Source organism: Paenibacillus nuruki (assembly GCF_963311185.1).
Lineage (GTDB): Bacteria > Bacillota > Bacilli > Paenibacillales > Paenibacillaceae > Saccharibacillus > Saccharibacillus nuruki.
This window is the reverse complement of the sequence record NZ_OY725677.1, coordinates 387,501-502,843: the sequence shown is the minus strand read 5'-3', so window position 1 is coordinate 502,843 and position 115,343 is coordinate 387,501. Positions and strand designations below refer to the sequence as shown.

The 115,343-nt window shown below is 38.1% G+C and carries 76 protein-coding genes, 10 tRNA genes, 2 rRNA genes and 1 riboswitch (2 of these 89 cut by a window edge); of the genes, 12 read left to right on the top strand and 76 right to left on the bottom strand.

What is annotated here, in order from left to right:
* Positions 1 to 1,029: the 3' portion of an aminomethyl-transferring glycine dehydrogenase subunit GcvPB gene (gcvPB, locus tag RCP16_RS02350; RefSeq protein WP_308641564.1), read on the top strand. 480 nt of this gene lie to the left of the window's left edge; only the last 1,029 of its 1,509 coding nucleotides appear in the window; its start codon lies beyond the left edge, outside the window; its stop codon occupies positions 1,027 to 1,029.
* 160 nt (positions 1,030 to 1,189) lie between these two features.
* On the opposite strand, the gene RCP16_RS02345 is transcribed toward gcvPB, so the two are convergent.
* From RCP16_RS02345 to RCP16_RS02310, 8 genes are all read right to left on the bottom strand, one after another.
* Complete coding sequence (locus RCP16_RS02345; protein ID WP_308641563.1) at positions 1,190 to 2,827, bottom strand: methyl-accepting chemotaxis protein; 1,638 nt, start codon at positions 2,825 to 2,827, stop codon at positions 1,190 to 1,192.
* Between the two features lie 226 nt (positions 2,828 to 3,053).
* Positions 3,054 to 4,766: a phosphoenolpyruvate--protein phosphotransferase gene (gene ptsP, locus RCP16_RS02340; protein WP_308641562.1), complete on the bottom strand. Its 1,713-nt coding sequence runs from the start codon at positions 4,764 to 4,766 to the stop codon at positions 3,054 to 3,056.
* Positions 4,759 to 5,034: an HPr family phosphocarrier protein gene (locus tag RCP16_RS02335; RefSeq protein ID WP_069329214.1), complete on the bottom strand. Its 276-nt coding sequence runs from the start codon at positions 5,032 to 5,034 to the stop codon at positions 4,759 to 4,761. Before RCP16_RS02335 ends, ptsP begins: the two co-directional genes overlap by 8 nt.
* Positions 5,035 to 5,432: 398 nt before the next feature.
* Positions 5,433 to 7,490, bottom strand: a complete 2,058-nt coding sequence (gene ptsG, locus RCP16_RS02330) for a glucose-specific PTS transporter subunit IIBC (protein ID WP_069329213.1) — start codon at positions 7,488 to 7,490, stop codon at positions 5,433 to 5,435.
* Positions 7,491 to 7,794: 304 nt separating this feature from the next.
* Complete coding sequence (gene glcT, locus RCP16_RS02325) at positions 7,795 to 8,661, bottom strand: glucose PTS transporter transcription antiterminator GlcT (RefSeq protein ID WP_069329276.1); 867 nt, start codon at positions 8,659 to 8,661, stop codon at positions 7,795 to 7,797.
* Between the two features lie 190 nt (positions 8,662 to 8,851).
* Entirely contained in the window at positions 8,852 to 10,489 is a 1,638-nt protein-coding gene (floT, locus tag RCP16_RS02320) for a flotillin lipid rafts scaffold protein FloT (RefSeq protein ID WP_308641561.1), read from the bottom strand.
* Between the two features lie 74 nt (positions 10,490 to 10,563).
* A complete protein-coding gene (locus RCP16_RS02315) occupies positions 10,564 to 11,085 on the bottom strand; it encodes an NfeD family membrane protein (RefSeq protein WP_308641560.1) in 522 nt (173 codons plus the stop codon).
* A 210-nt stretch (positions 11,086 to 11,295) separates the two neighbouring features.
* Positions 11,296 to 12,459, bottom strand: a complete 1,164-nt coding sequence (locus tag RCP16_RS02310) for an iron-containing alcohol dehydrogenase (protein WP_069329210.1) — start codon at positions 12,457 to 12,459, stop codon at positions 11,296 to 11,298.
* A gap of 348 nt (positions 12,460 to 12,807) precedes the next feature.
* Here RCP16_RS02310 and RCP16_RS02305 point away from each other — a divergent pair, with 348 nt between their 5' ends.
* Positions 12,808 to 13,845: an alpha/beta fold hydrolase gene (locus RCP16_RS02305; protein ID WP_371748162.1), complete on the top strand. Its 1,038-nt coding sequence runs from the start codon at positions 12,808 to 12,810 to the stop codon at positions 13,843 to 13,845.
* A gap of 99 nt (positions 13,846 to 13,944) precedes the next feature.
* Here the strand turns inward: RCP16_RS02305 and RCP16_RS02300 are convergent, their stop codons facing one another.
* The 10 genes from RCP16_RS02300 to galE form a co-directional block, all read right to left on the bottom strand.
* The gene (locus RCP16_RS02300) at positions 13,945 to 23,154 is read right to left on the bottom strand and encodes a non-ribosomal peptide synthetase (protein ID WP_308641559.1); all 9,210 of its coding nucleotides are present in this window, start codon (positions 23,152 to 23,154) and stop codon (positions 13,945 to 13,947) included.
* A complete protein-coding gene (locus tag RCP16_RS02295) occupies positions 23,148 to 37,673 on the bottom strand; it encodes a non-ribosomal peptide synthetase (RefSeq protein WP_308641558.1) in 14,526 nt (4,841 codons plus the stop codon). The genes RCP16_RS02300 and RCP16_RS02295 overlap by 7 nt, the downstream gene beginning before the upstream one ends.
* A 43-nt stretch (positions 37,674 to 37,716) precedes the next feature.
* Positions 37,717 to 38,133 carry a 3-hydroxyacyl-ACP dehydratase FabZ family protein gene (locus RCP16_RS02290; RefSeq protein ID WP_308641557.1) on the bottom strand — a complete coding sequence of 139 codons (417 nt, stop codon included), beginning with the start codon at positions 38,131 to 38,133 and terminating at the stop codon, positions 37,717 to 37,719.
* 4 nt (positions 38,134 to 38,137) lie between these two features.
* Positions 38,138 to 39,379, bottom strand: coding sequence for a beta-ketoacyl-ACP synthase II (gene fabF, locus RCP16_RS02285; protein WP_308641556.1), 1,242 nt, complete (start codon positions 39,377 to 39,379; stop codon positions 38,138 to 38,140).
* A gap of 19 nt (positions 39,380 to 39,398) precedes the next feature.
* The gene (locus RCP16_RS02280; RefSeq protein ID WP_308641555.1) at positions 39,399 to 42,347 is read right to left on the bottom strand and encodes an aldehyde dehydrogenase family protein; all 2,949 of its coding nucleotides are present in this window, start codon (positions 42,345 to 42,347) and stop codon (positions 39,399 to 39,401) included.
* 48 nt (positions 42,348 to 42,395) lie between these two features.
* Positions 42,396 to 43,856, bottom strand: coding sequence for a class I adenylate-forming enzyme family protein (locus tag RCP16_RS02275; RefSeq protein WP_308641554.1), 1,461 nt, complete (start codon positions 43,854 to 43,856; stop codon positions 42,396 to 42,398).
* Positions 43,857 to 43,866: 10 nt separating this feature from the next.
* Positions 43,867 to 44,640 carry an enoyl-ACP reductase FabI gene (fabI, locus tag RCP16_RS02270; protein WP_308641553.1) on the bottom strand — a complete coding sequence of 258 codons (774 nt, stop codon included), beginning with the start codon at positions 44,638 to 44,640 and terminating at the stop codon, positions 43,867 to 43,869.
* Positions 44,641 to 44,857: 217 nt separating this feature from the next.
* The gene (locus RCP16_RS02265) at positions 44,858 to 45,391 is read right to left on the bottom strand and encodes a hypothetical protein (protein WP_308641552.1); all 534 of its coding nucleotides are present in this window, start codon (positions 45,389 to 45,391) and stop codon (positions 44,858 to 44,860) included.
* Positions 45,392 to 45,631: 240 nt separating this feature from the next.
* Positions 45,632 to 47,239, bottom strand: coding sequence for a UDP-glucose--hexose-1-phosphate uridylyltransferase (locus tag RCP16_RS02260; RefSeq protein ID WP_308641551.1), 1,608 nt, complete (start codon positions 47,237 to 47,239; stop codon positions 45,632 to 45,634).
* Positions 47,232 to 48,224 carry a UDP-glucose 4-epimerase GalE gene (galE, locus tag RCP16_RS02255; RefSeq protein WP_273594576.1) on the bottom strand — a complete coding sequence of 331 codons (993 nt, stop codon included), beginning with the start codon at positions 48,222 to 48,224 and terminating at the stop codon, positions 47,232 to 47,234. Before galE ends, RCP16_RS02260 begins: the two co-directional genes overlap by 8 nt.
* Before the next feature lie 385 nt (positions 48,225 to 48,609).
* Between galE and RCP16_RS02250 the strand changes: the two genes are divergently transcribed.
* From RCP16_RS02250 to RCP16_RS02240, 3 genes are all read left to right on the top strand, one after another.
* Entirely contained in the window at positions 48,610 to 49,476 is an 867-nt protein-coding gene (locus RCP16_RS02250) for an AraC family transcriptional regulator (protein WP_308641550.1), read from the top strand.
* A gap of 50 nt (positions 49,477 to 49,526) precedes the next feature.
* The gene (locus tag RCP16_RS02245) at positions 49,527 to 50,000 is read left to right on the top strand and encodes a MarR family transcriptional regulator (protein ID WP_308641549.1); all 474 of its coding nucleotides are present in this window, start codon (positions 49,527 to 49,529) and stop codon (positions 49,998 to 50,000) included.
* A gap of 161 nt (positions 50,001 to 50,161) precedes the next feature.
* On the top strand, positions 50,162 to 51,415 hold the full coding sequence (locus RCP16_RS02240; protein WP_308641548.1) for an MFS transporter: 1,254 nt from the start codon (positions 50,162 to 50,164) through the stop codon (positions 51,413 to 51,415).
* A 65-nt stretch (positions 51,416 to 51,480) separates the two neighbouring features.
* Here RCP16_RS02240 and mgrA read toward each other — a convergent pair whose 3' ends face one another.
* The 6 genes from mgrA to RCP16_RS02210 all read right to left on the bottom strand — a co-directional run bounded on the left by mgrA (position 51,481) and on the right by RCP16_RS02210 (position 56,961).
* Complete coding sequence (gene mgrA, locus RCP16_RS02235) at positions 51,481 to 52,485, bottom strand: L-glyceraldehyde 3-phosphate reductase (RefSeq protein WP_273594580.1); 1,005 nt, start codon at positions 52,483 to 52,485, stop codon at positions 51,481 to 51,483.
* 105 nt (positions 52,486 to 52,590) lie between these two features.
* A complete protein-coding gene (locus RCP16_RS02230) occupies positions 52,591 to 53,325 on the bottom strand; it encodes an NAD-dependent protein deacylase (RefSeq protein ID WP_308641547.1) in 735 nt (244 codons plus the stop codon).
* A 60-nt stretch (positions 53,326 to 53,385) separates the two neighbouring features.
* Positions 53,386 to 54,156 (bottom strand): HAD family hydrolase, encoded by a 771-nt coding sequence (locus tag RCP16_RS02225; RefSeq protein WP_308641546.1) that lies wholly within the window; start codon positions 54,154 to 54,156, stop codon positions 53,386 to 53,388.
* A 79-nt stretch (positions 54,157 to 54,235) separates the two neighbouring features.
* Positions 54,236 to 55,057, bottom strand: coding sequence for an alpha/beta fold hydrolase (locus RCP16_RS02220; RefSeq protein ID WP_308641545.1), 822 nt, complete (start codon positions 55,055 to 55,057; stop codon positions 54,236 to 54,238).
* Between the two features lie 248 nt (positions 55,058 to 55,305).
* On the bottom strand, positions 55,306 to 55,971 hold the full coding sequence (locus RCP16_RS02215; protein WP_308641544.1) for a bifunctional 2-keto-4-hydroxyglutarate aldolase/2-keto-3-deoxy-6-phosphogluconate aldolase: 666 nt from the start codon (positions 55,969 to 55,971) through the stop codon (positions 55,306 to 55,308).
* Between the two features lie 27 nt (positions 55,972 to 55,998).
* Positions 55,999 to 56,961, bottom strand: coding sequence for a sugar kinase (locus tag RCP16_RS02210; protein WP_308641543.1), 963 nt, complete (start codon positions 56,959 to 56,961; stop codon positions 55,999 to 56,001).
* Between the two features lie 273 nt (positions 56,962 to 57,234).
* On the opposite strand from RCP16_RS02210, the gene RCP16_RS02205 reads away from it, so the two are divergent.
* The 4 genes from RCP16_RS02205 (at position 57,235) to RCP16_RS02190 (ending at position 61,983) form a co-directional block, all read left to right on the top strand.
* Positions 57,235 to 58,305, top strand: coding sequence for an acyltransferase family protein (locus RCP16_RS02205; protein WP_308641542.1), 1,071 nt, complete (start codon positions 57,235 to 57,237; stop codon positions 58,303 to 58,305).
* Between the two features lie 195 nt (positions 58,306 to 58,500).
* A complete protein-coding gene (locus RCP16_RS02200; RefSeq protein WP_137223524.1) occupies positions 58,501 to 58,752 on the top strand; it encodes a KGG domain-containing protein in 252 nt (83 codons plus the stop codon).
* Between the two features lie 288 nt (positions 58,753 to 59,040).
* A complete protein-coding gene (gene ilvD, locus RCP16_RS02195; RefSeq protein ID WP_204824905.1) occupies positions 59,041 to 60,711 on the top strand; it encodes a dihydroxy-acid dehydratase in 1,671 nt (556 codons plus the stop codon).
* Positions 60,712 to 60,858: 147 nt separating this feature from the next.
* Positions 60,859 to 61,983 carry an AI-2E family transporter gene (locus RCP16_RS02190; RefSeq protein ID WP_308641541.1) on the top strand — a complete coding sequence of 375 codons (1,125 nt, stop codon included), beginning with the start codon at positions 60,859 to 60,861 and terminating at the stop codon, positions 61,981 to 61,983.
* An 84-nt stretch (positions 61,984 to 62,067) separates the two neighbouring features.
* Here RCP16_RS02190 and RCP16_RS02185 read toward each other — a convergent pair whose 3' ends face one another.
* The 13 genes from RCP16_RS02185 to cymR all read right to left on the bottom strand — a co-directional run bounded on the left by RCP16_RS02185 (position 62,068) and on the right by cymR (position 75,605).
* Entirely contained in the window at positions 62,068 to 64,590 is a 2,523-nt protein-coding gene (locus RCP16_RS02185) for a methyl-accepting chemotaxis protein (protein ID WP_308641540.1), read from the bottom strand.
* A gap of 252 nt (positions 64,591 to 64,842) precedes the next feature.
* Positions 64,843 to 66,213 carry a peptidase U32 family protein gene (locus RCP16_RS02180; RefSeq protein ID WP_308641539.1) on the bottom strand — a complete coding sequence of 457 codons (1,371 nt, stop codon included), beginning with the start codon at positions 66,211 to 66,213 and terminating at the stop codon, positions 64,843 to 64,845.
* 40 nt (positions 66,214 to 66,253) lie between these two features.
* On the bottom strand, positions 66,254 to 67,186 hold the full coding sequence (locus RCP16_RS02175; protein ID WP_308641538.1) for a peptidase U32 family protein: 933 nt from the start codon (positions 67,184 to 67,186) through the stop codon (positions 66,254 to 66,256).
* 24 nt (positions 67,187 to 67,210) lie between these two features.
* Positions 67,211 to 68,260 carry an endolytic transglycosylase MltG gene (mltG, locus tag RCP16_RS02170; RefSeq protein WP_241669359.1) on the bottom strand — a complete coding sequence of 350 codons (1,050 nt, stop codon included), beginning with the start codon at positions 68,258 to 68,260 and terminating at the stop codon, positions 67,211 to 67,213.
* 91 nt (positions 68,261 to 68,351) lie between these two features.
* Positions 68,352 to 68,660 (bottom strand): DUF1292 domain-containing protein, encoded by a 309-nt coding sequence (locus tag RCP16_RS02165; RefSeq protein WP_069329191.1) that lies wholly within the window; start codon positions 68,658 to 68,660, stop codon positions 68,352 to 68,354.
* A 4-nt stretch (positions 68,661 to 68,664) separates the two neighbouring features.
* Positions 68,665 to 68,961, bottom strand: coding sequence for a DUF1292 domain-containing protein (locus RCP16_RS02160; protein ID WP_069329190.1), 297 nt, complete (start codon positions 68,959 to 68,961; stop codon positions 68,665 to 68,667).
* Between the two features lie 11 nt (positions 68,962 to 68,972).
* On the bottom strand, positions 68,973 to 69,389 hold the full coding sequence (gene ruvX / locus RCP16_RS02155) for a Holliday junction resolvase RuvX (RefSeq protein ID WP_069329189.1): 417 nt from the start codon (positions 69,387 to 69,389) through the stop codon (positions 68,973 to 68,975).
* Positions 69,390 to 69,407: 18 nt separating this feature from the next.
* Positions 69,408 to 69,668, bottom strand: a complete 261-nt coding sequence (locus RCP16_RS02150; protein ID WP_069329188.1) for an IreB family regulatory phosphoprotein — start codon at positions 69,666 to 69,668, stop codon at positions 69,408 to 69,410.
* 221 nt (positions 69,669 to 69,889) lie between these two features.
* Positions 69,890 to 72,517: an alanine--tRNA ligase gene (alaS, locus tag RCP16_RS02145; protein WP_273594590.1), complete on the bottom strand. Its 2,628-nt coding sequence runs from the start codon at positions 72,515 to 72,517 to the stop codon at positions 69,890 to 69,892.
* A gap of 553 nt (positions 72,518 to 73,070) precedes the next feature.
* Complete coding sequence (locus RCP16_RS02140) at positions 73,071 to 73,265, bottom strand: YrzR-like zinc ribbon domain (RefSeq protein WP_069329186.1); 195 nt, start codon at positions 73,263 to 73,265, stop codon at positions 73,071 to 73,073.
* Between the two features lie 28 nt (positions 73,266 to 73,293).
* A complete protein-coding gene (locus RCP16_RS02135) occupies positions 73,294 to 73,800 on the bottom strand; it encodes a PRC-barrel domain-containing protein (protein ID WP_137223292.1) in 507 nt (168 codons plus the stop codon).
* Positions 73,801 to 73,919: 119 nt separating this feature from the next.
* Positions 73,920 to 75,071, bottom strand: a complete 1,152-nt coding sequence (locus tag RCP16_RS02130; protein WP_308641537.1) for a cysteine desulfurase family protein — start codon at positions 75,069 to 75,071, stop codon at positions 73,920 to 73,922.
* 114 nt (positions 75,072 to 75,185) lie between these two features.
* Complete coding sequence (cymR, locus tag RCP16_RS02125; protein WP_069329183.1) at positions 75,186 to 75,605, bottom strand: cysteine metabolism transcriptional regulator CymR; 420 nt, start codon at positions 75,603 to 75,605, stop codon at positions 75,186 to 75,188.
* 332 nt (positions 75,606 to 75,937) lie between these two features.
* Between cymR and mnmA the strand changes: the two genes are divergently transcribed.
* The gene (gene mnmA / locus RCP16_RS02120) at positions 75,938 to 77,062 is read left to right on the top strand and encodes a tRNA 2-thiouridine(34) synthase MnmA (protein ID WP_308641536.1); all 1,125 of its coding nucleotides are present in this window, start codon (positions 75,938 to 75,940) and stop codon (positions 77,060 to 77,062) included.
* Between the two features lie 100 nt (positions 77,063 to 77,162).
* Here mnmA and crcB (RCP16_RS02115) read toward each other — a convergent pair whose 3' ends face one another.
* The 3 genes from crcB (RCP16_RS02115) to RCP16_RS02105 all read right to left on the bottom strand — a co-directional run bounded on the left by crcB (RCP16_RS02115) (position 77,163) and on the right by RCP16_RS02105 (position 79,406).
* Positions 77,163 to 77,528 (bottom strand): fluoride efflux transporter CrcB, encoded by a 366-nt coding sequence (gene crcB / locus RCP16_RS02115; RefSeq protein WP_069329181.1) that lies wholly within the window; start codon positions 77,526 to 77,528, stop codon positions 77,163 to 77,165.
* Entirely contained in the window at positions 77,518 to 77,910 is a 393-nt protein-coding gene (gene crcB / locus RCP16_RS02110; RefSeq protein ID WP_308641535.1) for a fluoride efflux transporter CrcB, read from the bottom strand. Before crcB (RCP16_RS02110) ends, crcB (RCP16_RS02115) begins: the two co-directional genes overlap by 11 nt.
* Before the next feature lie 68 nt (positions 77,911 to 77,978).
* Positions 77,979 to 78,041: riboswitch (Fluoride riboswitch) on the bottom strand.
* 45 nt (positions 78,042 to 78,086) lie between these two features.
* Positions 78,087 to 79,406 (bottom strand): replication-associated recombination protein A, encoded by a 1,320-nt coding sequence (locus tag RCP16_RS02105; RefSeq protein ID WP_308641534.1) that lies wholly within the window; start codon positions 79,404 to 79,406, stop codon positions 78,087 to 78,089.
* A 153-nt stretch (positions 79,407 to 79,559) separates the two neighbouring features.
* On the opposite strand from RCP16_RS02105, the gene RCP16_RS02100 reads away from it, so the two are divergent.
* A complete protein-coding gene (locus RCP16_RS02100; RefSeq protein WP_308641533.1) occupies positions 79,560 to 79,853 on the top strand; it encodes a cupin domain-containing protein in 294 nt (97 codons plus the stop codon).
* 159 nt (positions 79,854 to 80,012) lie between these two features.
* On the opposite strand, the gene RCP16_RS02095 is transcribed toward RCP16_RS02100, so the two are convergent.
* The 8 genes from RCP16_RS02095 to RCP16_RS02060 all read right to left on the bottom strand — a co-directional run bounded on the left by RCP16_RS02095 (position 80,013) and on the right by RCP16_RS02060 (position 91,536).
* On the bottom strand, positions 80,013 to 82,145 hold the full coding sequence (locus tag RCP16_RS02095; protein ID WP_308641532.1) for a HelD family protein: 2,133 nt from the start codon (positions 82,143 to 82,145) through the stop codon (positions 80,013 to 80,015).
* A gap of 578 nt (positions 82,146 to 82,723) precedes the next feature.
* Positions 82,724 to 83,479 carry a tRNA threonylcarbamoyladenosine dehydratase gene (locus RCP16_RS02090; RefSeq protein WP_069329176.1) on the bottom strand — a complete coding sequence of 252 codons (756 nt, stop codon included), beginning with the start codon at positions 83,477 to 83,479 and terminating at the stop codon, positions 82,724 to 82,726.
* A 154-nt stretch (positions 83,480 to 83,633) separates the two neighbouring features.
* Complete coding sequence (gene aspS, locus RCP16_RS02085) at positions 83,634 to 85,424, bottom strand: aspartate--tRNA ligase (protein ID WP_273594594.1); 1,791 nt, start codon at positions 85,422 to 85,424, stop codon at positions 83,634 to 83,636.
* A 66-nt stretch (positions 85,425 to 85,490) separates the two neighbouring features.
* Positions 85,491 to 86,735 carry a histidine--tRNA ligase gene (hisS, locus tag RCP16_RS02080; protein ID WP_069329174.1) on the bottom strand — a complete coding sequence of 415 codons (1,245 nt, stop codon included), beginning with the start codon at positions 86,733 to 86,735 and terminating at the stop codon, positions 85,491 to 85,493.
* An 843-nt stretch (positions 86,736 to 87,578) separates the two neighbouring features.
* Positions 87,579 to 88,025 carry a hypothetical protein gene (locus RCP16_RS02075; RefSeq protein WP_137223278.1) on the bottom strand — a complete coding sequence of 149 codons (447 nt, stop codon included), beginning with the start codon at positions 88,023 to 88,025 and terminating at the stop codon, positions 87,579 to 87,581.
* 84 nt (positions 88,026 to 88,109) lie between these two features.
* Positions 88,110 to 88,616: a type 1 glutamine amidotransferase domain-containing protein gene (locus RCP16_RS02070; protein WP_069329172.1), complete on the bottom strand. Its 507-nt coding sequence runs from the start codon at positions 88,614 to 88,616 to the stop codon at positions 88,110 to 88,112.
* A 198-nt stretch (positions 88,617 to 88,814) separates the two neighbouring features.
* A complete protein-coding gene (gene dtd, locus RCP16_RS02065) occupies positions 88,815 to 89,267 on the bottom strand; it encodes a D-aminoacyl-tRNA deacylase (protein ID WP_308641531.1) in 453 nt (150 codons plus the stop codon).
* A 94-nt stretch (positions 89,268 to 89,361) separates the two neighbouring features.
* Positions 89,362 to 91,536: a RelA/SpoT family protein gene (locus RCP16_RS02060; protein ID WP_069329170.1), complete on the bottom strand. Its 2,175-nt coding sequence runs from the start codon at positions 91,534 to 91,536 to the stop codon at positions 89,362 to 89,364.
* Positions 91,537 to 91,911: 375 nt separating this feature from the next.
* On the opposite strand from RCP16_RS02060, the gene uraA reads away from it, so the two are divergent.
* Positions 91,912 to 93,231 (top strand): uracil permease, encoded by a 1,320-nt coding sequence (gene uraA / locus RCP16_RS02055; RefSeq protein WP_308641530.1) that lies wholly within the window; start codon positions 91,912 to 91,914, stop codon positions 93,229 to 93,231.
* 275 nt (positions 93,232 to 93,506) lie between these two features.
* On the opposite strand, the gene RCP16_RS02050 is transcribed toward uraA, so the two are convergent.
* From RCP16_RS02050 to RCP16_RS01915, 28 genes are all read right to left on the bottom strand, one after another.
* A complete protein-coding gene (locus tag RCP16_RS02050; protein ID WP_069329168.1) occupies positions 93,507 to 94,700 on the bottom strand; it encodes a cation:proton antiporter in 1,194 nt (397 codons plus the stop codon).
* A gap of 1 nt (position 94,701) precedes the next feature.
* On the bottom strand, positions 94,702 to 95,199 hold the full coding sequence (locus tag RCP16_RS02045; RefSeq protein ID WP_069329167.1) for a cation:proton antiporter regulatory subunit: 498 nt from the start codon (positions 95,197 to 95,199) through the stop codon (positions 94,702 to 94,704).
* Between the two features lie 245 nt (positions 95,200 to 95,444).
* On the bottom strand, positions 95,445 to 95,963 hold the full coding sequence (locus RCP16_RS02040) for an adenine phosphoribosyltransferase (protein ID WP_069329166.1): 519 nt from the start codon (positions 95,961 to 95,963) through the stop codon (positions 95,445 to 95,447).
* Between the two features lie 48 nt (positions 95,964 to 96,011).
* Complete coding sequence (gene recJ, locus RCP16_RS02035; protein ID WP_308641529.1) at positions 96,012 to 98,417, bottom strand: single-stranded-DNA-specific exonuclease RecJ; 2,406 nt, start codon at positions 98,415 to 98,417, stop codon at positions 96,012 to 96,014.
* An 11-nt stretch (positions 98,418 to 98,428) separates the two neighbouring features.
* The gene (locus RCP16_RS02030; RefSeq protein ID WP_308641528.1) at positions 98,429 to 99,412 is read right to left on the bottom strand and encodes a cation diffusion facilitator family transporter; all 984 of its coding nucleotides are present in this window, start codon (positions 99,410 to 99,412) and stop codon (positions 98,429 to 98,431) included.
* Between the two features lie 73 nt (positions 99,413 to 99,485).
* On the bottom strand, positions 99,486 to 100,394 hold the full coding sequence (secF, locus tag RCP16_RS02025) for a protein translocase subunit SecF (RefSeq protein ID WP_069329163.1): 909 nt from the start codon (positions 100,392 to 100,394) through the stop codon (positions 99,486 to 99,488).
* Entirely contained in the window at positions 100,384 to 101,856 is a 1,473-nt protein-coding gene (secD, locus tag RCP16_RS02020) for a protein translocase subunit SecD (protein ID WP_308641527.1), read from the bottom strand. Before secD ends, secF begins: the two co-directional genes overlap by 11 nt.
* 152 nt (positions 101,857 to 102,008) lie before the next feature.
* The gene (locus tag RCP16_RS02015) at positions 102,009 to 102,293 is read right to left on the bottom strand and encodes a post-transcriptional regulator (RefSeq protein ID WP_069329161.1); all 285 of its coding nucleotides are present in this window, start codon (positions 102,291 to 102,293) and stop codon (positions 102,009 to 102,011) included.
* Between the two features lie 103 nt (positions 102,294 to 102,396).
* On the bottom strand, positions 102,397 to 103,719 hold the full coding sequence (locus RCP16_RS02010) for an ArsB/NhaD family transporter (RefSeq protein ID WP_308641526.1): 1,323 nt from the start codon (positions 103,717 to 103,719) through the stop codon (positions 102,397 to 102,399).
* Between the two features lie 129 nt (positions 103,720 to 103,848).
* Positions 103,849 to 104,163 carry a preprotein translocase subunit YajC gene (gene yajC, locus RCP16_RS02005; protein ID WP_069329159.1) on the bottom strand — a complete coding sequence of 105 codons (315 nt, stop codon included), beginning with the start codon at positions 104,161 to 104,163 and terminating at the stop codon, positions 103,849 to 103,851.
* An 86-nt stretch (positions 104,164 to 104,249) separates the two neighbouring features.
* The gene (gene tgt / locus RCP16_RS02000) at positions 104,250 to 105,389 is read right to left on the bottom strand and encodes a tRNA guanosine(34) transglycosylase Tgt (protein WP_069329158.1); all 1,140 of its coding nucleotides are present in this window, start codon (positions 105,387 to 105,389) and stop codon (positions 104,250 to 104,252) included.
* Positions 105,390 to 105,542: 153 nt separating this feature from the next.
* Positions 105,543 to 106,571, bottom strand: coding sequence for a tRNA preQ1(34) S-adenosylmethionine ribosyltransferase-isomerase QueA (queA, locus tag RCP16_RS01995; RefSeq protein ID WP_069329157.1), 1,029 nt, complete (start codon positions 106,569 to 106,571; stop codon positions 105,543 to 105,545).
* 8 nt (positions 106,572 to 106,579) lie between these two features.
* A complete protein-coding gene (locus RCP16_RS01990) occupies positions 106,580 to 108,625 on the bottom strand; it encodes a SpoIID/LytB domain-containing protein (RefSeq protein ID WP_308641525.1) in 2,046 nt (681 codons plus the stop codon).
* A 528-nt stretch (positions 108,626 to 109,153) separates the two neighbouring features.
* Positions 109,154 to 110,173 carry a Holliday junction branch migration DNA helicase RuvB gene (ruvB, locus tag RCP16_RS01985; RefSeq protein WP_069329815.1) on the bottom strand — a complete coding sequence of 340 codons (1,020 nt, stop codon included), beginning with the start codon at positions 110,171 to 110,173 and terminating at the stop codon, positions 109,154 to 109,156.
* A gap of 345 nt (positions 110,174 to 110,518) precedes the next feature.
* Entirely contained in the window at positions 110,519 to 111,133 is a 615-nt protein-coding gene (gene ruvA, locus RCP16_RS01980; RefSeq protein WP_069329816.1) for a Holliday junction branch migration protein RuvA, read from the bottom strand.
* Positions 111,130 to 111,633 (bottom strand): crossover junction endodeoxyribonuclease RuvC, encoded by a 504-nt coding sequence (gene ruvC, locus RCP16_RS01975; protein WP_069329817.1) that lies wholly within the window; start codon positions 111,631 to 111,633, stop codon positions 111,130 to 111,132. The genes ruvA and ruvC overlap by 4 nt, the downstream gene beginning before the upstream one ends.
* 636 nt (positions 111,634 to 112,269) lie before the next feature.
* Positions 112,270 to 112,343: transfer RNA gene (locus tag RCP16_RS01970), tRNA-Pro, on the bottom strand.
* Between the two features lie 10 nt (positions 112,344 to 112,353).
* Positions 112,354 to 112,433, bottom strand: a tRNA-Leu gene (locus RCP16_RS01965).
* A gap of 15 nt (positions 112,434 to 112,448) precedes the next feature.
* Positions 112,449 to 112,525, bottom strand: a tRNA-Arg gene (locus tag RCP16_RS01960).
* 20 nt (positions 112,526 to 112,545) lie between these two features.
* Positions 112,546 to 112,620 (bottom strand) — tRNA-Gly (locus RCP16_RS01955).
* Positions 112,621 to 112,674: 54 nt separating this feature from the next.
* Positions 112,675 to 112,750, bottom strand: a tRNA-Asp gene (locus tag RCP16_RS01950).
* A gap of 7 nt (positions 112,751 to 112,757) precedes the next feature.
* Positions 112,758 to 112,831 (bottom strand) — tRNA-Met (locus RCP16_RS01945).
* Positions 112,832 to 112,857: 26 nt separating this feature from the next.
* Positions 112,858 to 112,933 (bottom strand) — tRNA-Val (locus tag RCP16_RS01940).
* 12 nt (positions 112,934 to 112,945) lie between these two features.
* Positions 112,946 to 113,017, bottom strand: a tRNA-Glu gene (locus tag RCP16_RS01935).
* A gap of 92 nt (positions 113,018 to 113,109) precedes the next feature.
* Positions 113,110 to 113,201, bottom strand: a tRNA-Ser gene (locus RCP16_RS01930).
* Positions 113,202 to 113,204: 3 nt separating this feature from the next.
* Positions 113,205 to 113,280: transfer RNA gene (locus RCP16_RS01925), tRNA-Asn, on the bottom strand.
* A gap of 53 nt (positions 113,281 to 113,333) precedes the next feature.
* Positions 113,334 to 113,450 (bottom strand): 5S ribosomal RNA (gene rrf, locus RCP16_RS01920).
* A gap of 63 nt (positions 113,451 to 113,513) precedes the next feature.
* Positions 113,514 to 115,343: ribosomal RNA gene (locus RCP16_RS01915) — 23S ribosomal RNA — on the bottom strand (it continues 1,093 nt past the right edge of the window).

Below are 115,343 nucleotides of genomic sequence, written 5' to 3'. Positions count from 1 at the left end.
TGGACAGGTCTAATGATGATTCGTGCGTATCATGAAAAACGTGGCGAATACCGTACCAAAGTTATCGTACCCGATTCTTCTCACGGTACGAATCCTGCAAGTGCGACAGTGGCTGGTTTCCAAACGATCACGATTCCTTCAACTCCAGAAGGTCTAGTCGATCTAGATGCCCTTCGTGCGGCAGTTGGATCAGATACGGCTGCTCTGATGTTAACGAACCCGAATACACTGGGTCTTTTTGAAAAGCAAATCAGTGAAGTGGCTCAGATCGTTCATGAAGCTGGTGGATTGTTGTACTATGATGGTGCTAACTCCAATGCGATTATGGGGATTACACGTCCGGGTGATATGGGCTTTGATGTGGTTCATTTGAACTTACACAAAACAATGAGTACACCGCATGGTGGTGGCGGCCCGGGTGCAGGTCCTGTCGGCGTGAAAAGCAGATTGCTTCCTTTCTTACCTGAACCGGTTGTTGAAAAATTAGAAGACGGTACCTTTACTTTACGTAGTGGTTCTCCTGACTCGATCGGTCGTGTCAAAGCATACTATGGTAACTTTGGTATTCTTGTACGTGCGTATACGTATATTCGTAGTTATGGACCTGAAGGTCTGCGCCGAGTGTCTGAATGTGCCGTTCTGAATGCGAACTATATGATGCACCGTCTTAAAGATCATTATGAAATGCCATATACAAGCGTATGTAAGCATGAATTCGTGATGTCCGGTAAAGGGCTCAAGCAGTATGGTATTCGTACACTGGATGTTGCTAAGCGGTTACTGGATTTCGGGTACCATCCGCCTACAGTTTACTTCCCGCTAAATGTAGAAGAATGTATTATGATCGAACCTACAGAAACAGAAAGCAAAGAAACACTGGATGCTTTTATTGATACCATGATTCAGATCGCTGGTGAAGCGAAAGACAATCCAGAATTGCTACTAAATGCTCCTTATGGTACAGCAGTAAGACGCTTGGACGAAACAACAGCTGCTCGTAAGCCAGTATTAAACTGTGCTTGTAATTAAATAGCAACATACCAATCATCCCACCGACTTTTCTATTCTGATCAAGTCGATGGGATGATTTTTTTATAAGATGAATAATCATTGATATACTCATTTTTCTAACTTAATTATCCATATAAGTCTCTATCCATCTACTATTTTGAGTCCATTAACTAATTATTTATACTTTAAAGCGATCAACCATAATGTTTAACTCTTTAATATTTTCAGTTAGTAATCCTATATTGTCTGTTACTTGTTGTGACATTTTGATTTGATTTTCTACACTGGCAAGTACTTCCTGTGAGCCAGCAGCTGTTTCTTCTGTGGTCGTTGAAGCAGATTGAATAAAGTCGATAATATGTTCTTTGCTAATATTCAATTGGGTCGTCATATCCTTCATGCTTACAATAAGACTGTTCATTTCTTGAATGGATTGACCAATTTCTATAAAAGCACCGCTTGTATTATCAACACTTTGCGATTGATCATTTAAAGCAATCTGCGAAGCATTCATCACTTCTTTGGTCAGCGTAGTAGAAGAAATAATACGATTCAAAATATCTTGTATTTGAGTAGTTGCTTCTTTAGACTGATCTGACAATTTGCCAACTTCAGAAGCTACTACAGCAAATCCTTTACCATGTTCTCCTGCGCGAGCAGCCTCTATAGAAGCATTAAGTGCTAATAATCCTGTCTGTTTAGAAATCTCTTGAATAAGAACAGACATGTTAACAATACCATTCACTTCTGTAATCAAATGATTTAAATTGACAGAGACTTGATCAGACAAGCTTGCAAATGATTGCATATGATTTTGCAAATAAATAACTGCTTGTTCACCAGATTGTTGACGTTGACCAATCAATGTACTTAGTTTTTCCAGATGCTGTGCATGTTGATCTGTATTCTCAATTACAGTAGCTATCTTACGAATAGAAATAGTTCCCTGTTCGATTTCATCGTACTGACTTGCTGTAGCTTTGGTAATCGATTGTATAGCATAATCAATTTCTTTAGAAACTGTCATATTATGAATAGACGTATCATACACATTTTTGGTATGGACAGAAGTTGCTGTTGCTGTCTGTTGAACTTGCGCTATAATAGATTGTATTTTTTCGATAAATTGGTTAAATGAATTCGCTACTCGTCCAATCTCATCTTCACTTTTAACGACTAAACGTTGAGTAAGATCGCCCTGTCCTTCGCTAATAGTAGACATCATTTTTTCTAATGTACGTAATGTCTCAAATTGTCGATATACAATCCAGTAAATACATACTAAAAGCAATACCATACTTATAGTTACTACAACAAGTGTAACGTTACGGATGGTATGCAATACATTTTCGGAAGTAATTAAAACTAGAATTTGCCCATTAGATAATGTAGTTGCCAAAAGATTGGCGGCTTCGCTCTTATAGGTTGTATCTTGGAGTACCCATTCTTTACTATCTTGATTTGCTTTTACAAATGTTTGCAATGTTGTTGTGCTCATATAATCATTATCAGTCGTATATACAGGTGATGTGTCTTTATTTAAAATTGCTGAAAACAGAAGTTCATTGCCTAATTGTTGATGAAGTTCTTTTAGATACGCTTCTATTCCCGAATTAGGATTGTTACTTGCTAATTCTGCTCCAATTCGGATAATCTTTGCCATAGCAATACCTTGGGCATCTGTTTCATCGTGAACTTGTAGAAAAATATAATAGACCATAGAACAAATAATAGTACCTACAACTAACATGATAGGTAAAATAATTTTAAATTGAACAGAGAGCGTTTTAAATTTCTTTTTCCGGTTCATTGTCATTTTCTTTTTCCCCTATCGTAATCAGTTATAAATATAGATATAACAGTTACTTCGGAAGTTAGAGGAAATCCAATTAACTTTTTTTACTTTATTTATAAGTATTCTACAATATTAGAAATAATAACAACAAAAAAAGCTGATTTCTCTGTACAGAGAAATCAGCTAAAAGTAAATGTTGGGAAAACTTATTAACGCTCATCATACCAAGCGTGTAACGGAAGAAAAATTAAGCGTGGATTGCTTGTACCAGTTCAACCACTTGCTCAGCTGTTTGCATATCCAAAGCTTTAGCAGCTAATTCTTGCATGTCTGCTTTAGACAATTTAGCTAGTTGGCTACGTGCTGGAAGAATAGAGCTTGCACTCATGCTGAACTCATCCAGACCTAGACCGAGTAGCAATGGAATTGCTGTAGCATCGCCAGCCATCTCACCACACATGCCTGTCCATTTACCTTCTTTATGAGCTGCATCGATAACCATTTTAACCAAACGCAAGATAGATGGGTTGTATGGTTGATACAGGTAAGATACCCGTTCATTCATACGATCCGCTGCCATTGTGTATTGGATCAAATCGTTAGTACCGATACTGAAGAAGTCCACTTCTTTAGCAAATTGGTCAGCCAGTACTGCTGTAGAAGGAATTTCCACCATGATGCCAAGTTGAATGTTTTCAGAAACAGCAACACCTTCAGCAACCAGTTTTTCTTTTTCCTCTACTAATACTGCTTTTGCTTCGCGGAATTCCATCAATGTAGCGATCATTGGGAACATAATACGTAGGTCACCATATACACTTGCTCTAAGCAATGCACGTAGTTGTGTACGGAAAATGTCTTGACGATCTAGACAAAGACGAATGGCACGGAATCCAAGGAATGGATTCATTTCTTTTGGAAGAACAAGATAAGGTAGTTCTTTGTCGCCACCAATATCTAATGTACGAACAACAACTGGTTTACCTGCCATTTTTTCCAAAACCGTTTTGTACGCGTTAAATTGCACATCTTCAGAAGGCAATTCATCGCGACCCATGTATAAGAATTCTGTACGGTATAGACCTACGCCTTCGCCGCCATTATCCAATACACCAGCCACATCGTTTGGCGTACCGATATTAGCAGCCAATTCAACATGTACTCCGTCTTTAGATACCGTTACTTCATCACGCAATTTGCGCCATTCAGTAACTTGAGCTTCATAAGCTGCGCCTTTAGCACGGTACTCAGCAAGAGTTGCTTCATCAGGGTTAACAATAACATTACCTTCAAGACCATCAACGATAACGATATCCCCATTTTGAATAACTTCCATGACTTCTTTTGTACCGACTACTGCTGGAATTTCCAACGAGCGAGCCATAATTGCGGAGTGAGAAGTACGTCCGCCAATATTTGTAGTGAAGCCTTTAACAAAATTACGATCCAATTGAGCGGTATCTGAAGGCGTCAAATCTTCTGCAATAATAACGACTTCTTCACGGATCTCAGCTGGACTTTGGAAGTTAACACCCATCAAGTGATTCAAGACACGCTTGCTAACATCTCTCATATCAGCAGCACGTTCTTGAAGATAAGTGCTCTTCATATTTTCAAACATGGTTACAAATTGAGCTGCAACTTCATTCAATGCAAACTCAGCATTCACCATTTCTGTAGCGATTTTATCTTTTACAGGGCTAATCAATTCAGGATCATTTAGAATCAACAAATGTGATTCGAAAATCTCTGCTTTTTTAGCGCCCATTTCTTGTAACGTACGTTCTTTGATCGCCTCGAGTTCAGTTTTGGAAATTTCCAAAGCTGCATCAAGTTTAGCCAATTCCGCATCTGTATCACTAATCGAGCGTTTGGTAATCTCGTATTCAGGATGTTCTAGACGGAATGCTTTGGCAATGGCGATGCCCGAAGACGCCGCGATTCCCAAAATATTAGCCATTGATTTCGCCTAGCCCTTCGTTCACCATAACGTCAGTCAAAGCTTTCAATGCTGCATCTTCTTCTGCACCTTGTGTAGAAAGAACGATAACGTCACCTTGCTCAAGACCTAGAGACAATACTCCAAGGATTGATTTCAAAGTTACTTTTTTACCTTTAGCTTCTGCAAAAGATTCTGTAGAAGCAAATTTGTTAGCAGCTGTTACCAATGCTGTTGCTGGGCGTGCGTGGATACCATCTTCGTCAACGATTTTGAATGTTTTTTCCATTATAAAATTCACTCGCTTTCTCATCATAATAGGATAGTAAAGATAAATCATAACTAACTAATAACTAGATCATCCCTTATATTGTACAGCATTATAAGGCGTGATGCACGTTTCAAAACAATTATTTTCGACTTTTTTCAGCAATCGCTAACATTATTCAGCAATATCCTGCAAATTCATGATGTTTTTAGAAAAAATAAAGTATTTTCTAAGTATTGCTTACAATGCAGCTTAATAACAAAACTATAAGCAATTTGTAAATTCAATGCGATAAGGACAGATCATGACTGTAACAACGATCCATTATTGACTCCTTATCGCACTGTTTATTTACAAGTACGTATAGTCTGTTATTTTATATTTTTTGAGATTCATTGCAAAAGTCGAAATGAACGCTATTACTTGATGGTAACGATATTGCCTTCTCCTGTTTTTACATTACCTGTTTTGTGCAATGTTACGGTAGCACCTTCTGGTAAGTTGGAGAAAATGATCGGAGTAATGATCGATGGTGCATTTGCTTTTACATACTCCAGATCCACTTCAAGGATCGGTTGTCCAGCCATAACATCATCGCCTTCTGCAACCAATACAGTAAAGCCTTGACCTTTCAATTTAACCGTATTTACGCCTACATGCACAAGAATTTCTTTACCGGCTTCAGACATAATACCGATCGCATGTTTACTAGGGAATACGTTAAATACTTTACCATTCACAGGTGAACAAATCGTTCCGTTGGTTGGTAATACTGCGAATCCATCACCTGTCATTTTTTGTGAAAATACAGGATCTGGTACTTCACTAATATTCATCAACTCACCATCAGCAGGAGCAACGATTACTTCTTCTGCCAAAATGTTCACTTGATTCTCTGCTGTTCCTTCTGCTGGAACCGAATCTACAGTGACTGGTGTAGGTCTTGGTGTACGCCCTGCAATAATATCTTGCATTTGCGATTTGATCGTATCGGAACGTGTTCCGAAAATCGCTTGGACATTATTACCCACTTCTAGGACACCGGAAGCGCCTAAAGATTTCAAACGATCTTTATTTACGTTTTTAGGTTCTTTAACTTGAATACGTAGACGAGTAATACAAGCATCTAGACTTGAAATATTCTCTTGTCCACCAAATGCTTCAAGAATGTTATGTGGCAATTCATCTTTGCTATTACCACCACTGCTTACTGCACTATCATCACCTGCTGGCGTATCTTCACGACCTGGTGTTTTCAAGTTAAATTTGCGAATCGCAAAACGGAATCCGAAGTAGTAAATGACTGCTAAGACTAGACCGACGATGATAACATCCCACCATGCAGTACGGTTAGGAATAACGCCGAACAATACAAAGTCAATCAGACCACCTGAGAAAGTCATACCAATTTTAACGCCTAGAATTTGCATAGTCATGAAAGAAAGACCAGCGAAGATTGCATGAATACCGAACAATACTGGTGCTACGAACAAGAATGAGAACTCAAGCGGTTCAGTAATACCTGTTAAGAAAGAAGTCAATGCGGCAGAACCCATGATACCTGCAACATATTTTTTATGTTGTGGTTTGGATTCATGGTAGATCGCAAGTGCAGCAGCTGGAAGACCGAACATCATGAACGGGAATTTACCAGTCATAAATGTACCTGCTGTAAATGGAACACCATCACGAAGTTGCGCCATAAAGATTTTTTGGTCACCACGTACATATTGTCCTGCTTTGTTTACATATTCACCGAATTCATACCAGAATGGTGAGTAGAAGATATGATGTAGACCGAAAGGAATCAATGAACGTTCAATTACACCGAAAATAAATGCTGTTAATGTAGGGTTAGATTCAACCATACTGTGAGAAACCGTGTTTAAGAATGTTTGAATTGGAGGCCAGATCAGAACCATCACTAGACCCAAAAGCAAAGAAGTAATAGCTGTCATAATCGGTACAAAACGTTTACCTGCAAAGAAACCAAGATAAGAAGGTAATTCAATACGGAAGAAACGTTTATACATCGATGCGGCTAGAATACCGACAATAATACCGCCGAATACGCCTGTTTGTAATGTAGGAATACCAAGTACAGAAGCTACTGAATAGTCGCCTTTACCAACCATATCAGATGTAACACCCATAACTGTACCCATCGTTACGTTCATGATTAGATAACCGATAATGGCTGCGAGCCCGGCTACCCCTTCTCCTCCAGCAAGACCGACGGCTACCCCGACGGCAAAGAGCAAGGATAAGTTATCAAAAACAATTTGTCCGGAGTTCATCATTACAGTCGCTGTAATTTGAACCCAGTGTGCATTTAATGCAGGAATATACTGCAAAAAGTCAGGGTTAACGAGCATGTTACCAAAACCAAGCAATAAACCTGCTGCTGGCAAGATTGCCACTGGAAGCATCAATGCTCTACCTACTTTTTGCAAAACGCCAAACAGACGTCTAAACAATACCGCCACTTCCCCTCGAATAGTATAAATAATATATTGTTGCTTCAACAAATTAAGGCGGAAAGCCACAAAAAAAGGCACGAGTGAACAACGTATCTGATAGGATAAGGATCTCGGTACATAAGGATAGACTACCCCTGTGTGCTTACAGCCTTACATCAAATACTTTGTTAACTCATGCCTGATCGAATCAGTAACACGTTAAAAAATCCGCTATTCATTTGTTGATTACGTTCTGAATTATAGCACCCACTTTTTAAATCTGCAAGCCTTTTCAATAAAAAAGATTTAATCGATTTTGAATCTATTGTTGCGTACTTTCTTCTTCCTCTTCACGCTTCTCGACAAACCGTTGTAAATGCATGGTTAGGTAGCTCACTTCGGCTTTGTAGACGGGTCGGCGTAATCGTTTCTCCATCATTTTTGTTAACTTCCAGGATAACGAATACACTTCAGGATATTCCATTTTGAGCATTTCTTCTAACCGATGAGTAGCGGCTACTTTTTCACCTCTACGTATACGTTCAATCGCAAATCGCAAATGAGTGAGCAAACGAGAATAATCTAAAGTATCACCAGTAATTGATATTTTGAGGCTATCTTCGATAACTTTGACCATATCGGCAATTAGACGAGAATCCGCCTTGATCGCTGTAATATGTTGATCGGTCAATGCACTATATATATGGAGTGCGACAAAACCAATCTCATCTTCTTCCAAAGCTACACCTAGCTTGTCATGAATGATTTCTAATGCATGAGCAGCTAATTTATATTCTAATGGATACATTTCTCGTGTCTCATACAAAAAAGGATTCTGAATCGTCATCCCTTGCTCGGCACGCTTAATCGCAAATGCAATATGATCGGTTAAGGCAATATGAATATGTTCATTCAGTGGAGTCTTACTTTCCGAATTAATATAATAAATGATTTCGTTAATGACTTCGATAATCCGCTCGTCAATCTGAACAGCGAGCTGCTTATATTGTTCCTGTTCTTGCTGATTGGTTAAAATAAACATCTTCTCGACAACATCTAAAGGAATCACGTCACGCGCTTTACGATTAAAGCCGATTCCCTTGCCAATCACCACAACTTCTTCATACTGAGGATGATCAGCGATAATAACGTTATTATTCAGCACTTTAGCCACAAGTAGGCTGCTCACATTTGCACCCCTTTTACGATCACCTTCATCCCGTAAAGTTACCAAAAATTCACCTTCTAGTCAATACAATTGAACTGCTAGCTAACTAGATAAAGAAGACGACAAATCCTTATTGAGCAAGGACTTGTCGTCTTGATGTCATTGTAAACAGATTTGCTTTATAGCATGATTGTTACATATAAATTTTCCATTATCGTTCTTGTTCGCTGGAAATTCCTATTCCTGTAGATGTTGTTGTATGATCTTGATCATTTGCATCTTGAGTTGGAAGAGATAATACCGATTCAGAAGAGTCTGCTGTCTGTGAATATTTATTTGCAGCTATATCAGATCTAGTGTCAGAAATGCTATTACCAACTTGCTGTGATCTGCCACCTGCAAACCCTTTGATTAATTCTTCAATGTCTAGTCCCGAGACACTTTTCAGCATTTCTGGAGCCGTAGCCATCAGTTCAGTTACATAGTTACTCACTCGTGTTGCTCCGCCACCTTCGCCTTTACCTGTGTCTACGACGGTCAATTTATCAATCGCACTTATTGGTTCTGCAATTTTACCAGCCAATTCAGGTAGCATTTTAGCAACTAGATCAAGAATTGCGGCTTGTCCATAATTTTGGAATGCTTCTGCTAATTTCTGCTTCGCTTCGGCTTCAGCAAGACCGCGTAAACGAATCACTTCAGCTTCCGCTGTACCTTTAGCACGTTCAGCATCGGCTTCCGCTTGTCCGGCTAGACGCTGTTGCTCCGCAGATGCTTTGGCTTCGGTCTCGATTGAATATTGATGCGCCTCGGCTTGACGCATTTTACGAGCTTTTTCAGCTTCGGCTGCTTGTTCTACAGAGAAACGATCGGCTTCGGCTTTCTTTTTCACTTCTGCATCATAGTATTTCTCACGTACTGTAATTTCTCGTTCTTGTAAATCAATCTCACGTTCTTTACGAACAAGTTCAATCTTCATCTGTTCTTCCATCATAATCTGCTTGGCTTTGGCTTCTTGAATATGATACGCCTGATCGGCTTCTGCTCTTGCTGTATCTTGATCTTTTTTAAACGAAGCTACTTTTAATTCTTTTTCTTTGGAAGCTTCAGCGATATTGGTATCGCGAAGTAATTCTGCTTTTTGTCCGGCTTCTTCTGCCAGTGCTTTCTGCACCCGAGAATCTCTAACCGCTTCAGCTTCAGCAATTTCTGCATCTCTTTTGACAGCAGCGATTCGAGGTTTACCCAGTGATTCAAGGTATCCATGCTTATCGCGTATATCTTTGATTGTAAAAGAAACAATTTGTAGACCCATCTTTTTCAGATCACGAGCAGCTACACTTTGTACTTCTTGCGCAAATCGGTCGCGATTACGATAGACTTCTTCTACAGTCATCGAACCCATAATCGAACGTAGATGACCTTCTAACACTTCTTGAGCTTCTGCTTGTAATGCTTGAATAGGCTTGCCCATAAATTGTTCAGCCGCTGTCGCTACATCTTCAACCGAACTACCAATTTTAATAATAGCTACACCATCTGCAAGTACCGGTACGCCTTGCTCTGTATACACTTCGGGCGTTGTTACATCCAGTTTGTGCGATAATAACGACAGAAATTCTGATTTCTGAAAAATAGGTAAAATAAATGCGCCGCCACCACGTACAATCTTAATCTTGCGCCCTGCTCCATCATCTGAAATATTACGACTGCCCAGAAAAGAACCTGTGACAACCATTGCTTCGTCTGTACTCACTGTTTTGTACCTTGCCCAGAATGTGATTCCGAGTACGATCAAGACTACAATCACAATCGCAGGTACAATAATCATCTCATTCAAAAATGCCATACGTCTCGCCCCTTTTGGTCTGATTTAGGCTACCTTTTCAAAAAGCTGTTATACTGCTTCTGTTCTAACGCCAATCATATGGAATCTTCTAATAAAGACACACCTAATGTTCCTTCTTGTTCTTCTACGATCACTACCCGCATACCGGCGGCGAGTGCACAACGATCAAAACTGTATGCAATATGTAACGTGTTGCCACCTGTAAGCTTAATCATCACTTCACCGTATCCTACTTGTGGAACAGGTATTGTGACTTCTCCAATACGACCAATCATTTCTTGAATCGAGTAACTGGTCGAAACCTCACTATTTTCCATCGGTTTGACATATACAAAAAATACAAGCATTCCTCCGACAACAGCAATCAATAATGCAAGCAGTACAACAGCTACAGGAGCGAACGAACTGTAACGCACTAACATGATCCCTGCTCCACCGAACAATGTAACGGTTGCTGCCAAAATAACAGGCTTAAACAGATCAAACCCTGGAAAGTCTATCCCACCTAGTGCATCACCAAGCAAGTCACCAAATAACAGACTGAACAATGCATAAAGTGCACCAGTGATTAAGCAAATCCAAAATAGCGTTTCCATTTCTATTCGCTCCTTTCTTCTATTTAGCGAAAAAAAGCGATATTCTGCTTTAATCCACCATTTTTTGGCGTTATACCTATATTTACGTATTGATGGTAAGTAAAGTTTCAATTTTTTAAGATATAGTCAAAAAAAGCTGCCTATTCCTTATCATTACTGACAGGAATAAGCAGCTTATATATTTATTGATTGTATTCAAAAATAGAGAAATTATAGAGACATGCTGTAAATTTTACGCACATCTTCTGCTTCTAATTTGTTAAAGTTACCGAATGCGCCGAATTTCATCGCTTTGTCTACCATAACATCGATTTGACTATCGTCAATTTCGTAGTCTGCTAGGCGGCTAGGTGCATCAATTGAAGTCCAGAAGTCACGTAATGCTTGAATACCTTCATTAGCCACTTCTTCATCGCTCTTACCTGTTGGATCTACATTGAATACATTAACGGCTAATTTAGCAAAACGAGCAGGATTCACATGTAAATTATGTTGCATCCAGTTCGGGAACAAGATCGCAAGTCCACCACCGTGAGGAATATCGTATACAGCAGATACCGCATGCTCAATATTATGAGTTGCCCAGTCTCCGTTGTAACCCATATTAACAACACCGTTTAATGCCATTGTACCTGCATACATCACTGTTGAACGTAATTCAAAGTTTTGCAAATCATTGATTAATTTAGGTCCTGCATCAATAACACCACGTAGAATAGATTCACAGAATCCGTCTTGAATATCTGTATTTTCCTCAGCATGGAAATAATGTTCCAATACGTGAGACATCATATCTACAACACCATATACCGTTTGATCTTTAGGCAATGAATAGGTGTTTTCAGGATCAAGAATAGAGAATGCAGGGAATGAATATGCACTACCCCAACCTAATTTTTCTTGTGTTTCGGTATTAGTGATCACAGAACCACTGTTCATTTCTGAACCTGTTGCTGCCATAGTTAATACTGTACCTAATGGCAATGCATCTGTAGGAGCTGCTTTGCGTTGTGCAAAGTCCCACATGTCGCCATCATATTTTGCACCAACAGCAATCGCTTTGGCGCAGTCAAGTACACTACCGCCACCAACTGCAAGAATCAAGTCGATGTTATTCGTTTTACATAAATCTACACCTTTGTGTACAGTAGACAAACGCGGATTCGGTTCTACACCAGCAAGTTCTGTAACGTTAGCTCCTGCTTCATTCAAATAACCGATCACTTTGTCGTATAGACCTGCACGTTTGATACTACCTCCACCATAGACAAGCAATACATTTTTACCGTAGTTACCTACTTCTCTTTTCAACTTTTCAAGTTGACCTTTACCGAAAATAAGACGGGTTGGATTATAAAATTCAAATGATTTCATTGGAAAATTCCTCCTTGGAATAAAACGATAGATAATGTAATTTAAATGCTTGTCTAAAATTACATTTTTATAACCGTAAGTAAGTTACTGTTACTTAATACTTTACTATTATATACTTTATATTGCAAAAAATAAAATTGAGCAAATTAATATTTGATAAAACATTCTATACTATTTATATTTACCCTTTGAGAGAGATAATAGAATCATAACTTAATTTAATTTTAAAAATAGATAAATACATAATACAAAATTTGATTTTGTTCTTTCAAATTGATTATAATATATTTAATTCGTTTATAAAATTACATAAAAACCAAAAAATGTATTAATAGGGGCGATCATAACTTGAATACATCTCCAAATAAAAAATCAAAATTTTGGCGTAAACAGAAATGGATAAAAATTATTATCATTTTTATCATATTCTTATTACTTCTAGTTATTTCAGGATTTGTATTTGAGTGGATAGCTTCTAAGAACTCTTCTTCTAAGTATCCTCCTCCTGGAAAAATGGTTGATATTGGAGGATATCGCCTCCATATCCATAAGCAAGGTACAGGTTCTCCTATTATATTGTTAGAATCAGGTAGCGGAGAAAGTAGCTTATCTTGGAGAAATATTCCTACCACTTTATCTAAATCAGCTACTGTTGTTTCATATGATCGTGCAGGATATGCCTGGAGCGACGAAAGCCCATTACCAAGAACAGGCGACAACATAGTTAAAGAACTGCATACAGCTCTAGATCAAGCTAATATCAAAGGTCCTTATATTTTAGTAGGTCATTCTTTAGGTGGGATGTATTCACGCTTATTTGCTCAAAAATATCAGAATGAAGTTGCAGGTATCGTACTGATTGATGCTCGTCCAGAAAATGATGCTAATCGAACAGAACCCATCTATCAGAAAGAAAAGCCCAAAAGTAATCCTTCTCCACTTTTTTCTATTCTTTTAAAAGAGTCAGGTGCTTTTCGTTTATTCCCAAATTTTTTACTTACCGGACGAGTTGAAAAAGAAGACCGCAAAGATTTTGTTCATATTGTAGCCTCTTCTAAATATTTTCGTGCAGTCGCGGAAGAGGGAGATCTTGCCACATCTACTGAAAACGAAATACGTAATCAAAAACTTGGAGATATTCCTGTGCGAGTTATTGCGCGAGGACAGGAACAAGACTTAACAAAATTTGGCATCAGCCAACAAGCAAACGACCTCATAGAACAAAGTTGGCAGCTAGGACAACGTGAGATGCTAAACATTTCTATAAATAGTCAATTTATTATTGCCAAACAAAGTGAACATATGATTATTCATACTGAACCCGACTTAGTTGTTAAAGTGATTGAAGAGCTTATTAAAAATATCAAACTAACTCAAAATAAATGAGTTATATAAATAAATTTTCAATCTTTTTACGTTAAAAAAGAACCCTACTCAATTAAAAGTAGGGTTCTTTTTTTCTTACTCATTTTGTCTAGCTTTTAATTACAATAAAATTGGATTAATAGAGGATGATCTAATTTCTTCAAGAATTTTTTTTAACACTTTACTATTTTCTTGAACGTATCCCGATTCTAACAATACATCGTGCGTGCCTATAACAGAATATTCACAATATTCACCTGTTGTCGACTCTTGCCATAGTAAATGATTGGACTGTTTTACATCTACTAAATCTACTTCAGCAATTAAAGCATGAATATTAGATTGGATCTGAGGCTTGTTAATTAATTGGTTACGATAACTAGAATAAGCAATCATTTTATTTCTAACTTGCTGTCGATCAGAAGGTTCTGCCAAAAATGCTTGATATTGATCACCAAGACCATCTAGGACATTATCGACAATCGTTTCTACTTGTTGTAATTCCATTTCATCAATTTTTGTTTTACGCATAGCATCGATCATAATAACATCTCTTACCAAATGACCGCGTTTTTCCATAGCTTTAGCCACTTCAAAAGCTAAATTTCCTCCTAAAGAATATCCCAAGAAAATGTATGGGCCTTGTTCTTGAATATTGAGAATCATGTCAACATAATGATTTAACATAACATCCTGATCTTTATATTGATCGCCGATAAACTCCAGCCCAATAACTTCACAATCTTTCTCAAGTAATTTGGCCATTTCATAGTATCCGAGAGAGTATCCAACACGAGGTGGGAAACTAAATACTTTCATCTGACTCTCACTATGAAAACGAATAATTTCTACTTCTTTTATTAATTGTTTATTTCTTCCTTGAATATTAATAATTTGATCAGCCATGGTTTCTAAACTGGAATAGCTGAATACTAATGGAAGAGACAATTGTACATCCATTCTTGATTCGATTTTCTGAATCAAGTTAAGAACTTTTAAAGAATGACCTCCTAGATCGAAAAAGTCATCTGTAGCTCCAATAGATTGTAAACCTAGTACTTCTCCCCATATCAAAGCAAGATCGATTTCTAGCCTTGTTCGAGGTGCAATATACTCTTTGGTATTCTGAACCCATTGTTCTGGAGCTGGAAGCGCTTTGCGATCTAATTTGCCATTAGGAGTATGAGGCATTTCAGTTAATTGTATAAAAGCACTTGGAACCATATAACTCGGTAATCTCATACTTAATGCTTCACGCAATATACTAGTTTTTAATGACTCTTGAGCAACAAAATAAGCGCATAATTGATAACTTCCATGAATATCTTCAATAGCTGATACAACCACTTCTTGAATAGATGGAATTTTAGAAATTTGAGATTCTACTTCTCCTAATTCAATACGATGACCACGAATCTTCACTTGATGATCAATTCTTCCTAAATACTCTATATTGCCATCAGCTGACCAACGTGCCAAATCTCCTGTACGATAAATACGATTACCTGGTTGATAAGGATGAGAAACAAAAACTTCAGACGTTATATCTTCACGGTTAAAGTAACCTCTTGCTAAGCCTTCACCAGAAATATATAACTCTCCAGGTACTCCAATCGGAACAAGTAACTGTGAGGCATTTAATATAAAAATTTGTACATTGTTATAAGGCTTACCTATAGGAACCTGCTTCATCTCCGCATCATTGGCATGAGTGGTATACCTTGTAGCATATACAGTAGCCTCTGTTGGCCCATAAATATTTTCCAGTACAGCATGAGGCGAGACTTTGTAATATTCTTCTACTAGTTTAGAAGGTAGCGTTTCCCCACAAGCAAATAGATATTTCAATGTTTTAAACCCTTGTGATTCTTTTTCTATTAAATATTGTACTAAAATGTTTAACATCGAAGGAACTAAGTTAAGATGAGTAACTTGGTTTTGATCCACGACTTCTAAAAGACGTTTTGGATCTTTTTCAGCATCTGGTGGCAAAATAATAAGTGTACCTTGTCCAAAGAACCAACAAAATAATTCCGGTACAGAAAAATCAAACGTAATAGTTGTTTTGAGCAAGAATTTATCACCCAAACTCATTGGATAATTAGCTTCTAATTGATTCAATGTGTGTACTGCTGAGCGATGCTCAATCATAACACCTTTCGGTTTCCCTGTTGAACCTGATGTGTAGATGATATAAGCTAGATGTTTTGGTGTAACCATAGTTTCTAGAGATGAATCATCTAGATGATAAGATAGAGCCTCCTCTAATCGAACACATTGAATAGTATCAAAAGAGAATTTATTTTCCAAAACACGATGAGTTAGTATCAACTTTATTCCTGAATCTTCTATCATATATTGAATGCGTTCTTCAGGAAATAAAGGATCAATAGGTACATATGCACCCCCTGCTTTAAGAATAGCCAAAATACCGATTACCATTTCTAATGAACGTTCTACCATAATACCAATTGGTTGATCAGGAATAACTCCTAAATTACGTAGCGTACGTGCTAAGCGATTCGCTTTACGATCAAGCTCTTGATAGGTCATGGTTTGATCTTCAAAAACCAAAGCAATCTGATGCGGTAACAACGACGCTTTTTCTTCAAATACACTATGCAACAATGTGGTATGCGGATAAGGTTCTATCGTATTATTCCATTGATCTAGAATTAATGATTTTTCATGTTTCGTAATCATTTCTACCTGTTCTATAGGCATTGTAGGGTCTTCAGTAACTTGCTGTAAAATTTCTATTAAGTGCTCTTGAATACGTGTAACTGTCTCTGTTGTATACCTGTTTACATTATAACGATACAACATTTTTAAGTTTTGACCAGGCATGATGATTAAATTGAAATCATAATTGGTCTGCTCAAACATTTGAACATCTGTAATTGTAAAACGATCTTTTTTTCCTACCTCACGTTCATTTAAATGATCCTCTACAGGATAGTTTTCAAACACCATAATATGAGAAATCAAATCTTGTTTTTGTTCACTTTGTGCTTGAATCTCATATAAAGGATAAAAATCGTGAGTATGACTATCCAAGTGCATTTGTTGTTGTCGCTTGATAATCTCTGTAAATGTATCTTTTGGTTGTGTGTGTATTCTTGTTGGTACAGTGTTAATAAATAGCCCTACCATATTTTCGATACCTTCAATTTGAGAAGGTCGACCGGATACTACACTTCCAAAAATCACATCCTGATTATTATTGTACCGTTGAAGAACAAGACCCCATGCAGATTGCATAACTGTATTCAAAGTTACTCTGTTATGCTTCGCTATACGCTCTAATTTCTGTGTGAGCGTTTTGCCTAATGCAAATTCGAGCTTTTCAGATACATATTGTTCTGTGCGATTTTGTGCTTGGGTCTCTGGTAAAATTGTTTGTTGGTTATATCCTTCTAAATATTTATTCCAATATAAAGAAGACGATTGCGTATCTTGTTGTTCTAACCATTGGATGTATCGACTATAAGGCACTGCTTCTGGAAGTTCAGGTATAGTCTCTTCATCCAAACTAGCATACGTTTCAAACACTTCTTGAATGACTAGAGGCATACACCAACCATCCATAATAATATGATGAAAGCTCCACAACAACATGTAATTTTGCTGACTACTACGTATCACTTTCATACGTAGTAATGGATCTTCTCCAAGATTAAACCCTCTCACCTTGTCTTCCAGTAAGATTCTTGCCATTCTATCTTCTACATCTTGTTGGCTGTAATGGCTCAAATCTTCATATTCAAACTCATGAGGTCTTTGTTTGAATACCACCTGGATAGGTAACTCTTCCTTAAAATTGTAAAAGTTAGTGCGAAGTACAGCATGACGTTCTATGAGTAGCCTAAAACTATTTTCAAATTGCTGTACATTAAATTGCCCTTTAATTTCAAAACGAGCTTGCTCAAAATAAGCACCCGAATTCTTTTCTAGCAAATGATGAAACAGCATTCCTTGTTGCATTGGAGTTAATTTATAAATGTTTTCGATTGCTCCAATATGATGTGTTGTATTCTCCACTTCTTCAATCATATCTACAGTTGCTTCTTGAAGTAATACATCATGCGGTGTTAATTCCGTATGCTCTTTTATTACGCAATGAGTAATCACAACGCTAAGGCAATGTTGTAATATGGAAGCAAACTTCTGTATAGTTTGTGCATCAAATTGTGATTGATTATAATTGACTGTTAACTTTAACTGATTCTTTTCTATTAGCCCATTAATGTTTAATGTTTGATTTTGTATCATATTTTCGCTAACGTCAGAGCCTGTTGAATATGGAGAGAATTGTAGAATGCTCTCTGATTCATTCTGATCGAACTGTCCCAAATAATTGAATATAATCTCTGGTTCAGATTTTTGCAGATTATGATTTAATGATGTACTTAAATATTTGAGAACACCATATCCGGCCCCTTTATTAGGAATACGACGCAATTCTTCTTTTACTTTTTTAATCAGTGTACCTAGTTCTATGCCTTCTTCGATTTGCAACAATACTGGGTATTGACTTGTAAACCAACCAACAGTACGACTGATATCCAAATCATCAGATAAATTTTCTCGACCATGACCTTCAAGTGTTATACCAATATTTTTGATTCCTGCCCATTCATAAACAGCCATGCCAAGTGCAGTTAAAAGTAGATCGTTCGCTTCTGTGGTATATGCTCGATAAGCTTTCTTCATAAAGAGATGCGTTTCTTCTTGACTACATTCAATCATAATAGAAGAGTTATTTTTTATTAGTAATTGAGTAGGATCAGCCTGATGATCTTTAGGAATAACATCATAGCTCACTTCTCTACTATTCCAATATAGTAGTTCTTCTTTTGCTTGAGGCATATTTGCATACATAGCTATACTCTTAGACCATGTTTGATAAGAAGTGGTCTTATTTAAAAAGTTAACGTCTTCTCCCTGTAATGCTTGATGATAACCTTTTTCTAAATCTTCTAAAATAATTCTCCAAGATACTCCGTCAACTGCTAAATGATGAATCACAATAAGCAAATGATCTCCTTCTAGGCAGCGAAACAGTGCTAGTTGAACTAATGGCCCTTGATCCAATGAAATACTTTGTTGAATTTTTTGAGCTTCTATTGTAATTTTATTTTCTATATTTTTTTGATTCTCCCATTCAAATACAGTCAAACGATAAAGTTCACCTTCATCTATACTACGATTCCATGCCTCATATCCATATTCATTTAATCTTAATACCATTCTCAAAGCATCATGATGTTGTACAATATGAGTCCATACTTTTTGTAGAGCAGGTAGATTAAATCCATCTATATGATGCAATAAAACCGATTGATTAAAATGATGTATATCTGTAGACTGTTTTTCCAAAAACCATTGCTGTGCAGGAGTTGGGAGAATACTACCTACAACTTCTGATTGATCTGCTATAACACTTACGACTTGAATATGAGAATTTAACTCTTCAATCGTTGGATATGCGAATAAGTCTTTAATTTCTAATCGATAATCCGACTGAAATAGCCTAGAAGCAACTTGGATAGCTTTGATTGAATCTCCACCAAGCTCAAAGAAATTGTCATATATTCCAACGACTGATACGCCTAGAACTTTTTGCCAAATAGAAACAAGTAAGGTCTCAATTTCTGTACGTGGCGCAATATATACATTATCTGCCAATGTGTCTACATTAGGAGCCGGAAGCGATTTACGATCTAGTTTGCCATTTGGAGTCAGCGGCATAGAATCCAATTGAATCAAATAAGAAGGAACCATATAACTAGGAAGTTCTTTATTCAATTGATTTCTTAATTCATTATTTGAATGCACAATATCGGATACAAAGTAAGCACATAATGATGTTTGATCATTTGAATCTTTCCATGCTACTGCAACCGCTTCTATAATCGAATCTATACCTAGCATTCTACCTTCGACTTCGCCAAGTTCAATACGATATCCACGTATTTTAACTTGATGATCTAATCTACCTAGATATTCGATTTGACCATTACTAAATCTACGAGCAAGATCGCCTGTACGATACATCCGTCTATTAGGCACAAATGGATCTTTTACAAATTTCTCAGCAGTTAAATCAGGTTGATTCAAATATCCACGAGCTACTCCATCTCCAGCAATATACATTTCACCAGGTACGCCTACGGTTACTAGACGTTGTTGATCATCTAAAATATAAATTTGAGCATTAGCTGCTGGAATTCCGATCGGTACTGATTCAAGTTTATCTTGCTGCATATCGTAACGATGAATCATACAGCCTACAACAGTTTCAGTAGGACCATATTCATTATAGATATCAACAGTATCATCAAATAACACAGTAATATTTTTTGCTAAATGAGTGGTTAAATTTTCTCCACCGACAATAAATTTTTTAACTCTAACCTTTTCTGGTAGTACCATTTCTGAAATTAATTTTAGATGAGTTGGTGTTAATTTCAGAATATCTACATTGTTTTCAGTAATAATATGCTGAATCATTTCTGCTTTATTAATAGCATCGTAAATGTAGATTGTGCCCCCACTAATTAAAGGTGTAAATATTGATGTTACAGTTAGATCAAACGAAATAGAAGAATATAAAGGGAAACTCATTTCTTCCCCTTCTGTGTATACATCTTTTGCCCAACAGATGTAATTAACAAGACCTTGATGTGTAATCATTGTCCCTTTTGGATTACCTGTTGTCCCAGAAGTATATATTAGATACACTAAATCAGTTTCTATAAAAAATTCATTCAGATTATGAGTAGGTTGATGACTGTAATCTAATATATCCATCTCTAATTTGAATCCTTTATTCATTTCTATCAGTTCAGATAGATGACTTTGTGTGAGTAATATTTCGGCTCCTGAATCTTGCAAAATATACTCTATTCGCTCTTGTGGATATTCTGGATCAATAGGTACGTATACTCCACCTGCTTTGATGACTCCCAAAATACCTATCAATAAGTCAAAGGAGCGATTCATCATCAAACCAACAGTTTGTTCTTTTTGAAGTCCAGATGCAATAAGTAGAGCTGCCAATTGATTAGATTTTTCATTTAGCTGTTGATAGGTGATCTGTTGATCTTCATATACAGCTACAATTTGGTCTGGTGTACGTTGAACTTGTTCTTCAAATAACTTTTGGATAGGCTGGTTAGGATAGATCATTTGCTGACCTGACCAATGCTTTATTAATTGTTGATGCTCAGCTGGAGTGACCAAATGTAATTGCTTAACAGCAATAGTAGGCTCAATCGTAATTTGCTGCAACATGTGTAAAATATGATTTCCGATACGGGCAATACTTTCGGATTCATAGATTACTGTGTTATAACGCATACAAATTCGGATATCATCGCCCGGAATTACAATCAGATTAAAATCATAATTGGTTTGCTCAAACATAGTAAAGTTTGTCACTTTAAGACTTGTTGAATCTTCATTTCCTTGTTGTTCTACTTGCTGATCTAAAGGATAATTTTCAAAAATCATAATGTGAGAAATCAGATCCTGTTTCTGATCAGTATTTGATTGAATTTCATATAAAGGATACGTGTCATAGATATTACTTGCTAAAGATGTACGCTGTACACGTTGCAATAACTCTGTAAAAATTTCTCCTTCAAAAGATTTTATTCTGATTGGAATAGTATTAATGAATAAACCGACCATGTTCTCAATATCCTGAATATCAGAAGGTCTACCTGACACTACACCACCGAAAACAACATCTTTGCTATTATTATATTGTTGCAACATTATTCCCCATACTGTTTGCAAGAGCGTATTAACTGTAACCTGATATTTTTTAGCAATTTCATCTAATTTTTGTGTTAAATCTTTACCTAAATGAATCGCTTGCTCATTTAATATATATTTTTGAACAGTACTATTTATTTTGCCTTTGACTTCTGGAAGGTCAGTATGTCCCTCATATCCTTCCAAATATTGATTCCAATAGGACGATCCTGCTTCTTCACTGCGGTCTTCTAACCATTCTATATATCGTTTATATAGAGGAGCAGCGGGTAAAGTAATTTCTTTGTTTTCACATAATGCTTCGTACTGTTCAAATATTTCTTGAGTAATGATCGGTATACACCAACCATCTATAATAATATGGTGGAAACTCCATAACACTTGATAAGTATTATGAGTATGCAGAATCATCACTCTCATTAATGCATCTTGATTCAGTACAAATCCTTTATCCATGTCTTCAACTTCATAACGTCTAATAAGAACATCTTGTTCTTCTTTTGAATACTGGCGTAAGTCAACATACTCGACTGGGATTTGCTTATTTTTAAATACAACTTGAACTGGTATATCAGATACATTACTAAAAAAATTAGTACGTAATACAGAATGTCTATTCGCCAATAATTGGAAACTTTGAGTAAAAGCTTCAATATCTAATACTCCAGATAACTCAAACTTCGCTTGTTCAAAATACGTTACACTGTCAGCTTCAAGCAGACTATGGAATAACATACCTTTTTGCATAGATGTTAACGAATAAACATCTTCTATTTCTCCCAAAGCAGAATTTGACGTTATTAAGTCTTCTAATTGTTGGATTGTGATACCTTTTACCATAATATCACTAGGAGTTAATTCATAATGATCTTGAATAACACAATGTCTGATCACTTCACTCAAATTGGCTTTGAAAATATCAGCTAATTGTTCAATAGTTTTCTCCTCATATTGATTACCACTATAAGTAATAGATAATGATAGCTCTCCTTCGATGACCATCCCATTTATATCAAGAGTGTAGTTTAAAGGAGTCTGATTACTCATTGCTTCACCAACATCATAATGAGAAAACTGTAAATCATTATTTTGTACATCTTGATCAAATTGTCCTAGATAATTAAATGATATCTCTGGTTCATTATTTAAATCCTGATGTCCTTCAAGTGTCATATATTTGAGTAATCCATAACCGATTCCTTTGTTAGGAACAGTTCTTAATGTTTCTTTAGTTTGTTTGATTCTTGTCTTCACATTCAAATCTGAATCTAATTGTAATAAGACTGGATATTGAGTAGTGAACCATCCAACGGTACGAGTAATATCATAATCAGGTATAACAGTTTCTCGACCATGTCCTTCAAGATTTACCAGTATTTTCGATACACCTGACCATTTTTCTATAGCCATACCAAGGGCTGTTAAAAGCAAATCATTTGTTTCTGTATAGTAAGCACGATTGGCTTGCTTTAATAATAATGCTGTTTCTTCTACTGACCATACGATTTTAACTTGTTTGCTATCTTGAATAGTTCCACGTTCTAGCAAATGATCTTTACGTAGAGGATCGATATTTTCAGTTTCAAGCTGTACCCAGTAATTTTTTCATTTGCTAATTCATACGTTTTTGCGTATTCCATTAATTTTTTTGACCATTGCAAATAAGAGTCTGTTTTTTGCGGTAGTATAATTGAATTACCACTGGCAGCTTGCTCATATGCGCTTGCAATATCTTCGAACAAAATGCGCCATGAGATTCCATCTACAACCAGATGATGAATCACAATCAGTAAATGATCCCCTTGAGTAGTCTGAAATAATACAGATTTGAATAAAGGACCTTGTGTTAAATTTAAGCTCTGTTGCACTTCGGTCGCCTTATGATTTATATAGTTACTGATATCTTCAGATTGCATGGTATGAAGATTAATACTCTCAAGACGATATAGTTCCCCTTCATCTATAGAACGATTCCATGCTATATGCTCTGCTTCTGTATGTTTAAAAACAGTACGTAAAGCATCATGATGAATAACCAATTGATTGAAAGTATCTTGTAGTGCTTTTTCACTAAACCCTTCTTCACGATATAACATAACTGCATGATTATAATGATGAGTATCCAGAAGTTGTTTTTCAAAAAACCATTGTTGGATAGGTAGTAATTCTACTTTACCTTCAACTTCGCTTTGATCGATCTGACGTGCAGCTATTTTCAGATGAGGACTTAACTCGGCTATCGTCGGTAACTTGAATAAGTCTTTAATATCTAACTGATAGCCAGCTTGAAATAATCTAGAAGAAATTTGAATTGCTTTAATTGAATCTCCACCTAATTCGAAAAAGTGATCTTCAATCCCAATTTTTTCTGCGCCTAGTACACTTTGCCATACATTAATCAATGTTTCCTCTACTTCATTTCGTGGCGAAGCATATTCATTTTGTTTACCTAGACCTGCTTCAGGTTTAGGTAGAGATTTTCGATCTAACTTACCATTAGCTGTCAAAGGCATATTATTCAATTGTACAAAGTAGGATGGAATCATATAATTGGGAAGCTCTTTGGCTAATGATTTTCTAAGCTCTTGAATGGTTAAATGATCATCTGCTGTAAAATATGCCACCAGTGCTTTAGACTGATTATTTTCTTCATAGGCAATAACAGTAGCTTCACGAATAGAATCGATTTCAAGCAATTTTGTTTCTATTTCGCCAAGTTCAATACGGTAACCACGTATCTTAACTTGATGATCAATTCTACCTAGATATTCAATAGTTCCATCAGGTAACCAACGTGCAAGATCTCCTGAACGATACATACGCGAACCTGTTTCAAATACATGGTCAATAAACTTCGCTTGCGTCATTTTTGGACGATTTAGATAACCACGAGCCAGTCCTTCACCTGCGATATACAATTCTCCTGCTATACCAAACGGCTGAAGACGTTGCTGATTATCTAAAATATAAGCACTCAAAGTAGGAATAGTAGTACCAATATTACTTCTTCCTATTTCAATATCTTTTTCAGTAATTTCTTTATACGTGACGTGAACAGTAGTTTCTGTAATCCCATACATATTGATCAGTTGTGTAGCTGGATATTTTATTTTCCATTCTTTCAACAATGAAGGATTTAATGCTTCTCCACCAAAAATAATCATACGTAAATGCAGTGAAGAATCGATATCAAGTATTTCTTCTTGTATCAACTGATAAAAATAAGTTGGTGTCTGATTTAAGATGGTCACCTGTTGTGTTTTAAGCAATTGAAGGAAATCATTTGGACTCTTAGCTGTAAGCGCCGATACAATAACTAACTTCCCTCCATACAATAATGCTCCATACATTTCCCAGACTGAAAAGTCAAAACAGCAAGAATGAAATAATGACCATGTATCTTCATTTCCAAAATCAAATAAATTATGATCATTAAACAATAATCTGACTACATTTTTATGTTCAATTAACGTTCCTTTTGGTTTACCGGTGGTACCTGAAGTATAAATAACATAAGCAAGATGATTAGGCTGGATCTGACAATCCAAATTGCTATAATCTTCATTATAAGATTCTAACTGATCCCACTCAATCATATTTCCTTCAAAAAATGTTACTTGTTTACGATGATGATGATGAAGCAATAATACCTGCGTGTTTGAATCTTCTAACATAAAACGAATTCGTTCTTCTGGATAATCAATGTCTATCGGAACATAAGCTCCCCCTGCTTTTAGGGTTGCGATGATGCTAACAATCATATCGACAGAGCGATCAGCAATGATACCTACGAAACAATCTGCGCCTACACCTTGTTGACGCAAAGTTCTAGCTAGTCCATTAGCACGTTCATTGAGTTGTTGATAGGTGAGTTGCTTATATTCATCAACCACAGCAATCGCTTCTGGATAAAGTGCTGCTTGTTGTTCAAATAGTTGGTGAATCGTTGTGTTAGGATAATGAGCTTTTATCCCTACAGATTTTGTTAATACATCTGTTCTTTCTTGTGCTGTCATCATATTAATATCTAACAAACGTAATTTACGATTTGTAGTTACGTTACGCATAATTTCAATAAGATGATCAATCATACGTTGGATAGTTTCTTTCTTGTAGATGGATGTAGAATAATCCATAGTTAATTCAATAGCTTGTTCTTGCTCACTAGCAGTTAAAGTCAAATCAAATTTAGCCACTGAATGGGAGCTATCATACGTCGTGAAATTTAATCCTTCTATCTCTTGTGTATTTTCTTCAACATTTTGCAAAACAAACATTGTATCAAATAACGGATGTCTACTTGTATCTCGCTGAAGATCCAATTGACGTACCAAATCTTCAAATGGATAGTCCTGATTTTCATAAGCATTTAGAGCAGTCTCTTTTATTTCTAAAAGGTACTCTTCAAATGTTTTCTCATCAGCAGGATAAGTGCGTAATGGTAAAGTTCCTACAAACATACCGATCATATGTTGAAGACTAGCATGAGATCGACCTGCAATAGGTGAACCAACTATAATATCTTCCTGACCTGTATATTTATGCAACAGTGTCTTATAGGTTGCAAGTAATACCATAAATAATGTTGTCTGAGTCTGTTCTGCTAATTGTCGTAACGAGTAGCTCAAAGAATCATCCAATTTAAATTGAATCTTATTTCCTTCATACTCACGAATTGCTGGACGCACTTTATCTGTTGCTAAGTCTAATATAGGTACATGTCCATTAAATCGCTCTAACCAATATGCTTCTTGCTTGTGTAAAGATACACTTTCAAGTTGATTTTGTTGCCAAACAGCGTAATCTGTATATTGAATCGGTAATGGAGATAGTTCTATGCCCTGATACAATTCTATAATTTCTTTTATCAGAATATTCATTGAAATAGCATCAGAGATAATATGATGCATATCAAACATCAATATATGTGATTCTGGCTGTAATTGGATTAAGCTTACCCGCAACAATGGAGCTTCTTCTAGCACAAATGGACGTATAAAATTATGAATAGTTGCATCTAATTGTTCTTCATTTACAGATACATGCTCTAAAGAAAATCGTAGATTTTTCATTATTTTTTGTACAGGTTCTCCATTTACTGTTACGAAGCAAGTTCGTAGTGAGTCATGACGTTCAATCAATTTTATAAATGCCTGTTCCAATTGATCAGAATTTAACTTCCCTTCAATTTTTAAAATACCAGGCATATTATAACTAATCTCTCCACCTTCCATTTGATTTAAAATAAACAAACGTTTTTGAGCAGATGAGATTGGATAATATTCCTGATTACCTGCTAATGGAATATCCTCAAAATGATAAGTTGTTTGATTTTGAATCATCATTTCAATATCTTGAATAGTCGGCGTTTGAAAAAATACTTTTAAACTAATATCATAATTCATTTCTTTACGAATTTTGGATATCATCAAAGCTGCTTTTAACGAATGCCCGCCTAAATCAAAGAAATTATCGTCAATTCCAATATTATGAACACTAAGTACCTTTTCCCAAATACTAATTAATTGTTGTTGTATTTGATTAGTCGGTTTAGAAAAATGATTTGCAGAAATGTGTACGATTTCCGGCAAATGCTGACGAGAAATTTTTCCGTTAGGTGTAATCGGCATTTTTTCAAGTTGCATCATTCGTGAAGGAATCATATAACTTGGTAATATATTTGATAGATCTGATTGTATTTGCTTGATATCCATTAATTGATCTGCTACAAAATAAGCACATAATTCTTGTTGGTTATCTTTGCCATTCAAAGCAATAACTATAGTTTCTTGTAAGTGATCTAATTGCAATAATTGAGTTTCTACTTCTGCAGGCTCAATACGGTAACCTCGGATTTTAACTTGATGATCAATTCTTCCAAGATATTCAATCGTTCCATCTTCTAACCAACGTACTTGATCACCTGTTCGATACATTTTTTGACCATTTTGATTTAAATGTGGAACAAATTTTTCATTTGTCATATCCTGTTTACCATAATATCCTCTTGCTAAACCAATTCCTCCAATATATAACTCTCCTGAAACTCCAACAGGTTGTAATCGTAGCTGTTCATCTAAAATATAGATTTGATGATTTGCTATTGGTGTACCTATAGATACAACACTTATGTCTTCTGTTTCATCAACAGACCATATTGTAGTACATACCGAATCTTCTGTAGGCCCATATGCATTATAATAACGTACATGTTGCTTCCATTTATTGATTAATTCAATAGAAGCTGCTGAACCAGCTGTTAACAAACAACGTAATGTGGGAAACCGTTCTGGATCCAAATAAATAGCATATGTGGGTGGCAATGTTGCTATCGTAATTTCATATTTATTCATAAACTGTTCAAATAACATATAATCCATAATAACCGATGTTGAAGGAATATATAGGGAAGCACCTGAACTTAGAGCCATTATAATTTCTGATACGGAAGCATCAAAAGATGAGCTTGCAAATTGAATAATCCGATCATTAGAAGTAACTTCAAAATATGCTTGATAATAATTAGCTAGATTCCATGCCCCACGATGTTCTATCATTACACCTTTGGGTTGTCCAGTTGTACCGGAAGTATAAATCATATAAGCCAAATCGTTTTCAGTAATTTCAATATTTAAATTTAAGCATTCCTTATTTTGAAACATGATATTACTCAAATCAATGACCGTATGATCTTGTGTATAATATTCTTTTAAATGGGTTTGAGTTATGATAGCTGTTGCTTGAGAATCTTCTAGCATATATCGAATACGTTCAGCTGGATAAGAAGGGTCTACAGGAATATACACACATCCTGCTTTCATGATTCCATACATTCCCACTATCATATCGATAGAACGTTCAGCTAACAAAACTACATTTTCTCCAGATTTTATTCCTTCTTCCAGTAACGTTTGAGCAAGTTTATTCGCTTTTGAATTTAATTGATGGTACGTAAGCGACTTTCCTTCTTGTACTACTGCCATCTGATTAGGAATTTGCAAAACTTGTTGTTCTAACATTTTATGAATAGTTTCATATTTAGTGTGATTAGTAATATTAGACTGACCTGCATCTATTAGTTGTTTTTGTTCGATTGCAGTTATTAATTCAAGATTATTAATAGGAATATTAGCATTCACAATGACTTGCTCTAATAAATGAACAATATGACCTTGGATTCTTTGAATATCTGAATCCTTATAGACCTGATCATTATACTGAATAATAAATTTCAATTGTTTACCTGGTAATACAAGCAAATTAAAATCATAATTAGATTGCTCTAATAATTCTACATCATGAATTTTAAATTGTTTATTTTTCTCACTTAATTGCTCTATTTCTTTTTCAATAGGATAATTCTCAAATACTAAAATGTGCGAAATTAAATCTTGTTTTTGAGTAGTTTGTGCTTGAATTTCAAATAAAGGATAGGTACTGTATGGCTGTGCAGAAAGATATTGATCTTGTTGCATCTTCATTAAAGTAGAGAATGAAATATTAGTATCATTATTTACACGAACAGGAATAGTATTAATAAATAATCCTATCATCTTTTCAATACCAGATATTTCAGCTGGACGTCCTGAGACGACTGTTCCATATACTACATCATGACTATTATTATAGCGCTGAAGTACAATTCCCCAGATCGATTGAATAAGAATATTCATGGTTACTTTAGCTTCACGAGCAACATTCTCTAATTTAAGAGTAAATTCTTCACTTAGAACATATTCAAATTTTTGAGCATTATATTCTTGTCGCTGATTAGTTATAGAACATTGTGGTAACAAAGTTTGTTCATTGTAGTCGGATAAATAATTAGTCCAATATGAAGCTGCTTCTTCTTTATCCTGTTTCTCGATCCATTCGATATATTGACTATAAGCAGGAGTATTCGTCGGATTGAATTCTTTACCTTCTACTAGAGCAAAATAATTTTCAAATACTTCTCTGGTTATTAATGGAATACACCAGCCATCCATAATAATGTGATGAAAACTCCATAGAATACGAAATGTTTGATCTTTTGTACGTATAATAGACATTCGTAATAAGAGATCTTTTTCAAAATCGAATCCGCGTCGTTTGTCTGAAGTTGCAACGGTTTCTAAATATAAATTACATTGTAAATTATCCATACCTCTTATATCTTCATAATTAATTTCAACTTGACGTTTTTCAAAAACAACCTGCAAAGGTTCAATACCTATATCATTATAAAAATGTGTTCTCAAAATATCATGACGTGCTACTAATTTGTTCAAACTCTGACCAAATAGTTCAGCATTAAAATCTCCCTCAAAATCAAAAGCTGCCTGCTCAAAATAAGCACCTTCATTACCATCAAGCAAGTAATGAAATAACATACCTTTTTGCATAGGTGTTAAGGTATATACATTTTGAATAATACCTAAATGACATGTACGTTGAGATAATTCTTTTAAATCTTGAGTGCTAATTCCTTTCACCTGAACATCACTTGGAGTCAACTGAGTATAGCGTTGTTCTAAACAATGTTTTAATATGGCTCTTAGACTGTCTTGTAAGATATGAACCAATTGATTAATCGTCTCAGAACGATATTGATTTGCATTATAGGTAATCGTTAATGATAATGAATTATCTATAATCATTCCATTAATATCTAATACATAATCTACAGGTGAAGTTGGATCTTGGGTATTTCCCATAGAATAATTAGATAATTGCCATTCATTACTTTCTAAATCTTGATCAAATTGACCCAAATAATTAAAAGAAATCTCTGGTTGAATTTGAAGGAATGAATGAATCTTATTATTTTGATATCTTAATAATCCATACCCAATCCCCTTGGCAGGAATCTCACGCAAATTTTCTTTTACCTTTTGAATTAAAGTACTCGTATCCATCTCTTTTGCATACTCTAAAATCACAGGGAATTGGCTAGTAAACCAACCTACTGTTCGTGTAATATCTATATCTTCAATAATAGATTCGCGTCCATGCCCTTCTAAGTTAATAGCTATTTTAGCTAATCCTGACCACTGATTAAGTGCAATACTTAAAGCAGATAACAGCAAATCATTAGGTTCTGTCTTATATGCACGATGTGCTTCTGTGATAAATTGAGTTGTTTCTTGTACTGTCAAATTTGCTATAACTGATCTACTGTCCTGTAATAGTACCTCTTCTGTATGCATATCTTTAGGCAATGGTTCAAACGATATATTTTGCCACTGACTCCAATACTGCTGATGGACATTCATATGACCTGATTGTGCATATTTTGATAAAGAAGCTGTCCACTTTTGAAACGAATCTGTTTTGAATGGAAGAACAATTGCTTCTCCATTAGAAAATTGACCATACAACTTTCTCATATCTTCAAGTAAGATACGCCATGAAATCCCATCTATCACAAGATGATGAATAACCATTAATAAATGATCTCCATCTATACATTGAAAAAGTCCTAATTTAACTAGTGGTCCTTGATCTAAATCAATACTGCTCTGAATACGGTCTGCCCAGGATCTAATATCTGCACCAGGATCTGCTTGATTATGCAAATCTATTCTCTGCAAATCATAGTATTTACCTTCATTTATATCACGATTATAAGCAGTATAATGTTCACCCTCATGATGAAATACAAGACGCAACGCATCATGATGTTCTACAAGCGTAGTCATCACTTGATGTAATATTTTCTCATCAAACTTTTCTTTTTTATATAATATTACAGACTGATTAAAATGATGCACAGTTTTTTCAGAACGGTTTAAAAACCAGGTTTGAATTGGATTTAATAATACTTCCCCTTGAACAGGTTCTTGATCAGCTTGAGATATAATCACCTGCAATAATGATGCTAACTGAGCTATGTTAGAAGATTTGAAAAGCTCCTTCATTTCTAAACGGTATCCCACTTGCAAAAGACGCGAAGATACCTGAATAGCTTTAATTGAATCTCCACCTAATTCAAAAAAATTGTCATGAATACTGATAGCATTTATGCCTAATACTTCTTTCCATATATTCACGAGTATTTTCTCTTCTTCTGTTTTTGGATCTACGTGCGTCTGGCCGGTTTGAGATTCATTATGTGGAACAGGTAATAATCTTCGATTCACTTTCCCATTTTCTGTCAAAGGAATCTGTTCTAATTTGACAAAATAAGATGGAATCATATAGCTTGGAACACTTTGAACCATAGCTATACGTATTTCTGACGACGAAATAATATCATTCGATACGTAATAAGCGCACAGTTGTTTTTCACCATACTCATTTTTGTGAACAATAACTGTAGCTGATTGAATGGTGTCCATCTGAAGTAATTTTGCTTCTACTTCTGAGAGTTCAATACGATATCCGCGAATTTTAACCTGTTCATCAATACGTCCTTTATATTCTAATGTACCATCTGATTTCCACCGAGCTAAATCACCTGTACGATAGAATGTTTGATCTTTATACATAAAATCAGAAACGAACTTTTCTTTAGTCATCTCGGGTAAATTCAAATATCCACGTGCAATTCCGTCTCCACCGACAATCAATTCTCCCCAAGCTCCTACAGGTTGCAGAGAAATACCTTGATCTACAACATAAGCAGTAGAATTAGATATCGGTTGACCAATAGGAATGTTACTCTCTACCGTTTCAGTAATGCGGTAAATAGTCGAAAAAGTAGTATTCTCTGTTGGACCATAGCCATTAAGAATCACTAGTTGCGGATTTTTATTTAATACAGCATTGATATGAGATGCAGATAACACATCTCCGCCTATGAGAAGCGTTTGAATACCATTAAAGAGATACTCATCTTCTTGAGACAATTGATTAAATAATGGAGACGTTAGCCACATGGTATTGATTTGATAAGAATCGATCGCTTTTTTAAGTTTTTCGGCTATTAACAGATCATGGTGACCTATAAAGTATAATTGTCCACCATTTAGTAAACTTCCCCAAACTTCAAATGTTGATGCGTCAAATGCTACTGCACCCGTTTGTAAAATTTTAGTGTTTTCATCTAATTGGATATAATTTGTATTTTTCACCAATCTGATTACACTTCGGTGTTCAATCATTACTCCTTTAGGATTTCCAGTTGTACCTGAAGTGTACATAATATAAGCGAGATCACGAGCACTAATATTATTTTCTGAAATATAAATTGTTGATGCATAAGATTCTGGTTTTGTAAGATCAATTACTGGAATTCCATACTGATCATAAACAGATGATGCATCATTGAATAATAATAATAGAGCTTGAGTGTCATGTAGCATGTAATTTACACGTTCAAAAGGATAGTCTGGATCAATAGGAACATACACAGCACCTATACGAAGTGTTGCAAGCATAGCAATCACCATTTCAATACTTCGATGACTGATCATTGCAATAGCTTGCTGCGGTTTTATACCTGAATTAAACAATGTTTGTGCTAATCTACCAGACTTTTCATCTAGTTCTTTGTACGTTAATGTTTTCTCCTCGTATACTAAAGCTGTTTGGTTCGGATTACGATTAACTTGTTCTTTAAATAAATCATAGATATTGTGTGTATGAGGATAAGAAATAGCTGTTGCATTAAAGCTTTCAATAATCTGTTTTTTCTCAATAGGTGTAATGACTTCAATTTTGTTTAGTTTAATATGTTGATCATTAGATATAATTTGCAAAAGATGCTTCAAATGAGTTGCAAACCGTTCAATACTTTCTGGATGATATAATGCTGTAGCATATTCAAAACTAAAAATAAGTTGATTTTCTTGTTCAACTACATGCAAAGACAAATCAAATTTAGCTATATTAGGTGTATAAGGATATAATTCTAATTGTAAATCACTCATTTGATCATCAGTTTGTTCTGTATTTTGTAATACAAAAAGTGTATCAAAAATAGGATTTCGACTCGGATCACGATCCAACTGTAATTTATCTACAAGTATTTCTAAAGGATAATACTGATGTTCAAAAGATTGCAATACTGTTTCCTTAACCTCATATAAATAATCATTAAAAGTCTTTTCTCCAGTAGGATAAGTGCGTAATGCTAATGTGTTAACAAACATGCCAATTACATTATCTAATTCAGTATGTGCTCTTCCAGCAACTGGAGAACCAATAATAATGTCTTCTTGTGCTGTATATTTATACAAAAAAGTTGAATAAGCTGCTAACAATACCATATAAAGGGTCGTTTCTGTTTGATTAGCTAGCTTGTTCAAAGCAACTGTATCTTCTTCATCTACTATAAAAGACAATGTATTTCCTTCAAAACTACGTACAGAAGGCCTTGGATAATCAAGTGGTATATCTAAAACTGGAAGATCATTTTCAAATATGTTGAGCCAGTACTTCTCTGAATCTACTAAACTGTTTTGTTCTATTTGCTGACGCTGCCAAACAGCATAGTCTTTATATTGGATACTAGAAACATTGATTTGCTCATCTTGATATAGACGAGTTAATTCTTTCGTCAATAAAGTAACTGATATACCATCAGAAATAATATGATGCATATCAATTAAAAATAAACATTTATTTTCTTTTTGTGAAGTTAAACCTACTCTTATAAGCGGTGCTTGATGTAAATCAAATGGACGAACAAATGAAGAAATAACATTATCTATAGTTTGATTCTTCATATCCAATTGTTCAATGTCAAAAACAACTTCTGAATGAATATGTTGAACCGGCTCTCCATCTATAAGAGAGAAACTTGTTCGCAATGATTCATGATTATTTATTAATTGATTAAATGCTGATAATAAACGTTCTCGATCAAGTTTACCTTCTACTGTGAATACACCTGTCATATTATAACTAAGTTCTCCACCTTCTAGTTGATTCAATACATATAATCTCTTTTGAGCAGAAGATACTGGATAATATTCATTTTGAGTTGCTTTAGGAATAGAGATATATACAGTCGAACTTCTTTCTGTGAGTAGAATAGCCATTTTTTCTATTGTAGGCGCTTGAAAAATATCTCTTAATGAAATTTCAACGTTCAATTCTTGATGAATTTTGGAAGATACTTGTGTAGCACGCAAAGAATGTCCGCCAATTTCAAAAAAATTATCCAACACACTTATATTTTGACTTCCTAAAACATTCTTCCAGATTTCTACCAGTTGTGTTTCTTGTATTGTTCTTGGTGCAATATATTCTTGATCAGATTGTTCTCGTATAACAGGCTCCGGTAAGGCATTACGATCTAATTTACCATTTGAAGTTAATGGCATATGATCTAAATGTACAAAATAAGACGGAATCATATAAGCTGGCATCACTTGATTTAACATTTTTCTCAAAATGCTAGGCTCTAAGTAAGTTGAAGTTACATAATAAGCACATAGTAGATATTGTTGTTGATCATCAAGACGAGCAATTACAATCGTTTCTTGTACCTCATCTATTTTTAATATCTGAGACTCTATTTCTCCTAATTCGATTCGATAGCCACGAATTTTAACTTGATGATCTATGCGTCCCAAATATTCAATATTACCATCGGGTAACCAACGTGCCAAATCACCTGTACGATAAACACGCTCATCAGAATTAGAACGCAAAGGATGAGAAATAAAACGTTCTGAAGTGACCTCGGGCAGATTTAAATATCCTCTTGCGAGACCTTCTCCTGAAATATAAAGTTCTCCTGGAACTCCAATAGGTTGTAAACGATATTGTTCATCTAATATATATGCATTTAGTGTAGGAATAGTTATTCCAATATTACTTTTACCTGATAAAATTTCTGGTTCATTAATTTCTTTATAAGTAACATGAACAGTTGTTTCAGTAATTCCATACATATTGATTAATTTAATATAGGGATATTTTTCACGCCATTTTTGTAGTAACGATGGATTTAGTGCTTCCCCACCAAAAATAATGTTACGCAAGTGAAGGTCATTTGTTTGATGTTTTAATTCGTTTTGCAAAAGTTGATAAAAATACGAAGGGGTCTGATTAAGAATTGTTACTTTATTTATTTTCAAAAGATCCAAAAAGATTTCCGGATTTTTAGCTATATTTGAAGGTACAATAATTAATTTACCTCCGTGTAAAATTGCTCCATACATTTCCCATACTGAAAAATCAAAACAGTATGAATGAAATAATGTCCATACATCTTTGTTGCTAAAATCAAATAAATTACGATCATTAAAAAATAAGCGAACCACATTTTTATGTTCAATCAGAGTTCCTTTAGGTTGACCCGTTGTACCTGAAGTGTAGATAACATAAGCTAAATGATTCGGACCTGATATAGATATCAAATTAGAATCATCGCCATCTTCAAGCACTGCGTGATCTATGTAAATATAATTTCCATTAAATAATGTGTTATTTTGCAAATGAGATTGAGTCAACAAAACAGATATAGAGGAATCATTAATAATATATTGAATACGTTCTTTAGGATATTCAGGATCAATAGGTACGTAAGCACCACCAGCTTTTAAAATAGCTAATATACCTACAATCATTTCCAGTGAACGTTCAACCATAATTCCAACTAATGTATCTGCTTGTATACCCTGATCACGTAATTGTCGTGCAAGGCGATTTGACTGTTGATTCAGCTCACGGTATGTAAGTGATTTATTGCCCATTTGCACAGCAATATGATCCGGATTACGCGTAGATTGTTTTTCAAATAAATGATGAATTGTTTCCTGTTTGGGATAGTTGGTACTCATATCCTCAGAAAAGCTTAAAATTGTAGCTTTTTCAGTATCATTTAATAATGAAATATCTGTAATTAAACCTTGAGGATTGGAAATGCTTTGCTTGGTGATCATCAATAATTGATCTATCATACGAGCTATTTCTTTTTGATCAAATAATTCAGTACGATAATCAACATGCAAAACAAGTTCACTATCGTCTACAATTTCTGCAATATGAAGAACAAAATCATTAATCTCATCTCCACAGAAATCATAGTCTGTACTAATACGTACACCTTCAACATCTACCCAACTTACAGGACGATACTCCATAGAAATATTAAAAAGTCGTTGTAAATCTTTTGCATGGTGCTTCTCTCTTAAATCTTGAATTAATTGATTATACGGATACTTTTGATGACGTAGAATGGACATTTGATCTCTTGTTACATTTTTCAAAAATTGTAGAATATCCATATGTTGATTAATATCCATTCGGGCTGCAATAGTACTCACAAACATACCTACTGTTTGTTTTTCTTTTTTGCTACCACGATTTGCCAAAGAAGTTCCAATCGTAACATCTGATTGATTCGTCGTTTTATGGATATAAATATACATCATTCCCATAAAAAATTGAAAAATAGAAATTCGTTGTTCTTGGCAGAATTGAGTGATTTGCTGATATAGCATACTTGGCACTTTAAAATGCTCACGTACTGCAGAAGTACTCACAGATAAAGGGTTGTATGACTTCCCACCTATTTGTTCAGGAAGGTCTGCAAATTTATCTAACCAATATGTTTGATCCTTAATATACTTTTCAGAATCTTCATAGTTTTTTTCTATCGTAATATAATCAATATAAGAACAATTTTCTCCTAACTCCGGATTATTTCCATTCATCATTTCGATATAATATTCAGTCAACTGATTGCCGAATATCACCATAGAAATACCATCTGCAATAATGTGATGTAATTTGGTATTTAACCAATATTCTTCTTCATTAATTTTAATAAATAAGAATTGAAATAGTTCTGAATCTAATAAAGGCAATGGTTTATTTTTTTGACTTTCTAACCAATTTTCTGCCTCTATAACACTTGAAAAGTCAGCAAAATCGAAGTAATCGAATTGCTTTTCTGTATAACTCACGACATATTGCTGAGGAATTCCATTGTTGGAAGTAATACGTATACGAAGAGCATCATACTGCTCAATAATCATATTAACAGCTTTCATAAAAACAGTTATATTTAATTTACCTTTCATTTTAACTGTGCCTGAAAGTTGAGATACAGATGTGTTAGGATATAATAATTCGCTATACCATATACGTTGCTGTGCATTTGTTAATGGATATAATTGTATATTACTCATTCTGTTCACCCCTGAATTATAATCGAGTCTATGATGGAAGAGACTATGACATTTTTTGATCCAATGAAACAATCTCCTCAGCTTCTACTATTAAACGTTCTCCCACATGTGCTGTACCTTTTCCAACTACATAACCACGCCGGCGTTTTACAACCTCATAATAAAGATCAAGTTTTTCACCGACTTTAACCTGACTAAAAACATTAATTCCTTTCAAACTGGTTAAAAATGAGATACCTGTTACATCCATAGTTGCAAAAGCTCCAATCTGAGCTAACGATTCTACAATAAGGGTAGAGGGCATATATAGATTGGACTCATTAATAAACCAGTCATTTTCATCAATTATTTTATATCCTTTAGCCCAATGTCCATCCTCATACCCCACTACACTGTCCACAAACAAAAAAGGGTAACGATGTGGAAGAACATCTGGAATATGAATATGTTCTCCGTTCATAACGTTATTCTCCTTTCCATTTACGAACTGCGATACATACGTTATGTCCACCAAATCCGAAAGAATTGCTTATTGCTGCCTGAACTTCTTTTTCCTGATATACATGAGGAACAAAATTCAATTCCGGATCTTCAGGTTGATCACAATTCAAAGTAGGCGGAATCTTACTATGTAATAGAGTCTGTACTGTAGCAATTAATTCTACAGCACCGGCTCCCCCCATTAGATGTCCTGTCATCGATTTAATAGAAGAAATAGATAATTTGAGTGCGTGATCTCCAAAAATTTTACGAATCGCATTGATCTCCATCTGGTCATTAAAAGGAGTACTTGTTCCATGGGCATTAATATAATCTACTTCTTCAATAAGAACGTTTCCATCTTCTAGTGCCAATCGAATAGCCTCAGCAGGACCTGAACCTGAAGGATCAGGTGCTGTAATATGATAAGCATCTGTTGTGCAACCATAGCCCACAACTTCTGCGAGAATATTCGCTCCTCGATGTAATGCATGTTCTAATTCTTCTAATATCACAACGCCTGCACCCCCACCAATAACAAACCCATCACGACCTGTATCAAATGGGCGACTTGCTTTTTGTGGTTCATTATTTCTTCTAGATAGTGCATGAATATTAGCAAAAGAAGCCAAATCTAAACGACTAAAGTTAGCTTCAGCACCACCAGCTACAACGACATCAGCTGTTCCATATTGAATGGTTCGTAGCGCTTCCCCAATTGCAGTACTACCTGTAGCACAAGCAGTAACTACAGCGAAAGAAGGACCTTTTGCTCCTAAGGCGATAGATATTTCTCCAGCAGCCGAATTGATCATCATTGCAGATACAAAATGAGGAGAAACGCGTTTAGGCCCAATCTCATTTAGTTTTTTGTAATTTTCTTCTACAATATCTAAGCCCCCTGCTCCAGATCCCACTATAACTCCAACTCTTGGTGCATTGTGTTCATTAATAACAAGTTGAGATTGTTCTATAGCTTGATGTGCAGCTGCAAGAGCAAACTGAGTAAATTGAGCGACTTTATTTGCTTCTTTTTTAGTCATATATTGAAGGGGATCAAAGTCTTTAACAGTAGCTCCAATCTTAGTTGGAATATCTTCCACGTCAAAAGTAGTTATATCTTCAATGCCACTTTTTCCTTTTATTAAAGAATCCCAAAAATCCTTAACATTTAGTCCTACTGGAGTTATCACTCCTTGACCTGTTACAACTACTCTTTTTCTCAATCTATACACATCCTTCGTCCTATGATTTACTGTTAGCGAATTGTTCTATTACAGGAAAGTCTCCATAAATATGACTAATTTTCTCATGAATATCTTTTAAATTAGTATGCACATTAATAATCACTAATTTATGTTCCTGATATTTTTTCCAAGCAAGTTGTAAAATTTCTTTAGCGTCATTTTTATTATGGATATCTAAATTTTCAACAAAATCATTTTGAATTGAAGTTATATTTTTGTTAGCCGATTTTGAAATAAATGAGAATGAATTCTTCACTTCTGATGACTGATAGTTCAACTGATTTTGTAACCAACCGTATCCTCCATTATTAAGTACAATATAGATAACAGGTATCTGATATTCGATAGCTGTTATCAAATCTGAACAAAACAAATTAAATGCCCCGTCTCCTATTAAAGCAACTACTGGATTTTCTGTTGCAATACTAACTCCTAAAGCCGCCGCTGCACCAAACCCAAGACTGGTTTGATCACTAGGGACGACGGAATGTGCATCTTTTCCAAAACAAAAATATGGATAAAAGTACGACCACATGTCTTGAAGACCATTTTCTTGAACCATCGTTATATTTGAAGGAAATTCTTCTTGAATAATAGATAACAATTCAGAAACATGAATATCAGGCACGGTTTGTAGCTTTTCCATATATTCGATTCGATGTGCAAAAGCCTTTTGTTTGCAATTATTTATCTCTGCTAACCAATTTACAGGATTGACCTCAGTGCTAGAGATTAACCATGATGATAAAGTAGAATATCCATCACCCATTATTTTCAAGCCTGAGTATTCTAAATTAAAATCATCTAGTTCAATATTAACTTGAATCAATGGTGTATTTTGTAAGAGTACATTCCATTCAAAAGTAGCTGTTTCTTCTAAACGACTTCCTAAAGAAATGATTAAATCTGCATTTTCCCATAATGTTCGGATATGAGGATCTGTATATAAGCCAGCCACTCCACAAAATGATGGATGATTTTCGTCCACTGTTCCACGTCCTGAAGCAGTTACAAATATAGCAGCTTCATGATTTATTGCGAACTGTTCAACGATATCCGAAGATTGACCTTGCATGCCACCGCCAACCAATAGAATGGTTTTGTGAGAGTGTTGAAGTAAGTCAAGCCCTGCTTGTAATTGTCTAGGCGAAGGAACAATAGACAAAAATTCCAATGCATGAAATGGATACTCTATTGTCAAAGATTGTTCTATTAAATGTTCAGGTAACTCAATATAAACAGGTCCTGATGCACCGTTTTTGGCCAAAAAAGTAGCCTTCTCTAATGCCCATACCAAACGATCTAGATGTTCCACCCGATAAGACCATTTCACAAGTGGTTTAACTAAAGATAATTGATCTGTTTCTTGAAATGATTTGGTTCCTAATTTGTCTCCACCTGTTCCTAGTGCTATTAATAATAGTGGAACTCCCAAATGGCATGCTTCCAATAATCCAGTTATCGTATTAGTAAGTGCTGGGCCTTTTCCTACAATACATACCGCTAATTGATGATTAGTTAGAGCATAACCAGATGCCATAAATAAAGCATTACGTTGATCTTTGCACATAATGAATTTAATTTCCGATTCTGGTAGTGATTTAAGAATACTGAGATCATCACTAGGTAGACCAAACAAATGTTGTGTTCCGATAGACTGCAAATATTTGATCACGACATCCCAAGGACGTAATTCTTCTATCATGTTAACGCCTTCTTTTTCTACTAAATACTCTGCCACAATCTCTGAAATTAACACTGGTTTAGATATTAATTTCATATTGTAATAAATGTAATTGGACATGGTTCCATACCCACCAAAAGCTTTATTACCTTGATCTACATCTTCTAACGTTTCATTAATGGTAAGTGTATGTTTTTTCCGTAAAAAAGGAGCTAGATGTTCTGATCCGTATAAGCTACATCCCATCGCACGTTCACTAAAATAACTTGAAGAAATTCGTTGAGTTAATTGTTCTTCGACTTTATAACTTACCACATTGAATACAGGAGAAAAATATTCAATAAATTCTAAATTTTGATCGATTTCACTGTATAAAATAGTAGGTTCCATTTTCTTAGTCCGAAAATCGATACCACCACCATAAATAATAAATTGATCATTAGTATTGAAATATTCAGATATGGAATAAAGTATATCTTTGTAGAAGATCGGAGAGTAGTTCGCATTAGGGTCTGTCTTCTCACCAAACATTAATCCGTCCAATCTTTCAATCAATGAGCTTTTAAAATAATCTGCTATACTCTCATGAATTAAAATAATATCTGGACCTAAACAATCTTGACCTGAGTTGAAAAGTCTCATTCGAATAACATCATCAACTGCTAATTCTATATTTGCATCAGGACCAATAATAAACGGATTAATCCCTTGCCCAAAGAAAATATATAATTGATTTTTTTGAATTTGTTTTTTTATTTGTTCTGCATTTGAGTAACTACCTGTGAATATAACAATATCAGCAGGTTGAACAAAATCGCTCATGAATACTTTTTGACTTACTTTTTGCTGGAAAATAGGAAGTTGATGAATGGGTTGAAGTTTTTCATGAAGTCTATTTACATATTCTATAACGTGGGAGGATGGACGAAAATGAATAGTCTTGACATATAACGAGGGTACAAGAAGATATAGTGCATATGAATATAAAATAACATTTGAAGGCATAAATACAGCCATTGACTCTTGAATATTTGGTTGATGAGTTTCTATTTCTTTTAAAGCACCTTGTAAAGTAAGAATTGTTGAATCAATTTCTGCATTTGCGGCTCGATATGATGAAATGCAAGAAAGAATATCTAAAACTTCTTGTCGTGATTCAATAAGATAATTTGTACATTTTACAATTGCCTCTTGCCTTTCTAATAGCGATATTGAATTAGTTAGTTCTCTACTTACGTTCATTTGAATTCTTCCCTTCTTCATTTAAGTAAATTAATGGATAAATATTAGAATAATATACTTATGGGGAAATCAATTTTTACGTAATTCAATTTTTTCCTGAGCTAATTTCTCTAGATGTAAGCGATCAACTTTTCCATTTCGATTAAGAGGAAACGTTTTAAGAGCAAAAAGTCGATCAGGGTACATGTATGTAGGCAGTACCGTGTTCATCTCTTTACGCAATGAATGTAATATCTCAGAATATTCACTTTCAATAAATATAATAATTAAATTCCCTTTAGAGATATCATCTAAAGTTACAACACAACAACGATATCCAAAAGCACTAATTCGATCTTCAATATATACAGCAGATATCATATAACCCATTCGATTAATTGTTTTTCCAATCCGACCAATTACATAAAGATTATTTTGATTGAAATATCCTAAATCGCCTGTTTGAAACCAATCTTTTTCTATCACAGACTCTGTTAACTCAGGACGATTCAAATAACCCTCCATGCGACCTATACTTTTTATCCATACTTCTCCAGTAATTCCTTGATCTACTTCATTTTTATTTTGATCTAAAATTTTTAGCATTACACCTGGCAAAGGCTTACCACAACCTTTAGGATTATCTAATGTTCCTAGAGTTACATTCCCTAATTCAGATAGTCCATAACCATTCAACAAAGGCTGTCCAAAAATAGAATTAAATTTTTGATCTAGATCACTTGTCAAAGGTGATCCTCCTACACACCACATTCTTATCTTTGCATTTTTAATCAGTTCGAGTTGTCTGGGTTTGCGCTCAAGCAAACGCAACAATGTGTAATAAGCAGAAGGATTAGCATCTACTATTGTTGCTTGATCTTTAGAAATTTGAGTAATGATACTCCAAAGATTTTTGGGGTTACAGATAATAAAAGAACAAGATACAAACCACCAAGAGAAAATAAGAGAAAGTCCATAAAAATGAGAGAATGGAACAATTGGTAACATACAATCAGATGATACATACTTCATCATTTGTATAGTATCTACAATATTTTCTATAAATGTAGATCCTGATTTTACAATTCCTTTTGGTTTACCAGTAGTTCCAGAAGAATACAAAATAAGTGCATCTTTTCTCTCACACCATTTTGAAAAATCAATTTTACAAATTGGTGATTCGATAGCCATTTTAAAATATAGTTTATATTCTTCTAATAATGCAGGAATAAGAATAGCGTTTACATTTTTTAATTCCGGGCAAATATCTGTTAGGATAACGTTTGCTTCTGTTTCAGTATAGATTTCCATAATTTCATCAGGCAATGTTTGCGAATCAATCACTATTATAGAAACAGCCATTTGACATAAAGAAAATAAAGATACAATAAACCAATAGGAATTATCTGATTTTAAAACAACATGATCTTGTGACGAAATTCCTTTCATATGAAATAATTCACAAAAAATATGAACATCTTTTTCAAATTGGTTTTTAGTTATTATTCCTTCTGTTGAAATAATTCGGCTATCTATCTGTGTGAGTAGCAATGCTTCCCCCCTACATTCCTGTAATGTGATAACCTGCATCTACATGAATTGTTTCACCCGTGATTCCTCTAGATAATTGAGATAATAAAAACATAGCCGTATCTCCAACTTCAGATGTATCTACTGTTTTGTGTAATGGTGTAATTTCTTCGATTTTTTTGAGCATTCCATTAAAATCTTTAATTCCGTATGCAGCAAGTGTACGTATTGGACCCGCAGATATGGCATTAACTCGAATTCCGTAAGATCCTAAATCATTAGCTAAATATCTTACACATGCTTCTAAAGAAGCTTTAGCTATACCCATTACATTATAATTAGTTATAGCTCGTTCAGCACCAATATATGTCATCGTTACTATACTTCCGCCTTCAGTCATTAAAGGATATATTCTTTGAGAAACCGCTGCTAAAGAATAAGCACTGATCTCATGAGCAAGAGTAAATCCATTTCTTGAAGTTTCCACAAATAATCCATCTAAATCCTCTGGTTTTGCATATGCTATGCTATGTACATAACCGTGTATAATGCCAACATGTTCTTTTAAAAATGAAGCAAGCATATCAATTTCTTCATCGATTTGAACATTACACGGGCAAATCAGTGAGTTAGGAATAGTATTAACAAGCTTTTGAACTCGTTCTAATACTCTTTCATTCTCATATGTAAAAATAAGTCTTGCACCTTGGGCAGCTAAAGATTGAGCGATTCCCCAAGCAATACTACGATTATTTGCGACTCCCATAATAAGAATATTTTTTTCATGTAACAACATACTGCTCATTGGATTCTCCTTCCATAATTTGAAATAAAAAATAAAAAATCACTTTATATGTCTTTATACTTTTAAACCATAATATAAAATGCATGAATTATGCAACCTAATTAATACATATTTTTGTAAATTTTAATAAATTATATAAAAAAATACATATATATTAAAAGAAACATAGAAGGGTTTTTACTCCCCTTCTATGTTAGAAATGATTCAAAAATCAAGATTATTTTATAACTTTTTCTTTTCTAGGAAAAAATGTATAACTGAAAGAGACAATAAAATCAATAAGTAATACCATTGTCCATGTTGTCATAATTCCAGTCAGTGGAAGCGAACGTTGAGAATCATTAATATACCAAATCATTCCTAACAACAACGCATTCCCAATTGCCCAACCCAAAAGATGCAATAACCAACCTATACGTTCTGATTTAGCATGTTGTGATCCATATTTCTTTTCAGGCTTCTTCCCTTTTCCAAACCAATAAGCAAATTTAGTATCTGCCCATTTAATTAGACGATGACCAAAAGCAACAGTAATACCTATATAACAAGCAGCAAGTCCCGTAGCTATTGTAACTTCTGATCCATTTTTCAAACTTAAGTAAACAGCTCCTAATAACAATAAGTCAATAACGGGAGTAAATAACAAAAAAATTGCTCCAAGCTTTTTCATTTTAAATAAATACCTTGTAATTAATCCAAGTACTACGAATACCCAAAATAAAACTTCAGCAGTAATAATAAACCAATACATAATAAGTTATTCCTTTCATCTTGATAGAATAGAATCACATTATTAGTTATATTTAAAAAAACCTCCTTAAACCTATTTTGCTTATTTTTCCACATTCAAACCTTATGTATACACAAGTTGATTTTCTGACGACCATATTATACCAAAAAATATTTTTTAATCCAATTATGTATATTTAGTTATAAAGTAAAAGACATAAAAAACTTCCTTTAAAAAGGAAGTTTTTTATGTCTTTTTTATTTAACTTTTCAGATGATAATTCATTCGTGTAACAAAGCGGCGGAATGCTTTACGACCTTGATCATTGCGTTTATATACGCCTGCATGTTCAAGAATTTCAGCAAATTTGGTACCGACTTCATTTTGAATCGTTAACGTGGCTTGATCATGATCTAGATCATTACCGTACGCTTCAACCAGATGCTCAATCCAAAGCAAGTGAATCGCTAATGGATGATTCGGTTGTTGTCTAATCATATCCAGCAAAGCGATATCTCCTGTTAGAATCGAAGCAATCTGATCCAATTCTTCTTTAAGACGACCTGGTAAAATAGCTAATCCCATGACTTCAATCAATCCGATATTTTCACGCTTCAAATGGTGCATCTCCGGATGAGGATGGAAAATCCCGTCTGGATACTGTTCATTCGTACGATTGTTACGCAATACAAGATCGATTTCATATTGACCATCACGACGACGAACAATCGGTGTCACTGTATTGTGACGAACCGATTCTCCATTTTGAATCGTTGACGCTAAAATATCAACTTCGGCATCACTATAGGATTTCCATGCTTCATAGATATCGTTCGCGGAGTTCAATAATAAAGATGAATTATTCGCACGCAAACGCACGACAGACATCGGCCAATTTACCAATTCTAATGTAATATCATCATGAACATTATGACCATATACTTCTTCCACAGTAGCTCGTTCAATCGGGAACGTATGTCGTCCACCCTGGAAATGATCGTGTGTCAAAATTGAACCGCCTACGATAGGCAAATCTGCATTCGATCCCAAGAAATAATGCGGGAATTCATCGACAAAATCAAGCAAACGACGGAATGTATCTTTTGTTAATTTCATCGGTACATGATCATGATGGAATACGATACAGTGCTCATTGTAATACACATAAGGTGAATACTGGAACAACCACGATTCTCCGTTCAGTTGAAGTGGAATAACACGTAGATTTTGGCGGGCTGGATGATTAATACGTCCTGCATAACCTACATTTTCACGACACAACTGACATTTAGGATACGATGGTGGTGGCATTAATTTAGCCAGAGCAATTTCAGCTGACGACTTCTCAGGTTTGGACAGATTAATCGTTATTTCCATTTCTCCGTATGCACTTGGTTGCTTCCAGTATACATTTTTGGAGACACGATCCATCCGAATATAATTGGAATTGATCGATAACTGATAAAATTCACTTGTTGCAGATTCAATACCTTCCCGATCTAACGTATCAAAGAAATCTCCAGTGACTTCTGATGGACGTGCCATCAATAATCCCATAATCTCTGCATCCATTAAATCCCGGTACGTATCTGTATTTTCAACCAATAATCCGATGCTATGTGCATAATCAATTAATGTATCCAACATCACTTGCGGTTCAGCCGCTGCTTGTCCCTGAGCGACCATATGAATTGCCGGCACATCTGGATTATAAGGTTCATCGAAATGGAATTGTTTTAACAATAGATTTCGTCCGTAATCGATATCGGCTCCTTTAATTAATCCTTTATCAAAAGCGAACTTAATCAGTTCATCGATTGCAAGTAATGCGCTATTTTGTTCAGCTGTACGTTCTACTGGATTACTCATGATTACCATATCCTTGTGGATGAGATTCGTGCCATTGCCATGCACCACTAATAATATCTTCTAATTGATTGTAAGAAGGCTTCCATCCAAGTACAGAGCGTGCTTTATCCGAAGAAGCCACCAAGACTGCTGGATCACCACTACGACGTGCTTCAAATTTGACCGGAATATCGCGTCCTGTGACTTTGACTGCGGTCTCAATCACTTGTTTTACAGAGAATCCTTGACCGTTACCTAGATTGAATACATTACTTGCACCTTCATTGTTCAGATACTCTACAGATTTGATATGCGCATCTGCTAGATCGCTGACATGAATATAATCACGTACACATGTACCATCTTCTGTCGGATAATCTTCACCAAAGACCGAGATAAATTCACGTTGACCTAATGCTGTCTGTAATACCAACGGGATCAAATGTGATTCTGGACGGTGATCTTCTCCAATTTTGCCACTTGTATGTGCACCTGCTGCATTAAAGTAACGTAGAGCTACATAACGAATACCATGTACTTTATCGAACCAGTTCATCATGCGTTCCATCATTAACTTGGTCTCTCCATATACGTTAGCAGGTTCTGTACGATCACTTTCTTCAATCGGTACTTTTTCCGGTTCACCATAAGTTGCTGCTGTTGAAGAAAATACGATTTTTTTCACGCCTGCTTGTTGCATCGCATCCAGTAGACACATTGCACCATAGACATTGTTATCATAATATTTGAAAGGATTCTGCATACTTTCACCAACCAGTGAACTTGCTGCGAAATGGATTACTGCTGTAATATCATTTTCAGCAAAAATGCGAGTTAACAATTCTTTATCTCGTAGATCACCTTCATAGAATTTGCCACCTAGAAGTGCTTCTTGATGACCTGTTAATAAGTTATCAATCACCACTACTTCTTCTCCACGTTCTAATAAATCAGCTACTGTATGTGATCCGATATAACCTGCTCCACCTGTGACTAATATTGCCATTTTATTCGCCTCCTAATAGTAGTATATATGATGTTATCTAGTGTAACTCTCTTTTGTGAAGAGTATATAAACAGAACATGTGCCAAATCAATCCATGTCTAAAAAGTCGCTACTTCAACATAAAACCATAATCTTAAGCAGTATCGATGTGACCTGATGTTAAACATTGTTAGTTATTTATATACTAGATCAGTACTATTTATATGCTAGTATATGTGAAAATACATATGATATTTGCCTTTATTTACTATCATATTTAGATATGATGTAATGTTTGGCTTGAACTAAGTATACTATATGAATATCATAAGATGTAATGAATAGATGTGTGATCTATATGGACAAATGTGACTTCGGCAATAAACTTCACCTTAAGGAGTGCATAGTGATGACAAATGCCAAAACGTATCAAGTTTCACCTAATCCTATTTTTCATGACCAAGGAGCTTTGTATGTATTGTTTGCTGGTGAAAGTCAGACATCACCTGATCACCGTATTGGTCCCAAAATATATGATTATTATCTGCTCCATTATATTGAAAGCGGATATGGTCAATTTATCACCGAGGAGCGAGCCTACCGTTTATCTCAAGGGGATTTATTTCTGATTCATCCTGGGCAATTGGTCAGCTATATTTCCGATCAACAGCAACCCTGGCATTATCGCTGGATTGCTTTTGCTGGACAGGAAGCAGCGACAATGATTGAAAAGGTTGGTTTTACACTTCATTCTCCTATTGCTCGGACAGGTGAGCAAGAACGTATCGGTACGTATTTAGAACAATTACTTGTGTCATTTGCCAGTCAAAAAGAAAGTTCTGATCTAGCTGCACTCGGGTATCTGCATCTGATTCTATCGGAGATCAGTGACTTAATGATACAACAATCTGTATTGCCTGGAACTCAATCAATGACCCGCCGTATCGTTAAACAAATGATTCATTACATGTCCAGTCAGTATGCGCATCCTGTATCGATCGAAGATATGTGTAACAGTCTCGGGTATAATCGAGCATATATGTCTCGCATTTTCAAAAAAGAAACAGGTATGACACCCATCACGTATCTGCTCAAATTACGTATAGATAAAGCACGTCAATTGTTGCGAGAGCGTCCCGAGTTGTCTACCCAGCAGATTGCAGCTTCTGTTGGCTTAACTGATGCTCTTTATTTTTCTAAACAGTTCAAACGGTTTTATCAAGTATCGCCTACCGGATATCGTGCTTCTGTTCATCAATACAAACATCACTAATATTGAAATGTAGTCTGGATCACTATCATAATCGGAGGAGGAACTGAAAGATGAATAAAAAAGAACAGGTACTTACCCATTTCCGAGATTTATTTAGTAAACTAGTCTGGTTGAATAAGCTCAAAATGGAAAGTAGCCTTACTGATTATAAACCTTCTGAAGTACACTGTATCGAATATATTGGGCACCATACCGATGCAAATGTAACCAAGATGTCAGAATCACTGTATATGACCAGAGGTGCGATAAGCAAAATCACTAAAAAACTGATCGACAAACAACTGATCGAAAGCTATCAGAAACCTGATAATAAAAAAGAAATTTATTTCAGACTTACAGAACAAGGAATCCAAATCCAACATATGCATGAGCAATTGCACCAAGAATTTGAAGAACGAGATCAAGTTGTATTTGAACAAGTAACTGATGAACAATTTGAAAATATGCTTCGTTTTATAGAAAAATACAGTAATCATTTGGATGATGAAATTAAAAAGTTAGATCATGATCCAAAGTCTGAATAAACCGATCGATGATCAAACAATAAGATAGAGCTCAGACAACTACTCTTGATCATAAGTGAGTTGTCTTTTTTGTATTTTTATTTTTGTTGACAAGGAAACAAAATGATAATATGATAAATTTGTTTCCTAGGAATCAATATGAAAATAAGGAGAGATGACTTTTGTCTACATCAACACCCCATGATTCACAACATCCCGAACCACAGGTAAATAAACACGCTTTACGCTTTGGATTAATCTCTGTCTTTCTTTGCGGCATTGGGTTCAGTATTATAGCGCCTGTTGTTCCTTTTTTAGTTCAGCCTTATGTTCATTCTTCAGCAGATCAAGCGATTATGGTTACGCTATTAATGTCTGTATATGCTCTTTGTGTATTTCTAGCCGCCCCTGTACTTGGAGCATTAAGTGATAAATATGGTCGTCGTCCTATACTATTATTATGTCTATTCGGTTCAGCTGTCGGGTATTTGATTTTCGGCATTGGAGGAGCATTATGGGTATTGTTCGTTGGGCGTATCATTGAAGGGATAACAGGTGGAAATATCAGTACGATCTTTGCTTACTTTGCAGATATTATTCCCCCTCAACAACGCACCAAATATTTTGGCTGGTTAGGCGCTATTGTAGGTGTAGCTACAGTAATTGGTCCCACATTAGGCGGAATACTTGCCAAATTTGATTACACATTTCCTTTATATTTTGGAGCTGTTATCACATTATTGAATATGTTGTATGGATACTTTTTTATGCCAGAAAGTCTTGCAGCGCAACATAGACAATCACAGATGACCTTTCAAAAGTTAAATCCTTTTGCTCAACTGGCTAGTCTCTTGTCTACGAAATACTTGAGTCGATTATTAATAGCTGCTTTTTTACTCTGGATTCCGAATGGATCTTTACAAGCCATTTTTTCTCAATTGACGATAGATACATTTCAGTGGAAACCGGTATTAATTGGGCTAATGTTTTCGATTCTGGGTGTTCAAGATATTATTGCTCAGGGTCTAATCATGCCTCAACTTCTGAAAAAATACAGTGATCAACAAATCGCTACACTGGGAATGATGGCTGAAATTATCGGTTATGGACTTATTGCTGTGTCGATTGGATTCACTTATTATCCTCTTTTTATCGCAGGAATGTTTGTATTTGGTTGTGGTGATTCGCTCTTCGGACCTGCATTTAACGGTATGCTTTCCAAATCTGTAGATGCAAGCGAACAAGGCAGAGTTCAAGGAGGAAGCCAATCAATCCAAGCTTTGGCTAGAATGATCGGGCCACTTATTGGAGGGCAAATTTATATTTTACTCGGTCATACAGCTCCTGCTTGGATGGGAATGATACTGATTGTATTGGCTATCTTTGTTTTGCACAGAGGGGTTAAGAATATACAGCAAAAAGGCTTTAGAACGTAACCACGCTCTAAAACCTTTTGACTTAAAAATGAAGAATACTGATTGTATTCTGCTATTATTACAGCTTACTTAGATTCGTCTGTTTGCAAAATCGACTCGATACGATCCAATTCAGCTTGCGTAAAATCAAGATTGTTCAGCGCAGCTACATTCTCTTCAATCTGAGAAACACGACTAGCACCGATAAGCGCAGACGTTAATTTACCACCACGTAATACCCATGCTAATGCTAATTGAGCTAGACTTTGTCCGCGCTCTGAAGCGACTTCATTCAGAGCTTGTACTTTACGAATACTTTCCGGTGTAATCGAATCTTCACTTAAAAAGACAGAAGAACCAGCTGCACGTGAATCTTCTGGTACACCGTTCAAATATTTGCTAGTCAGTAGTCCTTGTGCAAGTGGACAGAACGCAATACTACCTGTTCCTGTTTCTTCAAGCACATCTTGCAATCCATCTTCAATCCAGCGATTGACCATAGAATAATTAGGCTGGTGAATCGTAAGTGGTGTGCCCAATTGTTTCAAAATGGATGCCGCTTCCCGTGTCTGTTCTGCGGAATAACTAGATATTCCTGCATATAAAGCTTTACCTGAACGTACAGCATAATCTAATGCCATCATCGTTTCTTCAAGCGGAGTCTCCGGATCAAAGCGGTGAGAGTAGAAAATATCAACATAATCGACATTCATCCGTTTCAGACTCTGATCAAGACTGGATAACAAGTTTTTGCGAGAACCCCATTCGCCATAAGGACCTGGCCACATATAATAACCTGCTTTGGTCGAGATAATCATCTCATCCCGATAAGCAGCAAGATCTTGCTTCAACACTTGTCCGAATGTTTCTTCTGCTGAGCCTGCGGGTGGGCCATAATTGTTAGCCAAGTCAAAATGCGTAATACCTATATCAAAAGAACGTGTGATCATCTCACGACTGTTCTCATACACATTAATTCCACCAAAATTATGCCATAATCCTAGTGAAATCGCTGGCAGTTTCAAACCTGAACGACCACTACGATTATACTTCATCTCTTCATAACGCTTTTCTGAAGCTACATAGACCACAATAACCCCTACCCTTCTTCAAGCAAAAATAGATATATTCACATCTTCCAAATCATAGCGTAAGCGTTACCATTATGCAAATAAATTCATTTCGCTAAACTTATATTAGAGGCGCTGTTGTACTTTCTCCATCACACTGCCCATTGGATCAGTAATCAATAAATCAGCATGACGATCATGACCTGTCGGTGAAGCATTGAGCAGTACCGTATGTTGACCACGGAAATAAGAAACCAATCCCGCTGCTGGATAGACTGTAAGTGATGTACCTCCAATTAATAATAGGTCTGCTTGTGATAATACTTCTACCGTTTGCTCAAGTACATCTTGATCTAAGGATTCTCCATACAATACTACATCCGGTCGAATGACACCTTGATCAATCGGACAACGCGGGACTCCTGATTGAGCCAGTACATCGTCTAATGTATAAGAATGTCTACATGTCGTACAGTAATTCCGATGAATCGAACCATGCAATTCTAACACTTTCTGATTACCTGCCATCTGATGCAGACCATCTATATTTTGCGTAATGATAGACAATAATTTACCTTGCTTTTCCAAAAGGGCTAATACATTGTGCACTGGATTAGGCTTAGCTTGTGGATGGATCAACTTACTGCGATAAAATTCAAAAAACAATTCCGTTTCTTTTTCAAAAAAAGAACGACTTAACATTTCTTCAGGCGAATATCCTCTTTTACCATTTTCACTATACAATCCTTGTGCCGAGCGAAAATCAGGAATACCACTTTCGGTTGATGTGCCTGCTCCACCGAAAAACACAATACGTTGCGATTGTTGTAACCATGTAGTTAACTGTTCGATTTTATCCATAATGATGCTCCTCTCTATTGAGTCTTTATCTATAAAGTAAAAGCGCAAGTTTACAATCTATCATTTGATGATACGAAGCTGATCGTAATGAGTAATCACTAGATCTGCATCTGGTAATTCGATCTTTGCAGATGTTACAGAAGAACTGATACCGATACAACAGGCGACATTGGCATGTTTGCCCATTTGCATATCTGCATTGCTGTCTCCGATTAACACACTATGAGCAGGCGATATGCCTAGTTGTTCACAGGCTAAGTACACTAGGTCCGGTGCTGGCTTACTCTGCTGTACTTGATCACTACCGATCACATAATCAAAGTAAGAATCCAATTCACTCCAACGTAGATGCTTTACCGCTTCAGATGTCCAATCGGCTGTTACGACTGCCAGTGGAAGCTGTGCAGATACACATTGTTCTAGAAATGGAAGCAGTCCGGGCAATGGTTGCACCGGACGTTCCTTTTCGATAGATTGCATAGCAAGCTCACTGAACTGACGAATACGAGCAATAGCTTGATCCCACGGTGTTCCCGCAGCATACAATTGCCATGCCAGTATCGCTGTCGATTCTTCTACAGAAGCCATTGCCAATGGACCTAGACGATCGTAATCATTTAATAGACCTTGAGCATCGTAACGAGTTCCAAATACATGTTCACGATCTCCGGTAAAGGTATGACCACTTGATTGCAAATACTGTTCGATCTGTTGAAGCATATGCTCCCCCCATGATCCCCATAACTGCATAAAATCAAACAATGTCCCATCTTTATCAAATAAAACAGCATCACAGCGTATTTGCTGTGTACCTATTTGTAAAAGCACCATTGACATGTACTCCTTTAGTGACCGTGATCTAACCTATATTTATAATGTATACATACGATATGCGTAGCTAGCAAATCATTTATTTTTTAGTAGAAGCCTTTGTAGCCGGAATTTCTTTCATCCATCCTAGAATCGTATTCACCGTCTGTTTACGTTGTTCATCGGCGTCGATTTGAGCAGGAAGATCATTCTTTTGTTCACCATAGCTACCAAATTGACCATGATTACCGCCTTCGATACTATAATAAACCGTTTGTTTTGGTAAAAAAGCTCGTGCTGCTTCATACGTATCTTTTTTGAGCAAACCATCATTAGAAGCGGTGATCGATAATACAGGAATATCGGTTTGTTGCAGACTTCCTTTTTGCTCTGGATAAGAAGCTAAGAAGAAGACACCTGCAATATGATCTAAATGACTAGCTGCATAACGAGCAGCAAAGACTCCACCTAATGAATGACCTCCAATAACAAATTTCTCATCTGGATGACGATCAATCACTGCTTGCGCTGCATCCGTTTTGAAAAATGCAAAATTGAACGGTAATTTCATAATATATACGGTGTGTCCATTTTTCGCTAGATCATGAGCAAGTAAGCTATATGCTTCTGGCTTTACCCGTGCCCCCGGATAAAAAATAACGCTATTTCCTTTAGGTTTGGCATTGCTAAAAGCAATCCAATCTTCTGTGTCTTGAACGGATATCTTATCTGTTCCTGAGACCAGAGCTTGTTGAGCCTGACTGCTAGGTGTATAAGGTGTAAATACATACCATGCTGCTGCACCTGCCGCAATCACAAGTACAATCAGAATCACGAGTAATACTTGACCGATCGTCCCTGCACGACTTCTCTTCCGTGTACGACCATAACTTGCAAATTGATTACGATTCTTTCTAAACATAAATCTATGAGTCTCCTTCCACCTGCATCCTAGCACTGTATAAGTATAAAGCAACAGCCCGTTTCCTTCGCAGGACAACAGGCTGCTTCTTATGTGATTATATCATTTTTTGGAGCACAGTATAAACACTGGCTTTTCTACATATACTTAGAATAAGGATTCATTGTTACTTTTTGATTTAGACTTATTTATTTTTAAAGTACTTTTATTTTATGCACACGTCTGCATTTTTCGTGAAGACTAAAGCCTTATTGCTGCTTAGCCTGATAGAAAGCTTCCATGTATTGTTCTGCTTTTTGGCGTACCAGACCATAATCCCCTGTTTTGAGTGCTTCTGTCGTGAGATCCGAACCGATCCCTACTGCTACTGCTCCAGCTTTGATCCATTCTCCTAGATTATCCAAAGATACACCGCCTGTAGGCATAATATTCGCTTGAGGCATAGGTCCTTTTAATGTTTTGATAATGGAAGGATCGTATAGATTCCCAGGGAATAATTTAACGATATCAACACCTAGCTCAAGTGCATGTTGTATGCCTTCTAGTGTCGTTACGCCGGGCAATACAGGTACACGATACAAGTTGCATATTTTAACCGTTTCTGGATTCAAAGAAGGCCCGACTACAAATTCTGCTCCAGCCATTATTGCAGCGCGTGCTGTTTGTGGTTCCAATACAGTTCCTGCTCCAATAATCGCAAAGTTATCAGCTGCATCTGCTTTCCAGCTATACATACGGCTTAATTTCTCAATCGCTTTGAGAGCGCCAGGAACAGTCATAGTGATCTCGATAACTTTGATCCCACCTGCAATCGCTTGTTCTGCCAGCGTAAAGACTTGATCTGCCGAGTCTCCGCGTAGCACAGCAACTACACCGTTATCTAATATTTTTTGTAATAATTGTAATTTTTTCATCGTTAAGTGCTCCTTTAGTAGGTTAGTTTAGCGTTCGATATGAACTTTATTATTTAACTTCGCTTCCACTTGCTCATGCGTCGGTAATGCTTCCCAATCGCCTACAGCCTGTATGACCATAGAACCGTTGAGGTTTCCCAGACGTACAGCTTCAGTCACTTCATAGCCCCGTAACAATCCAACGATAAAACCAGCACAGAAGCCATCTCCTGCTCCTACAGTATCGAGTACACGTTCTGCTTTGAAATAAGGCACTTCTAACTTCTGGTCTTGATTCAGCACATAGGTCAGATTAGGACCACCTTTGACAATACAGACAGCAGATAGTTGATTGAGACGATCAAAAATCTGTGTTTCATCTTCTGTTTCATATAACAAGCTTAGTTCGTCCAAGCCCGGTAAAAAGTAATCACATTGTTCGGCAAGCCGTAGTAATACTGGGCGAGCTTGTTCGATACTCCATAATTTCAGACGTAAATTAGGATCAAAACAGACTTTAACGCCTGCATTTCTAGCGATCTCGATTGCTTTTTGTACGGTCGCCAGTCCAGATTCACTGATCGCTGCTGTAATACCTGTAACATGCAATATTTTAGCGTGACTGATATACGTAGCATCCAGATCTTCTGGCATCATTCGACTAGCTGCTGAATGTTTGCGGTAATAATGTACCGAAGCATGACCGGATACATTTTCTCGTAACATCAGTCCCGTCTGTTCTCCTTCTGCTAATATTGAGCGAGATACATCTACACCTTCACCACGAATCGCTTTCTGGATCATGCGCCCTAAAGGATCAGCCCCAAGACGACCAAACCAACCTACCGAATGCCCTAAGCGAGCAATTCCTATCGCTAGATTACTTTCAGCACCGCCAAATGACTTATTAAGATGGGCAGCATACTCCAGACCACGTGAATCATCCGCAGTCATCAATCCCATAGACTCCCCAAAAGTGACCACTTCAGGGTAAGTGTGTTGATTGTTCATTGTTCAGCCTCCTGAGTCGCATACAAAATCATGCTTAATATGTAGCTGGTCATATTTACCATTGTCGCAACCGCTTTCTTTGTTGTCAATGACATAGCTTCATCATATATACACAATTTTAACGATAGATACCGTTTTCAATTGTGAATTAAATCACAATATTAAAAAGTTTTTTGTTTTACTTTTAAAGTAACCTTTATATCACGCTTAAAATAATACATTTCAGAGGGATAGGACGAAGCATTTCATCATCACTAACAGGAGGAACAACGTATGAATATTCCACTTAAAATTAATAAATATTCATTGAATACGATCGGAGAAACCTACTTTTTAAATATACGCTTTTTGCTCATAGTCTGTGTGGTAGCAGGTAACTTACTAGAACCGCTGATCCAACAATCAATAGCAGCGCATCATTTATTTGTATGGATTTTTTCATTCCATATGCCTCTATTTGTGTTGGTGACTGGTTATTTTGCTCGCTTTAATCTACATGGACCCGCAGGTAGCCAAATGTTACGTCATATTGCTCTACAATATATATTATTTCAAAGTATCTATTCTGTGCTTGATTATACGATTTTCCGTGTTCCTCATATTACGCATTCATTTTTTGCTCCTTATTTGTTACTCTGGTTTTTAGCTGGGCATATCGTCTGGCGTTTGTTATTGATTTCATTACGTATGTTTACATTCAAGCAACAATTGATTGTATCTGTAGCACTTGGATTAGGTGTAGGGTTACTTCCTGTAGATGGAGTATGGCTTGCTTTGTCCCGAACATTGATTTATTTCCCTTTCTTTATTGTTGGATACCATCTACATGTGGATAAAATAATATCGTTTTTTCAACATTATCGGCGCTCAATTGCTATAGGCTCTATCGCATTTATGATTTTATTTTTTGATTTGAACCTACCGCTCGTTATAGGATGGTTTTATGGTAATCAGACATTTGTGCAATTGGGCGTAAATTCATGGACAGGTATGTTGTATCGATTGTGTATGTATATGTTGCAATGTGTCGCTTCTATAGGTTTTCTTGCTCTGGTTCCTATCGGTGCTCACTATATAACTGAACTTGGTAGACGTACATTATATGTCTTTTTATTGCATGGACTTTTGGTGAGAGCGATAGAAACGACGGGCATTTTACATCAGTTCAATACACCTTTGGAAATAGTGATCCTATTGGTCTTCGCCATTCTTATAGCGGTATTACTTGCTCAACCGCAGGTTAAACATTGGACTTCACGATTAGTCGAGCCTTCTATCCCTCAACCGCTTTACTCCATGATCCATTATGTTCAAAGACATACTTTATTTCAAAAGCAATCCTAATGACCAATTATAAGGAATATATACACATAACAACGAAAATATAGATCGATTCGTGCTCTTTTTCTGCTATTATCGTATAATTTTTTCCAACTCATTCCTAATTATTCGTTTCACTCTAAACAAGACGGGTAAGTAAGGTTTAAGTATACATGGCATTCCATGCTTACACTTATATAAATAAGGAGTGATTTGGTGATGGCACAGAATAATAACAACAACGGCAAAATGAGTCGTGAAGAAGCAGGTCGTATGGGTGGCCAGGCAACCTCCAAAAAACATAATAAACAATTCTACCAACAGATCGGCAAAAAAGGTGGAGAAGCCACTTCTGAGTCTCATGATAAAGAATTTTATCAAGAAATCGGTAAAAAAGGCGGAGAAGCCACTTCCGAATCTCACGACAAAGATTTTTATAGAGAAATTGGCAAAAAGGGCGGCAGCCGTTAATACCATAAAAAGCAGACATTTCCATTAACGGTGGAATGTCTGCTTTTTTTGTGCCATCTTTTTTATTTCGTTTTGTTTTGCTACGGATTTAATATATATTCGCTAGAAAAAAGCTAACATATATGATAGACTCTATAGAAAACTTCCGCGTAATTTGTATATTTATACTACGTTATGCAAGACTTTTTTAGCTTTTACCTTTGGCGTTACAACGCGCTAAAGCTTCAAAGCTTACTATTATATATTTGGGGGGAAATCGACACCATGGTAGTCAACAAGGGCAAAAAAATGCGTTCCGATATGATCAAAAAAGGTTTCGACCGTGCACCACACCGTAGCTTACTTCGTGCCGCAGGCGTTAAAGAAGAAGATTTTGGTAAACCGTTTATCGCGGTATGTAACTCTTATATTGATATCGTACCGGGTCATGTACATCTACAAGAGTTTGGTAAAATCGTAAAAGAAGCGATCCGTGAAGCAGGCGGCGTTCCGTTTGAATTTAATACGATTGGCGTAGATGATGGTATCGCAATGGGACATATCGGTATGCGTTATTCGTTACCGAGTCGTGAAATCATTGCTGATTCTCTTGAAACTGTTGTTGCCGCTCACTGGTTCGATGGCATGGTCTGTATTCCAAACTGTGACAAAATCACACCGGGTATGATGATGGGTGCTCTTCGTGTTAACATCCCTACAATGTTTGTTAGTGGTGGACCGATGAAAGCCGGTAAAGACAAAAATGGCCGTTCGATTTCCCTGACATCTGTATTTGAAGGTGTAGGTGCTTACCAAGCTGGTAAGATTGATGATGCAAGTCTGCTTGAACTAGAACAATTTGGTTGTCCAACTTGTGGATCATGTTCAGGTATGTTTACAGCGAACTCGATGAACTGTCTAGCAGAAGCAATGGGTATTGCTTTGCCAGGTAACGGAACAATTCTTGCAGTCTCTGAAGATCGTCGCGATTTTGTTCGTAAATCAGCTACACAATTAATGGAATTGATCAAATTAGACCTTAAACCTCGTGATATCGTAACTAAAGAAGCATTGGATAATGCATTTGCTTTGGATATGGCGATGGGTGGTTCTACAAATACAGTTCTTCATACATTGGCTCTTGCTCAAGAAGCAGGTATCGACTATCCAATCGAACGCATCAATGAAGTCGCTAACCGTGTACCTCATTTGGCGAAATTGGCTCCAGCTTCTGACTGGCATATCGAAGATGTTCATTTGGCAGGTGGCGTAAGTGCTGTGTTGAATGAATTACTCAAAAAACCAGGTGCTCTACATCCAGATTGTATTACCGTTACAGGTAAAACGATTCGTGAGAATGTAGAAGGACAAGAAATTCAAAATACTGAAGTTATCCACAAAATCGATAATCCTCACTCTGAGCGTGGCGGTCTAGCCGTATTGTTTGGTAATTTGGCTCCACAAGGGGCTATTATCAAAGTGGGTGCTGTTGATGCTTCTGTAGGCGGATATCATAAAGGCCCTGCAATCTGCTTCGATTCACAAGATGATGCGTTGTACGGGATTGCTAACGGTCATGTGAAAGAAGGACATGTCGTTGTTATCCGTTATGAAGGTCCTAAAGGCGGCCCTGGTATGCCAGAGATGCTTGCTCCTACTTCTCAAATTGTAGGTATGGGTCTTGGTGCCAAAGTCGGTCTAATCACAGATGGACGCTTCTCAGGAGCTTCTCGTGGTATCAGTATTGGTCATATCTCTCCAGAAGCTGCTGAAGGTGGACCTATCGCTTTCGTAAATGATGGAGATATTATTGAACTGGATCTGAACGAACGCAAAATTGAACTTCATATCAGTGAAGAAGAATTTGCTGAACGCCGTAAAGGCTGGGTTGAATTTGAACCTAAAGTAAAAACAGGATATCTAGCTCGTTATTCCAAACTTGTAACCAATGCAAGTATGGGCGGAGTTATGAAAATATAGTCATCTGCATATTCAATAGATTGTTGAATATTCGTTATAACTCAAAAAGAACTGTCCTCAGGGGCAGTTCCTTTTTTTGTTGACGTGATCCAAACCCGCTTATAAAATGCTTGTATACTATGTTAGAAAAGGAGATTTAGTACGCTTATGCTTCCTTTGTACAAAAAATACTGGCGAACTGCTTTTGATATTGGCGTTGTGATTTTGACAGTATATCTAGTGCTATTACTCGCAAGCAAGCTATATCATATTGCTGCGCCTATCTTTTTATCTTTTATTATTTTTGCTTTAATCGAACCTTTTGCCATGTTTCTTCATCGTCGTGGATTACCCAAAATGGTCTGCTCAGCGATAGCTGTTCTTACTTTTGTATTATTTTTACTTGGTGCATTGTTTGGTGCAGGACTTATCTTTATATCACAGTCTGCTCAGATTGCAGATAATTTGCCTGAATATGCTAAGATTGTTCAAAGTCATTTCACACGACTAACTACATTGATGCATCAAGAAATGAATACTTTACCAGACAATGTGACACAGCGGATTAATGAATATTTTGCGATCTTTACAGGAAACTTAGCCATTTGGGGTAAAGCGGCATTCAACTATGTGTTAGGCTGGCTTAGCTCATTTTCTACGTTTATTGCTAACTTTGCTGTAGGTATTATTTTAGCGTTCTTTTTGAGTGCTGAAATCAATCTCTGGCGACGTGTAGCTACCGAAAGAACACCGAACACACTCAAAAAAGCTTATTTCTTTTTAAAAGAACATGTTTTCTATGCTATCGGTGCTTATCTTAAAGCACAATTCATCATGGTGATGATTACTTTTGTATTAGTGTACATAGGATTGCTTATTTTGGGCGTGAATAATGCTTTCTCGATTTCGTTACTCAGTGCAGCATTTGATATTTTGCCATTACTCGGTATTCCTGTTATTTTTATTCCCTGGATTGTGTATCTATTTGTGGTTGGTGAGACAGGGCTTGCGATCGGATTGATCGTTTTATTAGTGGTTGTGATGTTGACCCGTCAATTATTAGAACCCAAAATCACAGGAAATTCGATTGGCATTTCTTCAGCATATTTGATGTTATCAGCAATGATTATTTCTTTATCTATTTTTGGAGTGGTGGGCTTAGTATTGTCGCCGATCTTAATTATCTTGTTAAAAGAATTATGGTTACAAGGATATCTACAACGGTGGATCCGACTTCCGCAAGAAGAATTTGAACCGATACAAGAAGATGATCCAGCTCCGCCTGTACAATAAATGATAAATAGGTATACCCACCAAAAAAAGCCGAAACCCCGTATTGAATACAGGGCTTCGGCTTTTTGGCTTTTTTTAAATCTATTATTCTTTTTTGTCTGAAGTTGTATCTTGCTCTGCATCTGCTTCAGTATGTGTTGCTTCTGGTTGTTCGTGCTCTATTTCAACTTGTGCTTCTGGTTGTTCTTCTTGCTGTGATTCTTGTGCTTCATTCACTTCTGTAAATGGATCTATAGACGATTGCAACGCATCTGCATCTCCTTCGTCTTCTTCCACCGTAAACCGTGAGATCGTTTCTTTCAAATCAAGCGATACATTTTCCAATTGACCTGACAATGATACCAGTTGACTACTTACATTGTGTTGTTCATTACTTAGAGAAGCCACTTCTTGTGATGTAGCAGAAGATTGTTCTGCAACCGCACTTACATTACTCATCGCTTCAGACATCGTATTTTGCACCTGACTAAGCTCATTAATCGAATCTGTAACTGAATTTAGCTTGGTAACAAAAGCAGACATTTGTCCTTGAACCGATTCGAAAATAGTCGTTGTATCTTTAACCGCTTCTGTCTGTTGTTTGAATAACGGATAGGCATCATTCAGAACTTTAATCGTCTCTTCCATTTCCTGCTGAATATTGGTGGTAATTTTACCAACCATGAGAATAGATTCGCGTGATTGCTCTGCTAACTTACGTACTTCATCAGCAACTACCATAAATCCTTTACCGGCTGCTCCAGCACGAGCGGCTTCAATCGTAGCATTAAGAGATAAGATGTTCGTTTGTTTGGTAATATTCTGCATTACCTCAAGCACTTGTTGAACAGAAGACGTACTTTGTTGTAATGAGTCGATCCGAGCGCCAAGCGAACGAATCATATCTTCTGTAGTCTGCGTGCGAGTAAGTAATTTCTCCATATGCTGAACACCTGTTTCACTAGCTTGTTCCACATCATGAGCAGAAGCACCCATTTCATTGTTAGCACTGATTACTTTATTCATTTGACCCATAATACCATCGGCAAGTTCTGTACCACGTTCTGCTTCCAGAGCAAGACTGCCTGCACCATTTGCGATTTCTTCAGTAGCAACAGCGATTTCTTTAGCAGATGTAGCTGTCTGTTTGGAAGCATTACTAAGGATTGTGGCTGTACCTAATACTTCTTGCGCCGATTGATTCGTTTGCTTAACCAGATTCGTAATGTTTTCCATCATTTCATTAAAAGCCGAACCTAACTGTCCAATCTCATCTTCAGACTTATGAGTCGTCCGAACATTCAATTTACCTTGTGCACCCTGACGCATAAGTTGTTGCAAATTCTGTAACGGCTTCGCAATAATACGAATAATAAAGATACCGATTAATACAGCAAATACAGCATCAATCACAGCGAAAATCAAAGTCATATTTAAGATCGGTTTGGCACTAGATACCAGTTCATTAATCGGTACTGTCCCTACTAATTTCCAATCTGAATTCTGAAGTGTACTATATGCGATCAAAATAGGCGATTGACCATCACTATTTTCTACTCTACCGCTTTTCTCTGTCAATTGAGGTAAAAAGCTGTAATTCGATGGTGTTGCAATATCTGCATTATTTGTGGAAGCAACGACCGTATTTGTCGCACCACCAATAAGATCAACACGACCTCCAGTACCCATATTTACATTAGCAATCTGATCTTCGATCAATTTACTGTTGGCACTGATTACAAAAATAAACGAATCAGAAGTATTGGTCGTACGGACAGCACGTGCGAATAAGAAGTTTTTGACAGTGCCTTGCATTTCCATGGTAGGTACCCACTGCATCACACCGTTGCCACTTTCTAATTCTTTATACCAGGCTGTATTACGTACTTCATCCTCTGCCGGAATCTGTACCCCTGCTCCTACAATATTCACTGCTTTATTCATTGGAATAATATAAATTGAATCGATAGCATCTAATGAGTTGAGTTGATTTTGTAGATTACTTGTAATTGCATTAACCGCTTGGAATTTCTCAAAATCGTCTATACCTGCTGTAGATAACTTCACTAACTGATCTTGCATATTAGGATCAAAAAAGATTTGAGTTGATGAATTTACCAGTTGTCCCAAAATCACATCGAGTTTTTCACCTGTTTGAATAATCGTCTGTTCATTACCGATCGCTGCATTTTCTTTGATAATACTTTTTGCTATCAAATACGAGAACGTTCCTAACGATACCACTAGCAACATAATAGCAATAAAAAAGATAAGAAATAATTTGATGCCTACCGATTTTGCTGGATTTAATCTACCCCAGCGATTAGTGGGTACAGATGGATCATTTGATGGGTCTGAATAGTTACTTGAGAACTTAGGAATTTTGGGAATTTTCGCCCATTTGGGTAGTGTACGAGAATGTTTTGCTGTCGTGGGGAGAATAGAAGGTTGTTGTGTATTCGCTTTCTTTTCTGGTTTAAACCATTTCTTCTGAGCAGCTTCATTAGCCTTTTTCGCTAAACCTGTACGCTCACTTTTCAATTTCTTTTTTTGTTCTTTTTCAAGCTTCTTGGTGTCTGGAAGTGTTGTTTTGCTGTTTGACTTACCTTTTTTCTGCAATAACCCCATAATCTTCACCGCCGTTTTAGATTTCGTGTGCATACAGGTTTTTATGTAATCCTACTTGTTTTATCCCTGCTTCACCTTATAAACGAAACAAAAAATAAGCATTTCGAATGCTCTTGATTCCATTATCGGTTATAAACCAGGAAATTTGAACCCTTTTTCGCAAAAAAATAAGGTCTATTATACTATGCGGTATAATAGACCTTATTACCTTATAAGATTGTAAATGATTCCATTATTTTCTTATAACTTAAATTATACTGTAACTGCTGTTTTAACAGCTGATTTGCTTTGTTTGGTGTTGTTTTTACGCATCATATCAAAGTAACGAACAGAATGATCGACTTTCATTTTTACTTTTTGTAATGGATGGCGTGCAGCATCTAACTCGTTGCCATTTTCATCCCACAATTGACCGACTGTTTGTTTGAAAAACATTTGATTCGGTCCAAAAAATTCAATCTCTTGTCCTGGTTTGAAATGATTACGCTGTTGCACCGTTGCGATTCCTGTTGCTTCATCGTAATCCAGTACTAAGCCTGCAAAATCATAAGGAACTGCTTTTTCTTCTGCTTCATAGATATGATCTTCATGATCAGGTGTATCATAGAAAAATCCTGTATTTAATGGACGATTGGCTGCTTTATTAATATCTTCCAACCATTCTGGCTTCAACACATAATTCTCTGGATCAGCCATATATGAATCGATTGCTTGACGGTACGCATTCACCACAGTCGCTACATAATGGATCGATTTCATACGCCCTTCAATTTTGAAGCTATCTACACCGACTTCAATCAGATCAGGAATATGCTCTAACATACACAAATCTTTGGAACCCATAGAAAACGCAGAATCTTGTTCTTCATAAAGTGGTTTCTGATTCACGCCCAGACTAAAGGATTGCAACATTTGTTGATCAGCCGTATCTTCTTCTGATACCCATTCTTGTTCTGAACGTGCATCTTCGAATAGATCATATTTCCAACGACAAGACTGACAACATCCACCACGATTAGAGTCACGATCTGTAAAGTGGTTCGATAACACACAGCGTCCTGAAAAAGAAGAACACATCGCTCCATGAATAAAAGCTTCGATTTCAACATCTACATGTTTTTTGATCTCAGCAATTTCAGCAAAGCTTGTTTCCCGTCCCAATACAACCCGTGGTAATCCTTCTTCTTTCCAGAATTTCACCGCTTGCCAGTTCAATGTGGATTGCTGTGTACTCAAATGGACTTCAAGACCAGGTGCACAGCGTAGTGCTGTTTCAATAATCGCAGGATCTGCTACGATAACCGCAGAGATGCCTACTTCTTCTAATTTGCACAAATACTCTTCAAGACCTGCAATATCTTCATCATGAGCATAAATATTGGTAGCTACAAATACTTTAGCACCGTAACGATTTGCAAATTCGACCCCTTCACGCATTTCTTCAAAGCTGAAGTTATCTGCATTCGAACGAAGACCGTATTTTTGTCCACCAATATAGACTGCATCTGCACCATAGTGAATCGCAAATTTCAGTTTTTCCAAATTACCAGCAGGTGCTAACAATTCAGGTTTGGCTAGACGATGACGTTTACCATAATACTTTGGTTTTTCCGTTGTTGACATGGAAAGCCCCCCTTTTTCAATCATTCCATCTACACTGCAATCAAAATACTTGTTCTTTATAAAAGAAACCAAATGACAATTCACGTTCAGGATCTTGTAGACGACGAATCTCATCCATCCATGACTCATCAAATTCATATTGTTCTGGATCTTGAGTATACCGATCAATCGCTTGACGGAACATGCGGACCGCTGTTTCGTTATAAGTGATTGATTTTAAAATGCCTTCGATTTTGAAGCTTTGAACGCCTGCTTCCATCAGCAAGTGTAAATCTTCCAGAATACATACATCTTCTGAGCTCATAATATGCGTTCCATTGGTATCTTCATAGATAGGAAATGTCTCATCCCGACGTTCGGCTTCAATCAGGAACAATCCACGTTGCAGACCTAGATCATTACCATCCACAGGTCTACCCTGATGTTGCATATAGCTACCGACTAGGCGTCTTTTGGAATGATAAATATTCGTCATCCCGTGTACCTGCACTTGCGCTTCCACTTCTAGTTTGTCGATCATACCTGTGATCTCATCCATATTGAGTTCACGTGCCAGTACAGCTCTTGTAGCGCCTTTACGGCCCCAGTAGTTCGCTGTCACTGCATTGGTCGAAGTCATCTCAGCATTCCAGTGTAACGCTATTCCAGACGCATGCTCACGAGCCAATGCTACGATAGCGGGATCGCCAAATTCAATCCCATCTACTTGTAACGTTGCCAGCTGTTTGATGTATTCTGGTAAATCTTCTAAAAGCTCATTGGTCATTAAATTATTGACGGCTACATAAATACGTTTGCCATGTTCATGCGCATAATTTACTGCTTTTGCAATATCTTCTACTTTGAACTCCCCAGACAATCGCATTCCATAACGTTCTTCACCGATCAGAAAAGCATCTGCTCCTGCTTCTGCCAAACGATATAATTCTTCCAGCGAAGATGCTGTAACCAACAATTCAGGTTTTGTATTCATCTTGAAGCCGCCTCCCACACAGCCTTACTTGGCTGTACTCTTGCTTGTTTCGATATTTTTGAGATGTTCTTGATACGTTTGAGCGAATAAATGCCCGCCTGTACCGTCTTTTTTGGTCACATAATATAAATATTTTGAAGCTTCAGGTGCCAGTGTTGCTTTGATCGCATCTAGACCCGGATTCGCGATCGGACCTGGTGGTAACCCTTCATGTAAGTACGTGTTGTAAGGACTATCTATTTTAAGATCTGAGTATAACAGTCGGGCTTTTTGCTTGCCTAGGGCATATTGCACAGTTGCATCAATTTGGAGCTTCATATTTTGCTTCAGACGATTATCGATTACCCCTGCAACCTGAGCTCTTTCTTCTGGAACGACAACTTCACGTTCAACAAGAGAGGCCTCTGTTAACAGCTGATGCACCGTCAAATTGCGTTCTTTGAGCTGAGCATCTAGATTATCAATTGAACGTAGCTTGGTGCGTGTGGCTAACAACATATTAGCGATAATATCGGATTCTGTACTTTCTATCGGTAAATCATAGGTTGCCGGAAACAAATACCCTTCCAGTGGATGAAGAATGCCGTCTCCAGTAGGAACTTTCAATTCTTGAGCAAGCTTCATGGATGAAGGATCATCAACCAATTTCATAAAAGCATCACGATCTACAAATCCTGCTTCACTTAACTTATCCGCAATCTGGGTCACGGTATAACCTTCAGGAATCGTAAATTTCATCGTTTTGGGTACCACAACATCTGCGTTATTCAGCTTCGTAATAATTTGAGCATATGTTAGACCTGGCGTGAACTCATAATCACCTGCTTTGAATTCGCTACCTTCACTATTTAATTTCAAATAGACTTTAAAAGCCAAGGCATTTTTGATCAATCCATTTTGAGCTAATTCTTCAGCTACGGTTGATTTGCTTGTTCCTGATTTTAATGTATATGGAACGACTTGATCTGATGTTGCTGTAGGTTGCATGGCATTCCAGCCGTAGCCAATACCTGCTGCAATCACAATAAGAACAATCAATATTATCCATATCCCTGCCCTACCTCGTCTGCGCAATGAATATAACAGCTCCTTTTACAGCCAAAAAGAGCGGAATAGATCCCGCTCTTTTTGGAAGATAATTGTGCATATTGTACTGCATCCGTGATTAATCTTCAAACGGTAATGTCAGTTCGTCATATAGCTCGGCTACATCTTCCCATTCATCATCATCATCAATAGTCACAAGTTCAGGTTGTCCATCTGCATCATCGATAATTTTTAAAATCTCGACGTTGTCTTCAGGAATAACCGTATCTTTTTGCAAGACTGCATAAGTTCCTGTGTCTATCTGAAACTCACTGACAATACGATAAACAGTGACTTCGTTCTGTTCATCCGTTAGTTCAATCAACAGACCATAAGCTTCTAGCAATCTTGACGTAAACTTGACGTTACTCGCAGAAAGATCCGTCATGGGCTTATTCACCATCCAATTCAGCAACTAAAGTATTGAATGTTTCTTCAACGATCTGCCATTCCTCTTCATTTTCGATAATGAAAAGTTTGAGATCATCGTTATCTTCTTCATAGCGAAACGCATATACTTCGTCGGTATCGTCCTCTGTGGATTCCATAGGCACGACCATCATATATTTGGCGTCCGAACCATCAACCTCGAATTTCATGATGACTTCAAACTCTTCTTCATTACCTTCATCATCAGGAATATAAATAATTTCTGGTTCTTCCTCAAGCAAATTTTGATCTTTAGCCATATTTACCACCCTCACCTTTTACTTTTGGCATCCAAGTAATTTTGTAAAATCAAGCTTGCAGCCATTTTATCAACCACTAGCTTGCGTTTCTTGCGACTTACATCTGCCTCGATAAGCGTACGCTCAGCTGACACGGTTGTAAGCCTTTCATCCCATAGGTGAACAGGTAGCTGCACAGATTCTTTGAGACTTTCAGCGAATTCCATACTTAGTTGACCACGGGGACCGACGCTTCCGTTCATATTCTTGGGTAGTCCAACAACAATCTCGGTCACTTCAAGTTCCTGTACAAGCTCTACGATCCGTGCACCGACATCTTTGGTACGTTTACGATCAATAACTTCTACCCCTTGAGCGGTCCAGCCAAAAGCATCGCTTATCGCAACGCCAATTTTTCGATCCCCATAATCCAAACCTAATATTCTCATTTCTTGTACGCTCCGTCTCTACCGATGACTGGCCAGGTAGGATCGGACCAGTTCTTCTATTAATTCATCCCGCTCTTTTTTGCCGATCAAACTTCGAGCATTCTTATGCCGGGGAATGTAAGCGGGGTCCCCTGAGATCAAATATCCGACCATTTGATTGATCGGGTTGTATTCTTTCTCAACCAGTGCATCGTATACAGTGAGAAGTATTTCCTGAGAAGAGGTTTCGTGCTCGTCACCCTTCACATTAAATTTAACTGTTTTATCCATGGAGTCCACTCGCTGACACCTCGCTTTTTGGAAAAAGTGTATACTTGTACACTTCCTCAAAATGGAATCCCTTGCTGTTCATGCTGATTCTTTTTCATCATAACACAACAAGGGATATACAAGGAATATTTACGTTAAAACTATTCAAAAAGTTACAAAATTGTTTCAACTTTTTGAATCTAACACGCTATTCCTTCTATTTTGTACCCATTATCTGATACTGATATCACTTAGATGGATGCTACATGTTGTTTGGCTGCTTCAAGAGCTTCAGCTAATTTGGAAGCATCTTTACCGCCGGCTTGTGCCATATCTGGACGACCACCACCGCCACCACCACAGATAGCAGCGACTTCTTTAACCAATTTACCAGCATGAAGTCCACGCTCAATACCTGATTTCGGAACAACGACTACAAAGTTTACTTTATCGTCTTGAGCAGCTCCTAATACAAGCACTGCTTCAGGCAATTTGCCTTTCAATTCGTCTGCTAGACCACGTAAAGCATCCATACTTGGAACATGGACAGATACAGCCAACAATGGTGTAGAACCAATCATTTCTACTTTGTCTGTTAATTGACCTGCTTCGATCAAGCTTAATTTACTTTGTAGAGATTCATTATCACGACCTAGATCGCGAAGTTGTTGGTTCAATGACTCGATGCGTTTAGGCACATCATGTACATTTGATTTCAATTGTACCGCAGCTTGCTTTAGAATATCCAATTGGCTATCCAAGAACATGTAAGCTAGGCGTCCTGTAACAGCTTCGATACGGCGTACACCCGAACCGATACCACTTTCAGATACTAATTTGAACAATCCAATACGTGCTGTGTTATCGACATGACAACCACCACATAGCTCAATACTGTAATCGCCAATCTGTACAACACGTACGATATCGCCATATTTCTCGCCAAATAATGCCATAGCACCCATCGCTTTAGCTTCGTCAATACCTTTGTACTCGATCTCGACATCAAGACCTTTCCAGATTTCCTGATTCACACGACGTTCGATATCTGCCAGTTCTTCCGGTGTGATACTACCGAAGTGAGAAAAGTCAAAACGTAAACGCTCTGCTTCAACCAGTGAACCTGCCTGATTAACATGTGTACCCAATACATCTTTAAGTGCTTGATGAAGTAAATGAGTCGCGGTATGGTTTTTGATAATATCGTTACGATTTGGTGCATCTACTTCTGCTGTAACCACATCACCGATATGAAGTTCACCCGAACTTACCGTTACGATATGCACAAATTGTCCGCGTGGAGCTTTGAACAATCCTTCAACAGAAGCTTCTACAGTATCGTTGCTCAAACGTCCTACGTCACTGATCTGACCACCACTTTCAGCATAGAAAGGAGTCACATCTAGAATCACCTGACACTGTTGACCTTCACCGACACGGTCGACCGAAGCTTCTTCTTGAATCAATGCGACTACAGTAGCTTGTACGGTTAACTGCTCATAACCGATAAATTCACTTTTGCCTTCAAAATCAGACAATACGCCACCTTGTACTTTCATACTACCGCTATCTTGACGAGCTGCACGAGCGCGATCACGTTGCTCTTGCATCGCTGTATCGAAGCCTGCACGATCTACAGTCAATCCATTTTCAGCTGCATAGTCTTCTGTCAAATCAAACGGGAAACCATACGTATCATACAATTTAAACGCTTCTGCGCCACTGATCGCTGTTTGTCCATTTTGCTTCGCTTGTGTACTCAGATCAGCCAAAATATTCAAACCATCGGATAATGTCTCATGGAAACGCTCTTCTTCTGTACGAATAATTTTCTCGATAAATTCACGCTTGGATACTACTTCTGGATAATAGACGCCCATAATCTCGCCTACAATACCGGTTAAGCTGAACAAGAACGGTTTATCCAGACCGATCACTTTACCATAACGCACTGCACGACGTAACAATCGACGGATAACATAACCGCGTCCTTCGTTCGAAGGCAATACGCCATCTGCTGCTGCAAAAGCAACCGTACGAATATGGTCAGCAATGACTTTCAACGCTACATCGGTTTCTTCATTTTGTTTATACGTTACACCCGCAATTTGAGCGGCTTGTTGAATAATCGGTTGGAACAAGTCAGTATCAAAGTTAGAATCCACTTCTTGCAAAATCGAAGCAAAACGCTCTAACCCTGCACCTGTATCTATGTTTTTGTTCGGTAGCGGTGTGTAGCTACCATCTTTGTTATGATTAAATTGAGAGAATACAAGGTTCCATACTTCCAGGAAACGTTCATTTTCTCCACCTGGATACATTTCAGGATCATTCGGATCAAGAGCGCCATAAGCATCTCCACGATCATAGAAGATCTCACTACAAGGTCCACAAGGACCTTCACCGATATCCCAGAAATTTTCTTCCAAACGAATAATACGTTCAGCAGGTAGACCGATTTTCTCGTTCCACAATTTGAAAGCTTCTTCGTCTTCTGGATATACCGTTACAGATAAACGTTCTGGATCAAATCCAATCCACTCTTTGCCCGTCAAAAATTCCCAAGCCCATGTGATCGCTTCTTCTTTGAAATAGTCACCGATCGAGAAGTTTCCTAGCATTTCAAAAAACGTATGGTGACGACGTGTTTTTCCTACATTTTCAATATCATTGGTACGAATACATTTCTGCGAATTCGTAATACGTGGATTTTCAGGTTTTTCGCGTCCATCAAAATAAGCTTTGAGTGGAGCCATCCCTGCATTAATCCACAATAGAGATGGATCATTATGAGGAACTAACGGAGCGCTTGGCTCAACATTGTGTCCTTTGCTTTCGAAAAAAGCGAGCCATTTGGAACGAATTTCACTTGCTTTCATAAGTAATGAGCCTCCTCAGAATAGTTAAACATCAATTTCTTGGTGATCCAGTAATCTATCCAACCTGTATCGCTGACAAGTCGGTAAAAAAAAAGCGCCCTGCGCAAAATCAGGGGCGGTGTTCTGGTGTATATCTAACAATATTCCCTGCAACCGCTCTTTTATTGTATATAGGTCTCTTGAATAAGTGACTCTTAACCGCTGAATACATCCGATTAACACTATGTAGGGTTCGGTCATCACTTCAATTACCTGTGTAACAAAAGATGTATGCCTGGATCTCCTTTATTTCGGCTCATCTAACGTTCATGTTCCGAAATTTCACGGTTCTTTAACAACTATATCAGTATATCTAGCGCCCATACGTCTGTCAATCGCATCCATCATGCTTAAAAGCCCCGACTTCTATCGCCACCTCTACAGATGTGCAATACAAGACGGGGTTTTTAAAATAGCGCTGATACACGTAGTATGTATAAGATAAGAATTGTATCGCGCTGTCGGAACAGCCGATATTCGCCACTCTATACATCGTTCACGTTTCTAAAAAGGCTCAAGCTTGTGTATACATAGCTACAGGTTCTTCGACAAACAAATCGTCTAATGAACTCAGTGTGCCGTCTTCTTCGACTTGATACACAGACATTTTACCGCCATTAACAGTTAACTCAATAAAGCAACCCCAGCAATAAAATTGATGGGAACCAATTTTACCAATATCTTTTGAACTACAATTTGGACATTTCATTCAGCGCTCACCCTATCCGTCTCCAAGTTTAATGACATTCCTGTAGGCGTTCATTACTTTCAATCGGCACCATAATGGCGCTTTCACCAAAAGCAACTTGTCCACTTACTGGAAGCCACTTTCTTCCGCCTATCATATCCGAGATAAAGCCATCACTGATTTCAATCCCGGTAATGCTTTTACCCAACTCATGATCAAAATAAACATCAGACACATAGCCTAACATTGCTCCATCACTGGTAAGCAGAGGCATATCTTTAATTTTGTTTTGACCGATCAAAAATGTATGTTTAATATCGTCAGCCGCGATCTGGCGGACTGCCTGTTGATTGCGAATCATAATAGCGTCTTCTCCATAGGATACAATATCTTCCCATAGTATAGTACGCACTTGTAATGAGAAAAAGCTTTTACCTTCCAGTTCAAAACCTTGAACCGACCAGTCTTCGCTTAATATAAAGTCATGAATTTTACCAAGTTGCTTGCCATCTTCAATATCAAATACAGCAAGTCCAATCATTCCCTGCATCTTCATAACGCTCAGGACCTCCTCATCGCATAGATTGCGCAGGAAGAAAATCATTTCTTTCTTGCCCGGCTGTTGGCGTCATATGATCATCTTCCCTCCCTTATTATTCACCACACAGGGGAGCCCTAATTTCTACTACGTATACGCTTTAAAATAGTTGCAATCTTTTGTGTAGCATATGCTATTTCTTCCCTAGTATTACCCATCCCAAAGCTAAAGCGAATCGCCGAATTCAAGAGATTTTCAGGAATTTTCATTGCTTGAAGAACATGTGACAATTCGAGTGAACCTGAAGTACATGCTGATCCACTGGCAGCTGCAATATTTTCCATATCGAGATTCATTAACATCGTTTCACTTTTCACGCCGGGAAAGCTAATATTCAGAATATGAGGTAGCGATTGATCGATAGGTGTATTGACAACATACCCTTCGGTACCGACTTGTTGTTCTAATTCTTCTAACATGTATGCACGTAATGATTCCAGATGGTTGATGCGCTCAGATAGTCCTTGTACAGCAAGTTCTACCGCTTGTGCAAAGCCTGCAATACCCGCTAAATTCTCCGTTCCTGCACGACGCTTGCGTTCTTGTAGACCGCCGTACAATACAGGTTCTACTTTGACTCCATGACGTATATATAGTGCACCGATCCCTTGTGGACCATTGATTTTGTGAGAAGAAAAGCTAATTAAATCTACAGGTAACTCATGACAGTTCAAAGGAATAGCACCTAGTGCTTGAACAGCATCGGTATGAAAAATAATATTTTTGGCACGTGCTAATTGTCCAATCTCTGTAATCGGCTGAATGGTTCCTACTTCATTGTTACCGAACATAATACTGATCAATATCGTATTCGGGCGAATAGCCGCTTCTACTTCTTCTATAGAAACTAATCCATGAGCATTAACAGGCAAATAAGTTACTTCATAACCACGCTGTTCTAACGCTTCACAAGCATGAAGTACCGCATGGTGTTCAATCTGTGATGTGATGATATGTTTGCCTTTATGACTTAAGGATTCAGCAACCCCAAATAAAGCGAGATTATCACTTTCAGTTCCTCCTGCGGTAAATACCAATTCATCTGGACGACAACCTAGATCTTTAGCGATTTGGTCTCTGGCTCCACTGACTACTTTTTTGGCAGAACGTCCGAAAGCATGCACACTTGAAGCATTACCGTGGGTATGGGTCATTACCTGTAACATACGTTCAGCCACTTGTGGATGGATCGGAGTAGAAGCTGCATGGTCTAAATAAATAGCTTTCATATCAATTCACCTTTCTGTATCGGAAAATAAAATACACGTACAAAGACAGCAAAAAACGGAAGGGAGCAGCCATGTACCTGCGGATTCCCTTCCGTCTTGTTGTCTATATCGAATTTAGATATAAAACATATAATTGTCTTCTTGACCTTGCTCACGGTACGTGATCAGATCTTTAAGTGTTGTTGAATCAATGACTTGAGCGATGGCATCACGAATCTGCATCCATAGATGACGCTTAGCAGCTACATCTTCATCGGTAAAATCAACAACGGAAATGGGACCTTCGAGTACACGAATAACTTCGCCTGCTGTAATCGTCTCCGGTTCACGTGATAAAATATAACCGCCATACGCTCCGCGGATACTTTTTACTAATCCGGCATTACGAAGTGGAGCGATTAACTGCTCCAAATAGTGTTCAGATAGTTGATTTTTTTCTGCAATACTTTTGAGTGATGTAGGACCTTCACCAAAGCGGGAAGACAATTCCATCATGATTGTTAGACCGTAACGTCCTTTAGTTGATATCTTCATATAGGGCACCTCACTTAAATTTGGCAAAAACAATGATAAATCGTTGATTTATTGAACAACCTCAATTATTATTAATAGTTGCACGTATCGTAAAATTTCGATAATTCACTGTATTCCGATCATTCTTGTGACCTATCGTAACATATATACAGGCTTTATGGGAAATTATTCGTGCTTTTCTCCACGCGATCTTGCAAGAAAATGGTACAATGAATTATTGCTGTCGGTTAGATATACCTTTTACAGATGAATTCTTATTATTGGGTACAGAATATGATCCATTTAGCAAATAATACAGAATCATCTCATCTTATATAAAGTGGTGAGTACAAATGGAAAAAGCAAAATCAGACACTCGTGTCGTTGTCGGTATGTCCGGCGGAGTCGATTCCTCAGTGACCGCGTTGCTACTCAAACAACAAGGTTATGATGTGATCGGAATTTTTATGAAAAACTGGGATGATACCGATGAATTCGGTCATTGTACAGCAGAAGAAGATTCAGAGGATGTGCGCCGGGTCTGTGAACAGATCGGTATTCCTTACTATACAGTGAATTTTGAAAAAGAATACTTTGATAAAGTATTTACGTATTTCTTAGACGAATACAAACGTGGACGCACACCGAATCCAGACGTGATGTGTAACCGTGAAATCAAGTTCGGTGAATTTTTGAACAAAGCGATGGATCTAGGTGCTGATTATGTCGCTACAGGTCATTATGCACGTGTTGTTGAAAAAGACGGTGTATTCCAGTTGCTACGCGGTATTGATAATGGCAAAGATCAAACGTATTTCCTGAATGCATTGAATCAAAAACAATTATCCAAAACGATGTTCCCGATCGGTCATTTGCCGAAACCAGAAGTTCGCCGTATTGCAGAAGAAGCAGGTCTATATACAGCGAAGAAAAAAGATAGCACTGGCGTATGCTTTATCGGTGAACGTAATTTCCGTGAATTTTTAAGTGGATACTTACCTGCGAAATCGGGCAAAATGATTGATATTGCAACAGGTGAAGTCAAAGGCGATCATGATGGATTGATGTATTACACTCTTGGACAACGTCAAGGATTGGGAATTGGCGGTTCAGGAAATGGGAATCCGTGGTTTGTCGCTGACAAAGATTTGGATCAAAACATTTTGTATGTTGTACAAGGTGATCAACATCCAAGTCTGTATTCGACTGGTCTTGTAGCATCTGTGATGAACTGGATTGATGGTTCTGAACATGCAGTGGGTTCAACTCTTCATTGCGTAGCGAAGTTCCGTTACCGTCAACCGGATCAAGGTGTGACGTTGACATGGCAAGCTGATGGCAATGTCCATGTGCAATTTGATGAGCCACAAAAAGCAATCACCCCAGGACAAGCAGTTGTTTTCTATGATGGAGAACTTTGTCTAGGTGGCGGTACAATTGATGTCGTTGAAAAAGTTGCTTACGAAGCCGTTGTGTAATTGTTATAGAAACTAAGTTAAATATGTAATAACAGCAAAGAGTTACTGATGATCGTTATCAGTAACTCTTTGCTGTTTCTCATACTTTTTAATCACAAACTTATAAATACGTATTTCCTATCCATAGCCCCAATGCAGCAAATCCTATGCCCAGTACATAGGAAGCACCGATATAGCTCCAGAAGATGCGATACTTTTTTTTCAAATGTAATTCAATATTTTCTAACTTAAATGTTGAGAACGTAGTATAACTGCCCATAAAACCAGTACCAATCAATAATTGAAAATGACTATTTAACCCTGAAGCGAATAATAATCCTAACAAAAAAGAACCGCTGATATTAATACATAGCGTCGCTAAAGGAAATTGCATCGGCCACTTGGTTTTCATCCAGTTGGATAATAATAAGCGAGTCAACACGCCAAATACCGCTCCTACTGATACCAACAGCATATTAATGAGCATGACGATTCCTCCTTCTATTCAACCATTGTTCGCTCACATAGAATCCGAAGCGCGAAGATAACAATCCACCGATAAGACTGGCTCCGATATAAAGTATTGCTGTACCGTACCAGTGTTTTTCGATCAGTTGAATACTTTCCACACTAAATGTTGAAAAGGTAGTAAATGAACCTACAAATCCGGTACCAAGCGCTGTAATTATCGTTTTTGAGATATAAGGAAGTTCCGCCAAGTACTTCATCACTATCGCTAACAGAAAACATCCCACAATATTAATGATCAATGTCGCCATTGGAAAGCCAGGGCTTACAATCCATACTCCTGTTAGATAACGACATAATGCTCCCAACACGCCAAATAGAGCGACCCAGACATAATACATATTTATGATCCCCTTTCCTTTACATAAAAATAACTCCTACTCGATCAAGACACAGCAATCCTGCGCTTAAACAAGTAGGAGTCATTAGCTGAAATCAGCAGTCAATGGCGAACTCCATCGCCGATTTTATTGATTTTAATATAACGTATGCCTATTAGTTTGTAAAGAATGGCATATTATAATCCTCGTCTGCGTTCTTGATTGAGCTTGATCTTCGATTCATTGCCCTGTTCTGTCGCTTGATAAAACACTTTACGAGAAATCCCTTTCGGCAAATACTCTTGTTTGACAAAATGATTCGGGAAGTTATGCGGATACTTATATCCTTCATGCCCCAACTGTGCTGATCCTTTGTAATGAGTATCTCGTAAATGCAAAGGAACTTCAGCAGACTTGATCTCATCAATAGCCGACATTGCACTGGAAACGGCAGTATAGACAGCATTAGACTTCGGACTTTCGACAGCAAATAGAATCGCTTGCGCAATATTGAGCTTCGCCTCAGGCCATCCATTTGTACGATACGCATCTAATGCGCCTAGTGATTGAATCATCGCCTGTGGGTTAGCCAGTCCGATATCTTCACTACTGGCAGCGATTAAGCGTCTTAGGAAAGTCATCGGGTCCATCCCTAACTTTTCAACTGCATATAAGAACCAGAATAGAGCAGCATCACTGGAGCCCCGTATACTTTTGTGAAAAGCAGACAATACATCATATTGAGTCGACTCATCTGCCCTTACAATCGGACGACGAATCGATTCTTCTGCTACTTCTAAAGTCACATGAATATTGCCTTCACTGTCTGGTGGTGTAGTCACAGCAGCCAGTTCTAACGCATTAAGTGCTCGCCGAATATCTCCATTAGCCATAGAAGCGATATGTTGTAATGCTTCTTCATCCACTTGTAATTGCATAAATCCAAGTCCACGCTGTGAATCGCTCAATGCACGCTTCATTGCAATCATCGAATGTTCTTGATTCAATGACTCTAATTGAAAAAGAGTCGAGCGACTCATCAAAGCGCCATTCACATAATGAAAAGGATTTTCAGTGGTAGCCCCTATAAAAATAATTGTTCCTTTTTCTACAGCAGGTAATAGTGCATCTTGACGAGAGCTATTAAACCGATGGACTTCATCTAGAAAAAGAATCGTTTTGGTACCGTATAACGACTTATTCGTCTGTGCCCGTTCGATCACTTCACGCACTTCTTTAACTGTGGCTTCTACAGCATTTAGTCGTACAAATTCAGCTTGTGTATGCTTTGAAATAATGTGTGCTAATGTCGTTTTGCCACACCCTGGTGGGCCGTATAATAAGATCGATGATACTTGATCTGCTTCAATCGCCCGTCGTAGTAATTTACCCTGACCGACAATCTGTTCTTGCCCTATATATTCATCGAGCGACTGTGGACGCATCCGATCTGCCAGTACACCCATACTCTCTGATCCAGAACCATTGCCACTGTCTTCATAAGAAAATAAATCCATACGTTCACATCCTATCTATACTGACTCATTTATACTGTCACATTTGTAGTGACTGTAATCACCTAGATGATTCTGATTTCGATCTATAGTAAAAGCAGGTTAACAACAACCCTAATAATTGCCTTATGCTAAACACTTGAAGGAGACGATAGTATGCAAACCATTTTATTAGATACAGTAATACCACAACAGGATAAAAAACTAACTTCGATCTACAATACCGAAGCACGTCAGATTGTTCATTTACAATTAAGTGCGAATCAAGAAATTCCAACTCACAAAAGCCCTAAGCATGTCTTCATTGTGGTCAAAATTGGAAAAGTAGCTTTTACCGTATCAGACCAAGAAATTATACTTTCTCCTAATGAAGTTTTGATTATGGAACCTGATGAATTTCATTCTCTCAAAGCCCTTGAAGATACCTCTATTTTAGTTATCAAATCCTAAATTGGGCGAAAGACCGTCTCTTTATTTTAACATTATTTTGCACAAAAAGCAGAAAGAGAGTCCATATACAGATTCACTGTGTACGGTACTCTCTTTTTAGCATTTTGACTTGATTGTATAGAATGAGTATCCTTACTCCACACTACATTTTAATTATTGTTATCTACTAATATAATCAGGTACTTGTTGGCCATGCATAATCCACAATTCGTGCAGTGCACGCGTACATCCAACATACAATAATTTGGCATCCCAATCATCATTACGATAATGATCCGTATCTACATCAGTGACGATCACTGCATCAAATTCTAACCCTTTAGACAAATACACAGGTAGAATCGAATGTCCACCTTGATAAGCAGCTTTGCCTCCATCAATTAAATGGATATCTATCCCTTGTTCAGTCAGTTGTTGATGTAGCGCTATCGCTTCATGCAGAGTACGTGTCAGAATAGCAGTTGTACGGTACTCTTTAGCTTGCAATTGTTGCCAGTGTGACTTAATCGTCTCTATACGTGAATCCGGAAGACAAGGAATCATCTGTACCGGATCACCACTACGGAATACAGGTACAGCGGTGATACCATTTTGTACACCTTTATCCAAAATAATATTTGCAAATTCGATAATTTCCATCGTTGAACGATAACTTCGAGTTAATGGGAAGTAATCGGTCTGCTCCGAAGCAAATAAACTGCTTATTTCTTCCCATTGGTGTACTCCCCGATACGCATGAATCCCCTGCGACAAATCACCCAGTATCGTAAATGAACTACCCCGTACATAATGATCTAATAAAGACACATGGAAAGGCGAAAAGTCTTGCGCTTCATCCATCACCACATGGTCAAAGCGATGTTCGGCTTCCATCTCATGAAGTAGCGTATGGATATATACCAGCGCTGGCAGATCATCTTCACGAATACGATCTTTTTTCAATTCACTGGAGATAATTTTGATAACATCAGTCGGAATCTGTTCCCAGATCGGTTGCAGATTTTCAGTGAGACTATTACTTTTAATTGCTTTAAATAGTTGTTTATATAATGTTAACGGCTCGTATTTCGGCCATTTATTTAAGTATGCTTTTTCACGTTGAGCCGCTTTTTTCTTACGCTCTTTACGGATAGCTTCGGAAGGCGCTATTTTTAACTGCATTTCTACCCAGCGGTGAACACGTGCCATCACTCGCTCTTTACGCTTCGCTAATGGATAGTGTTTGTATTCATTATTGAACCATTCCAATATCTCATCTTGTGGCAAAATCGCTCCGTCCCATGGATTAAAGTCCATATCAGGAACTGCTGTCTGCTCAAGCACTTCGATATACTGACGAATCAACTGCATAAATACAAGCGATCCTTTATAACGAGAAGGGGTATGATCGGTTACAGCTGGACGATCGGTATTTTCAAACCAGTAATCATACGTCTCTGATTGAGGAACAAGACGGATATCACTTTTAAGAATCTGTTGCGCCCAGTCACTGAATGTACTTTGTTGAATATCACCTACACCCAGTTCAGGTAACACTTCTGAAATGTAGTCTAAAAACATATGGTTAGGTGCAAAAATAATCATTTTATCGGCAGATACTTGCTCTTGATATTGATACAGTAAAAAAGCTAATCGATGCAGAGCAACGGTTGTTTTCCCACTACCGGCTACTCCTTGAATCACCAGTGCTGTATTTTTAGCGGCACGGATAATCCGATCTTGCTCGGCTTGAATCGTAGATACAATATCACGCAATTTATTATCTTTATTTTCGCCCAGACGATACACCAGAAATTCATCAGTGACCGCAGGTTCTGTACTTTCACGATCATACGTATCTGCTAGACGTTCTAACATCCGTTGATGAATCACAATATTGCGTTTCAGATAGACTAATCCTTGAATGAATCCTTCTGGAGCTTCATAGACTGCTGCTTCATCTCCGCCTGTAAATGAGTAAAACAAACTGGCAACCGGTGCTCGCCAATCAATCACTAATGGCTGATCATCCACTTCAGACTTACCTACGCCAATCTTGCCAATATACAGCGGTTGACGCGCTCCTTCTTCTCCTTCTGCAAAATCGAGTCGACCAAAATACGGTGCTTGTGCGCTTTTCGAAAGAGATTGACGTTGCTGTTCACGACCTGATTCCAAAATCTGCTCGGTAAAATCATGACCGGTATAGACAGGCATCTGGCTTAAACGCTCGAGTTGTTCATCGATCTCAACAACCGTTTGTTGCAACTTGTCTTGCTCTTCTTGATAGGCACTTTGAAAGTTGTCCTCCAATTTCAGTTACCTCCTAAGAAATCTACTTATGATCTCTTTGTTAAGCACGCAAAAAAACAAAACGCAAACGTAACAGTAAAAAGGTACACTTCTCATGATCACTTTTTGCAAAGCGAATATGGTGTCATGTGTACTATTTTCAGGTCAGTCTGCGCTTATGTTTATAGTTTTACCATTAACAAAGGATTTTTAATATACCACAAGCATTTTGAAAAAACTAGTTCTTTTTGGCGGGATAAGTAGGACTTACTTTGAAATAGAGTAAGTTATGAGTTGTTTATTTATTATTATTTTTGCATCATTCACTTCAGAAAAGGCTTTGTTCTTGCCGTCGTTGGTGAAATGTAATCCCTTGATTAGACTGCATAGCAGTCGGGATTCCACTTCAAAGGCGACTTTCAGAACATATCCATTTCTTACGCTACGTTGGAATGAAGATTATTTTACGTTAGCAATAGCAACATCGTAAATTATTAATTGCTTATACCGATTATCTTTGAAAAGAATGATAAGAAAAGAGCATGTATCTTTGGAAGATAGCATGCTCTTTCTTATGAAAACTTACTTAGCATTGTATTTTAGAGTTCGATACCATTCTTTTCAAGCAGATCGCGGACAGTGACGCTGACCATGATGAGTCCTGCTACAGGGGGTACGAAAGCATTACTTGCTGGTGGTTGTTTAGCTTTACGGATTTCCGGTGCATTTTCAGGCACGATTTTGTCCGTAATATCCTGACGTGGTTTCATCGGTTTTTCGGTAGAAAATACGACTTTCACGCCTTTTTTGATGCCTTCTTGACGTAATTTGGTACGAACGATACGTGCAATCGGGTCCATTTTGGTCTGCGAAATATCGGCTACCTGAAATTGACTCGGGTCCATTTTGTTAGCTGCACCCATACTCGAAATGACAGGGATTTTGCGTTCTAGGCATTGTTTGATCAAATGGATTTTATAAATGATCGTGTCTGAAGCATCGATTACATAATCGAGATCATATTTAAACAATTCTTCGTACGTTTCTTCGGTATAGAACATGTTTAGTGCGATTGCGTCACATTCAGGATTAATCAATTTGACACGATCCACCATTAGATCCGCTTTCTTTTGTCCAACCGTAGTCGTTAGCGCATGAATTTGGCGATTGATGTTAGTAATATCAACCGTATCTTTGTCGATCAAAATAATACGTCCGATACCTGTACGTGCGAGGGCTTCCACAGCAATTCCGCCGACTCCACCAATACCTAACACAGCGACAGTACTATTTTTCATCACTTCCATACCTTCTGAGCCAAAAGCAAGTTCTGTACGTGAAAATTGGTTTAACATCAATATTCACTCCTTTCTTCATGAGTGGAAGACTGAACTTCATATAAATAGCTCTAATGTATTGTACGTTCTAAGAGCTATATAACAAAAGTATTCTGAGCAAGCATATTTAAAATACCTTTATATGGCATTGCCCAGAATATTTTAAATGATTTTATTTATTTTCTTGTTTTTTGTCATCGCCCGGTTTTTTAGCCAATTTGATATGCAATTGTTGAAGTTGAGAAGTATCGACTTCAGATGGTGCATTCATCAATAGATCTGTAGCATTGGCTGTTTTCGGGAATGCGATCGTTTCACGCAAGTTTGTACGTCCTGCTAGCAACATCACTAGACGGTCAAATCCAAATGCAATACCACCGTGTGGAGGTGTTCCGTATTCGAATGCATCCATCAAGTAACCGAATTTATCACGAGATTCTTCTTCTGGAAGACCCAATGCTGCGAACATTTTTTCTTGTACATCACGTTTGTAAATACGCATTGAACCGCCACCGACTTCATAACCATTCAATACGATATCGTAGGCTTGAGCACGAATTTGACCTGGATCTGTATCGAACAAATGTACATCTTCTTCACGAGGACGTGTGAACGGATGATGTTCTGCAACATAACGTTTCGCATCTTCATCGTAACCAAGTAATGGGAAGTCTACCACCCATACAAATTTGAATGCTTTCTCATCAATCAGACCTAGATCGCTTCCGATTTTCAGACGCAATGCACCCAATACATCAGCAACGACTTTTTTAGTATCCGCAGAGAATAACAATAAGTCGCCCTCTTCTGCGCCTACTGCTGCTTTGATTTGCTCTAATTCTTGCTCATTGAAGAATTTAACGATAGGTCCTTTAAGCTCGCCTTCTTTCACTTGAATCCAAGCTAGACCTTTAGCGCCATAACGTGCTGCATATGGCTCTAAGCTATCGATTTCTTTACGAGTCCATGTGCCACAACCTTTAGCGTTTAAGCACTTCACTTCTCCGCCTTTTTCAATCACAGAAGCAAATACTTTAACACCACTTGCAGCTACAATATCACTCACATTAACCAATTCTAATCCAAAGCGAAGATCTGGTTTATCTGAACCGTATTTATCCATGGCGTCAGCATGTGTAATGCGTTGGAATGGAGTAGGGATATCTACATTGACCGTTTCTTTAAATAATTTCACCATTAATTGTTCCATCATATCAAGCAAGTTGTCCTGTGTTAAGAAAGAAGTCTCAATATCGACCTGTGTAAATTCCGGTTGACGGTCTGAACGCAAATCTTCATCACGGAAACAACGAGCGATCTGGTAATAACGTTCCAATCCACTCACCATCAATAATTGTTTGTAAATCTGTGGTGATTGTGGCAATGCGAAAAATTCGCCTGCATGGACACGGCTAGGTACAAGATAATCACGTGCACCTTCTGGTGAACTCTTTGTCAAAATTGGTGTTTCTACATCAATAAAGCCTTCACCATCTAAGAAATCACGGAAAATTTTAGCTGCTTTAGAACGCAACATCAATGTTTTTTGCATTTCAGGACGACGCAAGTCCAAGTAACGATATTTCAAACGAACGGATTCGTCGACTTCGATCCCATCTTCGATAAAGAATGGAGGCGTTTTGGCTGCATTCAATACTTCAATTTCAGTAATGCGTACTTCAATCTCACCTGTTGGCAAGTTTTTGTTGATCGTCTCATCTTCACGTAATACCACTTCGCCTTTAACAGCTAATACATATTCACTACGAACACGGTCTGCGATTTGTAGAGCATCGCCAGAGTATGCAGGGTTGAATACAACTTGTACAATCCCTGTACGGTCACGTAGATCGATAAATAGTACGCCACCCAAGTCACGACGAGTCTGTACCCAGCCATTCAAAGTGATCGTTTCGCCAATATTGGCAGTTGTTAGTTGTCCACAGTTATGAGTCCTTAACATAAATTATTCATTCTCCTTCAAATTGAGTTGATGGTCTAACCTTGTATTGCACAAGTAAAACTATATTTATTTCAAGTGATCTGCTAACTCGTCCATTTTGACAGTTTGCTGTTCACCGGTATCCATACGTTTTAGAGCAATTTCACCACGTAGCAATTCATCTTCACCGAGAATCGCTGTATACCGTGCTTTAAAGCGATCAGCTGATTTCATCTGAGCTTTCATTTTACGTCCTAGATAATCTCGTTCTGCGGAAAAACCTAATTTACGTAATTTGAATAATTGCTTCACGACTTCTACTTCTGCCGCTTCACCGAGTGCTAGCAAATATACATCGAGTGGCTGAATCGCTGGAATATCGACTTCTTGATCTTCCAATAACAATTGCAGACGTTCCATCCCAATACCAAAGCCGATTCCTGGTTGATCCGGTCCACCGACTTCAGAGACTAACTTGGTATAGCGTCCTCCGCCGCCAACAGTATCAATCGCTCCAATACCTTGAGCTTTATATTCAAAAGCAGTATGTGCGTAATAATCCAGACCACGTACAAGACGAGGATTGATCGTATACGCTACATCCATAATTTCCAAATACTCTTTTACTTTGGCAAAATAAGCGGTACTTTCTTCGTCCAAGCTATCTAGAATTGAAGGTGCATCGACGAATTTGTCATGATCGATTTTGCAATCCAAGACACGCATCGGATTTCGTTCCATTCGATTTTGACAATCTTTGCACAACGTATCTCGCATAGGACGTAAGAATCCAAGCAAAGTCTCATTGTAGTTCGCTCTTGTCTCTGCGGTACCCACAGAGTTCACTTCAACAGTAACCCCTTTTAATCCTAATTCTCTAAAAAATTCTAAGCCGAGTGCAATCACTTCTGCATCAATTGCTGGATCAATCGAACCGAAAGCTTCGATACCGAACTGATGAAATTGACGATAACGTCCTGCTTGCGGACGCTCATAACGGAACATAGGACCCATATAATATAATTTGCTGACATCAGGCTCGCCATACAATTTATTTTCAGCATATGCGCGTACAACACCAGCTGTCCCTTCAGGACGTAGCGTCATACTTCTGCCACCTTTATCTTCAAACGTGTACATTTCTTTTTGTACAACATCCGTTGTTTCTCCTACACCACGTTGGAACAATTCTGTCGATTCAAATAATGGTGTACGTATCTCGCGATAGTTGTAACGTCTACATAGATCGCGTGCTTGTTGTTCGACATATTGCCATTTTTCTACTTTACCAGGTAAAAAATCTTGTGTACCTGTCGGTTTTTGAAAAGCCATTTCGTATTCCTCCTTGATTCAAATCATTCTCTATTCTCTTGCTAAATGACACAAAAAAATCCCACGCCTCTGTTTATTAAAAACAGGGACGAGGGATTGGATTATTCCATTCACCCGTGGTACCACCCACATTTCGAATACAACGTTCTAAATCAAACGATAACCGCTTTATTTAGAATACAACCATTGCACTCGCTTCATTAGCGGTTAACGCCCGCTGACTACGCATGAAGTTACTTGGATTCCAAAAGGATTAGTTATACTGTAAATATCAATTTACAGCTACACGTTCTCACTTTTCTATCTTTCACATCATGTTCTCGGGGAGGTCTTTTCACAAAGGAATACAGGGAATTCTTCCAGCCATGGAATTCCTCTCTTTATCGATCATCGATACTGTATCGATCTAAGTTACTTTTCCCGTCTACAAATTCGTATATTTAAAGATTACGTTGATCTCATAATCTCATAATCTTATATTCTATCGTTCCAACTGTCATCTACAAAGCTTATAGTCAGAATCATGTTATATTTAACGATTGTAATGAACCACTGCACTAAAGTCAACACTTTAACTTAATAAAAATATCCTTTGCAAAAAGACTCTATCGTTATAGACAAAAAAATAACCTACAGCAACGGGCTGTAGGCCAACATAGTATGTTAAAAAGGGGGTCATAGGTACATTATAGATGGTGATTGTTAAGAGAAGATGTTTCCTATATTACAGTTTCATTACAATAGGTAAACTTTGATCATTATATTCCATAAAAAAAGTGCTACAGATGAACATTCTTCACCTGTAACACCTTTTAAACTATATATCTACTTTAAAAATAAATATTAATCTAAAATTTCTACAAACGCATTGTTTGTACGCAATGCTTGAACAACTTGTTCTACATCAGCTTCCATCACAGAAGCAGACAATACATATTTCAGATCATCATAATCTTTGTCTGTAGCATTGCTTGCACTGTAAGCTGCATCGTCATCACTACGAGGTGAATCTTCGCGATCAACATCTTCACGATCTTCACGATTCTCAATAATAGCTGTTGGAGCGACAATGCCTCCTGGACCTGCTCCAGATGGAGCCCCTGCTGTACCTACAGCGCCGCCTGTATTTGTAGCAATCGGAACGAGCGGTACTAATACTTTACCACTTTGACTAATTTGGTGAGGTAAACGTCCCACCTCAAGTTGTTTTACATTGAACGTTTGCAGACTTGTTCTAGCACCCTCTGCTTGATCTTCTGTTTGAAAATAAGCTTGAATATGTTTAGTCATTATCATTACCTCCTTGCTGTATTTTAAATACATGGTACGGACATACTATTTTAAGAAAAGAAATCTTTTCGTGGTACGTTCTACTTACAATGCTTTTAAAATTTCACGTACAAAGGCTGGCTCATCTTTAGGTGTACGAGAAGTAATAAAATTACCATCTACAATCGCTTCGCCATCTTCAAAAGTTGCTCCTGCATTGACCATATCGTCTTTGAGAGGAGGGAATGAAGTAATGGTACGTCCTTGAAGCAAATTAGCACTTGCTAAAATTTGTGGACCGTGGCAAATCGCAGCAATTGGTTTTTTCGCTGTATTCACTTCCGTTACAAATTTCAGAATATCTTGATCCAAACGTAAACCTTCCGGTGAAGAACCACCAGGGATCACGACTCCATCATAATCAGCAGCGTTAACTTCACTGATTGCTTTTTCGATTGTGTATTCTTCTTTGCCGTTTTTACCTTTCACCGTTTCTCCTTTTTGGAGACCGATGATATCAACATCATGACCCGCTTTTTTCAGCTCGTCATAAGGCACCTGCATTTCGGAATCTTCAAATTGGTCTGCTAATAAGAATGCTACTTTACTCATGGGAATAGTTCTCCTTTCGTGATGCTATCTAGTTGTCTATACAGTAGAATACTGTAATTGTTCTCGCTTTCTTATTACCCTTTTCTTTTGCTCTTCTACCACAATCCATCATCTAATTGATAAATAAATAACAAAAAGAGCATTCTTCTTTACAAAAGAATGCCCTTTTATTCATCACCTATATGGTTTGTCTATCCATTAATTGTTTTTAGTGGGGCTATCAATAATCAGTGTGACAGGTCCCCAGTTCGTCAGAGACACATCCATATCTGCGCCGAAGATTCCTGTTTCAACCACAAGCCCTAACTCCCGCAAAGCACTATTAAATGCTTCATATACAGGTGTAGCCACTTCAGGACGAGCAGCATCGCTGAATCCCGGACGCTTACCTTTGCGACAATCTCCATACAAGGTAAACTGGGATACTGACAGTACCTGACCACCGATCTCCTGTAAACCTAGATTCATCTTTCCATTCTCATCTTCGAAAATACGAATTCCTGCTACTTTACCTGCAAGATACTTGGCATCTTCAACCGTATCCTGATGAGTAACTCCCACTAATACCATTAATCCTTTGTCAATTTGCCCGACAATTTCTTCATTTACGGTAACTGAAGCTTGTTTACAACGCTGAACAATCACTCTCATAAGTCTAAATCCTGCCTTTCTATAAAGAAAAGAAGCTAACGATTCCGGTGAAGGAGATTAGCTTCTTTTCAATTGGTATTACGATTAATTTATATTATTGCATAATCCGATGAACGGTATATACATCTTGAATACGTTTGATCTTATCGACTACCGATTGCAAATGATCTGTATTCCGAATCAAAATTGTCATATGAATCATAGCCATTTTGTTTTTATCGGAACGTCCAGATACCGCTGAAATATTCGTTTTGCTTTCTGCGACAGTCTGCAATACTTCATTGAGCAGTCCACGACGATCATGTCCTGTAATCTCAATATCCACACTATAGTTAGATTCAACAGCATTTTCCCAGCCCACTTCAATAATACGAGCGGCTTCACTGTTGTCACTCACATCAGGCACATTGGTACAATCGCTACGATGAATCGATACACCGCGTCCGCGTGTCACATAGCCGACAATATCATCACCTGGTACAGGATTACAACAACGAGCAAACCGTACTAATAGATTATCGATTCCTTTGACGCTTACGCCATTAGTTGGACGTGGACGTTTTTCTTCTGGCGCTGTTTTGACTTCTTTTACCTGTTCACTCAGTTCAATAATCGCCGATTCTTCTTGTTCTTTACGCAATTTCTCGGTTAAACGTGTACAGACTTGAGCCGCTGTAATGCCTCCAAATCCAATAGCAGATAACATATCTTCGCTGTCATGAAAAGCAAACTTTTTACCGACTTCGACTAATTTATCATCTGTTAACCAGACTGAAGGTTCCAGATTTAGACGTTTGATTTCACGTTCTAAAGCTTCGCGACCTTTTTCTACATTCTCTTCACGTTTTTCTTTTTTGAACCACTGCTTAATTTTACTACGCGCATGCGAAGATTGAGCAATTTTGAGCCAATCTTGACTTGGACCGTAGGAATGTTTAGAAGTCAAAATCTCAATAATATCGCCTGTTTTCAAACGATGATCCAGCGGTACAATGCGACCATTTACTTTAGCACCAATCGTCCGGTTACCCACTTCTGTATGAATACGATAAGCAAAATCAAGCGGTACAGATCCGATAGGTAATTCAATAACTTCTCCTTTTGGTGTGAAAACAAATACCAAATCAGAGAAAAAGTCCATTTTGAGTGATTCTACAAATTCAGAGGCATCTTTAGCTTCATGCTGCAATTCCAGAATCTCTTTGAAAAAAGGAACTTTATTTTCGATTGTTCCGGTTGTACCTTCTTTATACGCCCAGTGAGCCGCGATACCAAATTCAGCAGTACGGTGCATATCCCATGTACGAATCTGTACTTCTGTCGGTTCGCCATTTGGACCTACCACTGTCGTATGCAAAGACTGATACATATTCGTTTTAGGCATTGCAATATAATCTTTGAATCGACCTGGCATCGGTTTCCATAACGTATGAATAATACCCAAAGTGGCATAACAATCTTTGATATTATCTACAATAATACGGATCGCCAATAGATCGTAAATTTCATTAAATTGCTTGTTTTTCATCGTCATTTTTTGATACACACTATAGATATGCTTAGGTCTACCTGAAAGATCAGCTTCTACACCCATTTCAGATAGCTTTTCATTGATACGTCCAATCACATTATCAATATATTGTTCACGTTCTGCACGCTTTTTGTGCATCAAATTCGCAATACGATAATACTGTTGCGGATTCAAATAACGAAGAGCAATATCTTCCATTTCCCATTTGATCGCCGATATACCGAGACGATGAGCTACAGGACAGAAAATTTCAAGTGTTTCATAAGCAATACGGCGCTGACTTTCTTCGGACTGGTATTTCAGTGTGCGCATATTATGCAGACGGTCAGCTAGCTTGATCACAATAACGCGAATATCTTGCGCCATCGCAATAAACATTTTGCGATAATTCTCATTTTGTTGTTCTTCTTTGGAACGGAATTTAATTCGTTCTAACTTGGTTAGACCATCAACCAGCATGGCACAATTATCGCCAAACCGGGTGCGAATTTCATCAAGGGATACGGTGGTATCTTCAACAACATCATGCAGAAGTGCAGCAATAATGGAAATGGTATCCATTTCCATACCAACAACAATATCTGCAACCGCCAAAGGATGCAAAATATAAGGTTCTCCTGACTTCCGCACCTGGCCGTGATGGGCTTGATCAGCAAACTCATAGGCTTCCCGTATGCGGTGAAGATCCTTTTCTTTAATGTAGGCGGACGCCTTTTCAAGTAATCGCTCTATGCCCATAGAATCGTTGTCGTATCCTTTCTATTTATAAATAAACATTGTGAATCCTTTTTGAGAAACGAAAGAATATCACCTGTTTTCACATCTTTTTTTAAGTTTTCAGTATTTACCAAAAATACATATCAAAATGGAACCTGCCCATATCTGTGTGGCATCAGGTTCCGAAAAGGGGATTTCCTATAATTATGCCTCTTGCACGTATCCGCGTCAACCATTCTGGATGAATGGTTTATGAAGATTATCATGCTTTTCTGAAAAACGTTATTGAAAAAAACATGCAAACTCATTAAGCTATTAAAGATATGCGTTTGATCGTTGCAGAAGACAATTGTTGTTAATGTAGAGAATACTATTTGATCAGAAGGAGTGAATAACGTGCAGCGTGAAATTCAAGTGAATGAGAAACTTCCTTTATTTCAAGGATTGCTGTTAAGCTTACAGCATCTTTTTGCTATGTTCGGAAGTACAGTACTTGTTCCTAATCTGTTCCATGTCGATCCAGGTATGATTTTGTTGATGAATGGTATAGGTACCCTGCTTTATATCTGGATTTGTCGGGGCAAAATTCCTGCATACCTTGGTTCTAGCTTTGCATTTATCGCACCGGTAACGCTTGTATTAACCAAATACGGTTTTGATGAGAACGGTTACTCACTTGCGTTAGGTGCTTTTATTGTAACAGGTGTTATCTTCGCTCTAGTGGCTCTTATTGTAAAATATGCAGGTACAGGTTGGTTAGATATCGTCTTCCCTCCAGCAGCGATGGGTGCTATTGTCGCTCTGATCGGACTTGAACTGATTCCTGTCGCTGCACAGATGGCTGGATTTATCGCTCCTTCAGGTGCAGACACAAGTACATGGGCTCCTGATATGAAAGTCATTACGCTATCGTTAATCACGCTTGGCGTCACGCTACTCGGTGCTGTGACTTTTCGTGGATTCCCCAAAATCATACATATTCTGATTGGTATTGCAGTCGGCTATGGACTTGCTTTTCCAATGGGTCTAGTCGATACAACCAAAATTCAGGAAGCAAGCTTTATTCAACTGCCACAGGTCGTTACACCTTCTTTTAACTGGTCTGTCATTTTGACGATTATTCCTGTCGCTTTGGTCGTTATTGTTGAACACGTAGGTCACTTGCTTGTAACAAGTAATATTGTAGGCAAAAACTTATCCAAAGATCCTGGGCTTCATCGCTCTCTATTAGGAAACGGTATTTCAACGATATTGTCTGGCTTTGTCGGTTCCACACCCAATACAACATACGGTGAAAATATCGGTGTAATGGCATTAACAAAAGTGTATTCTATCTATGTGATTGCAGGAGCTGCTTTATTTGCTATCGTCCTTTCGTTCTCAGGTACATTTACAGGAGCTATCTCTGCGATTCCTCAACCTGTTATGGGCGGTGTATCTCTTCTTTTATTCGGAGTGATTGCCGCGTCAGGTCTGCGGATTCTGGTCGAACAAAAAGTCGATTACTCTAAAGCACAGAATATGCTACTTACCACAATGGTACTGATCACAGGTCTAAGCGGAGCGACTTTAAAATTCGGTTCTGTGGAGTTAAAAGGAATGGCGCTTGCGACGATTGTCGGTATTCTACTCAGTCTATTTTTCCGTATACTACATGTGACAGGATTATCCAATGATAAAGATGATCCATCTATGCCTGCCAAAAATCCAGATTGATCTATTGATCTCATCTTCATTAATTTATATTCAATAAAAAGACTACCTTTAACGTACAGAATACTTGTACAAGGGTAGTCTTTTTTATTGAATAGCATTACTTTTTTCTTTGTAGATATAGCCTGCTTTGTATTTTCTTTTCGAGATATACGGTCGTTATGACCATCCCAAGCAAGTCATTTTCTTATAATACGAGTCATTTACCATACTGAATATATGGTATCTGAGTAACGCTCACATCTGTTCGCTCGACGTGTTATAGGAAAATAATTTGCTTATTTTTTGAGTCTGAAAATACGTGCGATTCCGTTATGAATCCATTTCGATTCTTTCGTCATTAATGGGCCTAAAATCGCCAAGATCAAAACATAGATAGCAGCAAAAGGTTGTAAGATAGCAGCAAGTCCACCTGCTGCGCCTAGATTGGCTACAATAATTGAAAATTCACCACGAGACATAATCGTTAGTCCTACATTCGATGAAGATTTAGGTGATAAATTAGCTGTTTTTCCTGCTAACATCCCTGCTGAGTAGTTACCAATCATCGTCAAGATCACAGCACCTATCGCCAACCATACTGCATTTCCACCTAAGGACAATGGATCAATCGTCAGTCCAAAGCTAAAGAAGAACAGTGCGCCAAAGAAATCGCGGAAAGGTAAAATAATTTTTTCGATCCGATGCATATGCGAAGTTTCAGCAAGAACAAGACCTACTAATAAAGCGCCGATTGCTTCTGCGACATGAATCGTTTCGGAAAATCCAGCAATTAAAAATAAAGCAGCAAATACAGTACACATAAAAATTTCATTCGAAGGAATATTGAGTACTTTATTTAATAGTGGTACAGCTTTGCGTCCAACAACCAGGATCAATAACATATATCCAAGTGCCAGAGCAGCAGAAAGGAGAATACCACCAATTGAAGTTGCTCCACTTAACAATAGACCGGAGAGCACCGACAGATACACAGCTAAAAATACATCTTCAAACATAATAATCCCGAGGATCATTTCTGTTTCTGGATTAGCAGTACGCTTCAGATCAACTAACACTTTAGCTACAATTGCGCTGGAAGAGATTGTTGTAATCCCTGCAATCACCAATGTTTCTTTGATGCCAAATCCGGTAGCAAAACCGAACAGCAATCCCAGTGTAAAGTTAATTCCAATATAGATCGTTCCGCCAATCGCTATCGATTTACCGGCTTTGACCAACCGACCTACCGAGAATTCGAGTCCCAGATAGAACAGTAAGAAAATGACGCCGATCTTTCCCATAAATTCAATCAATTCAGCACTTTGAATAAATCGAAAATCCAAAATGCCGAATACTGGTGCATGAGGTCCTACAGCCATTCCCGCTAAAATATAAAACGGAACTACCGAGAACTTCAGTTTGGATGCTAGTAATCCTGCTAGAGCGACTAACAGAACAGCAATCCCAATCTCAAAAACAATATAGTCCATATTATCCAGACCCCCTCTCAAGCAATTGCTTAAGAATCTGAATACCGCTACGCTCACCAGCAACGACAAGAGTATATCCTTCTTGTAGTACATATTCGGGTCCTGGACTGATCTTCTGCTTACGACTTGATTCGATGCTTGCTATGATCACAGTACCTGTACTTTCACGAACAGCCAGATCGCCTATCGTTTTACCCAAGCAATCCATATTTCTTTTCAATTTGTACCATTCGATACTTAATTGAGACAATGATAATTCTGCTTGTTCTAGTCCACTAGGTCGATAGCTCATCCCACCAATAATGCTTGCAATCTGGCGAGCTTCTACATCTCCAAGTGTAACCACCAACTCATAGTCTTCCGGGCTGTCCGGTGGATTGTGAAAAATCTCGCGCTTCCCATCTTCATGCACAATGATCGATATTTTCTCACTCTCATCAGTTTCTACTGAAAATTTCCTGCCAATACCGGGTAAGTCCGTCTCACGAATGTTAGCCATACTTCCCCCTCCTTTATCTATAAAATAGCATGACTAATCTATACAGAAATAACTGTACATACCGTATGCTTCTACAATGTTATACGTGCTTCTATCCCTTAGGTTTCATAAAAATCTCATTTTAGTCCAATTTAGCTCAAAAAACGCCAAAAAACCCGATTTACCAATAATAGTTATTGGCAATCGGGCGTTATTACAACACTTTTTATATATGCAACTTTTTATTTCCCGGGAAATGCTCCGTTTTAGAACGGATATTGTGTCAATGTGAACACATCAACGTCCGGTAATTTAGCACGACCATTCAAGTCTTGTAACTCGATCATAAATGCTGTACCTACTACATTGCCGCCCAATTGACGAATCAAGTGGATCGATGTAGCAATAGTACCACCTGTTGCTAGCAGATCATCAGCAATCAGAACATTTTGTCCTTCGGTGATTGCGTCTGCATGCATAGCTAGGCTATCTTGACCATACTCAAGAGCATAATCTGCTTGAATCGTTTTGTAAGGAAGTTTACCTGCTTTACGAATAGGTACAAAAGCAACACCTAATGCATAAGCAAGTGGAGCACCTACAACAAAACCACGTGCTTCTGGCCCAGCAATCACATCAATTTGCAGATGCTCTACCATTTTTTTTAGTTCATTGATAGACTGTTGATAAACAGGTCCATTTTGCATCAAAGTGGTGATGTCTTTAAAACTGATTCCTTCTTGCGGGAAATCAGGAATCACACGAATATAATCTTTAAAATCCAAAAAAATCTCCTCCTCAAAATAAAAACCTCTGCAACCTTATACTTCTTTTTATGACGCGCCTTGCATGCGGGAAATCATCCATGATGTTAACTGCGGCAGATCACTTTCACATAACATATATTCCATTTCAGCCAGCTCGCTAAGTTCCTGATACCGCTTCGAACTATCCAGAGGACGTTTGGAAGGAGAAGTATTGACTGTAACCTTCCCTTGTTCCCGAATAATAAATTCCAGTTCCTCGAATACTTCCAGCATAAGCTGTACCATTCTTATCGAACTGGATGTTTTCTGACTCAGGTAAGGAATAAGCTCATCTTCACGAACAAATTGCTGATTGCTTTTGACAAGCCATCCATAGATCAATTTAAATTGATCTCGATCAGGTATTTGCAGAAGTTCCTGCTGTTGCCGCTTATCATGGAGAAGAATGATATTTTCAAGAGAAGTGAACTGGGCAAAAATCATATCCAACTGCCCTGTATGCGCTGGTAAAGACAATACACATAATGTGCGTACAGCCTCTGCACCATATTGCATAGAAATAGTATTACTAGCGACAATGCCAGCCTTTCTATCATAACCCCAAAGGGATACATCACACAATTGGCTTTTTGATAAATGTTCATCTTCTTCACTTAAGATCGCCCATTGTCCTTGTTCAGTCGCCATATAACGCCCAAATTGTTGCCGAACTTGAGTTAATTCGCTATCCATCGCTTGGCAATCCCGTCGATCCCAGATCTGTAGACCCGGAACAGTAAGGTCTTGCACCATCAATTGGGGCTTACGATTACCGCGCCATTCATTAATACTCGTTTCGGCAAGCAGATCAATATGATCTCCTTCTTTTAGTAGACTCGCAAGTTCTCCTTTGCCAAAAGCCACACCTTCGATCATCGTATCTCCTTGCTCGACCACCAAGCGAAGATGAGTACCTGTTTTACCGATCGTTTTGGCTTGAATGACTGTAACTCCACGTAACACAATCCGAGGTAATGGATTAGACATTCCAAAGGGAGCCAATTGATCTAATTCCTCAATCGCTGATAAAGACAATTCTTTTAATTCACATTCACAATCAGCCTGCGTTTGTGGAACCAAATCAGTTTCAGTCAAAATCGTTGCTGCTCGCTCATTCAAAGCTTGGCGAAAAGCAGCCAATTGATCTCGATGTAGGCTCATTCCTGCCGCTGCTGGATGTCCTCCAAAATGATCCATTAAGTCTGAACAGTTCAATAATGCTTGATAAATATCATACCCATCAATAGAACGAGCAGATCCTTTGCACATCCCTGTAACAGGATCGATTCCAAGAACAATAGTCGGACGGTAATAACGATCTAATAATTTAGAAGCCACAATACCGACTACACCCGGATTCCAACCTTCTCCAGCTACGACAATCACATCTGGAATAGCTTTGGTCTGTCCTTCATATCCTTGTTCAACCATTAGATGAGCTTCTTGAGTAATCGTGTTGACTAGCTCCTGACGAGATTTATTCAATTGATCTAATTCATGAGAAATATAATTTGCTTGTTCTGTATCTGTAGCTGTTAACAACTCAACTGCTCGCATTGCATGTTCCATTCGTCCACTCGCATTAATACGAGGAGCCATGGCAAAAGCAATATGAGTAGCTGATACTTGCTCATGTTCAATCCCTGCTACATCCATTAAAGCTTTGATGCCTACAAAAGAACTGTTTTTCATTTTTTCTACACCTGCACGTACCATCATACGGTTCTCGCCTTCAAGTGGCATCAGATCAGCTACCGTACCGATAGCGACGATTTCTAGCCATTGTTCAGGCATAGAACCTATTAGCGCATGCGCAAGCTTAAAAGCAACTCCAACTCCTGCTAACCCTTTGAACGGATAAGGACAGTAAGGTAACTTGGGATTCACCAGAGCATAGGCTTGTGGCAATACAGCAGGCGGTTCATGATGATCGGTTACAATCACATCTATGCCATATTGTGAAGCATGTGCTATTTGTTCTACTGCACTAATACCCGTATCTACTGTAATAATCAATGTCACACCTTGAGCATGAGCTTGATCAATTGCATGTTGATGTAGCCCATATCCTTCTTTGGAGCGATGAGGAATATACGTATCGAAATCAGCCTTCAAATGACGTAACAAATAGATCATTAACGTTGTACTGGATACACCATCTGCATCGTAATCTCCATAGATCCATATTTTCTCATGTTGATCCAGAGCTTGACGTATTCGAGCTACAGCTTCTGTCATACCTGCGAGCAAGTACGGGTCATGAATATCTTCCCGACTTCCATGAAGAAAATCTAGAGCTTGTTGTTCCTCTGTATAGCCTCTACTCGCCAAAAGGGTAGACATCAATGAAGATACGCCTAACTGATTAGCAAGAGACTGTGAAATCGTCTGATCAGGACGACGAATATTCCAATGATATTGTGAATGAATCATGGGGTTCCTCCTTATTGAAGCATACCATTTCCAGATGTATCTCTACTTTGTGTCAGTTCATAATTTGATTTGTAAGGATATCCCCCGTTATAAGGAACCACCTGTACTTGTACACTACTGACATGTGCAAACCGACTCAGTAATAAATTTTTGGCATACTCTGAAATTTCTGCCGCTTCTCGAACAGTAATTTGTGGATTTACACTGATTTTGAGATCGATTTTGACACTATCTCCTACTTCTTGCGCTTTCAATTCTTCAATTGTAATAACACCCTGTACACGTTGTACCGTATCCATAAAATCGACAGCATCCTGTTGATCTAATTCTTGTACAAGTGATCCATAAATAGAGTGCTTGGCAATACGATATCCTTGTCGCCATACAATTCCAGCCACCAGAATCGCAGAAATCGGTTCGATATAATACAGTTGATCAATATTCAGTTCCAAAGCAGCAATCGTACTTAACATCCCTGCAAGTACCAGAATTGAAGAGTATAACGAGTAACGATGATTATCAACATCATCAGCTAACCGAGCATTTTTTTGTTTTTTCGCATAACGATAACGATAACGGAATACGGCTTCATTGATAGCAATAGATAGAAATACAGGAATAATCGCATATGGCTTAGGATCAGGAGTCGCTGAAGACATCAGATCACGCACAGCTGAAATACCAATTTCTAATCCACCTAACAATAACAGCACAGTAATCATTAAATTTGCAAAAGGAGCTCCTGTTTTAGCAGGTGGAGCAGTGGTACCTGTACGCCCATTTTGACATGTATGACTTTTTGCGGTTGTACCATTATTCGATAAACGATCGACAAGACTACTTGCCGCTGTAGAAGCTGTATATAATGCATCTCCCATTAATGCTTTATTGTTTGCAATATAGCCGGTAACCCCTTTGACAATAGCTAAGCCAAGTCCGGTAATAACCGATGTCCAAAACACCTTTTCCCCTTGATGGATATCTTGGTTCTTCACGAGTTTCCCTCCTAAAACAACATAAAGCCGCGTCTGTAACAGGACGCGGCTTCAACATGTTGGACTTGCAATGTTACGCCGTCGTTTTAGACGGTGTTTTCGCTTTTGGTTTTTGTCTGTTTTTAAGCAACAACCACAATGGGCTTGCAATAAATACAGAAGAGTAAGCACCAAAGACAAGACCAAGAATCATTGCTAATGAGAACATACGAATCGATTCACTACCGAATATGAACAAACATACGCAAGCGATAAATACAGTTAATACTGTATTTAGTGAACGAGTCATCGTCTGAGAAATACTGTTGTTAACGATGGTTTTAATATCTCCACTTTTCTTCTGTTTAGAGAAACGTAGATTTTCCCTGATACGGTCAAAGATAACGACGGTATCATTCAGCGAGTAACCAATAATCGTTAAGATCGCTGTAATAAAGGTAAGATCCACCTCTAGGCGGAAGATAGAGAAGATCGCAATAACGATAAACGCATCATGTAGCATAGCTACAACTGCTGCAACCGCAAAACGCCATTCAAAACGAATCGTAATGTAGATAATAATACCCAAACTTGCTGCTAATACTGCCCACAAAGCGTTACGTTCTAATTCTTTTGCAATCGCTGGATCAACGGTGTTGACTTCAAAAGAAGCTCCACTATCCAACTGTTTGTTAAATGCTTGTTTGAATTGATTTTCCTGAGTATCGGTTAGTACTTTTTCAAAACGAACATTCATCCGTCCGTCACCGATCGTAATACTAGGATCATCACTCAGTTTTAATGCTTCAACCACAGGTTGAGCTTGCGCTTCTGTAATAGGTTTGGTCAATGTCACATCCACATTAGAACCTGAACGGAAATCAACACCATAATTCAATTTGAAGATTGCTAGACTCAAAATACCAAGTACGATCAAAATGATCGAGAACGTATAGAAGTATTTACTTATTTTAATAAAATCATAATTCCACTTAAAGCGCACTGCGTTCACTCTCCTTTACACCGAACGACTTCGCTTTGGTAATAATCTTTCCTTTAAGAAGCAAAGATAGCAAGAAGCGAGAGAAGAACACATTCGTCAAAATACTCACTACAATATTAAGAATCAATACTAATGCAAAACCTTTTACTGCGCCTGTACCCAATGCGAACATTACAGCACCTGCAATAATAGTCGTTACGTTAGCATCCATAATAGTCGAGAATGAATTGCGTCCGCCTGCTTTAAATGCAGACAATAAGCTCTTACCGCTACGAAGTTCATCTTTGATCCGTTCGTAGGTAATAATATTCGCATCGACACCCATACCAACCCCGAGAATAAAGGCTGCAATACCTGGCAAGGTTAATGTAAAGTCGCCTGCAATAAAGATCATAACCAATAACCAGGTATGAACAATAATACAGAATCCTGCAATAAGACCAGGAACACGATAAATAAGAGCCATAAATAACAGGATCAAGATCGAACCAATCACACCTGCTAGTAATGTATCTTTCAATGATTGTTGACCCAATGTTGCGCCAACACTTTGAGAATACACTTCTGTCAATTTAAGTGGCAATGCACCCAAGTTGATTTGGTCTTTCAGTTGTTGTGCTTCTTCTTGCGTATACGTACCTGTAATAACCGCTGTTCCATCTGAAAGCTCACCTTGTACTGTAGGAGCAGACAGCAATTGATCATTTAGGAAAATAGCTAAGTTTTTACCTGTCAAACGTTTGGTGATCTCAGCAAATTTACTTGCATCTTTCAACTTAATAGCAATTTGCGGCTCATTCAGTTGAGTGTATGAAATCGATGCTCCATTTTCTGTGAAATCATTACCTGTCAATTCTACTTTACAATATACTTTAAGCGGATCTTGTGCTGCTGGATCCTGCTCTGCTGCGCCATTGTATGTATCTCCAGGGGCAGTTGTAGCTTCTCCGGTCGTAGGATCAACATTAATTTCTTGTGTTGCTCCTGCCGATTGAGCCGATACTTCATTGCTGTCTTTGGAAGTAGACTTGCTAGTAGCATCTGATTTTTTAGATTCAGTTGCTGTTTTACTTGTAGCTTCGTCTTTTTTGGCAGAAGAATCTGTTGTACAGCCATCTGCACTACGGAAAGTCAATTCCGCTGGTTCTTTCATCGTTTGGCGAACCGTTGCTTCGTCAGTAACTCCAGCAATTTTCAGACGAATACGATCTGTACCCTCTGTTGTAATTTCTGGTTCACTGGTTCCCAAAGCATTCGCACGTTGTTCCAAACTTTTTGCTGTTTGCAATAGTGATTCCCTGGTGACTTGTTCCCCCTGCGTGGTTGGCGTAGCCTGATACAAAATCTCAAAACCGCCTTTAAGGTCAAGTCCTAGACGAACATCCTTAAATAACGGTGTCGTTGCGCCAATAACTCCAGCAACGACGAGCATAACGACTACGAAGCTGATGATTCTTTTCATCCCGTATGTGGTTCCCCTTTCATTCTCAATATTCCTATTATAGCGATGGCACAAATTACAGTCAATTTACCACTGGTCTGCAAAATAAACAAGCTGATGTCGATAAACTACCGACTCCAGCTTATCATTGGTTCATGCTGTTATTCAACAGTTTATGATTGATCCAACGGTGCCTGGTTCCAAGTATCTGGTGCGCTTTTATAAGATGACATAGTTACATAATTCATAAACTGATTTACCCTCATTGACAAAATATCACTAACCAACTCATGAAGTTTGGGCATTCCCTGCTGATCATATTTATGACCAAGACAATCCCATATCTCATCTGAAGTTACATTTTCATAGCCTAGCAGTCGAAATTCTTCTGCTTTGCTTTCGCATAATGTCTCAATCACTTCAGTAAGCTCGGCATTGGTTAATTCTTCCATCGCCATTGGAGCACCTTTCCTTCCTGCACTTGATAACCCTGTCTATTTTTTTATTTGTCCATGCTCAACATTAACTAATTCTTCATCCAACTGGAATCTCCTGCTAAATTCACAAGATAATAAAATAAAGATAAAGTGAGGCAATGATCAAAGAAATCAATGTTAAAGGTAATCCTACTTTCAAAAATTCCATATAGCTAAAATGATGTTTCTCACGATGAGCCATAGCAGCGACTAACATATTGGAAGAAGCACCAATTAACGTACCATTTCCACCAATGCAAGCACCTAATGACAAAGCCCACCAGAGCGGATTCAGCACAGCAGGAGTATTGGCATTCATCTGCACGCCTGCTTCTTGAATTAAAGGAATCATTGTCGCTACCCACGGAATATTATCAATGGCTGCAGATACAACACCTGTAATCCATAATATAATCATCGCCGCAAATCCAAGATTTCCATTGGTTAATTCGATAAGATGCATCGCTCCTAAGCTTATCCAGCCCGTATCTACCAGACCACCAACCAATATAAAGAGTCCGATAAAAAATAGAACGGTTCCCCATTCGATCTCACGCCATATTTCCCCTGTACGCCATTGTGAAGGAGAACTGATTAATAACATCAATACTGCTCCACTCAGAGCAATCACAGGAGCTTCGAGACCTATCCATTTTTGGCATATAAAAGCCAATAACGTCAAGATAAAGATGATAAATATAATCATAGAACGACGTGGGCTCTGAATATAAGAACGTGCTTCTTCCTCCAAATGTTGCAATGAAGTGTTAGGTCCCTTTTGCCGAAAAGACTTGCGATAAAATAACAACAACAGACCAATATTTACGACTAATAAGATAAGTACGATAGGACCCATGACTTTTAAGAATAAATCGAACGTCAATTGAGGGTTGGCTGACCCAATCCAAATATTGACCGGATGTCCAATCATCGTAGCTGCACCACCCAAGTTACTCACCACAATTTCAGCAATTAAAAAAGGAACAGGATTGAGCTCTAATTTGCGAGTCATCACAATCGTTACAGGCACGATCAATAGCACCATCGTGACACTATCCAATAATGCCGACCCTATTGCTGTAAATGCTGTTAGTAAGAGCATCACTCGTACAGGGCCACCTTTGGTCCATTTAAGACTATAGATGGCTGCATAAGGTATTAAGCCACTCCGATTCATGACGGCAGCTATTAACATCATACCTATCCACAAAAAGACTGTATTCCACTCTATATGCATTCTATACGCATCTTGCCAATCGACAATACCAATGACTAGAAAAATAAGGGCTCCTGTTAACGCAACAAGTGCTTTGCTTATTCGATCTGTCATCCATACTGCATATATGATCAAAAAGATCACAATCGCTGCCACAGGCTGCCATGAACTCATCAACGCTGTCGGTTGCATATTGCACCTCCTTATTCATCCTTTATATCTATCATACTGATAACAAGAGGTCATCTTCAAGCAAAAAACGGACCTGTTAACCAGGCCCGCTTCGATGTAAGCATCATTATAATGATTAATAAACGTTTATTATTTAGTCAAAACAGGTGCTTTTTCGCCTGTTGCATGACTGATAGAAGCACGATCAAATGTTAATTTCGTCACATCATTTACGCGCAAAACAACCATATCGTCTGTGATTTCAGCAATCGTACCGTGTAATCCACCGATTGTAACAACTTTATCACCTTTAGATAAAGTATTTAACATCATTTTGCGTTGCTTTTGTTTCTTTTGTTGCGGACGAATCAGTAAGAAGTAAAAAATAACGAACATAAATACAAATGGAAGTACTGCTCCCCAGATACCGCCTGTTCCACCTGCAGCTGCTGCTGTTTCAAACATGTTATTTCCCCCTTTTTCTTATCAACCATTAATCAAAAAGCAATATCATATTGTTTTTCGATGGATGTCATGTACATACCGTTTGTTTAGAACCCTTTATCATTATCATGTAGTCCATATTGCGTGAAGAACTCTTCTTTAAAGTCTAGAAGACGATCATCCATAATCGCTTGACGTACATTTTTCATCAGATTCAATAAGAAATGCAGATTGTGATACGTGGTCAATCGTAGACCAAATGTTTCGTCTGCTTTGATGAGATGACGCAGATAGGCACGGGAATAATTCCGACACGTATAACAATCACAGTTCGGATCAAGTGGTCCAAAGTCACGCGCATATTTCGCATTACGTACCACTACACGTCCTTCACTAGTCATGGTTGTACCATTGCGTGCAATCCGTGTTGGCAACACACAATCGAACATATCTACTCCACGAATCGATCCTTCGATCAGAGCATCAGGCGAACCTACACCCATAAGATAACGTGGCTTATTGTGCGGAAGAAACGGTATCGTGAAATCCAAAGCTTGATACATCAAGTCCTTAGGCTCACCTACACTCAGTCCACCAATAGCATACCCCGGGAAATCCATCGAAGTCAAATCAAGTGCACTTTGTTTACGTAGATCTTCATGCATCCCACCTTGAACGATTGCAAACAGCCCTTGATCTTGTGGACGACCATGACTTTCAAGACAACGTTCTGCCCAGCGAGATGTACGTTCAAGTGACTTTTTCACATACTCATATTCAGCAGGATAAGGAGGACATTCATCAAATGCCATCATAATATCCGAACCTAATGAGTTTTGAATATCCATCGCAATTTCAGGAGATAGGAATAACTTATCGCCATTTAGATGCGATTTAAAGTGTACGCCTTCTTCACTAATTTTACGCATATCACTCAGACTAAATACTTGGAACCCACCGCTGTCTGTCAAAATAGGGCGATCCCAGTTCATAAATTTGTGTAATCCACCTGCATCACGAATCAGATCGTGACCTGGACGAAGAAACAAATGATACGTGTTACTCAAAATAATATGCGCATCCATTTGTTTAAGTTCTTCTGGACTCATTGTTTTAACTGTTGCTTGTGTACCTACAGGCATAAAAGCAGGTGTTTCAATAACTCCATGCGGAGTATGAACACGTCCAAGACGTGCTCCTGATTGCTTACAAGTTTTGATATGTTCGTACGTAATAGGTCCAGCCATAGTATTGGTTCTCATCCTTCTGCTTATAAAATAGGATAGTCAGACTTATCAATAAGTTAACTTATCCTGTTAACGTCACTATAGACATAGCTTACAACAACGTTCATCAACAGTTAATTATACGGGAGCACCCCTGTGAAATACAATCATTTTCTAATAAATAAACATCGCATCGCCAAAGCTGAAAAAGCGATACTCTTCGGCTACAGCTTGCTGATAAGCATTCATAATATGATCTCGACCTGCTAATGCACTGACCAACATCACCAATGTAGATTTAGGCAAATGAAAATTAGTCACCATCGCATCAACCAGACCAAATTCATGTCCTGGATAAATAAAAATTTGTGTCCAACCACTAGAAGCTTCGATCAATGAGCCTTTTGCTTCACGAGCTACAGTTTCCAGTGTACGGGCAGAAGTAGTGCCTACAGCAATAATACGACCGCCGCGCGCTTTCGTTTCATTTAATAATTGAGCCGTCTCCGCAGACAGTGAATAAAATTCTTCATGCATTACATGTTCTTCGATAGTTTCAACTGACATCGGACGAAATGTACCTAATCCTACATGCAGAGTCACAAAGCCTACTTGTACACCTTTAGCTGCAATTTGTTCTAATAATTCTGTTGTAAAATGAAGTCCGGCAGTAGGTGCAGCTGCGGAACCTTCGTGTTTGGCATATACCGTCTGATAACGCTCACGATCATCTAACTTTTCTTTAATATAAGGAGGAAGTGGCATTTCACCCAATCGATCTAGAATCTCTTGGAATATCCCTTCATATCGGAAAGACAATACACGCATCCCCATATCCGATTCTTCTTCGATCACGGCTTCAAGCTCACCGCCGAAATCAATAACAGCGCCTTTTTTCAACTTTTTGCCGGGTTTCACTAATGCTTCCCAACGATCACCTTCAAGTTGAGTTAATAACAGTACTTCTGCTTTAGCCCCTGTATCTCGTTTGATACCAAATAGACGAGCAGGAATAACACGCGTATCGTTCAAAATCAGTGTATCGCCTTCATGTAAATAATCTAAAATCTCACCGAAGTGTTGATGTCTCACTTCGCCTGTTTGTTTGTTTAATGTGAGTAATCGTGAAGCGGTTCGATCTTGTAATGGAACTTGAGCTATTAAATGCTCTGGTAATTCAAAATCATATACATCTACTTTCATGGTTCTACTTACCCCTTCGTAATTTGCACATTGTTATAATAATGTTGCAAGATTTGTTTATAATTGGAGCCTTTATCTGCCATTCCTTTAGCGCCCCATTGAGACATACCTAATCCATGACCATTTCCGTTACCTGTAAATAAAAATCCACCAGCTTCAGTCACTCTAGCTACACCATCACCATTTAAAATAACGGTTGAACTTGAACCAGTTCCTTGTCCGGATGATCCCAAAAGAACAGTTCCCGCAGCTGGCATTTCATTTTGATCATTATTCGAACCGATCACTACATAATTGGCAGTATTGACCACATCGAATAATGTACTTGGTAGACTATTAAGTGCAGAACGGAATACATCTGGATATTTAACTTTCACAACAGCACCATTGACTTTAATTTCAGTAACACGACCTGAAGGTCCACGCTGAGATACCTGAATAGAAGTAATCGTTGATGGTAAGCTTGATGTCGTTTTACCTTTTAAAGTAGCTAGAAGTTGCGCAGAGGTAAACGGACCACGTATCCACTCATAACTATTAGACTCGGGTAATAATTCCAACACAGTAGCTTGATCGCCTGGATTCATTTGACCCACCATCGCTACACTGCTTTGTACAACTGGTAAAGGACGTACATTTGTATTTTTAGCAGTAACTGTCATATAGTCTAATCCAGCTGATGTTTTCTTGCCTGATAATTTTACATTATCTTCACGCACATAACCAGACTTTCCATTATCCAATAATACATGATACCAGTTTTTAAGTGCAGCTTGTGAAGCAGCATCTTCTTTGGATACTACACTGACAAAGACATCTCCACCAGTGCTGTTCCATACTTCTGAAGGATCAGCCGAAGCTCCACCACTATTAGCAGAAAAGATAGCTTCTATCACTTTATTATTTTTGGTGACGATTTCACCTGCTGTAGCATCGACAGCCGCAATAATTCGTTTGTCTTCTGCACTTACACCGTTATACGCTTGACTCAGTGTAGTATCGACTACATCTGCTATTTTAAATTTAGAACCTTGTTCTTGAAATCTTGCATAACTGCGTGCAGCTACTGCTTGAGCTTTCAACGCTTCGGCTGGCCATGAAGCAGACACTTCTCCACCTACTACCGAGTACAAATACTCTTCCATCGGCAAAACATTGATCCATGCCAGTTGACCATTATAATTACTCATTTCGAAATCGCCACGATACGTTCGAGCTGACCGTTCGGTGACTTGAGTTCCAGAATCATTACCTTGTAACATCATTTTGGCATCGGTTCCACTCACCATATAATGATCTACAGGTGAAGGACTTGTGATACTTGAAGTCACATTGGTACGCTTAATCATTGCTGCTTGTGTACTGCTTACCGTAGTCAAGGCTACATCAGGTAGCGATGTTGCTGCGAGCGACTTGATACTTGCCAAAGAAGACGCATCTGCTTCTTCGCCCACCCATACATTATAAGAAAGAGCTCCACCACTTTTGGTCATAGCGACAAATCCATCTAATCCGGCTGCACCTACAGCAGCAAGTCCAGCATTAGCTTGCGCTTCCGTTGCATAACTTCCAGCAGATAGATGGAAGCCTCCTTTTACAGCAGGAGTCTGACCGTTCAAAATAGATCGTACCGCAGAAGCAGTACGAGAAGCTCCAGTGGTAGCAGCCGCTTTAGAAGAATACATGCCTGTATACAATTGGTATACTGTACCTCCATTTTTGGAAGCTGAAAATACGATCGGTTTATCACTGGTCGATTGTAACAATTTAATACCTGTAGCCGCTGTAGCAAAATCCGTCGTCTCCAATACTTTAACCCGGTAGCCATCAATTCCGAAGCTTGCTTGATTACCAATAGATACCCATGAATCAACAACACCATTATTGGATTGTCCAATACTTAGACTACCTGCTGATTTCACATTCACAAAAGGAACCGTTGAAGAATATGTACTCCCCACGTCCAAAAATAATCCTACACGCACTTTTTCATTATCAACAGATGATGTTGCTCCATAAGAAGATTGAGGCAGTGTTCCCGCTAACAGTATCACTACAGGCAAAAGCCATAATTTTTTCTTCCACTTTTTTAAGGTTGTATTTACATTTGTGCTCATGTTTACTCACTTGTTCCTTTCTTCATCCATACTTGTACAGCTACACTCTTATCCATTATACGCATAAGTAGTCCAAATGACTTGGTTTACACAGAAATTGTCCTAAAACCATTAAGACTTATTACATTAATCTCATTAGCCAAAATATTTTAAAATCTAAAATCACTTTCTTATTAATCATTGATAGCGAGCTATATACTTACAATAATAAAGTTTACAAATATAATAATCTATCACTCATCACTCATCACTCATCACTCATCACTCATCACTCATCACTCATCACTCATCACTCATCACTCATCACTCATCACTCATCACTCATCACTCATCACTCATCACTCATCACTCATCACAAATTGTACGGACTGCTTCCTTTATATACAATTATATTATCGCCAAAAAGGCTTATTATTTATAGCACCTTGCTCTCTATAAATAATAAGCCTTTTCCCTAAATCAAATCTATGCTTTTCCATTCAAATGATCAGGCATCGGTATCCCCAAATAATCATAAGCCATAGGAGTCACGATCCGCCCACGTGGTGTACGTTGTAGGAATCCCAATTGAAGCAAATAAGGTTCATACACATCTTCAATCGTTTGACCTTCTTCACCAATCGTAGCCGCAATAGTGTCCAATCCTACAGGACCCCCGCGGAAATTATGAATCATCGCTTGCAAGACTTTATGATCAATCTGATCCAGTCCACGCGGATCCACTTGTAACATATCTAATGCTTCATCTGCAATCTCAGGTGTGATGATGCCGTCTCCCCGTACCTGTGCATAATCACGAACACGTTTAAGCAAACGGTTAGCAATACGTGGCGTTCCTCTGCCTCGAAGTGCAATTTCATCGGCTGCATCACCCACAATATCGATACCAAGAATTTCTGATCCACGGCTTACAATAAATGAAAGTTCATCGACTGTATACAATTCTAAGCGACTCACTACCCCAAAACGATCTCGCAAAGGAGCAGATAACAAACCTGCACGCGTCGTTGCTCCGATCAAAGTAAATGGAGGTAAATCCAAACGTACAGAACGAGCACTAGGACCTTTACCAATCATAATATCAAGTGCTGAATCTTCCATCGCTGGATATAATACTTCTTCCACAGACCGATGCAAGCGATGAATCTCATCAATAAACAACACATCGCCATCTTGAAGATTAGTCAGTAAAGCAGCTAGATCACCAGGACGCTCTATAGCAGGCCCTGAGGTTGTTCTTAAGTTCACACCTAGCTCATTAGCAATAATGTTAGCAAGCGTAGTTTTACCTAAACCTGGTGGACCATATAAGAGTACATGATCTAGCGCTTCACCTCTTAATTTAGCCGCTTCAATATAAATCTTCATATTTTCTTTAATCCGTGTTTGCCCGATATATTCTGAAAGGTAACGGGGACGTAGACTCAGTTCCACCGCTTGGTCTTCCATCATCAAGTTAGCAGATATGATGCGGTCATCCGTCATCTTTATTCGCTCCCCTTCATCTGTTCTACCTGTTTTTTTCAATTCGATCCAAAGCTATCTTTAAATATACCCTAGCCACTTTAATATAAATATTTAGTAGAAGTTAAGTGCATATATTACATTTTTTTAAAATAGTCTTACTTGATCTTAATTATAATCCTAATCACTATATTAATTACGATCTTAATTACTACATTAACTACTGTATTATTCGTAATATATGCAAAATAGAAAAAACTTTTCAGTACGATACAATCTTCCACAAAATCTATGATCTTTACTCTCAAATAGACTGAAATATATTGAATTTCTATTCTTTTGATTTATTTTAGCATAATGATTGTATTAGCCAGTATACAACATTTTTAGTGCTCTCTTCATCACATCATCGGCTGTATCATCAGGGAATACCTCGTGTTTCAACGTTTGCCAGATTCGATCTAATTCGGTATCCGTATATCCTAATGCTTTCAGTCCATCGCGCACTTCAGGCCATACTTCTCCAGAAGTATTTGTAGATATCGCCGGAGCAAATAACCCTGTAGTAATCAGAGAATCTCCAATACCACCTAGTTTATCTTTTAAGTCCAAAATCATACGTTGTGCTGTCTTTTTACCAATCCCAGGCAATTTGGTCAAGAACGTAATATTTTCTTGATAAATAGCAGTAACTACACCCTCTGGACTACCACCACTCAAAATCCCAAGTGCTACACGTGGGCCAATTCCTGACACCTCAATCAATTTACGAAATAACTTCTGTTCATCACGAGTAGGAAATCCAAAAAGTTGAATCGCATCTTCACGTACATAATGATGAGTGTAGATAGTCACTTCGCCTGCTTCTTTCATCCATGCATAAGGATTAGGGCAAAACACACGATACCCGATTCCTTGCATATCTACAATCACATATTCATTCTCCAAATGGACAATCGGTCCGCGCAAAAAATCAATCATTTTTTCAATACCTCATTTATCTTGGAGTTTAGCAAATAAGAATGCGCATGACATACAGCAACAGCTAACGCATCAGCCACATCATCAGGCTTCGGAATTTTTTGCAAATTTAAAAACATTCGAATCATTTCTTGAACCTGTCTTTTTTCAGCTTTACCATAACCAACAACAGCTTGTTTTACTTGCATTGGTGTATATTCTGCAATAGGTAATCCCTTTTGTTTAGCAGCTAATATCATCACTCCACGTGCCTGACTAACAGACATCGCATTGGTTACATTCCGATTAAAAAAGAGTTTTTCAAAAGCTACAGTGTCTGGCTGATATTTCTCAATCAATTGCACTGTACCTTCATAGACATGTAATAATCTATCCTCATCCGGTGTATGAGCTTCCGTTTGAATACATCCGTATTGAACAGGAGTCAACTTACTTCCGTTTTTATCAATAAATCCAAACCCAACGATCGCAATCCCGGGATCAATTCCCATAACACGCAAATCTATCGCTCCCTTGTTGTACCCCATAAGTATTAATGATCTTACTTGAATATATAAGACAACTTTTATACAAAATAAATCTATTCTGTATATCGCACATTAAATCACCTAGCTAGTATAAACTAAATCATTTAACTATCAGGATTTAACCATATCATCGCTAGAAATCATAATCTTAATCATATATTCGATTTGACCTCAATAGGCGAACATATGTATCTCTTTCATTTTATTATAGCAAATATAAATCAACTTGAGTTAATAAAATAACAAAATTTCATTGAAGTTATATCAATTGTATTTTCGAAACAACTTCGGAGTATTTCAACTAAAATGATAATTATTTATAACTCCATCTATATGTATCCCTATAATTAAGTCGTTAGTTATATTCTAGTGTTCATTAATATTTATTATCATTTTTCTATTCGTTTTATACATTCTTATTTGCTTTTAATATCTACTTTTATATATCTGTAATGGCTACTATTTTATATTCTGTTGTTTATATTTTAATTATTGTATATCTTTCAGAGTAAAAAGTTTTTATAGTTCTACAGCTATATTTAAAATAAATATGAATTTAAAATAAACATAAAAAAACCATTGATCATAATGATCAATGGTTTTTTAGTATCGGGACGACACGATTTGAACATGCGACCCCCTGGACCCAAACCAGGTGCTCTACCAAGCTGAGCTACGTCCCGATAAATAATATGCCGGTGAAGGGACTCGAACCCCCACGGTTTCCCTCACGATTTTGAGTCGCGCGCGTCTGCCAATTCCGCCACACCGGCCAATCAAGATAAAAATGGCGCGCCCTAAGAGATTCGAACTCCTGGCCTTTTGATTCGTAGTCAAACGCTCTATCCAGCTGAGCTAAGGGCGCAAATAAAATGTAGAAAATATTGGAGCGGACGATGGGAATCGAACCCACGACCCTCGCCTTGGCAAGGCGATGCTCTACCGCTGAGCCACGTCCGCAATGTAATATTCATTGCATTACTTATGATCGAGCCAATTTTCTTTTAAAGAAAATGGCGGAACCGACGGGATTTGAACCCGCGATCTCCTGCGTGACAGGCAGGCATGTTAACCCCTACACCACGGTTCCAGATTAATTGCGGGGACAGGATTTGAACCTGTGACCTTCGGGTTATGAGCCCGACGAGCTACCGGACTGCTCCACCCCGCGTCATTAATACTTGCTATAAAATTCTATGGTGGAGATTGACGGGATCGAACCGCCGACCCTCTGCTTGTAAGGCAGATGCTCTCCCAGCTGAGCTAAATCTCCAAGAAGTAAATATGACCCGTAGGGGACTCGAACCCCTGTTACCTCCGTGAAAGGGAGGTGTCTTAACCACTTGACCAACGGGCCACAATAAAACCAACACTTTACATATTAACATCTTATTACTTTAAGAACAAGTTAATTTAAAACTAATTAATTTTCTCTAATAAAACGGCCTCTGGCGGAGAGAGAGGGATTCGAACCCTCGAGACGCTTGTGACGCCTACACGATTTCCAATCGTGCTCCTTCGGCCAGCTCGGACACCTCTCCATATGGCTCCCCGAACAGGACTCGAACCTGTGACAACTCGATTAACAGTCGAGTGCTCTACCAACTGAGCTATCAGGGAATAGTCACCGTCTCCTCGGATCGCTCCTTGAAACGGTCAATCTGTACTGCTCTGCTTGGCAACGTCCTACTCTCCCAGGACCCTGCGGTCCAAGTACCATCGGCGCTGGAGGGCTTAACGGTCGTGTTCGGGATGGGTACGTGTGGAACCCCTCCGCCATCATTACCAAACAGTCAGGCTGTGTTGCTCCCTGAAAACTGAATCCGAAAACTGAAACACCGCGTTTGTAGATTTTGGATAAGCCCTCGACCGATTAGTATTGGTCAGCTCCATGCCTTGCGGCACTTCCACCCCCAACCTATCAACCTCGTCGTCTACAAGGGGTCTTACATACTGGGAAATCTCATCTTGAGGGGGGCTTCACGCTTAGATGCTTTCAGCGCTTATCCCTTCCGCACGTAGCTACCCAGCGATGCTCCTGGCGGAACAACTGGTACACCAGCGGTGCGTCCATCCCGGTCCTCTCGTACTAAGGACAGCTCCTCTCAAATTTCCTACGCCCACGACAGATAGGGACCGAACTGTCTCACGACGTTCTGAACCCAGCTCGCGTACCGCTTTAATGGGCGAACAGCCCAACCCTTGGGACCTACTTCAGCCCCAGGATGCGATGAGCCGACATCGAGGTGCCAAACCTCCCCGTCGATGTGGACTCTTGGGGGAGATAAGCCTGTTATCCCCAGGGTAGCTTTTATCCGTTGAGCGATGGCCCTTCCATGCGGTACCACCGGATCACTAAGCCCGACTTTCGTCCCTGCTCGACGTGTCTGTCTCGCAGTCAAGCTCCCTTATGCCTTTACACTCTTCGAATGATTTCCAACCATTCTGAGGGAACCTTAGGGCGCCTCCGTTACACTTTAGGAGGCGACCGCCCCAGTCAAACTGCCCACCTGACACGGTCCCTGTACCGGATCACGGTACGAGGTTAGAACTCAAATGCGATCAGGGTGGTATCCCAACGGCGCCTCGACCGAAGCTTGCGCTCCGGTTTCTACGGCTCCCACCTATCCTGTACAAATCGCACCCCAGTTCAATATCAAGTTGCAGTAAAGCTCCATGGGGTCTTTCCGTCTTGTCGCGGGTAACCTGCATCTTCACAGGTATTAAAATTTCACCGGATCTCTCGTTGAGACAGCGCCCAAATCGTTACGCCATTCGTGCGGGTCAGAATTTACCTGACAAGGAATTTCGCTACCTTAGGACCGTTATAGTTACGGCCGCCGTTTACTGGGGCTTCGGTTCATAGCTTCGCTTGCGCTAACCACTCCCCTTAACCTTCCAGCACCGGGCAGGCGTCAGCCCGTATACTTCGCCTTGCGGCTTCGCACAGACCTGTGTTTTTGCTAAACAGTCGCTTGGGCCTTTTCACTGCGGCCCCCTCGTGCTATTCACACTACCGGGGCACCCCTTCTCCCGAAGTTACGGGGTCATTTTGCCGAGTTCCTTAACGAGAGTTCTTCCGCGCGCCTTAGAATTCTCTTCTCACCCACCTGTGTCGGTTTACGGTACGGGCACCTGCTTCCTGGCTAGAGACTTTTCTTGGCAGTGTGAAATCATGACCTTCGCTACTACAATTTTCGCTCCTCATCACAGCCTGGCCTTGCGGTATGCGGATTTGCCTACATACCAGCCTCACTGCTTGAACGGACATCCATCAGTCCGCGTCACTATCCTCCTGCGTCATCCCATTGCTCATAACGGCTTTCGGTGGTACAGGAATTTCAACCTGTTGTCCGTCGACTACGCCTTTCGGCCTCGCCTTAGGTCCCGACTTACCCTGAGAGGACGAGCCTTCCTCAGGAATCCTTGGGTTTTCGGCGGATCAGATTCTCACTGATCTTTTCGTTACTCATACCGGCATTCTCACTTGAATGAGGTCCAGCGCTCCTTGCGGTACACCTTCAATCTTCATTCAACGCTCCCCTACCCCTGATACAAAGTATCAAGCCATAGCTTCGGTGGTGTGTTTAGCCCCGTTACATTTTCGGCGCAAAGTCACTCGACCAGTGAGCTATTACGCACTCTTTCAATGGTGGCTGCTTCTAAGCCAACATCCTGGTTGT

Coding starts and splice junctions, on each gene's coding strand:
- RCP16_RS02345 (WP_308641563.1), bottom strand. CDS start 2,827: ATGACAATGAACCGGAAAAAGAAATTTAAAACGCTCTCTGTTCAATTT.
- ptsP (WP_308641562.1), bottom strand. CDS start 4,766: ATGGCTAATATTTTGGGAATCGCGGCGTCTTCGGGCATCGCCATTGCC.
- RCP16_RS02335 (WP_069329214.1), bottom strand. CDS start 5,034: ATGGAAAAAACATTCAAAATCGTTGACGAAGATGGTATCCACGCACGC.
- floT (WP_308641561.1), bottom strand. CDS start 10,489: ATGGCATTTTTGAATGAGATGATTATTGTACCTGCGATTGTGATTGTA.
- RCP16_RS02315 (WP_308641560.1), bottom strand. CDS start 11,085: ATGGAAACGCTATTTTGGATTTGCTTAATCACTGGTGCACTTTATGCA.
- RCP16_RS02310 (WP_069329210.1), bottom strand. CDS start 12,459: ATGAAATCATTTGAATTTTATAATCCAACCCGTCTTATTTTCGGTAAA.
- RCP16_RS02295 (WP_308641558.1), bottom strand. CDS start 37,673: ATGAGTAATATACAATTATATCCATTAACAAATGCACAGCAACGTATA.
- RCP16_RS02290 (WP_308641557.1), bottom strand. CDS start 38,133: ATGAACGGAGAACATATTCATATTCCAGATGTTCTTCCACATCGTTAC.
- RCP16_RS02280 (WP_308641555.1), bottom strand. CDS start 42,347: ATGAAGAAGGGAAGAATTCAAATGAACGTAAGTAGAGAACTAACTAAT.
- fabI (WP_308641553.1), bottom strand. CDS start 44,640: ATGAGCAGTATGTTGTTACATGAAAAAAATATTCTTATTATGGGAGTC.
- RCP16_RS02265 (WP_308641552.1), bottom strand. CDS start 45,391: ATGTATTGGTTTATTATTACTGCTGAAGTTTTATTTTGGGTATTCGTA.
- RCP16_RS02260 (WP_308641551.1), bottom strand. CDS start 47,239: ATGAGTAATCCAGTAGAACGTACAGCTGAACAAAATAGCGCATTACTT.
- galE (WP_273594576.1), bottom strand. CDS start 48,224: ATGGCAATATTAGTCACAGGTGGAGCAGGTTATATCGGATCACATACA.
- RCP16_RS02245 (WP_308641549.1), top strand. CDS start 49,527: ATGAATAAAAAAGAACAGGTACTTACCCATTTCCGAGATTTATTTAGT.
- RCP16_RS02230 (WP_308641547.1), bottom strand. CDS start 53,325: ATGGATAAAATCGAACAGTTAACTACATGGTTACAACAATCGCAACGT.
- RCP16_RS02225 (WP_308641546.1), bottom strand. CDS start 54,156: ATGGTGCTTTTACAAATAGGTACACAGCAAATACGCTGTGATGCTGTT.
- RCP16_RS02220 (WP_308641545.1), bottom strand. CDS start 55,057: ATGTTTAGAAAGAATCGTAATCAATTTGCAAGTTATGGTCGTACACGG.
- RCP16_RS02215 (WP_308641544.1), bottom strand. CDS start 55,971: ATGAAAAAATTACAATTATTACAAAAAATATTAGATAACGGTGTAGTT.
- RCP16_RS02210 (WP_308641543.1), bottom strand. CDS start 56,961: ATGAACAATCAACACACTTACCCTGAAGTGGTCACTTTTGGGGAGTCT.
- RCP16_RS02205 (WP_308641542.1), top strand. CDS start 57,235: ATGAATATTCCACTTAAAATTAATAAATATTCATTGAATACGATCGGA.
- RCP16_RS02200 (WP_137223524.1), top strand. CDS start 58,501: ATGGCACAGAATAATAACAACAACGGCAAAATGAGTCGTGAAGAAGCA.
- ilvD (WP_204824905.1), top strand. CDS start 59,041: ATGCGTTCCGATATGATCAAAAAAGGTTTCGACCGTGCACCACACCGT.
- RCP16_RS02190 (WP_308641541.1), top strand. CDS start 60,859: ATGCTTCCTTTGTACAAAAAATACTGGCGAACTGCTTTTGATATTGGC.
- RCP16_RS02185 (WP_308641540.1), bottom strand. CDS start 64,590: ATGGGGTTATTGCAGAAAAAAGGTAAGTCAAACAGCAAAACAACACTT.
- RCP16_RS02180 (WP_308641539.1), bottom strand. CDS start 66,213: ATGTCAACAACGGAAAAACCAAAGTATTATGGTAAACGTCATCGTCTA.
- RCP16_RS02175 (WP_308641538.1), bottom strand. CDS start 67,186: ATGAATACAAAACCTGAATTGTTGGTTACAGCATCTTCGCTGGAAGAA.
- RCP16_RS02165 (WP_069329191.1), bottom strand. CDS start 68,660: ATGACGGATCTTTCTGCGAGTAACGTCAAGTTTACGTCAAGATTGCTA.
- RCP16_RS02160 (WP_069329190.1), bottom strand. CDS start 68,961: ATGGCTAAAGATCAAAATTTGCTTGAGGAAGAACCAGAAATTATTTAT.
- ruvX (WP_069329189.1), bottom strand. CDS start 69,389: ATGAGAATATTAGGTTTGGATTATGGGGATCGAAAAATTGGCGTTGCG.
- alaS (WP_273594590.1), bottom strand. CDS start 72,517: ATGAAAGCAAGTGAAATTCGTTCCAAATGGCTCGCTTTTTTCGAAAGC.
- RCP16_RS02140 (WP_069329186.1), bottom strand. CDS start 73,265: ATGAAATGTCCAAATTGTAGTTCAAAAGATATTGGTAAAATTGGTTCC.
- RCP16_RS02135 (WP_137223292.1), bottom strand. CDS start 73,800: ATGAAGATGCAGGGAATGATTGGACTTGCTGTATTTGATATTGAAGAT.
- RCP16_RS02130 (WP_308641537.1), bottom strand. CDS start 75,071: ATGAAAGCTATTTATTTAGACCATGCAGCTTCTACTCCGATCCATCCA.
- cymR (WP_069329183.1), bottom strand. CDS start 75,605: ATGAAGATATCAACTAAAGGACGTTACGGTCTAACAATCATGATGGAA.
- mnmA (WP_308641536.1), top strand. CDS start 75,938: ATGGAAAAAGCAAAATCAGACACTCGTGTCGTTGTCGGTATGTCCGGC.
- crcB (WP_069329181.1), bottom strand. CDS start 77,528: ATGCTCATTAATATGCTGTTGGTATCAGTAGGAGCGGTATTTGGCGTG.
- crcB (WP_308641535.1), bottom strand. CDS start 77,910: ATGTATTATGTCTGGGTCGCTCTATTTGGCGTGTTGGGAGCATTATGT.
- RCP16_RS02105 (WP_308641534.1), bottom strand. CDS start 79,406: ATGGATTTATTTTCTTATGAAGACAGTGGCAATGGTTCTGGATCAGAG.
- RCP16_RS02100 (WP_308641533.1), top strand. CDS start 79,560: ATGCAAACCATTTTATTAGATACAGTAATACCACAACAGGATAAAAAA.
- RCP16_RS02090 (WP_069329176.1), bottom strand. CDS start 83,479: ATGTTAAACCAATTTTCACGTACAGAACTTGCTTTTGGCTCAGAAGGT.
- aspS (WP_273594594.1), bottom strand. CDS start 85,424: ATGTTAAGGACTCATAACTGTGGACAACTAACAACTGCCAATATTGGC.
- hisS (WP_069329174.1), bottom strand. CDS start 86,735: ATGGCTTTTCAAAAACCGACAGGTACACAAGATTTTTTACCTGGTAAA.
- RCP16_RS02075 (WP_137223278.1), bottom strand. CDS start 88,025: ATGACTAAACATATTCAAGCTTATTTTCAAACAGAAGATCAAGCAGAG.
- RCP16_RS02070 (WP_069329172.1), bottom strand. CDS start 88,616: ATGAGTAAAGTAGCATTCTTATTAGCAGACCAATTTGAAGATTCCGAA.
- dtd (WP_308641531.1), bottom strand. CDS start 89,267: ATGAGAGTGATTGTTCAGCGTTGTAAACAAGCTTCAGTTACCGTAAAT.
- RCP16_RS02060 (WP_069329170.1), bottom strand. CDS start 91,536: ATGGGCATAGAGCGATTACTTGAAAAGGCGTCCGCCTACATTAAAGAA.
- RCP16_RS02050 (WP_069329168.1), bottom strand. CDS start 94,700: ATGGACTATATTGTTTTTGAGATTGGGATTGCTGTTCTGTTAGTCGCT.
- RCP16_RS02045 (WP_069329167.1), bottom strand. CDS start 95,199: ATGGCTAACATTCGTGAGACGGACTTACCCGGTATTGGCAGGAAATTT.
- recJ (WP_308641529.1), bottom strand. CDS start 98,417: ATGATTCATTCACAATATCATTGGAATATTCGTCGTCCTGATCAGACG.
- secD (WP_308641527.1), bottom strand. CDS start 101,856: ATGAAAAGAATCATCAGCTTCGTAGTCGTTATGCTCGTCGTTGCTGGA.
- RCP16_RS02015 (WP_069329161.1), bottom strand. CDS start 102,293: ATGGCGATGGAAGAATTAACCAATGCCGAGCTTACTGAAGTGATTGAG.
- RCP16_RS02010 (WP_308641526.1), bottom strand. CDS start 103,719: ATGCAACCGACAGCGTTGATGAGTTCATGGCAGCCTGTGGCAGCGATT.
- yajC (WP_069329159.1), bottom strand. CDS start 104,163: ATGTTTGAAACAGCAGCAGCTGCAGGTGGAACAGGCGGTATCTGGGGA.
- tgt (WP_069329158.1), bottom strand. CDS start 105,389: ATGGCTGGACCTATTACGTACGAACATATCAAAACTTGTAAGCAATCA.
- queA (WP_069329157.1), bottom strand. CDS start 106,571: ATGAAAGTAGATGTATATGATTTTGAATTACCAGAGCATTTAATAGCT.
- ruvB (WP_069329815.1), bottom strand. CDS start 110,173: ATGACGGATGACCGCATCATATCTGCTAACTTGATGATGGAAGACCAA.
- ruvA (WP_069329816.1), bottom strand. CDS start 111,133: ATGATTGATTTTTTGCGCGGACCGATTGTCCATTTGGAGAATGAATAT.